The organism is Klebsiella sp. JB_Kp042 (assembly GCF_040065275.1).
GTDB classification, from domain to species: Bacteria; Pseudomonadota; Gammaproteobacteria; order Enterobacterales; family Enterobacteriaceae; genus Klebsiella; species Klebsiella quasipneumoniae.
In genome coordinates, this window is record NZ_JBEAJL010000016.1 from 56,102 (window position 1) to 171,444 (window position 115,343).

Consider the following 115,343-nt stretch of genomic DNA (forward strand, 5'->3'; position numbering starts at 1 on the left):
CACGGGCATTTGTGCCTTTTTTTCGTGTACGAAAATCAACCATATTTGTTAAATATTGTGTACACAACCCTTTTTTTTCATATGCCTGACAGAGTTCACACTTGTAAGTTTCGAACTAAGTTGTAGACTTTACATCGCCAGGGGTGATCGGCTTACGCTGCATGTATCAGCATAGTTAACAACAAGTCACGCCCCCGGTGAAGGATTTAACCGTGAGGTCTTTTGTAACTTCATGGCGAATTTTGGATGATAATGAGGCGCAAAAAATGAAAAAGACAGCTATCGCGATTGCAGTGGCACTGGCTGGCTTCGCTACCGTAGCGCAGGCCGCTCCGAAAGATAACACCTGGTATGCAGGTGGTAAACTGGGTTGGTCCCAGTATCACGACACCGGTTTCTACGGTAACGGTTTCCAGGGCAACAATGGTCCGACCCGTAACGATCAGCTCGGTGCTGGTGCGTTCGGTGGTTACCAGGTTAACCCGTACCTCGGTTTCGAAATGGGTTACGACTGGCTGGGCCGTATGGCATATAAAGGCAGCGTTGACAACGGTGCTTTCAAAGCTCAGGGCGTTCAGCTGACCGCTAAACTGGGTTACCCGATCACTGACGATCTGGACATCTACACCCGTCTGGGCGGCATGGTTTGGCGCGCTGACTCCAAAGGCAACTACGCTTCTAACGGCGTTTCCCGTAGCGAACACGACACTGGCGTTTCCCCAGTATTTGCTGGCGGCGTAGAGTGGGCTGTTACTCGTGACATCGCTACCCGTCTGGAATACCAGTGGGTTAACAACATCGGCGACGCGGGCACTGTGGGTACCCGTCCTGATAACGGCATGCTGAGCCTGGGCGTTTCCTACCGTTTCGGTCAGGAAGATGCTGCACCGGTTGTAGCTCCGGCTCCGGCTCCGGCTCCGGAAGTGGCGACCAAGCACTTCACCCTGAAGTCTGACGTACTGTTCAACTTCAACAAAGCAACCCTGAAACCGGAAGGTCAGCAGGCTCTGGATCAGCTGTACACCCAGCTGAGCAACATGGATCCGAAAGACGGTTCCGCTGTTGTTCTGGGCTACACCGACCGCATCGGTTCCGAAGCTTACAACCAGCAGCTGTCTGAGAAACGTGCTCAGTCCGTTGTTGACTACCTGGTTGCTAAAGGCATCCCGGCTGGCAAAATCTCCGCTCGCGGCATGGGTGAATCCAACCCGGTTACTGGCAACACCTGTGACAACGTGAAAGCTCGCGCTGCCCTGATCGACTGCCTGGCTCCGGATCGTCGTGTAGAGATCGAAGTTAAAGGCTACAAAGAAGTTGTAACTCAGCCTGCGGCTTAAGTTATAACTGATGAAAAAACCCGCTTCGGCGGGTTTTTTTATGTCTTCTCGCTCGCTTTAGCGGCTAAAGACTGAAGGCCGTTAGAGGCGGATGATAGCCTGTGTGGCGCGACCTGCGCCTTAGTCACCACTGAACGGGCAGCCCGCTACTCCTTACCTAACAGAACCTGCAGATCGTGCTTCAGGCTCGACATTTTGCTGGCATACTTCTCTTTATGCTCAGCATCCTCAATCAGCTGGACGATGGTTTCGGACAAGGTTTTCCCTCGCCTCTGCGCCAGACCGGCAAGGCGCTGCCAGACGACAAACTCAAGGTCGATCGACTTCTTACGCGTATGCTGATGCTCGGCGTTAAAATGGCGTTTCCGTCGCGCACGGATGGTCTGTTTCATGCGGTTCATCAGCGCCGGATTCATATGCTGCTCAATCCAGGCATGCACCAGCACAGGTTCATTCTCGAGCGTCAGCAAGTCATCTACCGCAGCTTGCGCAGCGCTGGCCTCAATGTAGCGGGTAATCAGCTCACCTTCCCGGTGCTTCTTTACCAGATATTTCCATTTCCAGCCGCTTTCAAGATTTTCCAGTTGTTGATATTTCATTGCGATCTCAATGTGACCGTGTAACTCATTTCAGGATATCAGTTTTTTCCTGATGTGCTGAATATAAATCATTATTCGTGATATGGATGGCCGGGTAATCATCGGGGTAGCCATAATCCTCCGTGTGCTCAGACGCGGCATCAGGTATAATTGCGCGCTTTACATCTAACTAAAAAACAGCGACTTTGACCATTACGAAACTGACCCGAACCGACCTTGCGCCTGATCTGGAACCTTACCAGGCGCTGTTTGCTCAAGCTGAACTCTCTCATCCGGCCCCCTCCCTCTCGGGCGATCTGCAGCCGCGGTTGTTCTATGCGCTTGAGCAGCTGCTGTACACCCCGGCAGTCTCCTCCTTCATGCTGGTGAAAGCCCCTGAGGAGCCGGAATATCTGCAATGGCTGGCAGCTGAAACTCGCACACTGCACGAACCTGCCGCACCGCTTCACGGAGTTCGCTATGAGGTTAACGGCGCTCATGTGACGCTCGCGCCGGCGCAACGCGTTGAAGATAATTTTGCCAGTACCGCTCCGGTCGTGGCGGCCGATTGGCTGGAGGCGGAACAGCTGTTTGGCTGCGTACGCCAGTTTAATGGTGAAATCACACTCCAGCCTGGCCTGGTCCATCAGGCCAACGGCGGCGTGCTGGTGCTCTCACTACGCGCATTACTGGCGCAACCGCTGCTGTGGATGCGCCTGAAAAATATGGTGACCCGTCAGCGCTTTGACTGGCTCTCCATTGATGAATCACGGCCGCTGCCGGTCAGCATTCCTTCCATGCCGCTGAGCCTGAAAGTCATGCTGGTGGGCGAACGCGAATCGCTGGCCGATTTCCAGGAAATGGAGCCAGAGCTCTCTGCCCAGGCTATCTATAGCGAGTATGAAGACACCCTGCAGTTTGCGGACGCCGATACGCTGAAGGCCTGGTGCCAGTGGGTATGGCAGAATGCGCAGCAGCTGGAGCTACCGGGCCCGGCGAGCGATGCCTGGCCACTGCTGATCGATGAAGGGACGCGCTACACCGGCGACCAGGAGACCCTGCCGCTCAGCCCGCTATGGATAGCCCGCCAGCTGCGTGAGTCTGCCGCCTTCTGCGAAGGCGAAGAGATTACCGGCGAAGCGATGCAGACGATGCTGGCGCGCCGGGAGTGGCGTGAAGGCTACCTGGCGGAGCGTATGCAGGATGAAATCCTGCAGGAACAGATCCTGATTGAAACCGAAGGCGAATGCGTCGGGCAGATCAACGCCCTCTCAGTCATTGAATTCCCCGGTCATCCACGCGCCTTCGGCGAACCTTCGCGCATCAGCTGCGTCGTGCACATTGGCGACGGCGAGTTTATCGACGTCGAACGCAAAGCCGAGCTGGGCGGCAACATCCATGCGAAAGGCATGATGATCATGCAGGCTTTTCTGATGTCCGAGCTGGAGCTGGAGCAACAACTCCCCTTCTCCGCTTCGCTGACCTTTGAACAGTCCTACAGTGAAGTGGATGGCGACAGCGCCTCCATGGCGGAACTCTGCGCCTTAATCAGCGCGCTGGCCAACGTGCCGATTAATCAGAGCATCGCGATCACCGGCTCCGTCGACCAGTTTGGTCGTGTGCAGCCGGTAGGCGGACTGAATGAAAAAATTGAAGGTTTCTTCACAATCTGTCAGCAGCGCGGTCTCACCGGAAAACAGGGCGTGATTATCCCTGCCGCCAACGTTCGCCATCTTAGTCTGACCCACGAGCTGCGTCAGGCCGTTGCCGACAATCAGTTTGCTATCTGGGCAATAGACGATATTACCGAAGCGCTGCCAATGTTGACCCAGCTGATGTGGGACGGTGAAGGACAGACGCTGCGACAAACCATTCAGGAGCGGATAGCGCAGGCGACCCAGCAGGAGACTCGCCATCGTTTTCCGTGGCCGCTACGCTGGTTAGGTGGGACAAGTTCTAACTGATCGGACTTGTTCAGCTTACACGTGTTAGCTATCCTGCGTCCCGAACTTAAAATAAGGCTTACTGAAAACATGGTAGATAAACGCGAATCCTATACAAAAGAAGATCTTCTTGCCTCTGGTCGTGGTGAACTGTTCGGCGCGAAAGGCCCGCAGTTGCCGGCGCCAAACATGCTGATGATGGACCGCGTCATCAAAATGACCGAAACCGGTGGTAACTACGACAAAGGTTATGTTGAGGCCGAACTCGACATCAACCCGGACCTGTGGTTCTTCGGTTGCCACTTTATCGGCGATCCGGTGATGCCGGGCTGCCTGGGCCTGGATGCCATGTGGCAGCTGGTAGGTTTCTATCTCGGCTGGCTCGGCGGCGAAGGCAAAGGCCGTGCGTTGGGCGTTGGCGAAGTGAAATTCACGGGGCAGGTTCTGCCGACCGCGAAAAAAGTGACCTACCGCATCCACTTCAAACGCATCGTTAACCGTCGTCTGATTATGGGCCTTGCGGATGGAGAAGTGCTGGTTGACGATCGTCTGATCTACACCGCAAGCGATCTGAAAGTGGGTCTGTTCCAGGATACTTCCGCTTTCTGATAACGTTCAGCAGCGATTAAAAGGCGAAGCCCCCGCTATGCGGAGGCTTCTTTTTTAAAGAGACAGTGTCAGGCCGTTAGTACCCTGTCCTCCATGGCTTCTCGCCAGCCTCCCAGCCACCATGAGCGTTGATTCAAGCTCTGGTATGGACACATTTCTTTCGATCTTCCTGCGATACCCGCCTGATATCCGCGTTGATGTGCCCGTTCCAGGCGATCTCGTTTTTGTCTCTTCATGCCTCGTTTCCCTCATTCTTTGATCTGGTGGAAAAGAAAACAGTGGTCGCAAATTGTGCAGCCACGGGTAACGAATACCGCGAAATGAAGGCGACGTCAATGCGCAAAATTCACGCCATTGTCATATTTGTGACCTATATAAGAGTTCATTTTTTGTTCACCTGGCACACCGGCCGGTAACGAACTGACCTGACAAAAAAAAGCCGCGCGGCTCAGATGAACCGCGCGGCAGATCAGCGTGATGAATTTTACTTATGGCAGACGGTTAAGCTCGCTGGCAATGGCTGCCGCCTCCTGGCTCCACGCCTGCGCCAGGGTCTTGACCATCGCATCATATCCATCCTGATCCTGCTTAAGCACGATGTTAAACGGGCGCTTGATCAGCTGCCCTTGATGCTTCAGCAGCCACTCACCGCTGACGATAACCCGCCCGTCGTAGCGTCCGTGAAAGCCGTTGACCGCGACGTTGAGCGTATCCTGTTCGCTACCCAGCGGCTGGGATGACACTACCCAGCCCGGTAGCTGTTGGCTCAGGTTCGCCACCAGCGTGGTGCGCAGCTGCTGGTCCAGCGGGCTGGCCCACAGATTATTATTGGCGATCACATACTGTACGTCGGTGGTCTGGTAGACCACCCCGTTACCCGCCAGATAATCCGGGATGCTGACCTGCTCAACCCACAGCAGACGTGCCCCCTGGCTGGCGGCGCGCTGTGCGCCGCTCTGCGCCACCGGCAGTTGGTAATACGTTTTGCTTTCGCCGCCGCTACTGCATGCCGTCAGCACGCATACGGCTGCCGCGAGTAACCATTTTTTCATTATTTCGCTCCCTTCGGCTGTGGGTCTTTTTTATCCTTCGCCTCAAATACCAGCGCATTGCTCTTATCATTGAGCGTTTTCAGAACCGGCTGCAGCTCGCGCAGCACCTGATCCAGACGCTGCATATCGGCCACCATCTTATTGTAGGCCGCGGAGCCCGGCTGGAAGCCCTGCATGCTGCGGTTCAGCTCGCGCAGCGTCGTCTGCATATCGGCAGGCAACTGCTGCATCGACTGGCTGGAGGTGATCTTATTCAGACTATCCAGCGTGGTCTGCACGTGCTGCATGGTCTTCTCGCTCTGCGCCAGGGTGCTCGTCGCCTGCTCCAGCAACGGATTAAGCGGCAGGTTATTAATCTTATCCAGCGCATCCATCAGACGCTGCTGGATCTGCGCCAGACCACCGCTGATGGTCGGGATAATCGGATAGCCGTTAAACTCCTGCATTTTCCCGCGCGGCGGCGCCTTCGGATAGAAGTCGAGATCGATATACAGCGCGCCGGTCACCAGATTGCCGGTTTTCAGCGAGCCGCGCAGTCCGCGGTTGATCAGATCGTCAATGTGGGCGCGAATATTCGGATCGCCGCCCAGCTGGTTAATCAGACGTTGCGGTTCAACCCGCACTTCCACCGGAATGCGATAGTCGTCGTTCAAACGCTGCTTCAGACCGGGGATGAAGAATGGCACTTTGCCGACGGTTCCCAGACGGATGCCGCGGAACTCCACCGGCGCGCCGGGCTGCAGGCCGCGAACTGAGTCTTTGAAGAACATCACATAGTCAATATGTTCGGTAAAGACCGAATCCTGGATGCTCTTCTGATCGTCAAACAGATGGTATTCCGTTTTATTCGCCACCGGCTCGCCGAGATCCAGTCCTTCCGGAATATCGAAGCTCACGCCGCCGCCAAACAGCGTCGACAGCGAGCCCATCTCGACGCGCATCCCCGCCGAGGTCAAATCGACAGCGATCCCACTGTCCTTCCAGAAGCGGACATTGGTGGTCACCAGGCGGTCATTGGGCGCATTGATGAACAACTGATAAGTGATACGACGTTTCTGGGTGTCGAAGGTGCTGGTTTCCACCGACCCCACGCGATAGCCGCGGAACAGCACCGGATCGCCTGGCGACAGCTGGCCCGCCTTGCTGCTCTCCAGCAGAATACGGATCCCCTTGGCGTCCGGCGAGGCCAGCGGCGGAGAATCAAGCAGCGGATACTGCTCCGGCACCGTACCTTTCGACCCCGGCTGCAGTTCAATATAGGCCCCGGACAATAATGTTCCCAGGCCACTGATCCCCTCGCGCCCTACCTGCGGTTTCACCACCCAGAAGACGGAATCGTTGTGCAGTAATTTCTGCATCCCGGAATTGAGGCGGGCTTTGATTTCCACGTGGGTTAAATCGTCGGTCAGCGTGGCGCTCTCCACCACCCCAACGTCCACGCTACGGCTCTTGATACGGGTTTTTCCCCCTTCAATCCCCTCCGCATTCGTGGTGATCAGCGTTACCTCAGGTCCCTGATGGCTGTAATGATAAAACAGGATCCACGCCCCGATCAGCGCAGTGACGATAGGGAAGATCCACACCGGTGACCAGTTCTTCACCTTCTGCACTTTCGCTTCTCCGCTCTTATTTTCCATGTTGTTGTCTTTCCTCATGGCTTGAATCTGGCTCACGATCCCACAGTAAACGGGGATCAAACGTCATGGCTGAAAACATGGTCATCACCACCACCAGCGCAAACATAACCGCGCCGATGGCGGGATAGATATTCATCAACCCTCCCATGCGCACCAGCGCAGAGAGTACGGCGATGACAAAAACATCAATCATTGACCAGCGGCCAACAAATTCCACCACTTCATAGATCAGATGCATGCGTTCCGAATCGCGCGCACCGTTGCCATTGGCATTCCAGCACAGCCAGGCGATAGCGATCATCTTTAGCGTCGGCACCATAATACTGGCAATAAAAATCACCAGCGCCACCGGATAAGACCCCTCGCTCCACAGTAAAATTACCCCGGCCATGATGGTTGACGGCATTTTATCGCCCAGCAGATCGGTGATCATGATCGGCATAATATTGGCGGGGAGATAGAGGATAAATGAGGTCACCAGCAGGGCCAGCGTCCACTGCAGGCTGTTTTTACGCCGCGCCGTTCCTTTACTATGACAGCGCGGGCAGACCGTCTGGTCGACCGGTAACACCGCCGTGCAGCAGGCGCAGGAGCGCAGCCCCTGGCGGATGCCGGCCACTCCGACCTTCAGCGGTTGGCTAATGGCTGGCATGGGGGCAATATCATCCCACAGCCAGCGGCGGTCGACGCACTGGAAAGTGCGTAACTGCAGCAGACAAAACATGCACCACGGAACAAAGCTCAGACCGATACCGATATCGCCATAGGCCATCAGCTTAACGAAGCTCACCAGCACGCCGGCAAGAAAGATCTCCGCCATTCCCCACGTCTTCAGGTGAAACAGAATTCGCGCCAGAAACGCTTTCAGGCCAGCGGGCATCCTGACCCGATTGACCAACAGCAGAATGGTGACCAGGCAAAAGGCCGGTACCAGTTGCACAAAGAGTAAAAAGAAGGTGCCGAGGCTGGCGTAATCCTCGGTAAATAACACATTGGGAATTTCCAACAGCTCTATTTCGCTGCTGATCCCGCCCACTTTCATGTAGATAAATGGAAACAGGTTGGCCAACAGCAGCATAAACAGCGCGACCAACGCGTAAGCCGTGGGACGCTGGCGAGGCGCGTCCCACGTGGTAGTTAACGTTGTACCGCAGCGCGGACAAGCGGCTTTCTGGCGATGCTCCAGCTGCGGCAAAGCCACCAGCAAATCACATTGGGGACATAAAATATGTCGCGCAGCATGATGATGATCGCACATGACAACTCCTCGGCTCAGGCGCCGTTCTTTAATCCTTCGAGATATTCCCAGCGTTCAAAGGCTGCTTCCAGCGCCTGTTCCGCTTCGGCCAGCTTTGCCAGCACCTGCTGCGTGCGATCGTGCGGTTGTCCAAAGAAGTCGGGATCGGCAACCTGTTCCTGCAGCGTCTGCAGTTCGGCCTCGAGAGCTTCCAGCTTCTGCGGCAGCTGTTCCAGCTCGCGCTGCAGGTTATAGCTTAGTTTGTTCCCACCGCGTTTGACAGTTTCTGCTTTTGGCTGAGCGACTTCCATCGTTTTTTTCGCTGCCGGCTGCTTCTGCGCCAACGACTGGGCCTGCTGGCCGCGGGCATCGTGATAGCCGCCGATGTACTGGCCGATGCGACCGCCGCCTTCGAAGATCCAGCATTCGGTTACGGTGTTATCCACGAACTGACGATCGTGGCTTACCAGCATCACGGTGCCCTGATAGCCATCGATCAGCTCTTCCAGCAGCTCCAGCGTTTCGACATCCAGGTCGTTTGTCGGTTCATCGAGAATCAATAAGTTGCTGGGTTTCAGGAACAGACGCGCCAGCAGCAGGCGGTTACGTTCCCCGCCGGAGAGCGCACGCACCGGGGTCATCGCCCGTTTTGGATGGAACAGGAAGTCCTGCAGGTAGCCCAGCACATGGCGCGGCTTACCGTTAACCATCACCTCTTGCTTACCTTCCGCGAGGTTATCCATCACCGTCCGATCCGGATCCAGCTCTGCGCGGTGCTGGTCGAAGTAGGCGACTTCCAGTTTAGTGCCGACGTGGATCCGCCCGCTGTCGGCCTGCAGCTGGCCAAGCATCAGCTTCAGCAGCGTGGTTTTCCCGCAGCCGTTGGGGCCAATCAGGGCAATCTTGTCGCCGCGCTGGATCTGCGCGGAGAAATCTTTCACCAGCACTTTGCCATCAACCTGGTAGTTGACGTTCTCCATTTCGAACACGATTTTGCCGGAGCGCGAAGCCTCTTCAACCTGCATTCTGGCGCTGCCCATCACTTCCCGGCGCTCCCCGCGCTCGCGACGCATCGCCTTCAGGGCGCGAACGCGGCCTTCGTTACGCGTGCGGCGCGCTTTGATCCCCTGGCGGATCCATACCTCTTCCTGGGCCAGCTTGCGGTCGAATTCCGCATTCTGCAGCTCTTCAACCCGCAGGGCTTCCTCTTTATCCAGCAGATACTGATCGTAATCGCCCGGGTAGGTCACCAGCTTGCCGCGATCGAGGTCGACGATGCGCGTCGCCATATTGCGGATAAAGGAGCGGTCGTGCGAAATAAAGATAATGGTGCCTTTAAAGGTTTTGAGGAACCCTTCCAGCCAGTCGATGGTTTCGATATCCAGGTGGTTGGTGGGTTCATCGAGCAGCAGCACGCGCGGCCCGCTGACCAGCGCGCGGCCCAGCGCCGCTTTACGCAGCCAGCCGCCGGACAGGGATGCCAGCTGCGCGTTGGCGTCGAGACCAAGCTGCTCAATCACTTCGTTAATGCGGCTGTCCAGCTGCCACAGCCCCAGGTTATCGAGCTGCTCCTGCAGGCGCGCCAGTTCATTTAAATTTTTGTCACTCGGATCGGTCATGACCTGATGCGACACGTCATGATAGGCCTTCAGGTAGGCCGCCTGCTCGGCGATGCCTTCCGCGACAAAATCGTACACCGTACCGGCGACATTGCGCGGCGGATCCTGCTGCAGACGCGCCACAATCAGATCCTGTTCATAAATAATGCGCCCGTCATCCAGCCCCTGCTCGCGGTTGAGGATCTTCATCAGGGTCGATTTACCGGCGCCGTTGCGTCCGACGAGGCAGACGCGCTCGTTATCTTCGATATGCAGCTCGGCATTATCCAGCAGCGGCGCATCGCTGAAGGAAAGCCAGGCGCCGTGCATACTAATCAGTGACATTCTTTATTCCTTTCAGGCTGCGGTAATCAGCCAGCAGTTGTGGATCTGACGGTTGCGGGCAAAATCCTGCGACAGCGTTTTTTGCGAAATTTCTTGCGCCTTCAGGCCAAGCGCCGCCAGCCCGTCATGATCCATACGGAAACCGCGTTTGTTATTCGAGAACATAATGGTGCCGCCTTTACGCAGCAGACGTTTCAGATCGGTCATCAGGCGAATGTGATCGCGCTGGACGTCGAAAGCATCTTCCATTCGTTTGGAGTTGGAGAAGGTCGGCGGATCGATAAAGATCAGATCGAACTGCTCGGTGCTCTCCCGCAGCCAGCCCAGCACGTCCGCCTGCATCAGGCGATGCGCGCGGCCGGTCAGGCCATTGAGACGCAGGTTGCGTTCCGCCCACTCCAGGTAGGTGCGCGACATATCCACCGTGGTGGTGGAGCGCGCGCCGCCGAGGCCGGCGTGGACGCTGGCGCTGCCGGTATAGGAGAACAGATTCAGGAAGTCCTTGCCTTTGCTCATCTGGCCGAGCATGCGACGGGCGATACGGTGGTCGAGGAACAGACCGGTATCCAGGTAGTCGGTGAGGTTGACCCACAGGCGCGCGTTGTACTCCTGCACCTCGATAAAGTCGCCCTTCTCCGCCATCTTCTGGTACTGGTTTTTCCCCTTCTGCCGCTCGCGGGTCTTCAGCACCAGCTTGTTAGGCGCCATGTCCAGTACGGCGATGGTCGCGGCGATAATATCGAACAGGCGCTGGCGCGCTTTGTGCGCATCGACGGTTTTCGGCGGGGCATATTCCTGGACCACCACCCAGTCGGCGTAGCGGTCGATGGCCACGTTGTATTCCGGCAGGTCAGCATCGTACAGGCGATAGCATTCAATGCCTTCCTGACGGGCCCACTTTTCAAACTTCTTCAGGTTCTTACGCAGACGGTTAGCAAAATCTTCCGCCAGCATCGCCGGCTTGCCGCCTTCGCTCTCCGCCAGGTGATAATTCTTCTGTACGCAGTCCAGCGGGCCGTTCTTGGCTTTAAACTGTTTGTCGGCGCGCAGCTGCAGGCAGCTTAACAGCTCCGGCGAGGCGCTGAACACCGACAGGTTCCAGCCGCCAAACTGACTTTTCATGATCCGGCCCAGCAGGCTGTGCAGGGCGATCAGCGCCGGCTCGCTTTCCAGACGCTCGCCGTACGGCGGGTTGCTGATCACGGTGCCGTACGGGCCTTTCGGTAGCGGATTATTCAGCTGGGCGACGTCTTTGACTTCAAAATCGATCAGCTCGCCGATGCCGGCCCGACGGGCGTTGCGACGGGCGCGGTCAATGACGCGTTCGTCGACATCAGAGCCATAGAAGCGTGACCCATATGCCGCCAGCCCCTGACGGGCGCGCGTTTGCGCTTCCGCTTTCACTTCTTTCCAGATGGCGTCGTCGTGCTGCGCCCAGCCGCCAAAGCCCCAGTGGCCGCGGTGCAGGCCCGGCGCACGGTCGGTCGCCAGCATCGCCGCCTCAATCAGCAGGGTACCGGAGCCGCACATCGGATCGAGCAGCGGGGTGCCCGGCACCCAGCCGGAACGCATCACGATCGCCGCCGCGAGGTTTTCTTTGATCGGCGCCATACCGGTGCCATCGCGGTAGCCGCGCAGGTGCAGGCCTTCGCCGCTCAGATCCAGCGAGATGTGCGCCGTCTCTTTGTTCAGCCAGACGTTGATCCGCAGATCGGGCGACTCACGATCGACGTTCGGGCGCGGCAGGTTCTTACGGGTGAAGCTGTCGACAATGGCGTCTTTGACCTTCAGCGCACCGTACTGGCTGTTGCGGATCTCCTCATTGAGACCGCTAAAATGCACGGCGAAGGTGGCGCCAGGGTTGAACATCTCCGTCCACGGAATGGCCTGTACGCCGAGGTACAGATCCAGATCGCTGTATACGCGACACTCGCCCAGCGGCAGCATGATGCGCGAAGCCAGCCGGCTCCACATCAGGCTTTGATACAGCAGGCGCGTATCCCCCTGAAAATGGACCCCGCCCTGGACTACCTGGCAGTCCGTCGCGCCAAGCCCTTCCAGTTCAGTTTTTAACAGCTCTTCCAGCCCACGAGCCGTACTGGCAAACAGAGAATTCATATCGTCACTTTTACTTAAAGAAAATTGGTGCGCATTATAGCCAATATGTGCCCTATGTCATAAAGTTATAGGCTTATTTTTGGAACCCGGAGGCAGCGTATGGTAACGCTCTCGCGTCTTTTTATTCATCCCGTTAAATCCATGCGCGGCATGGGCCTGACCCACGCCTTTGCCGATATCAGCGGCCTGGCCTTCGATCGCCTGTTTATGGTCACCGAAACCGACGGCACCTTTATTACCGCCCGTCAGTTTCCGCAAATGGTGAAATTTATTCCGGCGCCGCTGCATGATGGCCTTCACCTGACCGCACCGGACGGCAGCAGCGCCGTGGTGCGTTTTAACGATTTCGCCCCTCAGGCCGAGCCGACAGAAGTCTGGGGCAACCATTTTACCGCCCTTATCGCGCCCGCCGCCGTTAATCAGTGGCTCAGCGGCTTTTTCAATCGCGATGTCCAGCTGCGCTGGCTGGGGCCACAGTTAACCCGCCGGGTGAAGCGCCACGATGCGGTACCGCTCTCCTTCGCCGACGGCTACCCTTACCTGCTGGCTAACGAGGCCTCGCTGCGCGACCTGCAGCAGCGCTGCCCGGCAAGCGTAAGCATAGAACAGTTTCGCCCTAATCTCGTGGTCACCGGCGCGGCGGCCTGGGATGAAGACAGCTGGAAAGTGATCCGCGTCGGCGAGGTGGTATTTGACGTCGCCAAGCCGTGCAGCCGCTGCATTTTTACCACCGTCAGTCCGGAGCGCGGGCAGAAGCATCCCAGCGGAGAGCCGCTGGAAACCTTAAAGCGCTTCCGCACCGCGCAGGATAATGGCGATGTCGACTTTGGTCAGAACCTGATTGCCCGTAACAGCGGCGTGATCCGGGTGGGGGATGAAGTGGAAATCCTCGCCCGCGGCCCGGCGAAAGCCTACGGCGCCGGCGAAAGCGACGATACCCCGGCTCCCGAGGCGCAGCAGCAGGCCACGGTTGCCATTGAATGGCAGGGTCAACAATTTACCGGCAATAACCAGCAGGTGCTGCTGGAACAACTGGAGCAACAGGGCATTCGCGTACCCTACTCGTGTCGGGCGGGGATCTGCGGCAGCTGCCGCATCCGTCTTGAAGAGGGGGAAGTGAGTCCGTTAAAGAAAAATGCGGTCGCCGGAGATGGCACCATTCTCGCCTGCAGCTGCGTACCGAAAACGGCCCTGCGCCTGGCGCCTTAAACCGCCTGCCCGAGGCTGTAGCTGACCGCGCTTTGCGCCGGCTGCAGCCTGTCGTTCATGATTTTAATCACATCGCCCAGCTGCATAACGCGGCCGGCAAGCGTGAGACCCGGCTGGGCCAGCAGACAAAGCGCGGCGTTATCGCCCGGCTCCACCACCAGCAAATTGACCTGCTCGCCGGTATCGCTCAGCCAGATGCAGGCCGCGTCGCCGCCGCTCGGCTGCCAGTGATGGGGATGGGCGACGAAGTGCCAGCTTTTCGGCATCTGCGGTTTGAGAAAACGGATCGCGGTTAATGCGTTGAGGACTAATTCCGCCCGCTGCTCTTTCGACAACTCGAAATCGCGGCATTTTTCTTCAAAGGAGAAATAGAGCGCGGCGTCATCGACGCAGAATCCCGATGGGGCAAAAGCGTCCGGGGTCAGCATGCGCCGGGCGAAGCGCGAGCGAAATAACATGCCATTGGCCAGATCGAGCATCATGCGGTCGTGCTCTTCATCGTAATACCAACGCCAGTTATCGTCAGGTTTAATCCGCATTTTTCCCCCTGTCCCCTTTCATACGCCTCTGCAAAGTTGTTGCGACTTGCCGCAGAATATTTTCTAAAATTAAGAAAAGTCTAAAATGTTTAAATAAGCAACAGTGAGGGAATATAAAACAACCAGGGCCGGAAATAAAGCCCTGGGTGGGATTCAGAGGAGGAAAAGATTAGATGTGGGTAACAATTTCTTTAATCAGCGGCGGACCTTTAAAAATAAATCCGGAATAGATCTGCACCAGCGATGCTCCGGCGGCCATTTTTTCCCGCGCGGCAATCACGGAATCAATACCGCCCACGCCAATGATAGGCAAGCGGCCATTGAGCTCAGCGGAAAGCATACGGATAATTTCGGTACTTTTTAATTGTAATGGACGACCGCTAAGTCCGCCGGTCTCATCGCAATGTTTCATTCCCTGAACCAGAGAACGATCGAGGGTGGTATTGGTGGCAATCACGCCATCAATATTATGACGCACGAGGCTATCGGCAACCTGGATCAATTCCTCAGGCAAAAGATCCGGCGCGATCTTCACGGCGACCGGAACATATTTTTGATGCTTCTGCTGCAGCTCAAGCTGCTTATTTTTAATACCGGAGAGTAAATCATCGAGCGCTTCGCCGTATTGCAGCGTGCGCAGCCCCGGGGTATTCGGCGAGGAGATATTAATGGCGATATAGCCGGCGTAGGGATAGACTTTTTCCATACAAATCAGGTAATCATCTTTCCCGTGCTCAACCGGCGTGTCTTTATTTTTGCCGATATTGATGCCCAGCACGCCGTCAAAATGCGCCTTCTTCACGTTCTCAACCAGGTTATCGACGCCATGGTTATTAAAGCCCATGCGGTTGATCAACCCCTCGGCATCCACCAGACGGAAGATCCTTGGCTTATCGTTGCCCGGCTGCGGACGCGGCGTCACGGTGCCAATCTCAATGGATCCAAAACCCATCGCGCCCAGCGCGTCAATGCATTCCCCGTTTTTATCCAGCCCGGCCGCCAGACCCAGCGGGTTTTTAAAGGTCAGCCCCATGCAGGTGACAGGCCTGGCCGGCACCTTCTGGCGAACCAGTATTTCCAGCGGCGTCCCGGTGACACGGCGTAATTGTTGAAAGGTAACTTCATGAGCGCGCTCAGGATCGAGCTGAAAAAGGGCTTTACGAACGAAGGGGTAGTACATGAACTCTCCTGGATTCCCGGTGTGCAAACCGGGGGCGTATTATGTGCGATCTGTTGCGGAAAGGGAATTGACCTGCGACAAAAAATCCCCCATCAGCGCAAACGATTACCTCCCCGCGCGCCGTTATGCGCTTTTCGGCTATCTAACGGTGGATAAATCATTTAGGGAAAGAATGGCCCTCTGTCACACTCACTACAAATGTTATCAATTATAGATAAATGCAAACATTTAGTTATAAGGAGAGAGAGATGCGCGTCATTACGCTTGCGGGCAGCCCGCGTTACCCTTCCCGTTCCAGCGCCCTGCTGGAATACGCCAGAGAGACGCTCGCCGCCGCCGATATCGAAGTCTGCCACTGGCATCTGCAGAACTTTGCCCCGGAAGACCTCCTGTACGCTCGCTTTGACAACCCGGCGCTGCAGACGCTCAATGAGCAGCTGGCCGGGGCTGACGGACTGATCATCGCCACGCCGGTGTACAAAGCCTCGTTTTCCGGCGCCCTGAAAACGCTGCTCGACCTGCTTCCTGAGCGGGCGCTGGAGGGCAAAATCGTGCTGCCGCTGGCCACCGGCGGCACCATCGCCCACATGCTGGCGGTGGACTACGCCCTGAAGCCGGTGCTGAATGCCCTCAAGGCTCAGGAGATCCTCCATGGCGTCTTCGCCGACGACAGCCAGGTGACCGATTACCAGCACAAGCCGCAGTTTACCCCGAACCTGCAGCGGCGCCTCGATGAAGCCCTGGAGACCTTCTGGCAGGCGCTGCATCGCCCCAGCAGCCGCGCCCCGTCGTTAACGTCTCTGCGTGGGGTGGAACATGCTTAATCCTCTCCGCGCTCTGACCCTCGGCGGGCTGCTGCTGTTCTCCGCCCTGGGCCATGCCGCCCCGGCGGCGCCTGACGCCCTGCGCATCGGCTATCAGAAAGGCAGCGTCAGCATGGTGCTGGCGAAAAGCCATCAGCTGCTGGAGCAGCGCTACCCGCAAACCCATATTTCGTGGATTGAATTCCCGGCCGGTCCGCAGATGCTGGAGGCGCTGAACGTCGGCAGCATCGATATTGGCAGCACTGGCGACATTCCGCCTATCTTTGCGCAGGCGGCCGGCGCCGATCTGGTGTATATCGGTTCGGAACCGCCAAAGCCCAAAGCGGAAGTGATTCTGGTGGCGCAGGGCAGCCCGATTCATAACGTGGCTGAGCTAAAAGGGAAAAAGGTCGCTTTTCAGAAAGGCTCCAGCTCCCACAATCTGCTGCTGCGCGCCCTGCAGCTCGCAGGTTTGAAGTTTAGCGACATTCAGCCGGTCTATCTCGCCCCCGCCGATGCGCGCGCCGCCTTCCAGCAGGGCAATGTCGACGCCTGGGCGATCTGGGATCCGTATTACTCCGCCGCGCTGCTGCAGGGCGGCGCCCGGGTGCTGACCGACGGAACCGACCTGAAACAGACGGGATCCTTCTATCTCGCTTCCCGCCCTTACGCTGAACGCAATGGCGCCTTTATTGAGGGCGTACTCGATACCTTTACCCAGGCCGATGCCCTGACCCATAGCCAGCGTGCGCAAAGCATTACGCTGCTGGCAAAAACGATGGGATTACCGGAAGCGGTGATCGCCAGCTACCTGGACCATCGTCCCCCCACCTCGGTGACCCCGGTGAGCGCTGAAACCGCCGCTCGCCAGCAGCAGACGGCCGACCTGTTCTATGAGAACAAGCTGGTGCCGAAAAAAGTTGATATCCGGGCCCGCATCTGGCAGCCCGCCGCCGCACAAGGAGCGAAATCATGAGTCTGAATATGTTCTGGTTTTTACCGACCCATGGTGATGGTCGTTATCTGGGTACCGAAGAGGGAGCCCGTCCGGTCGATTACGGCTATCTGCAGCAAATCGCGCAGACGGCGGATCGGCTGGGATTCACCGGCGTACTGATCCCGACCGGGCGCTCATGTGAAGATGCCTGGCTGGTTGCGGCCTCGATGATCCCGGTAACGCAGCGGCTGAAATTCCTAGTCGCCCTGAGGCCAAGCGTGGTGTCGCCGACGGTGGCCGCGCGCCAGGCGGCGACCCTGGACCGACTGTCGAACGGCCGGGCGCTGTTCAATCTGGTCACCGGCAGCGATCCCGCCGAGCTGGCAGGCGACGGTGTCTTCCTCGACCACACCGAGCGCTATGAGGCCTCGGCTGAATTTACCCATATCTGGCGCAAGCTGATGGAGGGGGAGACTGTCACCTTTAACGGCAAGCATCAGCGCGTTCGCGACGCCAAACTGCTGTTCCCGCCGCTCCAGCAGCCGTGTCCGCCGCTCTATTTCGGCGGATCGTCTGAGGTGGCGCAGGATCTGGCCGCTGAGCAGGTCGATCTCTATCTTACCTGGGGCGAACCGCCAGCCCAGGTGGCAGAGAAGATAGCTCAGGTGCGGGAGAAAGCCGCCCGGCACGGTCGCCGGGTGCGTTTTGGCATCCGCCTGCACGTGATCGTGCGGGAAACCAATGAGGAAGCCTGGCAGGCGGCGGACAGCCTTATCTCCCATCTGGATGATGAGACTATCGCCCGCGCCCAGGCGGCCTTCGCCAGAACCGACTCCGTCGGCCAGCAGCGGATGGCGGCGCTGCACAATGGTCGACGCGATAAGCTGGAAATCAGCCCCAACCTGTGGGCTGGCGTCGGTTTAGCGCGCGGCGGCGCCGGGACCGCGCTGGTGGGCGATGCCGCTACCGTTGCCGAACGGATCAATGAATACGCCGCGCTGGGTATCGATAGCTTTATCTTCTCCGGCTATCCGCATCTGGAAGAGGCGTATCGGGTCGGCGAGCTGCTGTTCCCGCTGCTCGACGTCGCGGTGCCGTCTGTTCCGCAGCCGCACAACCTGCGTCTGCAGGGGGAAGTCGTCGCTAACGAGTTTATCCCGCGTAAAGTGGCGCAGAGCTGAGGAGGCACTGATGGCAAAATCAACCCATCCCCTGTTGTTACGCCTCGCCCCCTGGCTGCTGCCGGTGGGAACGGTCATTGTCTGGCAGTTGGCGTCGTCCGTCGGCTGGCTGTCGACCCGGGTGCTGCCCTCGCCGGAGGGCGTTTTGAAAGCGTTCTGGACGCTCTCGGCCAGCGGTGAGCTGTGGCAGCATCTGGCCATTAGCTCGTGGCGGGCGCTGGTCGGCTTCGCCATCGGCGGCTCCATTGGACTGGTGCTCGGCCTGATCAGCGGTCTGTCACGCTGGGGCGAGCGCCTGCTGGACACGTCGATCCAGATGCTGCGCAATGTGCCGCACCTGGCGCTGATCCCACTGGTGATCTTGTGGTTCGGCATCGATGAGACCGCCAAGATCTTCCTCGTCTCGCTGGGGACCCTGTTCCCGATCTATATCAATACCTGGCACGGGATCCGCAATATCGACCGTGGGCTGGTGGAGATGGCGCGCAGCTATGGTTTATCCGGCTTTGCTCTTTTCCGTCACGTGATTTTACCCGGCGCCCTGCCCTCGATTATGGTCGGCGTGCGTTTTGCCCTCGGTCTGATGTGGCTGACGCTTATTGTCGCCGAAACCATCTCGGCGAACGCCGGTATCGGCTACCTGGCGATGAATGCGCGTGAATTTCTGCAAACCGACGTGGTGGTGGTCGCCATCATTCTTTACGCCATTCTTGGCAAACTGGCCGACGTCAGCGCCCAGCTGCTGGAGCGGCTCTGGCTGCGCTGGAACCCGGCGTATCATCTTCAGGAGGCTAACGCATGAACACTGCCCGTCTGAACCCAGGTATCCCGCTGCTGCTGAACGGGGTGACTAAACGCTATGGCGACAACACCATTCTTAACGAGCTGGATCTGCATATCCCCAGCGGCCAGTTTGTGGCGGTGGTGGGCCGCAGCGGCGGCGGCAAAAGCACCCTGCTGCGCCTGCTGGCGGGCCTGGAAAAGCCGAATGCCGGCGAGCTGCTGGCAGGCGCGACGCCGCTGGCGGCGATCCAGGACGACACCCGAATGATGTTTCAGGATGCGCGCCTGCTGCCGTGGAAAACGGTGATTGATAACGTGGGGCTGGGGTTAAAAGGCGCCTGGCGCGACGCCGCCCTGCAGGCGTTGGCCAGCGTCGGACTCGAGAGCCGCGCGCAGGAGTGGCCGGCGGCGCTGTCGGGCGGGCAGAAGCAGCGCGTTGCGCTGGCCCGCGCGCTGATCCATCGCCCGCGCCTGCTGCTGCTGGACGAGCCGCTGGGGGCGCTGGACGCCCTCACCCGTCTGGAGATGCAGGAGCTGATCGTCTCCCTGTGGCAGGAGCATGGCTTTACGGTCCTGCTGGTGACCCACGACGTCAGCGAAGCCGTGGCGATGGCCGACCGGGTGCTGTTGATTGAAGAGAAGAAGATCGGTCTCGATTTGAACGTGGATATTCCGCGACCGCGGCGCACCGGTTCGGCGAAGCTGGCCGAGCTGGAGGCGGAGGTGCTGGATCGGGTGATGAAGCGCGGCAAGAGCGAGAGCGCACCGCGTTTGTTTAGTCATGGCTAACTAACGTCCCCGGCCCGCGCTTCGCTCGGCCGGGCTACCAAATCGCACAGCGCTGTAGCCCCGGTAAGCGAGAGCGCAACCGGGGATTTTGCCACCGTTACGCCAGCGCCTTACTGATTTTCTCGTACAGATCGCCGGAGAGATCCTTCAGCCCCTTCAGCTGCTCCAGCGCGGCGCGCATCAGCGCCTGGCGTTTCTCATCATAACGCTTCAGACGAATCAACGGCTCAATCAGTCGCGATGCGACCTGCGGGTTGCGCTGGTTAAGCTCGGTCAGCATCTCCACCAGGAACTGGTAGCCGCTGCCGTCTTCAGCATGGAACGCCGCCGGGTTGCTGCTGGCGAAAGCGCCGATGAGCGACCGCACGCGGTTCGGATTGCTCATGCTGAACGAACGATGGTTCAGCAGACCGCGTACCGTTTCGACCACATTGGCTGCCGGACTGGTGGACTGCAGGATAAACCACTTGTCCATCACCAGGCCGTCCTGATGCCATTTATCGTCATACTCCTGCATCAGCGCATCGCGGCACGGCAGCTCAGCGGCAACCGCCGCCGACAGCGCGGCCAGCGCGTCGGTCATGTTATCCGCCTGGTGATACTGCGCCGCCACCAGCTTATCGCCCAGCGTCGGCTCTGCGAACGCCAGATAGCGCAGGCAGGTATTGCGCAGGGCTCGCTTACCGATATCGGCGTGCTCCACCCGGTAGCTGTCGAGCTTATTGGCGTTATATACCGCGAGGAATTCGTCCGCCAGCTCGTTCGCCAGGGTGCGGGTGAGCGCCTCGCGCACGGTGGCGATGGCGATAGGATCGATAATGGCGAACATCTCGGCGATTTCGTTGGCCGACGGCAGGGTTAAGATCTCGGCGGCCAGCGCCGGGTCAATCTTCTCGTCGAGCAGAATCGCGCGGAAGGCGTCCGCCACGTGCACCGGCAGCGACAGCGGCTGTCCCTGCTGATGACGGTTGACGTTCAGCTTGATGTAGGTCGCCAGCAGACTCTGCGCCGCATCCCAGCGCGAGAAATCATTCCGCGCATGGCGCATCAGGAAGGTCAGTTGCTGATCGCTCCACTTGTATTCCAGTTTCACCGGTGCTGAAAACTCGCACAGCAGGGCCGGGACCGGCTGGAAATAGACATTATCAAAGACGAAGGTCTGCTCAGCCTGGGTCACATTAAGCACCGGGTGCAGCGGATGACCGCCCTTCTGCAGGGGGATCACCTTACCTTCGTTATCGTACAGCTCGATGGCAAACGGAATATGCAGCGGCTGTTTCTCAGCCTGCTCGGCGGTCGGCGGCGTGCGCTGGCTGATGGTCAGCGTATACTGCTCGGTTTCCGGGTTATAGTCGTCGTGGACGGTGACAATCGGCGTACCGGACTGGCTGTACCAGCGGCGGAAGTGCGACAGGTCGACGTTAGAAGCATCTTCCATCGCCTGGACGAAATCGTCGCAGGTGGCGGCGCTGCCGTCATGACGTTCGAAATATAGCTGCATCCCTTTCTGGAAGTTTTCTTCACCCAGCAGCGTGTGCAGCATGCGGATCACTTCGGCACCCTTTTCATAGACCGTCAGGGTATAGAAGTTATTCATCTCGATAACCATATCCGGGCGGATCGGGTGCGCCATCGGGCTGGCGTCTTCGGCAAACTGCAGCCCGCGCATGGTGCGCACGTTGTTAATGCGGTTCACCGCCCGCGAGCCGAGGTCGGAACTGAACTCCTGATCGCGGAACACGGTCAGCCCCTCTTTCAGGCTGAGCTGGAACCAGTCGCGACAGGTGACGCGGTTGCCGGTCCAGTTATGGAAATACTCATGGCCAATCACCCGCTCGATATCGAGGTAGTCTTTATCGGTGGCGGTGTCGGTGCGGGCCAGGACATATTTGGAGTTAAAGACGTTCAGCCCTTTGTTTTCCATCGCTCCCATATTGAAGAAGTCGACGGCGACAATCATATAGATGTCGAGGTCGTACTCGAGGCCAAAGCGCTCCTCATCCCATTTCATGGAGTTTTTCAGCGAGGTCATCGCCCACGGCGCGCGGTCGAGGTTACCGCGATCGACGTACAATTCCAGCGCCACTTCACGCCCGGAGCGGGTGGTAAAAGTGTCGCGCAGGACGTCGAAATCACCGGCCACCAGCGCAAACAGGTAGCACGGCTTCGGGAAGGGATCCTGCCACTGTACCCAGTGACGACCGTTCTCCAGATCCCCTTCCGCCATCCGGTTGCCGTTGGAGAGCAGGAACGGATATTTGGCTTTATCGGCGATAATTTTGGTGGTAAAGCGCGCCAGCACATCCGGACGGTCCAGGTACCAGGTGATATGGCGGAAACCTTCCGCTTCACACTGGGTGCACAGCGCTTCGCCTGACTGATACAGGCCTTCCAGCGCGGTGTTCGCCGCCGGGCTGATCTCATTGACGATGGTCAGGGTGAAATGCTCCGGCAGGCCGCCGATCACCAGCTGATTGTTTTCTTCTTTATAGTCGCTCCACGGCTGGCCGTTCACCTGCAGAGCAATCAGGGTCAGATCTTCGCCGTCCAGGCGCAATGGCACATCAGACGCAGCCGCATGGCGGGAGACCTTGCTCTCGGCCGTAACAACGGTTTTTGCGGCATCCAGGTCAAAGGTCAAATCGATATCGCTAATCAGATACTCCGGCGCACGATAGTCGTGGCGGTATTTGGCTTGGGGCTGTTGTGTCATAAAAAACCTTTAGCATCTTCGGTAAAGTGTCGTCCCAGTCTATTCCTGTTGTGTCAATCGCGCTATGCAGAATCTTCATCTTTTCAACGTGAAACACGAAAATCGCTACATTTTGTTAACACTCGCGGCACGAATTGCCCTCGACCCGACGCAAAGCTTGTGGTGTGATCCATGTTCAATATATTAAACTAGGCCTCGCAAATGACCGTCAGCGTCGCCATCGCTCGCCATCGCGGGACAGAGCCGGGTAATAAAGGTATACTCCGCCTCCTTTTTCCGCGTTGGTTTCGATGGAACGCTCCAGTGAGAGGATGCTACTGCGCACCATGACACAATTCACTTCTCCTGTACTGCATTCGCTGCTTGATACGGATGCCTACAAGCTGCACATGCAGCAGGCTGTCTTCCACCGCTACGGCGATGTACATGTGGCGGCGGAGTTTCGCTGCCGTGGAGACGACCTGCTCGGCATTTATGCCGACGCGATCCGCGAGCAGGTGGAGTCCATGCGCGATCTGAGGCTGCGGGATGATGAATATCGCTGGCTGTCCACCCTTCCCTTTTTTCGCCAGGATTACCTCGACTGGCTGCGCGATTTTCGCTATGACCCGCGCCAGGTCACGGTCGCCAATGACAACGGCAAGCTGAACATTCGCCTCACCGGCCCGTGGCGGGAAGCCATCATGTGGGAAGTCCCCCTGCTGGCGGTGATAAGCGAGCTGGTCCATCGCTACCGTTCACCCGAGATGGGCGTTGAACAAGCGCTAAACGCGCTGGAGCATAAGCTAGGCGACTTCGCCACCATGACCGCTGACCTCGATATGAGCGCCTTCCGCCTGATGGATTTCGGCACCCGCCGTCGTTTTTCACGCGATGTACAGGAAGCCATTGTGCAACGCCTGCAGCAGGAGCCCTGGTTTGTCGGCACCAGCAACTACGATCTGGCGCGCCGTCTGAACTTAACCCCGATGGGCACCCAGGCCCATGAGTGGTTCCAGGCCCACCAGCAGATCAGCCCGAACCTGGCCAGCAGCCAGCGGGCGGCCCTCGCCGCCTGGCTGGAAGAGTATCCTGACCAGCTGGGCATCGCGCTGACCGACTGCATCACCATGGATGCGTTCCTGCGCGATTTCGGTCCGGAGTTCGCCACCCGCTATCAGGGTTTGCGCCACGACTCCGGCGACCCGGTGGAATGGGGTGAAAAAGCCATCGCCCATTACCAGAAGCTGGGCATCGATCCGCTGAGCAAAGTGCTGGTCTTCTCCGATAATCTCGACCTGGCGAAAGCCGTCGACCTGTATCGCCACTTCGCCTCGCGGGTGAAGCTGAGCTTTGGTATTGGTACCCGTTTAACCTGCGATCTGCCGCAGGTTAAACCGCTCAATATCGTGATTAAGCTGGTGGAATGTAACGGCAAGCCGGTGGCGAAGCTCTCCGACAGCCCGGGGAAAACCATCTGCCACGATAAGGCCTTCGTCCGCGCCCTGCGCGAGGCGTTCGACCTGCCGCCGATTAAAAAGGCAAGCTAAAAAACATGGCCCGACGGCATTCTGCTATCGGGCCAATCAATATCACTCCTGCGGCAGACGGGTTCTGACGACCTCGGCAAAATACTCCGCGCCAGTTAGCAATATCTCATCATTAAAGTCGTAGCAGGCATTATGCAACGGTGTATTGCCCTGAGCATCTGAACCATCGCCGTTGCCTAAAAAGATGAAACAGCCGGGGATTTTTTGCAGAAAAGCGCCGAAATCCTCCGAAATCATCATCTGTGCGACGTTGCCGTCCACCTTCTCAGCCCCTACCACGTTAATCGCAGCGGTGACCGCCACATCAACGCATTTCTGCCAGTTCACCGTTGGCGCAAATTCATGGGTATAGCTGAACTGGCACCTAGCACCGTGCATCGCGCAAATTGCTTCGCTAATGGTACGCATTCGTTCTTCGAGCAGCATCTGCACCTCCGGTACAAAGCTGCGCGTATCCCCTTTGATTTCAACATGCGTCGGAATCGCATTGCGGATGCCATCGGTGTGCAGTTCAGTACAGGAAATGACCGCTGGCACGTTCGGATCAACATTTCGCGAAACAATTGTCTGCAAAGCCAGGATGATTTCCGCCGCAATTACCAGCGGATCTTTCGCCATATGCGGCCGCGACGCATGCGCTCCCTGCCCTTGAATACGAATAATAAAGTTATCTTCACTGGCCATAATGCCACCGACTCGCGTGGCGATAGTCCCAGCTTTCATACCCGGCATATTATGCAGACCGTAGATTTCCTCAATGCCAAAGCGTTCAATAACGCCATCGTCCATCATCGCTCTGGCGCCATAGCCAGGCTCCTCAGCAGGCTGAAAAACAAAGATGACCGTGCCGTTAAAATTCTGCCGCTGCAATAGCAACTGCGCCGCGCCCAATGCAATGCAGGTATGACCATCATGCCCGCAGCCGTGCATCCGATCGGCGGTCATGGAGCGGTAAGACCGGTCTCCCTGTTCGGTCAATTGAATGGCATCAATATCGGCACGAATAGCGATAACGCCCTTGCCGTCGCCGCATTTCAATCTCCCCACTACCCCGGTTTTGCCAATATCGCGGTGTCCCTCAATGCCCATGGCCTCGAGCTTTTCGGCAATAAACCGTGAAGTATTCTGCTCTTCGAAGGCGCTTTCCGGATGGGCATGCAAATAGTGACGCCAGGCGATAAGCTGCTGCTTTAACTGTTGCTGATTCATTCTCTGCTCCTGTAAACATTAGTCCATACGCTGGGCGCGCTGTAAAACCACCTGCAGCAGCACATTGGCGCCAGCAATCAGGTCTTTGGCCGCACTGTGTTCTTTGACGTTGTGACTGATGCCATCAACGCAGGGGACAAAAATCATCCCGGCGGGACATACCGACGCCATAAATTGTGCATCGTGTCCAGCGCCGCTTGGCAAACGTCGGTAACTGAGCGCCTGACGCTCCGCCTCGGCTTCCACCGCATTGACGATCTCATCGGCAAAAATGACCGGTTCAAAGCGCACCAGTGAGCGGCTGGTTATCTCCACGCCCTCTTCCTGCGACGTTTTTGCGACAAATTCTGCCAGTTGCTGCTCCGCCAGACATAAGATCGCATTATCGGTATTGCGAAGATCCACTGACATAACGACATGGTTGGGAATGACGTTGATCAGATTAGGCTTCACGCTGAAATGCCCAACGGTAGCTACCTGATCACCACCAAGGCTTAGCGCCAGCTCACGGGCAAAAACAGCGATTTTCGCAGCCGCCAGCCCGGCATCGCGTCTCATGGACATTGGGGTAGTACCCGCATGATTCGATACGCCTCTCAGGGTAAATTCCTGCCACGAAATACCCTGTACGCCGGTAACAACGCCAATATCAATTTGCTCTTTATCAAGAATCGGTCCCTGTTCGATATGCAGCTCAACGTAGCTATCTACCGCCATATCTCCCGGCTGACGTTCGCCCTTATAACCAATGTTACGCAGCGCTTCATCGAGCGTGATACCGTCGAGATCTTTTGCCGCGAGCGCCTGCGCCAACGGATACTCGCCGGCAAACACCACGCTGCCCATCATATCGGGCTGAAATCGCACCCCCTCCTCGTTAGTAAAGAAGGTTATCGCCAACGGTCGTCGGGGGCGGATCCCGGCATCCTGGAGGGTGGCAATCACCTCAAGGCCGGCCATAACGCCGTAGTTGCCATCGTATAACCCACCGGTAGCGACGGTATCGATATGTGACCCCATCATCACCATCGGCAACGTCTCCTCGCCGTGATAAACACCAGTGACATTACCGATAGCATCAATAGACACACTCAGGCCCAGGGCCTTCATGCGGGCTACAACAAAGTCCCTGCCGGCTTTATCTTCGGCCGTCGCTGCCAGGCGGCATACGCCGCCGCCTTCCAGCGCACCATATTCGCCAAGCGCATACAGGGAATCGATAAGCCGTTGGCCGTTAATCTGCAGAAAATGACTCATAAAACATCTCGCTAGTGATGGTGGTTATTGGAACATGCCGTAAAAAATGGCAGAGACGGTGATAAGCCCGATCAGGGTGACGAAAACGTTGCTCGCTTTACCGCGCCAGGGGGCAAGCACCGGTAATTTATGAATGGCGTACATAGGCAACAGCAGAAGAATTGCCGCCCCGGTGGGACCGCTGATGCATTCGATAATACCGAGGATACTGGGGTTCTTGTACGCGGCGAACCAGCAGGTAAACACCATAAACACCAGGATGACCGCGTCGACGAGGCGAATGCCAGGTTTTTTCCCGCGTGCGGCGGCGGCCTCCAGAATCAGGTCGCGCAGCGATTCATAGGCGCCGATGTAGTGGCCAAGAAATGATTTAGTAATAGCGACAAAGGCGATAATCGGCGATAGCCAGGCAATAATCGGTGTATCGTACTGATTGGCCAGATAGGACAAAATCGACAGATTCTGGGCTTTGGCTTCCGCCAGTTGCTGCGGCGACAGGCTTAACACGCAGCTGAGAACAAAAAACAGCACCACCACCGTCATGAGCAGGATGCCGTAGCGCTGGATCTGCGCGCATTTCCCCTCAGCGAACGCCAGACCGTAACGCTGCTTCTGGCGCACCACCATCGGCGAAATGATGGGATAGTGGTTAAACGACATCACCAGTACCGGGAAGGTCATCCAGAGGGATAACATGATCCCCTGCCCATCGCCTGTGGCGCTGAAGCTTGCGGTTTGCAAAATTGCGCCGTTCCAGTGCGGAATCAGAAAAAGTGCCATAAAAATAAGCGAGATAATAAAGGGATAAACCAGGGTGCTCATCACCCGCATTATCAAACGCTGTCCAAAACGGACGATAAACATCAGCCCGAGGATCAGAACGATGGCCACCAGCGACCGGGGAGGCTCGGCCATTGCCAACTGGTGGGTGATAAAGCTCTGCGCGGTGTTGGTGATTGCCACCGCATACATAATCAGAATGGTATAGACGGCGAAGAAATAGATGACGGTAAACACTTTTCCCGCCAGCGCGCCAAAATGCTCGCCAATAACATCGGTAATACTGCTTTCCGGCGTATTGGAAGAGTAAATGAATCTCGCCAGACCGCGGTGAGCCAGATAAGTAATAGGAAAAGCGAGGACAAAAACAATCAGCAGCGGCCAGAAGCCGCCAATTCCGGCATTAATCGGCAGAAACAGCACCCCGGCGCCAATTGCGGTACCGAAAAGGCCAAGGACCCAAACGGTATCTTCGCTATGCCACTTTGCGGGATCGGAACATCCTTTATTGATAATTATATTTTCAGTATTCATCGGTCAGGTTCTCTCTGTGCATGACGCGAAAGCGCGTATGTTTTCGTTATGAGTCAGAACGCTTGTCACACCGAGGGCTCGTAGGGTAGGTAAGATGGCCCCCTTGTTATTGTCGATAGCGCTCAACCATTACGGCCAAACCAGACGATGTCTTCATAGACATCGGGTGATGTATCTCCTTCCGTGCTGATTAACAGAACCTGTGCATCGGCATTCAGGCGCAGAGATTCGGCAAGCTCGCGATACTCCGGCTGAGTCATCAGCGCGTAAAGCACGCCAGTGCCGATAGCGCCGGATTCCCCGGAGACAAAAGGTTCGTCAGTACCTGGTCGCGGAGCGGCCAGCAGGCGCATGCCATTGGCGGCCAGACAATCGTCGGCGGAAATAAAACAGGTGGCATGGTCGCGGAGCATTGGCCAGCTGGTGATATTAGGTTCACCACAGGCAAGCCCGGCCATCAGGGTTGACATATCCCCGCCGACGCTGTGCGGCAGCCCGTCATTAATGGTTGCCGAGCGATACAGGCAGTTCGCCTTGTGCGGCTCAACGATGATGATGGTGGGAGCCTGCTGCTGCATCTTTTCGATGAAATATCCCATGATGCTGCCGGCAAACGACCCGACACCGGCTTGTAAAAACAGATGCGTCGGCATCGGCGCCCCGCTTTCTACCAATTGCTGCCAGATTTCAACAGCGAGGGTCATATAGCCTTGCATGATCCATGTGGGGATCTGCTCGTAGCCCTGCCAGGCGGTATCCTGGAGTAAAACCCATCCCTGCTCGCGCGCGGTTTTGGCCGCCAGCCGAACTGTGTCGTCGTAGTTCAGTTCAGTAATCGTGCATTCGGCACCATGCCGGCGAATATTCTGCGCGCGTACCGGTGAGGAGCCCTTTGGCATATACACCACCGCACGCAGCCCAAGCTGCTCAGCCGCCCACGCCACGCCACGTCCATGGTTACCGTCGGTAGCAGTCACAAATACGATGTCCTTGATACGCGCCTTAATCGCTGGTGAATTAAGCTCGGCAAAGCTCAACGTAGTAATATCTCGCTCAAGCAGAGCGGCAAGATATTTCCCCATCGCATAAGATCCGCCTAATCCTTTAAACGCATTCAAACCGAATCGCTGGGCTTCATCTTTTATATGGATCGATCCCAGCCCCAGCCGCTGGCTTAAAAATTCCAGCTTACGCAGCGGCGTGACCCGGTAATCAGGAAATTTTTGATGGAATGCCAGCACTTCGTTCCCCACGCTTTCATTGAGCAGACTCAAGTCTGCTCCCTGGCCATAGGGCTGCCGCCGGGCGTTAAGTTGAAATTTAATTGTGTCCACTATTCAGGCACCTCTATTTTCATATCGTCCTGGGACGATAACGTTATTTGCGACCATTCCGCCTAAACGACGGGTGCACGGATCCGTGCGGCCTGAGACAGGACGGTCGCTTTAAATTGGTTAAGTCAGAGTGTGAGAGGCTTTTTGTCGCGATATGCCGCTTTCCCACTGCCTGTGATGGTACACTGCGCCCGGCGGTTAATTGGCGCAAAGTTGCCCATCGCGCCGCAATTTTCACTCTGTTTTATCATTCTCACGCAACAACGTTGCATGAGTGAGATTGATCACAGGCTTGCAGGACGAGATATATGATGAAACTTGACGCATGGGATAAAAAAATTCTTACGCTCTTGCAGCGTAATAATCGCTTGTCGCAACGGGAGATCGCCGATCGGATCAGCCTGTCTCCTTCGGCAGTCAATCGGCGTATCGCTGCACTTGAGGATGCAGGGGTGATTAAAGGCAGTGTTAGCTTAGTGGACGCCAGTAAAGTGGGAAGACCCATCACCATTATGGTGCAGGTGACCATTGAGAATGAACGTCTCGATCTGCTTGAGGAGGATAAACAGCGTTTCGTAACCTGTCCGCAAGTGCAGCAGGTCTACTATGTCACTGGCGACTTCGATTTTCTGCTCGTGATCAACGTCCGTGATATGGCGGAATACGAAGCGCTAACCCGTGAACTCTTTTTTGCCTCGGGAAATATCAAGTCTTTCCGGACCATCGTGTCGATGCAAAATGCGAAGCAGGAAATGACGGTCATTATCGAGTAAGTCGTGTAAAAGTCGAAATGGGGAGCCAAAGAACGCCCCGGAGGTGTATTTATTTCCGAAATCCACCCTTCCCTGTGCGAAATCTACTTGTCTGATGGAAGATGACAGGTAACATAGATATCCCCCCGCTGTAGGGGGAAGAGACTTTTTTATTGGACTATATAGAGAGATTATTATGAGCGTTGTGCCTGTAGCCGACGTACTCCAGGGCCGCGTTGCCGTTGACAGCGAAGTCACGGTCCGCGGATGGGTGCGTACCCGCCGAGATTCAAAAGCTGGCTTTTCATTCCTCGCCGTCTATGACGGTTCCTGCTTTGATCCTGTACAGGCCGTTATTAATAATTCTCTGCCCAATTACAATCAGGAAGTGCTGCGTCTGACCACCGGTTGCTCGGTGATTGTCACCGGTAAAGTCGTGGCTTCTCAGGGCCAGGGTCAAAGCTTTGAGATCCAGGCGACCAACGTGGAAGTGACCGGCTGGGTGGAAGACCCGGACACCTACCCGATGGCGGCCAAGCGTCACAGCATCGAGTATCTGCGTGAGGTGGCCCACCTGCGTCCGCGCACCAACCTGATCGGCGCGGTTGCCCGCGTGCGTCACACCCTGGCGCAGGCGCTGCATCGCTTCTTTGATGAGCAGGGCTTCTTCTGGGTCTCCACCCCGCTGATCACCGCCTCCGATACCGAAGGCGCCGGCGAAATGTTCCGCGTGTCGACGCTGGATCTGGAAAACCTGCCGCGTAACGATCAGGGCAAAGTCGATTTCGACAAAGACTTCTTCGGTAAAGAGTCGTTCCTGACCGTTTCCGGCCAGCTGAACGGCGAGACCTATGCCTGCGCGCTGTCGAAGATTTACACCTTCGGCCCGACCTTCCGTGCGGAAAACTCCAACACCAGCCGCCACCTGGCGGAGTTCTGGATGCTGGAGCCGGAAGTGGCCTTCGCTAACCTGAACGATGTTGCCGGCCTGGCGGAAGCGATGCTCAAGTACGTCTTTAAAGCGGTACTGGAAGAGCGCGCGGACGACATGCAGTTCTTCGCCGAGCGCGTTGATAAAGACGCTATCGACCGTCTGCAGCGCTTTATCACCGCTGATTTTGCGCAGGTGGATTATACCGACGCCGTCACTATTCTGGAAAACTGCGGCAAGCAGTTCGAGAACCCGGTCTACTGGGGCGTGGATCTTTCCTCCGAGCACGAACGTTACCTGGCTGAAGAACACTTCAAAGCGCCGGTGGTAGTGAAAAACTATCCGAAAGATATTAAAGCCTTTTACATGCGCCTTAACGAAGACGGTAAAACCGTCGCGGCAATGGACGTCCTGGCGCCGGGTATTGGCGAGATCATCGGCGGTTCCCAACGTGAAGAGCGCCTCGACGTGCTCGACGCGCGTATGGCCGAGATGGGTCTGAATAAAGAAGACTACTGGTGGTATCGCGACCTGCGCCGCTACGGCACCGTTCCACACTCCGGCTTTGGCCTGGGCTTCGAGCGTCTGATCGCCTACGTGACCGGCGTGCAGAACGTCCGCGATGTCATCCCGTTCCCGCGGACCCCGCGCAACGCGACATTCTAAATTTTTCTGACATAAACCTGAAAGGCCAGCGCAAGCTGGCCTTTTTTTATGTCAATTACTGTTATCAAAATTCAACAAACTTAAACATCAAGGCCTCGGATTCACATTTATGTTACGCACTGTTTCGGTGCATCCGGGTGATGCAGATCGCACTTTATGTTCATAACAGAGCAAAACCTCTGATAAATTTGCTCATTTTTTAACCGCGCGCCGCACGTCTTGCCAAGACAAAGGCTGAATAAAAAGAAGGCGAATTCAACACACAAAATGAGCAAATTTACGCTTATCCAAATTAATCATAAATAATTCATATAGATAGATATGGAAAGGCGATTTACCTCACCATGTGGAACGGAATTTTGATTAAGTTCACAAAGTTCCCAGAAATACATATTTAGTTACATGTTTTTTCTTTTTGTTACTCATATGAGATATTAGTAGCATTTTCCGGCTAGCGAAACGTTGTCGCGGATGGAAAGATGCCTTCAGACACCAAACTCTCATCAATGGTTCTGTAAGTTTTTATTGACAGAACTTATTGACGGCAGTGGCACGTGTTCATATAAAAAATATTAATGAGGGTAATAAATAATGATGAAGCGCAATATTCTGGCAGTGGTGATCCCTGCCCTGCTGGTAGCCGGTGCAGCTAACGCTGCAGAAATCTATAACAAAAACGGCAACAAACTGGACTTCTACGGAAAAATGGTCGGCGAGCACGTCTGGACCACCAATGGCAAGACCAGCAGCGACGATACCACCTACGCCCGTATCGGCCTGAAAGGCGAAACCCAGATCAACGATCAGCTGACCGGATACGGTCAGTGGGAATACAACATGGACGCCTCCAACGTTGAAGGTTCCCAGCCGACGAAAACCCGTCTGGCGTTCGCAGGTCTGAAAGCGGGCGAGTATGGTTCATTCGACTACGGCCGTAACTACGGCGCGATCTACGACGTCGAAGCAGCAACCGATATGCTGGTTGAATGGGGTGGCGACGGTTGGAACTACACCGACAACTACATGACCGGCCGTACCAACGGCGTGGCAACCTACCGTAACTCTGACTTCTTCGGTCTGGTTGACGGCCTGAGCTTCGCGCTGCAGTACCAGGGTAAAAACGACCACGACCGTTCTATCAGTAAGCAGAATGGCGACGGCTTCAGCACCGCGGCGACCTACGCGTTCGACAACGGTATCGCGCTCTCCGCAGGTTACGCTAATTCCAACCGCAGCAGCGCGCAGAAAGATGATGGCAATGGTGACAAAGCCGAGGCCTGGGCGACCTCTGCTAAGTATGACGCCAACAACGTCTATGCAGCCGTCATGTACTCCCAGACCTACAATATGACTCCTGAGAGCAACCCGTCTGATGCACCTGCCACCGCTAAAAAGTATTTTGCAGGTAAAACTCAAAACTTTGAAGCGGTTGTACAGTATCAGTTCGACTTCGGCCTGCGTCCGTCCATCGGCTACGTGCAGACCAAAGGTAAAAATCTGCAGGCACGTCCAGGTACTGATTTCGAAGGCGGCGATGCGGATCTGGTTAAATACGTCGAAGTGGGTACCTGGTACTACTTCAACAAGAACATGAACGTTTATGCTGCGTATAAATTCAACCAGCTGAGCGACAACGATTACACCAAAGCAGCTGGCGTAGCGACCGACGACCAGGCGGCCGTGGGTATCGTTTACCAGTTCTAATCTGCAGTACACCCCTTCGTGATATGCCTTCAGAGCAGGACTTCGGTCCTGCTTTTCTCTATTCCTGAGGCAAAGATCGTATCTTTCGAAAACCTTCGCGCTTTTTATCGCAAACGGTTGGCAATTCGTTGTTCTCCCGTTAACCTGATAGCGGATTTCCCTTCAGTAATCACAATGGAACCTCGTCATGTTTGAGAACATTACCGCCGCCCCAGCCGACCCGATTTTAGGTCTGGCCGATCTGTTTCGTGCCGATGACCGCCCTGAAAAGATTAACCTCGGAATTGGTGTTTACAAGGATGAAACCGGTAAAACACCCGTTCTGACCAGCGTCAAAAAAGCAGAGCAGTACCTGCTGGAAAATGAAACGACTAAAAACTATCTGGGCATCGATGGTATTCCTGAATTTGGTCGCTGCACCCAGGAGCTGCTGTTCGGTAAAGGCAATGCGATTATCGCCGATAAACGCGCCCGCACCGCGCAGACCCCGGGCGGTACCGGTGCGCTGCGCGTCGCCGCAGACTTCCTCGCCAAAAACACCGACGTGAAACGCGTGTGGGTAAGCAATCCAAGCTGGCCAAACCATAAGAGTGTGTTTACCTCCGCCGGGCTGGAAGTACGTGAATATGCCTACTACGATGCGGCTAACCACGCGCTGGACTTTGATGGTCTGCTGGCCAGCCTGAACGAAGCGCAGGCAGGCGACGTGGTGCTGTTCCACGGCTGCTGCCACAACCCGACCGGTATCGATCCGACGCTCGACCAGTGGCAGACGCTGGCGCAGCTGTCGGTCGAGAAAGGCTGGCTGCCGCTGTTCGATTTCGCCTACCAGGGCTTCGCCCGCGGTCTGGAAGAAGATGCTGAAGGGTTGCGCGCCTTTGCTGCTCTGCATAAAGAGCTGCTGGTCGCCAGCTCCTACTCGAAAAACTTTGGCCTGTACAACGAGCGCGTCGGCGCCTGCACCCTGGTCGCCGCCGATCAGGAGACCGTAGACCGCGCGTTCAGCCAGATGAAGTCGGTGATCCGCGCTAACTACTCCAACCCGCCAGCGCACGGCGCGTCCGTGGTCGCGACCATCCTGAGCAACGATGCGCTGCGGGCAATCTGGGAGCAGGAGCTGACCGATATGCGCCAGCGCATCCAGCGTATGCGCCTGCTGTTCGTCAACACCCTGCAGGAGAAAGGCGCGAGCCGCGACTTCAGCTTTATCAGCAAGCAGAACGGTATGTTCTCGTTCAGCGGCCTGACTAAAGAGCAAGTGCTGCGTCTGCGTGAAGAGTTCGCCATCTATGCGGTCGCGTCCGGCCGTATCAACGTGGCCGGCATGACGCCTGACAACATGGCGCCGCTGTGTGAAGCCATCGTCGCCGTGCTGTAAGCGATATTATTCGCTATAAAGAAAAAGGCCGCGAATGCGGCCTTTTTTACGTTCGCGTCAGGTCGGTTACCAGACCGGCATCTCATCCTGCAGGAACGGGTTGTTGCGGCGTTCCTCACCCAGCGTCGACAGCGGACCATGGCCGGGAATAAAGGTCACGTCATCGCCCAGCGGCAACAGCTTATCCTTAATGGCCGCGATTAGCTGTCCATGGTCGCCGCGTGGAAAATCACTGCGCCCCACCCCGCCTTTGAAAATCACATCCCCGGAAATGAGCAGTCGGGAAGCGTCATCAAAGAAGACCACGTGACCCGGCGTATGGCCCGGGCAGTGCAGTACCCGCAGCGCCACATTCCCCACATTAACCACATCGCCTTCATTGAGCCAGCGATCCGGACGCAGCGGCTGGCAATCCTCCAGGCCGAACATCCGGCTTTGCGCCGGTAATCCTTCCAGCCAGAACTCATCTTCTTTTTCCGGACCAATAACCGGTACGCCATAGTGCTGCGCCAGTTCCGCAGCGGCGCCGACGTGATCGAGATGGCCATGCGTCAGCAGGATCTGCATCAGCGTGACGCCAGCCTCCGCCACCACCGCTTTGATACGTTCAGCATCGCCGCCAGGGTCGACCAGCGCCGCCAGCCGGGTTTGTTCGCACCAGATAAGAGAACAGTTCTGCGCGAACGCGGTAACCGGAATAATACGATAGTTCATGACGCTCCTTTCGTTACCAGTGCCTTACGGGACCGGTATCAATATGCACAAAGTTACTACGTGGGTAGTATCCTACACCACCTGCGCGCATAGATAACGCCGCTTTGCGAATATTGCTTAACGAAATACCTTCAATATGGAAATCCATTGCCTGCCCCTTGGTGTGATAGCTGTGTTTTGCTACACCACGGCTTCGTGCGCGAAGCTCATCATTGGTATCGAGGGAACGATAGCCAGAGATAAGCTGGACAGGTTTGTTGGTGCCAAGTAGTCCCTGCAACCGATAAAGATGATCGAACAGATTTGGATCGATGGACTTAATTTTATTCGCGCGGTAATCACGGAAAAAATGGTTAAGTCTTGCTAATTCATCCTGAATATAGCCTCTGCCATCGAAAAACTCCGCCTTGAGTGATTCACCAGTATGCAGGTTATTCAGCGTCAAAATACGCGGACGGGGGGTCGAGAGGGTGGCAAATGCCGGCGCAGGGAGAATGGCGGCAGCACCCAGCGCAGCACCACCCAACGCCAGCAATCTGCGGCGATTAGCGTCAAATTTGTCCATGATAATCAGGTCTACAGTCAATGAATCGTTATATACTTTTTCCGCTTTGCGCGATGCTGAACCTCAGCACGCCATCGATCGCCACAGCCGTGATGCTGCCCGGCAAAAGAGAGCGTTCGCGCTGACTGCGTCACGCATTGAGCGGAATGATATGTATATGCACTTCTGGCGCACGAAAGGCACCTTACCGGGCATTATTGCCAACGTCAAGGCAGCCTCACCCCAGGAAAATCGGGCGCTTCAGAGGAGCAGCGCCTTTTTTACCCAGTGCTAGGACAACAAAATCCATTGAACTACTTCATTTACCTGATTAATTGCTCAGCTTTCGTCAGAATTTGTGCGCTGGATCGCGCGGTGATATCGTAATTGTAAATATCTGTTCGATATTGTGTACGTCCATCAGCGTCCACAAACGCCGTTAAGTAATATAAATTCACCGGTATATTTTGCCGAATATTGACATAGCGCGTGTCCCCTTGCTTCAGGGCATCGGAAATACGCGTGTCATTCCAGCCCGCATCCTGCAGCAGCATATTGGCCAGTTCCGAAGCCTTATTCACCCTCACACAGCCGGAACTGAGCGCACGAACATCCTTCTGGAACAGGTTATGGTTCGGCGTATCGTGCAGGTAGATGGCATCGGAGCTCGGCATATTGAACTTGTAGCGTCCGAGCGAGTTACGCGCTCCGGGCGCCTGCTGAAAACGGAACGGTAAGTTGTTCTCGGTGATGGTCGACCAGTCGACCCGATAAGGATCGATGGTCTCTTTACTGTTCCAGCCGCGCATGACGGTGTAGCCATGCTGCTCAAGATAGCCTGGATTGTTACGCACCTTCGGCAGGATATCTTTGCGCGCCAGGGTTGGCGGCACGTTCCATGGCGGATTGACCACCACGTTATTCAGCGCGCTGCTCATCATTGGCGTTTTGCGATCCGGACGCCCCACAATTACCCTCGAGGCCAGCACCTGGCTGCCGTCCTGATAATAGACCAGCGAGAACGCCGGAATATTGACCATAATGCCGGTGGACAGTTTGCCCGGCAGTAAGCGTAAACGCTGAATGTTCAGGGCCAGCAACCCTGCGCGCTGCGCGGAAGAGACGTTGAGCCAGTCGCGAGTCGACTGGCCGATGACGCCATCCGCCCCCAGCCCCTGCATCGCCTGGAAGCGCTTAACCCCCTCCACCAGCTGGCGATCGTACACGCCGCGCGCCGCAGGTTTGCTCTTTTTCTTCGCCGACGGGCTCACCACATCGCCGGGCAGAACGATATTGGCGGTATCGTCCAGCATTCCGGTACGCTGGAGGATCTCGCGCAGGGCGCCGATATCATTGCTCCATTCGCCGGGGCGCAGCGAGCCGCTGCCGGTCATCTGCGGCCATGGGCGAGAATCAGCTACCAGCGCCAGCAGCGACTGATGCATGGCTTCATACTGCGGATGATGCGGCGCCAGGCCGGCGATAAACGCCGGCAGGGAGCCATTGTCCAGCGCCAGCTGCCACTGGTTAATCACCGACAGCGGCGGGGTCGCCATCTTGTACGGCGTTGAACTGTACAACCAGCGGGTCCCCTGGGTGGGGATGCCGCTGATAAAGTGCAGATAGCCCATCATGGCGTCCGACAGCACCACATCGCGCGCCATGCCGCTGACGGCGGGATCGGTCAGCAGACTGACCCAGGTGGTAAACTGCGGCTGAAAACCGGCGATGGCGATCTCCGCCAGCTGCTGCTGGAACGCCTGCACTGCCTCGCGGTTTTCCCACATCGGTTTCATATCCCTGGCGGCGTACAGCGACACCAGCGGATTCATAAAGACGGGTTTGTACCCTGCCGGCAACAGCGCCTCGATCTGGGCGCGGCTGTTTGCCGCCGCCTCCATCGACAGCGGCTGCTCACCGGCCAGCTTCGCGACCGCCGGCGATTGCCCATCGCTTTGCGCCAGCGCGGCGGAAACCTCGGCGGGCGCCGCAGAACTGTCGCCGGGTACGACTTCAGGCTCTTCGGCCTGGACATTGAACAGCGGAGCAAATGCCAGTGCCAGGCTCAGGCTGAGCGCTGACAATGGACGACCATACCGTTTCTTTAGCAACATCCCTTGCCCCCTGTTGTCACACATTGCTGCCCACAAAAATGGGGCTCTTTTTTCAGTATATAAAGACGAAAAGGCTTTTGCCTTACCTAATGTAAAGAAGTTTAAAGATTATACCACCCTCGCATACCGGGCTGGATAGAAAAAAAGGGCAACGTAACGTTGCCCTCTTCACCACTTAGCCGCCAGAATGTAGCCGCAGCCTCAGGAGGCGTCGGCTGTTCCCGGCAGCGCTTCCGGCAGCGGCGCGGCAAACCCGCGCAGCCCCACCACGTGGACGTGTTCGTGATTATTGAACACCTTACGCACCAGTTTATAGGTGGTGCCTTTCTCCGGACTGATGTTCTCCGGCGCCGCGATAATCAGCTGCATCTCCAGACGTTCGCACAGCTCGAACAGCGTGGCGATGGAGCGGGCGTCGAGACGCGCCGCTTCATCGAGGAACAGCAGACGGCAAGGCGAGATATCCTTGCCGCGCAGGCGGCGGGATTCATCTTCCCAGCTCTGGACGACCATCACCAGAATCGACATCCCGGTACCGATCGCTTCCCCGGTGGACAGCGCGCCGGACTCCGCGCGCAGCCAGCCGTCGGAGCCGCGGTTAACTTCCACTTCCATCTCCAGATAGTTGCGGTAGTCGAGCAGCTCTTCGCCGATGGTTTGCGGCGTGCGCTGCCCCATGTCGATCTGCGGATTCAGGCGCTGATAGAGCTTGGCCAGCGCTTCCGAGAAGGTCAGGCGGTTGCTGTTGAACAGATCCTGATGCTGTTCATGCTGCTCGGAGAGCACATCAAGCAGCGTCGAGTGGGTCTCGCGCACGTTGACGTTCAGACGCACGCTGTTGACCTGGCCGAAGGAGACGCTCTGCAATCCCTGGTTGAGCATTCGGATACGGTTCTGCTCGCGCTGAATGGTTTTGCGAATAATGTTGGCCACGCTGCGGGAGCTGATGGCCAGCTTCTGTTCGCGGTTTGTCAGCTCTTCGGTCAGGCGGCTGAGCTCAATCTCCATCTGCTCGATCGCTTCCACCGGATCATCGGTGCGGATAATATCCTGGCGGATACGCTCGCGCAGATGCTGGTAGACGGCAACGAAGAACTGAATTTTGCGCTCCGGGCGCTTCGGATCTTCCGAGATACGCAGCACGTCGCGCAGATGTTCGTTATCGGCGACCGCCAGACGCAGCGCACCGAGCGCCTTATCCGACATGGAGCGCAGCTCGTCGGCGGAGAGATAGGCCAGCTCGCGGCGGTGCAGACGACGCTCGACGCCGTTGTCTTTCACCAGGCGCATCACCGCGCACCAGCCCGCCTTGGCGGTCACTACCTGCTCGCGCATTTCGCAGTAATCGCGCTCCAGCTTGCGCAGTTTGCGGGTCAGGTTGTCCATTTCCGCTTCGCAGAAGGTCAGCGCTTTCTCCAGCTGATTGCGACGGGAGCGGTTATTGCTCAGCTGCATGTGCAGCTCATCGCGACGCGCACGGGCACGCTCTTCCGCACCGGCATCGGCGCGCACGCCAATGTCCTGCAGCTCTTTATACAGATCGTTGAGCAGCTCTTTCTTGGTGTCATACGAGCTCTTCAGCGAGGCCAGCACCTGATTGTACTGGCTAAGCTGCGCCGCATGGGCACGCATCGCGTCGCGCGCGCGGCTGCGTTCGGTTTCCGCCTGCTCCAGGCGCTGGCGCAGTTTCTCGTTGAGATCGCTGTTGCCGCTGAGCATTTCCGCCGAATCGGAGTAGCTGAAGTGGGCCCGGCGCTGGACGACTTCCGCCAGGGCAAAAGCCTGCTGGCGCGCATCGCGCTGGGTCTGCTGCGCATAGGCGTAATCTTCTTTCAGCTGCTCAAACTGCTCCGGATCGCTCTGCAGCACCGAAACAATCGGCTCCAGCTTCGCCAGCTGGTTGCCGTGCTGCTGAATAAAGCGCGCGGCCTCCTGCGCTTCGTCCAGACGTTCCTGGATCTCGTCCACGCGGTCGGCCAGCGTATCATCCGCCAGCAGATTCAGGCGCGGCAGCAGGCGGTTGAGCGCCGACACGCCCTCTTTCGCCTGCTCATACTGCACGCGGTTCTGTTGGTTATCGCTTTCATGGGCGCTCAGCGCGCGCTCCAGCTCGCCGCGGCGGCTGTTGAGTTTGCGGATCTCTTCTTCCGGATCGTCCTCAAAGGCCACTGCCAGATGGCTGCCAATGAAGCGGCTAAAGGCCTGATGCAGACGCTGAGTTTTCTGCACGTCAAACGACAGGGTCGCAAAACGCTCGGACAGCGATTCACGCTCGGCATGCAGGGTTTCAATGCGGTTTTCACGCGCGGCGCGGCCAAACAGCGGCAGCGACGGGAAGCGCGAATAACGCCACTGGCGGTCGGCGATCTTCACCACCACCGCTTTTTCCAGCTCATCCACGCTGAATACGCTATCGTCAAAGGACTGCGGATCGCCTTCGATCAGATAGAGATCTTCCGGACAATCTTCCAGTCCTTCAAGCTGCTCGGCAACCTGCGACAGATCCGGCACCACGATGGCATGGCGCGACGGACCGTACAGCGCAGAGAAGTACGGCGCATCGTCAAGGCTGACATCATCGTAGATCTCGGACAGCAGAACGCCGCCGAACCGTTCCGCCAGCGCGTTGAGGCGCGGATCTTCCGAACCGCCCGGCTGGCTGAGACGCTCAATTTCTTCGTCGATGGCGCGCTTGCGGGCGCCGACCTCGTCACGTTCAACGATAGCTTCGCGCTCGCGCTCCAGCAGCTGCTGCAGGTATTCGGTAACCTCCTGGCCGGACTCAAACTGCTCGCCGCTCTGCTCGCACAGCTGGTTAAGGCTGTTCTGCGCCGCCAGCCAGACCGGCGCCCGGCGCATCAGCGTCTGAGTGCGTGACTGCAGCTGCTCCAGTTCCTGGCGCAGGGTCATGCGCTGTTCCTGCGCGTTAGAAACGCTGTCGGCCAGCGAAGCGATGCGCGCTTCCAGCTCCTGATGCAGCGTTTCCAGATCGTCGATATCGTAGCGTTTGCCCTGGCGTTTGCAGAACTCAGCCAGCTGGCGCTCGGCGTCCTGCTGCTCGCGCAGGCGCTGCTCCAGCTCGTTGAGGCGGCTACGCAGCCCCTGCGCCTGCTCGGCCTGGTGACGCTGGTTCACGCCGTCGCGCAGCAATTCGCGCGCCACGTCCCAGGCTTCATTGCGCGCCAGCGGGCCGTTAATCGCCGCCACCAGCTGGTAGGCCTGTTCAAACTGGCTGTGCGCGGTTTGCGCCACGCTCATTTTCTGTTCCAGCGACAGCATTTTCTCCGTCGCTTCCTGCTCTTTCGCCTGGAAGGTTTCCAGCCACTCGTCGGCGCTCTCCGGCGTCAGATCCGGCAGATGACACAGCGCCTTCGCGCGCTCCAGCGCCTGCAGCGCCTGGTTATACTGAATGGCGCGGGTCTGCTGCACGTCGAGCGCCTGCTGATAGTCGGCGAGCTGGTTTTTCAGCTCATCCACTTCCAGCTCGGCGGCCTCGGCGCGGGCTTCGTTCTCTTCCTGGCGATCGATGGCTTCCGCCACCACTTCGTTCTGCTCTTCCAGACGGATCTGCAGCTCGTCGAGATCCGCTTCGTAGCGCTCGATTTTTTCCTGCTGACGCAGTGCGGTCTGCACCAGGTTCAGGTGGTCGCTGGCGGCCTGGTAATCCGCTTCCAGATCGCCTTCTGCGCCGTTATGCTCCTGCAGCTCGCGCGCCATGTCGACGTGCTTATACTGCTCTGCCGCCAGCTGCGAACGGGAGGTAAAGAGATCGCGACGATACTCCAGCGCCTTATCAAGATGAATGCGCCGCTCGTTGGCGTGACGCATATAGTCCGCCGCCACGTAGTTGGTGGCTTCGCTGATCAGGTGTTTGAACAGATCGCGATCGGACTGGGTGACGCGGATCGCCTCGAGGGTCATGCGGTTTTCCCGCAGCGCCGCTTCCATATCCTGGAATGCCTTACGCACGCCGCTGTTTTCCGGCAACAGGTAGTCGCGCAGCGAGCGGGTAATGGTGCTGGAGATCCCGCCGTACAGCGAGGCCTCAATCAGGCGATAGTATTTACTTCGATCGGAGGCGGAACGCAGACGACGCGCCACCACGCCCAGGTCGAACATCAGCGAGTGATACTCGGTGATCGAGTTGAACTGCTTAAACTGGACCCCCTCCATCGCCTCGAGCTTGTCTTTCAGCTCATTGAGACTAACCACGCGCGCCTGGCGATCGTTCAGCGTTTCGGTTAACAGCTGGGTCGGCAGGATAGCGGTGGGCAGCCCCTGAATGGCGAAAGGCTTGATATCGACTTTGCGATCGCGCCCGGCAACCTGCTGCAGACGCACGCCGACCACCACGCGCTGATGGCGCGAGTTGATGACGTCGAGTACGGAGTAACAGACCCCGGCGCGCAGCTTCCCGTGCAGGCCTTTATCGCGTGAGCCGCTGGTGGCCCCCGCTTCGGTGGTGTTACGGAAGTGCAGCAGGGTTAAATCGGGGATCAGCGCCGTGACGAAGGCCGCCATGGTCGTCGACTTACCGGCGCCGTTCCCCCCGGAGAGGGTGGTGACCAGTTCATCAAGATCAAAGGTCCGGGCAAAGAAACCGTTCCAGTTAACCAGCGTCAGCGAGCGAAACTTACCGCGTTCAATCATTACTCTTCCTCCCCGCTATCCGGCTGGTTCTCTTCATTCTCATCATTGAGCTGCAGGTGATTTTCCAGGGCCATCGCTTCCCCGTCGCGGATCAGGCGGCGCTGCGCCTCTCGCGGGTCGTCGCCGGCACGCACATCGGCGCCAAAGCGGAATACCGATTCGGTAATACGGAACTTGCTGCTATCATGGCCCATAAACCACACCATCCCCAGACGGCGCAGTCGGTTAAGCGACGCGCGCATTTTTTCCTGCAGCTTCTGGCGGTCCAGATCCGAACCGGTGGAACGATTGTTGACCAGCTTCAGCAGCCTGGATTCATCCGCCAGGGTCAGCAGCTCGTCATACAGCTCCTGCTGGGTGAAAATCCCTTCATTTGCCAGGCGCTCCGGGCTGAGATAGAGATAGCAAAGAATTTTGCCCACCATCATATCCAGTTCGGACAGCACCGAGCGTGAAATCAGGGTTGTGGAACGCGGGCGAAGGTAGAAGAAGCCCTCCGGCGCGCGGATCAGCTCGACGTTATAGCGAGCATAAAACTCTTCCAGATAATCCTGGAAATCCATCAAAAATGCGTGATTATCCAGCTCGTCGAGGCCGATATGTCGGCCCGCGCGCAGGGCGCTGTCCAGCGCCGGAAATAACGGATTGGCCAACGCCTGCGCCAGCTTAACCGGCATCACTTGTTCAATATTTGTCAATGACATGCGCCTGTACCTTGGCTCCGTAATCATTAATCGGCTGCCATTTGGCTGGCAGTCCGGTGAAATCTGCCTGGGCGACGCCCAGCTGTACCGCCTGATCCACGACGATCCGCGCCACGTCAAAGTGACGCCCGCGCGGATATTGCGCCAGGAACTCCCGCGCCACCAGGCCGAGATCCAGCGGTATTCCTTTCTCTTTATAGACCGCCAGCTGCGCTTCGATCAGCGCCGCCAGCTGCTCGCGAATTTCGTTAAACTCTTCAAATTCAAGGTCCGCAGGCAGCTCGCCGGTGACCTCTTCATCGCGCAGGGCCATCTCCTCGTCACGCATATCCAGCAGACGGTCGGCGTTGGCGTAAGTCAGCGCCCACGGCTCATCAAAATAGGTCTGTACCGACTGGCGCAGACGCTGAGCGAAGACGCGGTTCTTATCCATATCGATAGCGGTACGGATAAACTTGTGCACGTGGCGGTCATAGCCGATCCACAGGTCAATCGCCTGCTGGCCCCAGCTGACGATGCGGTCGAGCTTGCTTTGCAGATCGAACACCAGCCGGTCGACAAAATGGAGATCGTCGCGCGCCATGGTCGAATCCTGAATGCGCAGCAGATTCGCCTGCAGCTTATCTCCCGCCGCATCCAGCGTATCCTGCAGTTCACGCAGGGTACCGGAAGTTTCCGACAGCAACAGTTCACAGCTGGAAATCGCCGCGCGCCAGTCTTTGTTCAACAGCTGCGCGATATCGTCTTTCACCAGCTGCTGCTGCTCATCCATGATGCGCTGCGTCAGGTCGATGCTGTCGAAAATTTCCGCTACCGAATACTTCAGCGGGGCAAAAACGTTGCGATGCCAGTGAAACTCATCGCCGCCCTCTTCTGCCGCGTCCGCCGCGCGCTTCAGCTCGCCGGCGACGATCGACAACTGCATCGAGAGACGCAGCGTCGAAAATTCGCGCTGCCGGATATAATAATCGGTGATCCCGATCCCCAACGGCGTCAGACGATAGATTGCATTGCCTTCGGTAATTTCGCTGGTAAAGCGGTTCAGCAGACGCTGGCGCACCAAATCGTTGATGGCGTTATTGGCGCGCTGGCTGATGGTTTCGCTGGTCTGCTCAAACGCATCACTCACGTGGCGGAACGCATCCACCAGTTCTCCCTCGCTCATTTCTCCTTCCAGCCGTTCGCCATTCAGGGTGGCGATCGCCAGCAGGAAAGAGAGCCTCTCGACCGGCAGCGAGATAGAAAAATCATTTTTCCTGGCCCAGGCAACCAGTTCGGGGACTGTCTGGGAAAATTCACTCATACTTTATCCTTGCATCTGCGGCTATGAGCCTGGCTCTTAAGCGCGGTGACATGAATATAACGGCCCAGGCTGAGGTACGGCTCCTGACGACAGTAGCGCGTCTCCAGCTCCAGCAGCGCCGCATAGCTGTCATGCTGTTGGCGTTTTTCACGCAGATAATCATGAAACACCCGCACGCCGGTTTTGCTGACAATTTGCCAGCCAATCTCTTCCAGCCAGTGATAAACCTGCTGCGGCTCACGCGGATAATCCGGCGACAGCGTGCGTTTTTTCTTTTTTGGCATGCCCAGTTGTACGTAATCGAAATTACCGGCAACCATATTGTGCATCAGCAGGCCGTTAGCATTGTAGAACATCAACGACAAGCCGCCGCCAGGACGCAGCGTCGACCACAGGGTACGCAGCACCGCCTGGGGCTCCGCCACCCACTCCAGCACCGCATGAAACAGTACCAGATCGACCGGGCTTTCCAAGTGCTGCGCAATATCCTGAGCCGCGCATTGTACAAAATGCATGTTGTCGATCACACCTTTATCGACAGCAGCCTGGCGGGCGCGGGCCACCATTTCAGCAGAGAGATCGCACAGCGTCACGTGATGGCCCAGTTGCGCCACTTTAATGGCCGTTTGCCCTTCGCCGCCGCCGGCATCCAGTACCCTCAGCGGTCCCGGCCCCAGCTGCGCCAGCAGCGGCTCCAGATCCTGCCAGAGGATTGCCTGGCGCAGCTGGCCTTTTGTGGTGCCGTAAATATTGCGCGAAAACTTTTCAGCAATGTCATCGAAATTGCGATCCTGCACGGGCGACTCCACAAGCCAACACAAAACCGCTATTTTGTCATACCCGCGCCGAGAATGAAGCGATCTGTTATAAGATCCGAACATAACTTTGGTTATATGGTTAAAAAAGGAACCATCTGGCATGCTTTTCACGCTAAAAAAGATCGTCGGCGGTCTGCTGCTGCCGCTTCCTGCCCTGCTGTTGCTGATCGGTATCGGGATCGCCCTGTTATGGTTCAGCCACTTTCAACGTACCGGGAAGCTGTGCGTGAGCCTCGGCTGGCTGCTGCTGGCGCTGCTGAGCCTGCAGCCCGTGGCAGACAGCCTGCTTAAACCGATAGAAGATCGCTATCCCACCTGGCGCGGCGAGCAGCCGGTGAGCTATGTGGTGGTGCTGGGCGGCGGCTATACCTGGAACCCGGAGTGGGCGCCAAGCTCTAACCTTATCAGCAACAGCCTGCCGCGCCTGACGGAGGGCATTCGCCTGTGGCAGGAGAATCCGGGATCGAAAATGATCTTTACCGGCGCGGCGGCAAAAACCAACCCCGTCAGCACGGCGGAGGCCGGGGCGAGAGTGGCGGAGAGCCTCGGCGTACCGCGCAGCGATATCATCGTGCTCGATAAGCCGAAAGATACGGAAGAGGAAGCGCTGGCGGTGAAGGGCGCCATCGGCGACGCCCCCTTCCTGCTGGTCACCTCGGCGTCACACCTTCCGCGGGCGATGATCTTCTTTCGCCATGCCGGTCTGGACCCGCTGCCCGCACCGGCTAATCAGATGGCGATCACGTCACCGCTCAATCCGTGGGAGCGGGTCATTCCTTCTCCGGTGTGGCTGATGCACAGCGACCGGGTCGGCTATGAAACGCTCGGTCGCGTTTGGCAATGGCTGAAAGGCAGCTCAGGCGAGCCAGGGCAGGAGTGATTTTGCGGCGAGGTCGAAACGGGCGCGGTCAAAGCGCCCGGTATTGACCAGACTATCCACTTCATCCCACAGCAGATAAAGCCAGCGCCGCCAGACAAAGGCCTCGGAAACCGGCGCCTGCTGCAGGTAGCGCCATAGCAGCTGCTCGGCCTGGCCCCCCTCCGCGAGACGGAACAGTTCGTACTCCCGCGGCGCCCACAGCATCATCCCCGGGCCGACCATCGCCAGCAGCTGGTCGCTGCGCGGATCTTTCAGCATGCTGCGCAGGGTGAAATTGCCGTGCACCAGCACGGCATTATCATTGAAATCGCGGAACAGCTCAGGCAGACACTCGCGAGAGCGGAACAAAACCCGCTTATCCTGCATGGTCAGGCCGGTGTCCTGATACAGGTTCAGGGTGCTCCACAACATCGCCACCCGCTGCCGGTACCAGTTCGGCCACAGATTGTCCTGGGTATTATCGACCATCCCCACGCAGCCGCCGCTGTCCTGACGATGCCAGGCCAGCAGCGCCTCGACGATCTGCTCCTGCAGCTGCTCCCAGCGCGCCGGGGTGCGGGTGGGCGCCTCCACCGGGACGCCGCGCAGGCGCTCAAGCAGCAGCACGTCCGGCCCGGGATGCTCTTCGTGCGTCATCACGCCGTAGACCACCGGCATGCGCACCGTACCGCTGCGCGCCAGAGTGGAGATCTTCCAGGCCAGCTGCCGCGCCACCCCGGGCGTGGTGAAACTTCGCGCCAGCAGCGGCATCGGATTTCCCTGCGCGTCATACAGGGACCACAGCGCCGTAGCGGCTTTTTCACTGACACACTCCACCCGGCTCAGCTTTTCGCCAAGCAGGTGACTGAGTTCGGTTCGCAACTGTTCCATTGTCGATTACCCCTATGAACACTACTGATTTCATAATGAGCGCCCGCACCTGGGTTGTCATCGGATAAGATCAAAAATGGGCAAAAAAAGCATAAAACTGGTGGGGATATCCCCTCCTGCAAGGAGGGGACAGAGGACTAGCGCAGTTCAGCGCGGACGCGCGCCAGATCTTCAGGGGTATCGACGCCGGTACCGGGCACTTCGGCCGCCACGGCGACGTGGATCTTCTCGCCATACCACAGCACCCGCAGCTGCTCGAGCATTTCAATCTGCTCCAGCGGGCTTGGCGCCCAGCTGACGTAGCGGCGAATAAAGCCGGCGCGATAGCCATAGATGCCGATGTGGCGCAGCAGAGAATCACCAATGGCGTCGCGGGAGTGGGCAAAGCGATCGCGATCCCAGGGAATGGTGGCGCGGGAGAAATAGAGCGCATAGCCCTGCGCATCCATCACTACTTTGACCGCATTTGGATTAAACGCCTCTTCCGCATCGTGGATCGGTACCGCCAGCGTCGCCATTCCGCTGGTGCTGGCAGCCAGATTCTCCGCCACCTGGCGGACGATAGCCGGGGGGATCATCGGCTCATCGCCCTGGATATTGACGATGATGGTGTCATCGCTGAACGCGCACTTCTCCACCACCTCCGCCAGCCGTTCGGTGCCGGACTGATGGTCGGCGCGGGTCATGCAGACCTCGCCGCCGGCGGCTTCAACCGCCCGGGCGACATCTTCGTGATCGGTGGCGACAATAATGCGTTCCGCGCCGGATTCGCGGGCGCGCTCCAGCACATGGACAATCATCGGCTTGCCGTTAATGTCCTGCAGTGGTTTTCCCGGCAGGCGCGTGGAGGCGAAACGCGCAGGAATAATGACCACGAAACTCATGAGTGACTCTCTTCTACCGCCAGCGGACGCGCTTCTGTCTCCAGCAGCACAGGGATGCCGTCGCGGAGCGGAAACGCCAGACTATCAAGTTTGCAAATAAGTTCTTGCTTATCCTGACTGTAATACAGCTTACCGTTACAGACCGGGCAGGCGATGATTTCAAGTAAACGGTGATCCATGTTTCCTCCTGATGGACCGGATAGATTTCTCAGCAGCATAACACAGGAAGGTCGGCGCCGGGATCAATCGGCATCGATTTCCCACCCCTGCGTCTGGCCGACAAACAGCCCTTCCGGCAGGCGTCGGCACAGGATCCGCTCTGCCGATTGCCAGCGTGCGAAATCGTTGATCGCCTGGCGCAGCCCCTGCTCCAGACCACGGGTGATCTTCACCCCATCCTCCAGCCACAGGGCGAAGATCTCCAGTTCCCGGCTTTTGCGATGTATTTTACTGTCCATCCGCCCGACCAGTTTTCCCCGGTGCAGCAGAGGCAGTACGAAGTAGCCATACTGACGCTTCGGCGCAGGGGTATAGCACTCCAGGCGATAGCTGAAGTTGAACAGCTGCTCAGCGCGTTTCCGATCCCAGACCACCGGGTCGAAGGGCGAGAGCACGGCGCTATGGCTGGCGGTAAGTTTACCGCCGGGCGCGGACTCCAGCTGCGCCAGCGCATCGCGATGCAGCCACATCTCGCCAAGCGCTTCCACGTTGGCCGGGGTCACCAGACCCTCTTCCTGCCAGGCCGCCAGCAGACCCGGTAGCGCCGGCTGACGTAAACGATAGTAATCCGCCAGCCACTGGGGACGAAAGATGCCGAGGCTGCGGGCGCTGTTGCGCAGCATAATGGCCTCTGCGGCGTCGCGGGACAGCGCATCGCGCTCGTCGTCCCAGTACGGCATCACCCGCCGGGTTAAATCATACACGCGGTGAAAGTTGCGCCGCTCTACCACCATCACTTCCCCGGCGGTAAACAGCCCTTCCAGGTGGCGCTTATGCGGTTTCCACTCCCACCAGCCGCTGGCGCCTTTGCGAGGGTGGGCAAAATCCGCCGAGCGAACCGGCCCGTTTTGGCCGATATGCGCCACCAGCTCTGCAATACTGCCGGCATGCTCCTCCATCCACGCGCGATGATATTTCCAGCCCATCTTGTCGGGGTTCAACATCCGGTGGCGCACAAGGGCGAAATCGCTGCGCGGCAGAAAACAGGCTTCATGCGCCCAGTATTCCATCAGCTCGCCGTTGCGCAGCGACTCATCCAGCCAGTGCTGCGGATAGCTGCCGAGGCGGCTGAACAGCACCAGGTAGGGGCTGCGGGCCACCACGTTGATGGTATCGATTTGCAGCAGCGACATCTGCTGGATGGTGGAAAGGATGTCATTTGGGCGAGCGCGACGCCGGGGCTTTTTTAATAACCCCTGCGCCGCGAGATGGAGGTGGCGCGCCTCATTAAGCGATAGTTGCAATACCGACATGCAGGTTCTCCGTCAGGATTTCCAGCACAGCGGCGAGCAAAGCCGGCGCGCCGGTTAACGTTGCGCCAACGTCGCTATGTCCGCAAGCAACCGCTGTGCGCGTTCATCGGCCATTATGGCGTCGACCGGTAAATACCACCAGTTCGCAGCGGCAAAATCGCGACATTTCACGGCGTCTTTTTCGGTCATCAGCAGCGTCTGCCCGGCGGTTACCAGGGCGGTGACATCGGCCTGGCTCAGCGCCTGATGGTCCGCCAGAGCCACGGTTTTGACCGGTTGGACGCCACAGCTTTCGAGGGTGGCGAAAAAGCGCGGCGGATGGCCGATGCCGGCCATTGCCACCACGTTAGTGAAGGTAGAGACATCGCGACGTTCGCCGGTGAGCAGGTTGACCGCCATCCCGGGACGCAGCTGCATCGGGATCTCTCCCGGACGCGCCACGCCGCCGTTGACGATAACCGCATCAACGCTTTGCAAGCGCGACGCCCGCTCGCGCATCGGCCCGGCAGGCAGCCACCAGCCGTTGCCAAAGCGGCGCACGCCGTCGATGACGACAATTTCCCGGTCCCGCGCCAGCTTATAGTGCTGCAAACCATCGTCGGTCACGATAATCTGCAGATCGTGCGCGCTGAGCAGCGATTTCACCGCGTCGCTGCGCAGTGGAGAGACAGCCACCGGCGCGCCGGTGCGCTGATGGATGAGCACCGGTTCATCGCCTGCCTGCGCCGTACTGGTCCGGTCAGTTAACACCAGCGGGTAGCGTTCGGCTTTACCGCCGTAGCCGCGAGAGACCACCCCAACGCGAATGCCGCGCTGTTGCAGCTGCTCCACCAGCCAGATCACCACCGGCGTTTTACCATTGCCGCCGGCGGTCAGGTTACCGACCACCACCACCGGCACCGGCGCGCGCCAGGCTTTTTTCCACCCCAGCTGATAACTGAGGCGAATCACCGCGCTCACCAGGCCATACAGCCAGGAGAGCGGCAGCAGCAGGCGCCACAGCGGCGATTCACCGGACCAGATGCGTGCGATCATTCGCCGAATTGCATCTTATGCAGCTGGGCGTATACGCCTTTATGCTCCAGCAGGTCGTGGTGCGTACCGCGCTCCACAATCCGCCCGTCTTCAACCACCACGATCTCATCAGCCTGCTCAATGGTTGACAGACGGTGGGCGATAACCAGCGAGGTGCGGTTTTTCTGCAGCTCATCCAGCGCCGCCTGAATCGCACGCTCGGACTCGGTATCCAGCGCCGAGGTGGCTTCATCGAGGATCAGGATCGGGCTGTTACGCAGTAGCGCACGGGCGATAGCAATACGCTGGCGCTGGCCGCCGGACAGCATCACGCCATTTTCGCCGATGATGGTATCCAGGCCATTGTCCATCTTGTTGATGAAGTCCATGGCGTAGGCCATCCGCGCAGCCTCTTCAATTTGCTCGCGGCTGTACTCTTCGGTACGGGCATAGGCGATGTTATTAGCGACGGTATCATTGAACAGGTGCACGTTCTGTGAAACCAGCGCGACCTGGTCGCGCAGCGAGCTCAGCTTGTACTCGCGCAGGTCGTGGCCATCCAGCAGGATCTGCCCGTCGTCGACATCGTAGAAGCGTGTGATCAGGCTGGCGATGGTCGATTTACCCGACCCGGAGCGTCCCACCAGCGCCACGGTTTTCCCTTCCGGGATATCGAGATTGATATTGCGCAGCGCGGCCACTTCGCGACCCGGATAGGTAAAGGTGACGTTCTCGAACTTGAGATTGCCTTTCGCCCGCTCAATGACGCGCGTACCTTCGTCTTTTTCCTGCTCGGAATCGAGGATCGCAAACAGCGTCTGGCATGCCGCCATCCCGCGCTGGAACTGGGCATTGACGTTAGTCAGCGACTTCAGCGGACGCATCAGCGCAATCATGGAGGAGAAGACCACGGTAATGGTCCCGGCGGTCAGGGTGTCCATCACGCTCGGGAAGCTGGCGGCATACAGGACAAAGGCCAGCGCCAGGGAGGCGATAAGCTGAATGATCGGGTCGGAGATAGACGAGGCGGAAACCATCTTCATCCCCTGCAGGCGCATTTTATTGCTGACCTTATCAAAACGTTTGGTTTCCACTTCCTGGCCGCCAAACATCAGCACCTCTTTGTGCCCTTTCAGCATCTGCTCGGCGCTGGTGGTGACCTGCCCCATCGTGTTCTGCATATTCTTACTGATATTGCGAAAACGCTTGGAGACCACGCGGATTGCTACCGACACGATAGGCGCCAGTACGATCAGGATCAGCGACAGCTGCCAGCTGTAATAGAACATCATCACGAACAGGCCGATAATCGATGCCCCTTCGCGGACCACGGTGATCAGCGCGCTGGAAGAAGAGGAAGCGACCTGCTCGGAATCATAGGTGATACGTGACAGCAGCGTCCCGGTAGACTGCTTGTCAAAGAATGCCACCGGCATACCCATCATGTGGCCGAACAGGCGACGACGCATGGTCATCACCACTTTGCCGGAAACCCAGGAGATACAATAGCTCGAGATGTAGCTGGTGATCCCACGCAGCACCATCAGCCCGATAACCACCAGCGGCATCCATAGCAGCACTGAGCGATCCGTTTTACCAAAACCATCATCCAATAACGGTTTAAGAAGCGATAACATGAAGGTGTCACTGCCCGCGTTAAGCACTAACGCCACCGCCGCTACGATTAGCCCGGCTTTAAACGGTGCAATAATCGGCCAAAGTCGGCGGAAGGTCTGCCACGTGGAGAGATCTTTATCGTTCTGCATTCAATAAACCAGCTTGTGTTGAAATAGCCGCATATTCTACCCGTTATCGGCGGGCGCGCCAAACCACTGATGATACCAACGTGGTAAAACTTGATCCCGTAAGCTATGGATTTGCCACCCTTCTGCAGAAAAAACCACCGTTATCTGCCCATGCTGCGGCGTGGCGAACCAGCGATACCCCCGCTGGCGATAACGCTGAACGACCTTGTGCGAGGGCATCCGCCACGCATTGTAGCGCGAAGCGGAAACCAGCGCGGCCGCGCCATCCACCCGCCGGATCAGCAGTTCGCTGGAGGAGGTGTTGCTGCCGTGATGGGGAACCTGAATAAGTGTAGACGCCAGATGCTGCCAGTAGCGGCTGATCATCGCCTGCTCCGCCTGACGTTCTATATCGCCGGTCAGCAGGATGCTGGAGCGACCGTCATCGATCCGCACCACGCAGGAGTGATTGTTTCCCTTTGCCGTGCTGCCCGGCAGCGGCCACAGCGCCTGGAAAGTGAGTCCCTGCCACTGCCAGCGCTCGCCGCGATGGCACGGCAGATGACCCGACCAGCCTGGCGGGCTGCGCACCCACGCCTGCGGCCATGCCTGCAGCACCGATTCGAGGCCGCCGCGATGGTCAAGATGCTCGTGGCTCAGCATAATCCCCTGCAGCTGCAGATGGTGCCAGCGCAGCCACGGGATAATCACCTGTCGACCGCTGTCGCCCTGCGGCCATGCCGGCCCGGTATCGTACAATAACGCCTTGCCGTAACGCTCGATCACCATCGCCAGCCCCTGCCCGACATCCAGCATCGTCACCTGCCATTGGTCCGCGGGCGGTTGCCGGCTGAATGGCCGCGTCAGCAAAAACAGCACGCTCAGACACAGCGCCGGCGAATGTCGCCAGCTCTGAAAACGCCAGCCCATCACCAGCAGCCACGGCAGGCTACTGATCCAGAGCCAGCGGGCATCCAACGTCAGCCAGCCGTCCGGTAAACGTCGTAACCCCCAGAACAACACCGCCAGCACGCGATCGGCTGCCAGCCAGATCAGCGACGCCACCATCTCCGGTCCAGTGAGATGCAGCAGCATTCCGGCGAGAATGAGCGGCACCGCCAGCAGGGTCACTAACGGTACCGCCAGCAAATTGGCGGCCATCGATGTCAGGCTTATACCGTGGAAGAGCAGCAGTTGCAGCGGCATCAGCAGCAGCGTCACGCCAGCCTGCAAATGCGCGAGGGCGAACAGGGCTTTCCACGGCCAGCGCCAACGGCTGTCAGGCAGCGGTAACCACTGGTACCAGAAGATCAGCCCCGCCACGGCGAAGGCGGATAGCCACAGGCTTTGCGACAACACCGCTAACGGATCGGCAACCAGTATCGCCCCCAGACAGCAGAGCCACACCTGCCACGCCGTCCAGCGTTGACCCGACAAACGTAAAGCACAGCAGACCGCAAGCCCTACGCAAGTGCGCAGGGCCGGCGGCTGCATACCGGTCAGCCAGGCATAGCCGACGGCGCCCGCCAGCCCGGCCAGCAGCGGTAGCCGCCAGCCGATCCAGCGCCCTGGTAAAAGGGACTGTAATCCACGCAGCAGGAGCACGATCAGGGAAGCCGCGAGGGCAATATGCAAACCGGAGATAGCCATCAGGTGGGAGGTGCCTGTGTTCTGCATCAGGACCTTTATCTCCGCCGGCAGCGCCAGCCGCTCCCCCATTCCCAACCCCAGCATCACCGGATGCCAGGGATAAGTCTGCAATCGCCGGGTCAGCGACGCCAGGTAGCGGGCGCGCAGACTGCAGCGGGTATCCAGCGCGGAAGCGGCGACGATCCCCCCGCTCAGCGGCCGATGCTGAGCCAGCGCATAGCGCTGGCTGTCGAAGCCCCCGTCATTGAGCTGTCCATGCACCGGCCGCAGGCGCAGCGTCATCATCCAGCGCTGCCCCTCGCAGACGGGCGCAGGTGCAAGTTCCCCGTATAAAGTCACGCCAACCGGAGGGAACAGGAAGCGACCCGCCAGGCGCACAATCTGCCCGCGGTGCAGGGTCTGACCATCCGTCTCGTGAAGGATCACTTCCGCCTGACTGACGGCGCCGGTGAGGTGCTGCGTTGGCCACAGCGCCTGATACGCGCTTAAAACTCCCCAGACCATCAGCAGAAGCGTCACCGCCACAACGGCGACGACCGTCCCGCGCAGACGGGTCAGCAACATCGCCAGTACGCCGGCGACCGCCAGAGTGCCCGGCCCCGGCAACGCGGGTAGCCAGAGTAGCGGCAGTATTGCGATGATGGCGCATCCGGCAAGCCATGGTAGACGCATAAACACCTCCCTGTGAGCGGGCAGTGTTACGCAAAGCGAGGCTGGCGTCCTGGGGCAGTATTCAGGCGCGCGCGCAGCGTTCCAGACAATCGTCACGCTTGCAGTCAGGCACTTTTGTTTTGCGAGGCGGGACGCAAATGGCGGGTACAAAAAAAGCACCCAAAGGTGCTTTTATCGTCAGGCAGGTTGCACGTCGTGCAACTCACCCTTCATAAATATTGGCGCGGTCACGTAATTCTTTCCCGGGCTTAAAGTGCGGAACGTACTTACCTTCCAGTTCGACTTTATCACCAGTTTTCGGGTTACGTCCGGTGCGAGGTGCTCGATAGTGCAGAGAGAAGCTGCCGAAACCGCGGATTTCAATGCGCTCACCTTGAGCAAGCGTTGAGGCCATATGTTCCAGCATTTCTTTAACAGCATCTTCCACCGCTTTCGCCGGAATGTGAGATTGCTGGCTGGCAAGTCTTTCAATCAATTCTGACTTGGTCATTATTCCTCCGGTTTCCTTCAAGGCAAAAATTAGCTAACAGCTTAAACAAGGGCGGCCGTAGCCGCCCTTTGTGCTTGATTACAGGACGAATCCTGCAATCTGTCAAGTAAACTCGTCACTATTCAGGTTGTTATTACCTGAATGACAAAGATTACTCGCCTTTCGCTGCTTTGAACGCTTCAGCCATGGCGTTGTTGGAGAAGTTCGCGTCTTCCTGCTTGTTCACGGTAGCGATAGCGTCTTTTTCTTCCGCTTCGTCTTTCGCACGTACAGACAGGCTCACTACGCGGTTCTTACGATCCACGCCAGTGAATTTCGCTTCAACTTCGTCGCCAACGCTCAGAACCAGAGTTGCGTCTTCAACGCGGTCACGGGATGCTTCAGAAGCACGCAGGTAACCTTCTACGCCGTCAGCCAGTTCTACGGTTGCGCCTTTAGCGTCAACTGCAGTCACTTTACCAACAACGATAGCGCCTTTCTTGTTCAGAGCAACGTAGTTGTTGAACGGATCTTCCGCCAGTTGTTTAACGCCCAGGGAGATACGCTCACGCTCTGCGTCAACCTGCAGAACAACTGCTGCGATTTCGTCGCCTTTTTTGTATTCACGAACTGCTTCTTCGCCTGCAACGTTCCAGGAGATGTCAGACAGGTGAACCAGGCCGTCGATGCCGCCGTCCAGGCCGATGAAGATACCGAAGTCAGTGATAGACTTGATTTTACCTTCAACACGGTCGCCCTTGTTGTGGGTTTCCGCGAACTGCTGCCATGGGTTAGATTTGCACTGCTTCAGACCCAGGGAGATACGACGACGTTCTTCGTCGATATCCAGAACCATTACTTCCACTACGTCGCCAACGTTAACAACTTTGGACGGGTGGATGTTTTTGTTGGTCCAATCCATTTCGGAAACGTGAACCAGGCCTTCAACGCCTTCTTCGATTTCAACGAAGCAGCCGTAGTCGGTCAGGTTGGTCACGCGACCGGTCAGTTTGGTACCTTCCGGATAACGTTTAGCGATAGCTACCCACGGATCTTCGCCCAGCTGTTTCAGGCCCAGGGATACACGGGTACGCTCGCGGTCGAACTTCAGCACTTTAACAGTGATTTCGTCGCCAACGTTTACGATTTCGCTCGGATGCTTAACGCGTTTCCAGGCCATATCGGTGATGTGCAGCAGGCCGTCAACGCCGCCCAGATCAACGAATGCACCGTAGTCAGTGAGGTTCTTAACGATACCTTTGACTTCCATGCCTTCCTGCAGGTTTTCCAGCAGCTGATCGCGCTCTGCGCTGTTTTCGGATTCGATAACGGCACGACGAGAAACAACAACGTTGTTACGCTTCTGGTCCAGCTTGATGACTTTGAACTCAAGCTCTTTGCCTTCCAGGTGCAGCGTGTCGCGCACCGGACGAACGTCTACCAGGGAACCCGGCAGGAACGCACGAATACCGTTCAGCTCAACAGTGAAGCCACCTTTAACTTTGCCGTTGATAACACCGGTAACAGTTTCAGCGTCTTCGTAAGCTTTTTCCAGCGTGATCCAAGCTTCGTGACGTTTAGCTTTCTCACGGGACAGCAGAGTTTCACCGAAGCCGTCTTCTACTGCATCCAGAGCAACGTCAACTTCGTCACCAACCTGGATTTCCAGCTCGCCCTGGGCGTTTTTGAACTGCTCAGCCGGGATGGCGGACTCAGATTTCAGACCGGCGTCAACCAGTACTACGTCTTTGTCGATAGCAACAACAACACCACGAACGATGGAACCCGGGCGGGTTTCGATTTCTTTTAAGGATTCTTCAAACAGTTGAGCAAAAGATTCAGTCATGTTTAATCTTCAGGTTAATATTAACGTCCACCTGGCTCCGTGCCGGATGGGGTTGTTTCACATACCCGCTGACCATCCATTGCCGCGGGGTACTGCTATAATTCGGAGGCTTCGGCGCGTGACCGGTTAAGGCTTACGCAACGGCCAATTTTTCGCGCGCATATTGTAGCGCTTTTTCAATCACTTGCTCAATGTTTAGTTCGGTTGAATCGAGAACTAATGCATCGGCAGCCGGGACAAGCGGCGCCACGGCGCGATTTCTATCGCGATCGTCACGCTCTTTTATCTCGGACAAAAGACGTTCAAAGTTAACATCAAAGCCCTTTTCCTGCAACTGCCGCATGCGGCGATGCGCCCGTTCATCGGCCGAGGCATCGAGGAAAATTTTCACCGGCGCGTCCGGGAAAACCACCGTGCCCATATCGCGCCCGTCGGCAATCAGCCCCGGCAGCTCACGAAAGGCGCGCTGGCGGCGCAGCAGCGCTTCGCGAACGCGAGGGAAAGCCGCCACTTTCGAGGCGGCGTTCGCGACCTCCTGGGTGCGAATTTCGCCGCTGACATCTTCCCCTTCCAGCACCACTTCCAGGTTGCCGTCAGTAGAAATAAAGCGCACATCAAGATGGGCAGCCAGGGGCACCAGCGCCTCTTCGGACTCCACGTCAACATGATGATGCAGCGCCGCCAGCGCCAGAACGCGGTAGATCGCGCCTGAATCTAACAGATGCCAGCCCAGCGCTTCCGCCATTGCCTTGCACAACGTACCTTTACCCGCACCGCCAGGCCCATCAATGGTGATTACCGGAACTGTTGCCGTCATCTTTTTCTCCTTCAGCAAGGCGCATAAATATCTAAACGCCGCGCATTATACGCATCTCTTCGGCGGAAAGTGAGTCTTGCTTTTAAATTACAGATAACTGGAAATCTCATGCGGAAGAATTGAGCAATTATAGCGGGCTGATAGAGCATCAGCCCGGAAGATGAGGCAGTTTTACTTTTTATCTGCAGCGATACGGTCGCGGATATGCTGCGCGCGTTCAGCTGAAGGCGGGTGTGAATCGAACAGAGATTTACTGTGGCCGGCGTCAAGGCTGGCCAGTTTTTCGAAGCTGCCCACCAGCCCCTGAGTGCTGATGTTGCGTTTTTTCAGCAGATCGTAAGAGAAATCATCAGCATCCGACTCCTGCGAGCGGGAGAACGCAGAGTTGATCATTCCCTCAGCGATATCGCCCAACTGAGATTTAGACAAGTTTGCAGCCGCTTCGCTGGTCGCTGAAATTGCATCGCGTGCGGCAATAGTCGCATACGCGGTTTGCATCGCTTTGCGCGAGTGTCCGAGCGCTACGTGACCCAGCTCATGGCCCAGAACCGCTTCAACTTCATTATCGGTCATCATGTCCATCAGGCCGCTATAGACGCGGACGCAGCCGTTGGCCATTGCCCAGGCGTTGACGTCGGATGTCATGTAAACCTTATAGGTTACCGGCGTGCCGTTGATATTATTTCCTAACGCTTTGGCAATTTTGTTCAGACGTTTGGTGTACTTACTTGATGCACTAGCCAGTTTATTTTCACTATCCATTTGCTTACAGGCATCGTCGGAAAGCGTTTTGACTTCAGAGTCAGAAAGCGTCGCCGCTTTGTAAGCCGTCATTCCTGAATTGACGAGGGCGTTGGTGTCCATCCCCTGCATATTTTTACAACCTGCCAACAACGTGGCGGAAACGGCCAAAGCCAGCATTACTTTTGTATTTCTCATATCAATCATCCATTGATTAGCATAATAAATGCTTATAAATCCTATATTTACAAGCAAGCAAGGCTAGCATTTAGTTTCCTGTCCGACAAGCAGAGATAAAAAAACGCCGACCTGAGGGTCGGCGTTGTTACCTTAAATTCGCGTCATTCAGGCCGGCGTACTGATCCGCGCCAGTTGCTCAAAATAGTCGGGGAAGGTTTTCGCCGTACACTTCGGATCAAGGATGGTCACCGGCGTATCAGACAGCGCCACCAGCGAGAAGCACATCGCCATCCGGTGGTCGTTATAGGTGCCGATTTCAGCATACTTCAGCGTCGCCGGCGGGGTGATGCGAATATAATCTTCACCCTCTTCCACCTCGGCGCCCACTTTACGCAACTCGGTCGCCATGGCGAACAGACGGTCCGTCTCCTTGACCCGCCAGTTGTAGATATTGCGCAGCGTGGTGGTCCCTTGCGCGAACAGCGCGGCGGTGGCGATGGTCATCGCGGCGTCCGGGATATGGTTCATATCCATATCGATAGCCTTGAGCTCGCCCCGGGTACAGGCGATGAAATCGTCGCCCCAGGTGACGGTGGCGCCCATTTTTTCCAGTACGTCGGCGAAACGAATATCGCCCTGTACGCTGCCGCGGCCGATACCGGTGACTTTCACCGTGCCGCCCTTAATGGCGCCAGCGGCAAGGAAATACGAGGCCGATGAAGCATCCCCTTCCACCAGGTAATCCCCCGGCGACTGATACTGTTGCTTGCCGCGCACCACAAAGCGCTGATAAGACTGGTTGTCCACCTCAACCCCGAAGGTTTTCATCAGGTGCAGCGTAATGTCGATATAGGGTTTTGACACCAGATCGCCCTTAATGGCGATCACGGTATCCTGCGGCGCCAGCGGCGCAGTCATCAGCAGCGCGGTCAGGAACTGGCTGGAGACGCTGCCGTCAACTTCAACGTTGCCCCCCTGGAATCCCCCGCGCAGGCGCAGCGGCGGATAATTTTCCTGCTCCAGATAGTCGATCTGAGCGCCGCCCTGACGCAGGGCATCCACCAGATGGCCGATCGGGCGCTCTTTCATTCGCGGCTCGCCGGTCAGCACGATATCGTTGCTGCCAAGGCACAGGGCTGCCGCCAGCGGGCGCATCGCGGTACCGGCGTTGCCGAGGAACAGCTCCAGCGCCGCTGCGGCATGCAGCGGGCCGCCGTTGCCGGTCACTTCACAGCGGGTACGGTCAGCAGACAGGGTGTATTGAACCCCCAGCGCACTCAGGGCATTCAGCATATGGCGCACATCGTCGCTGTCCAGCAGGTTGGTCAGCACCGTCGTGCCGCGAGCCAGGGCGGCCAGCAGCAGCGCGCGGTTGGAGACGCTTTTCGAACCTGGCAGGTTCACGGTGCCCTCTACGCGTGCGATGGGTTGTAACGTCAGGGAATCCATCAAACTTCACTCTCAAACAAACAGAATAAAAACCCCGCAGACAGGCCGCGGGGAGGAAGAAAGGAACGGGCGATTAACCGTGGCGGCGTTCGAAGTCCAGCATAAAGTCGGTTAACGCCTTCACGCCGTCCAGCGGCATCGCGTTGTAGATGGAGGCACGCATGCCGCCCACCACCCGGTGGCCCTTAAGCGCGTGCAGCCCGGCGGCAAACGACTCTTCAAGGAACAGTTTATCCAGCGCGCTGTCCGCCAGCTGGAACGGCACGTTCATACGGGAGCGGTTGGCTTGCGCCACATCGTTACGATAGAAGCCGCTGTTATCGATCACGCCATACAGCAGTTCGGCTTTCTGCTGGTTGATCTTGTCCATCGCGGCAACGCCGCCCTGCTGTTTCAGCCACTTAAACACCAGACCGGCCAGATACCAGGCGAACGTCGGCGGCGTGTTAAACATCGAGTCATTCTCGCTTAACACGGTGTAGTCGAGGATTGACGGGCAGGCCACGCTGGCTTTACCCAGCAGATCTTCACGCACGATGACCAGCGTCAACCCTGCCGGGCCGATATTCTTCTGCGCGCCGGCGTAGATCACGCCGAAGCGGTTGACGTCAATTTCGCGGGACAGAATGGTGGAGGAGAAATCGGCGGTCACGATGACGTCGTCGCCGAAGTTCGGCGTATCGTCAATCGCGATACCGTCAATGGTTTCGTTCGGGCAGTAATGCAGATACGCCGCGCCCGGCGTCAGCTGCCACTCGCTCATTGGCTTGACCGCGCGCTTGCCGTCGACGGTGATTTTCGCGTCGATGACGTTAGGCGTGCAGTATTTCTTCGCCTCTTTGACCGCGCTGGCGGCCCAGTAGCCAGCGTCCACATAGTCAGCGACGTTTTTATCGCCGAGGATGTTCAGCGGGATCCCGGCGAACTGGCCGCGACCGCCGCCATGACAGAACAACACTTTATAGTTGGAAGGGATATTCAGCAGAGAACGGAAGTCCTGTTCTGCCTCTTCTGCCACCTGGATGAACTCCTTACCACGGTGACTGATTTCCATGACCGACGTACCCAGACCGTGCCAGTCGCACAGTTCCTGCTGAGCCAGTTTGAGTACTTCCGCCGGCAGCATTGCCGGGCCCGAACTGAAGTTATAGACCTGAGCCATTTCCCCTCACCACGTTGCTATGTTGTTTTGCCCGCGAACCGCCGCGGGCATAAGTTATTCCTGTGGCTATCGGTTTTATCATTCAGTGACACGGTCCGCAATGGCTAAAACTCGCCGACGGCAAAACGCGGCAGCCGTCACACAACAGAATCTATCGGCTTGACGTAATAAAACCGACATATTTGCTGTCAGGTGAGCCGTTTCGCCCGGCTGGCCTTCGACCATTCTGCATTTGCGCAGCGGGAACATATTCGCTTTTCTCCCGCCTGCATCGCCATCACGATGCTGCAGCGTACGCAGGCGTAGATCCCCTCCTGAGGAATAGTGGTATAGCGCGTGGTGCAGTGCGTCGGGAGAATCGACAACCCGGCCCTCACCTCGTCATCGGGATAATAAAACACGCTGATCTGGCCATTGGTTTCAAGGATCGCCAGCCGCACCTGGCCGAGCTGCTCGACGCTGTTGACCCGTAGCTCCATAAAAAATTCGAATTCGGTCATATTTTCCGCATGCAGTTTCTCCCATGCCAGTTGCCCCTCCTCCACCACCACGATAGGCTTGCCCTCCAGCAGATCCTCCAGCTTTTCACTATGCCCCATCAGCCACATGATGCCGCGATAAAGCAGCGCCAGCGTGACGAAGACCACCAGCACCGGCAACAGCGGGACATCGTCATAAAACGCCACGTCCCCCGCCGCCGAGCCGAGGGTCAGAATAATCAGCACCTCAAACAGCGACATCTGCCGCACGCCGCGCCGTCCGGTAATTTTGAGGAAAATAAAGACCAGAACGAAGGTGTAGAGGCTGCGCAACGCCACCTCACCGAGAAATTCCACCGGCACTTTATCGAGCGCCATCCTCTGCCAGTCAAAGGCTTTCATTATCATCTCCCTGAGCATTAAAAGATGTCTCTAAGCATAGCCAGATGATGGAGATAGCACCTGTCAGATAAAAGCCGTATCATTGCGCGCTTTCCGTACGACAAAAGTGATCGCCATGACCCAAACGTTTATTCCCGGCAAAGATGCCGCCCTGGAAGATTCCATCGCTCGCTTCCAGCAAAAATTGCTCGACCTCGGATTTGATATCGAAGAGGCCTCGTGGCTGAACCCGGTGCCGCACGTGTGGTCCGTTCACATTCGCGATAAGGAATGCGCGCTGTGCTTTACCAATGGTAAAGGCGCCACCAAAAAGGCAGCCCTCGCCTCCGCGCTGGGCGAATATTTCGAGCGCCTGTCCACCAACTATTTTTTCGCTGACTTCTGGTTAGGCGACACTATCGCTAACGGCCCGTTCGTTCACTACCCGAACGAAAAGTGGTTCCCGCTGACCGAAAACGACGACGTCCCGGAAGGTCTGCTGGATGCCCGCCTGCTCGCGTTCTACGATCCGGACGATCAGCTGACGGCCAGCATGCTGGTGGATCTGCAATCCGGTAACGATGAGCGCGGCGTGTGCGGCCTGCCCTTTACCCGCCAGTCCGACGGCGAAACGGTCTATATTCCTATGAATATCGTCGGCAACCTGTATGTCTCCAACGGCATGTCCGCCGGCAACACCCGTAATGAAGCTCGCGTGCAGGGCCTGTCCGAAGTCTTTGAGCGCCATATCAAAAACCGCATCATCGCCGAAAGCATCAGCCTGCCGGAGATCCCGGCGGAGGTCATGGCGCGCTATCCGGGCGTTGTGGAGTCGATCGCCAAACTGGAAGCCGAAGGTTTCCCGATCTTTGCCTATGATGGCTCGCTGGGCGGCAAGTATCCGGTTATCTGCGTCGTGCTGTTTAACCCGGCAAACGGCACCTGCTTCGCCTCTTTCGGCGCCCATCCGGACTTCGGCGTGGCGCTGGAGCGTACGGTCACCGAACTGCTGCAGGGCCGCAGCCTGAAAGATCTCGACGTCTTCACGCCGCCGACCTTCGACGACGAAGAAGTCGCCGAGCATGCTAACCTCGAAACCCACTTTATCGACTCCAGCGGCCTGATTTCCTGGGATATGTTCAAGCAGGATGCCGACTATCCGTTCGTTGACTGGAGCTTCTCCGGCACCACAGAAGAAGAGTTCGCCACCCTGATGGCCATCTTCAAGGCCGAAGATAAAGAAGTGTATATCGCCGACTACGAGCACCTGGGCGTTTACGCCTGCCGTATCATCGTCCCGGGGATGTCGGATATTTACCCGGCGGAAGATCTGTGGCTGGCGAACAACAGCATGGGCGCTCATCTGCGCGACACCATTCTGTCCCTGCCGGGCAGCGAGTGGGAAAAAGAAGATTACCTGGCGCTGATCGAGCAGATGGACGATGAAGGCCTGGATGATTTCACCCGCGTTCGCGAACTGCTGGGCCTCGCCACCGGCAAAGACAACGGCTGGTATACCCTGCGCGTCGGCGAGCTGAAAGCCATGCTGGCCCTGGCCGGCGGCGATCTGGAGCAGGCGCTGATCTGGACCGAGTGGACCATGGAGTTCAACGCTTCGGTCTTCAGCGCGGAACGCGCTAACTACTATCGCTGCCTGCAGACCCTGCTGCTGCTGAGCCAGGAAGAGGAGCGTCAGCCGTTGCAATACCTGAACGCCTTTATCCGTATGTACGGCGCCGAAGCGGTCGAAGCCGCCAGCGCGGCGCTGAGCGGGGAAGCGCCGTTCTATGGCCTTCAGGCTGTCGACAGCGATCTGCAGGCCTTCCCGGCCCATCAGTCGCTGCTGAAGGCTTATGAAAAACTGCAGCGAGCGAAGGCGGCGTTCTGGGCAAAATAAGCCCTAAGCGCGCCATCGTGGTGACCAGCAACGGAGCCCAATGCGGCTCCGTTGATTTCACCTGACGAGGCGGCCACTATAGTTTGTAGTTGCAAAGTTAATTAATAGTAAATAATGCGCTTATAAGATTTACCATTCGTTAATTTTAAATAAAATACTCCATATTAATTAACTCAAAAAATGGCGTGAAAACGAAAAAATTCAACATAACTTATAAATTTTAAAATTTATTTTCTTCATAATATTCAATCAGTTAACCACTAAAAACACAAAAACCACACACTAAAAAGGCATATAGTTCCGGTGAGATATGATCTATATCAATTTCCCTTCTATAATGCTTTGTTAGTATCTCACCGCCAACTTATATAAAGAGAGAGTTAGTGTGAAAGCTGACAACCCTTTTGATCTTTTGCTCCCTGCCGCGATGGCGAAAGTCGCCGAAGAAGCAGGTGTCTATAAAGCAACGAAGCATCCGATGAAGACCTTTTATCTGGCGATCACCGCTGGCGTTTTCATCTCCATCGCTTTCGTATTCTATATCACCGCGACCACCGGCACTGCCGCGATGCCTTATGGGATTGCCAAGCTTATCGGTGGGGTCTGTTTTTCCCTGGGTCTGATTCTGTGCATTATCTGCGGCGCTGACCTCTTTACCTCTACGGTATTGATCGTGGTGGCAAAAGCCAGCGGTCGAATTACCTGGGGGCAACTGGCAAAAAACTGGCTCAACGTCTATTTTGGTAACCTGGTGGGCGCACTGCTGTTTGTGCTGCTGATGTGGTTATCAGGCGAATATATGACTGCCAACGGCGGTTGGGGGCTCAATGTCCTGCAGACCGCTGACCACAAAATGCACCATACTTTTGTGGAGGCCGTGAGCCTGGGTATCCTCGCTAACCTGATGGTTTGTCTCGCCGTATGGATGAGCTATTCCGGTCGTAGCCTGATGGATAAAGCGATGATCATGGTCCTGCCGGTAGCGATGTTCGTTGCCAGCGGCTTTGAGCACAGCATCGCCAACATGTTTATGATCCCGATGGGTATCGTAATCCGCAACTTTGCAAGCCCGGAATTCTGGACCGCAATCGGTTCGACTCCGGAAAGTTTCTCTCACTTGACCGTTATGAACTTCATCACTGATAACCTGATTCCGGTAACTATCGGGAACATTATCGGCGGGGGTCTGCTGGTCGGGTTGACATACTGGGTCATTTACCTGCGTGGCAACGACCATCACTAAGGGTTGTTTCAGGCAGTAAATAAAAAATCCACTTAAGAAGGTAGGTGTTACATGTCCGAGCTTAATGAAAAGTTAGCCACAGCCTGGGAAGGTTTTGCGAAAGGTGACTGGCAGAATGAAGTCAACGTCCGTGACTTTATTCAGAAAAACTACACCCCATATGAAGGCGACGAATCCTTCCTGGCTGGCGCGACTGAAGCGACCACCAAGCTGTGGGACAGCGTAATGGAAGGTGTAAAACAGGAAAACCGCACTCACGCGCCTGTTGATTTTGACACTGCCCTGGCTTCCACCATCACCTCTCACGACGCAGGCTATATCGAGAAAGGTCTGGAAAAAATCGTTGGTCTGCAGACCGAAGCGCCGCTGAAACGTGCGATCATCCCGTTCGGTGGTATTAAAATGGTTGAAGGTTCCTGCAAAGCGTACAATCGCGAGCTGGACCCGATGCTGAAAAAAATCTTCACTGAGTACCGTAAAACTCACAACCAGGGCGTTTTCGACGTCTATACTCCGGACATCCTGCGCTGCCGTAAATCCGGCGTGCTGACCGGTCTGCCGGATGCTTACGGCCGTGGTCGTATCATCGGTGACTACCGTCGCGTTGCGCTGTACGGTATCGACTTCCTGATGAAAGACAAATTCGCCCAGTTCAACTCTCTGCAAGCGAAACTGGAAAGCGGCGAAGATCTGGAAGCGACCATCCGTCTGCGTGAAGAAATCGCTGAACAGCACCGCGCGCTGGGCCAGATCAAAGAGATGGCGGCTAAATATGGCTACGACATCTCCGGTCCGGCGACCACCGCTCAGGAAGCTATCCAGTGGACCTACTTCGGTTACCTGGCTGCCGTTAAATCTCAGAACGGCGCGGCAATGTCCTTCGGTCGTACCTCCAGCTTCCTGGATATCTACATCGAACGTGACCTGCAGGCGGGCAAAATCACCGAGCAAGACGCGCAGGAAATGGTTGACCACCTGGTCATGAAACTGCGTATGGTTCGCTTCCTGCGTACCCCGGAATACGATGAACTGTTCTCCGGTGACCCGATTTGGGCAACAGAATCCATCGGCGGTATGGGCGTTGACGGCCGTACTCTGGTGACCAAAAACAGCTTCCGCTTCCTGAACACCCTGTACACCATGGGGCCGTCTCCGGAGCCGAACATCACTATCCTGTGGTCTGAAAAACTGCCGCTGAGCTTCAAGAAATTCGCTGCTAAAGTGTCCATCGATACCTCTTCTCTGCAGTATGAGAACGATGACCTGATGCGTCCGGACTTCAACAACGACGACTACGCTATCGCATGCTGCGTAAGCCCGATGGTTGTTGGTAAGCAAATGCAGTTCTTCGGTGCTCGCGCCAACCTCGCAAAAACCATGCTGTACGCTATCAACGGCGGCGTGGATGAAAAACTGAAAATGCAGGTGGGTCCGAAATCTGAACCGATCAAAGGCGACGTTCTGAACTTCGACGAAGTGATGGAACGCATGGATCACTTCATGGACTGGCTGGCTAAACAGTACGTCACTGCGCTGAACATCATCCACTACATGCACGACAAGTACAGCTACGAAGCCTCTCTGATGGCGCTGCACGACCGTGACGTTATCCGCACCATGGCGTGTGGTATCGCGGGTCTGTCCGTTGCTGCTGACTCCCTGTCTGCAATCAAATATGCGAAAGTTAAACCGATTCGTGACGAAGACGGTCTGGCTGTCGACTTCGAAATCGAAGGCGAATACCCGCAGTTTGGTAACAACGATGCTCGCGTCGATGACATGGCCGTTGACCTGGTTGAACGTTTCATGAAGAAAATTCAGAAACTGCACACCTACCGCAACGCGATCCCGACTCAGTCTGTTCTGACCATCACCTCTAACGTGGTATATGGTAAGAAAACCGGTAACACCCCAGACGGTCGTCGCGCTGGCGCGCCGTTCGGACCAGGTGCTAACCCGATGCACGGCCGTGACCAGAAAGGTGCTGTTGCCTCTCTGACCTCCGTAGCGAAACTGCCGTTTGCTTACGCGAAAGATGGTATCTCTTACACCTTCTCTATCGTACCGAACGCGCTGGGTAAAGATGACGAAGTTCGTAAGACCAACCTGGCGGGTCTGATGGATGGTTACTTCCACCACGAAGCGTCCATCGAAGGTGGTCAGCACCTGAACGTGAACGTAATGAACCGCGAAATGCTGCTCGACGCGATGGAAAACCCGGAAAAATATCCGCAGCTGACCATCCGCGTATCTGGCTACGCTGTACGTTTTAACTCCCTGACTAAAGAACAGCAGCAGGACGTTATTACCCGTACCTTCACTCAGACCATGTAATTCCCTGTCTGACTGAAAAAGCGTACAATAAAGGCCCCACATCAGTGGGGCCTTTTTAACAAGCAATCCCCGCCCTAGCCTGCTTTGCCAGTTATCTATACTTTGGGTATCTGTCAAAACAGACTCGACACAGCCGCTGAGCTGTGCACCAACACGGCCCCGGATGGGCCACATCTGGAGAAAACACCGCAATGTCAGTTATTGGTCGCATTCACTCCTTTGAATCCTGTGGCACCGTTGATGGCCCGGGCATCCGCTTTATTACCTTTTTCCAGGGCTGCCTGATGCGCTGCCTGTACTGCCACAACCGTGATACCTGGGATACCCACGGCGGCAAAGAAATCACCGTTGAAGAGTTAATGAAAGAGGTGGTGACCTATCGTCACTTTATGAATGCTTCCGGCGGCGGCGTCACCGCATCGGGTGGCGAAGCGATCCTGCAGGCGGAGTTTGTTCGCGACTGGTTCCGCGCCTGTAAGAAGGAAGGTATTCATACCTGTCTCGATACCAATGGCTTTGTTCGTCGCTACGATCCCGTTATCGACGAACTGCTGGAGGTAACAGACCTGGTGATGCTGGATCTCAAGCAGATGAACGATGAGATTCACCAGAACCTGGTCGGTGTCTCTAACCATCGTACGCTGGAATTCGCCCAGTATCTGGCGAAGAAGAATATCAATGTCTGGATCCGCTACGTGGTGGTTCCGGGCTGGTCAGACGATGATGATTCCGCGCACCGCCTGGGCGAATTTACCCGCGATATGGGCAATGTCGAAAAAATCGAGCTGCTGCCCTACCATGAGCTGGGCAAACACAAATGGGTAGCGATGGGCGAAGAGTACAAGCTGGACGGCGTCCATCCGCCGAAGAAAGAGACCATGGAGCGAGTCAAAGGCATCCTTGAGCAATATGGGCACAAAGTAATGTACTAATCCCGCCCGGGCCGGTGATGCGCTTATGCCGGCCTGCAACGGCGTGGGAAGCTGTTACCGTCCAGCCCGTTGCATTCTTATGCAAGACAGCTCTACTGCAGTAAGCACAGGCTATTAAAACGGATGACGCGCAGCATGCGCTACGCGCTACAGGGTCAGGCGTGCGCCACCGGCGTTGGATGATGCCCGGCTTTACGCAGCAGGGTCAGCAGATAGATAAACGACACGCTGGCGATCATAATAAACAGCAGGTTATCCGAGAAGTTCTGCATCAGCATCGCCGTCAGCGTCGGGCCCAGCAGGCTGCCGATGGTATAGCTCATCAACAGCGCCTGGTTCATTGCCACCAGCTGATGGTGCTCCACTTTTTCACAGGCCCAGGCCATCGCCACCGGATAGAGGGTAAAGCCCGAAGCGCCCAACACAAACAGCGCCGGCGCCATCGCCGCCTGGCTGAGCATCGCCAGACATCCCAGAATCACCACAAAAACCTGCACCCGCAGCACCAGCAGGCGACCGTAGCGGTCTGCCAGGCGCCCTACCGGCCACTGGCCGAGGATCCCGGCGCTAACCATCACCGCCATCCAGAAGCCAATGCCGGCGTCGCTGACGCCCTGATGGTTCAGCCACAGCGGCATCAGACCATACAGCGAGCCGAGGACAATCCCTGAGATAATGCAGCCATTGACCCCGTGGCGCGCCTGGCGCAGCTTCAGCATCGGCCAGATACGTACCGTTTCATGTGGCTCTTCGGCCTGCCCCATGATGCGGGTAAACAGCAGCGGCAGGATCGCCGCCAGCGCCAGACCCGTCACCCACGGCAAGACGCTCATTAAATCGGTGGGGAGTTTACTGACCATCAGCTGGCCCAGTACGGTACCGACGTAATAGACCATCATGTACGCCGCCAGCAGACGACCGCGGCTGCGTGAAGTGCCGCTGCAGACCAGCGCGCTTTCCACCACCACCCAAATCATCGCGCAGCCTACGCCGGCGATAAAACGCCAGCTCAGCCACGTCCAGAAGCCCACGGTGATCCCCAGCCCTACGCAGCCGACGGCGAATATTAACGACGCGAGATAATAGCTGCGGTTAAACCCCAGGCGCTTGATCACCCAGCCGGCAAGCAACGTACCGGCCAGATTGCCGGTAAAATAGGATGACCCTACCATGCCGACCTGCCAGGTTGGCATATTTTCATGGGCGAGCCAGAGCGGGACGAGCGTATTCAGCACCGCTATCGCCAGGGTCAGTAAAAGCAGGCCACAGAGCAGCATTTGCACTGGCCGGGTGTAGATGGTCATGGGTAAAAACCGTGAGGAATGTTCAGATCGCGAACGCATCATGCCACCGCTAAAAACATTGTCAATCCACCTGAAATCAGGCCTGACGCGGTTTTGCCGGGCACGATAGAAGTTTTTTATCCACAGAACGGATAAAGATGAGGCAACAGATAATACGCTGTTGTTTTTCTTAATTTATTAATAAATCTTGCTGTTAATTTCAGTCGAAAAATTTAATCTATCGACAGCACGTTTTCATCATGCCGGCACGCCTGCGCCGGCATGATGACGCTGATTAACTGGCGATAGCCATCCCGACGGTCATATGCAGACCATAGAATACGCCGCGGCCAATCATCTCTCCCGCCAGCACCAGAACAAACGCCAGGCCGAGCAGCGAGACCGCCGGCTTGCGGCCGCGGATCTGCGGCACGCACCAGCAGGCCAGGGCCAGCGCCAGCAGCACCACGCGCCAGGCCATAAGCGGCCCATAATCCGGCACCAGGGCGGAGGCCTGCTGAATTGAGCTGCGGATAGTGGCGAGTTCACTCCCCTGCATCAGGACCACCACGATGCTCACCAGCAGCGCCAGTAAAGTGACCACCGGCAGCAGGCGCAGCGCCCAACCGTCGACGCCTGCGACGCGCAGCAGCAGGTAGCCCAGCAGCGGGCCGCCGATAAACAGCGTCAGGAAGAAGCTCAGCGGCGTCCAGACGGTATACCAGGTCGGCACCGTGTCGATGGTGTTATAGACCCGCACCATCATCCAGACGAAGATTACCCCAAGCGCCATGGTCGCTACCAGCCACAGGCTACGCAGTCCGGCAGGCAACTTTTTACACACGGCCAGCAGCCAGCCAATCCCGCCGACGGCGAAGAAGATCGCCCCGCTGGCTATCTCATTACTCAGCGATGAGGCCCCTACGCGATTGAGCGAGTTAAAGGCCCGCAGCGGCGAACCGAGGTGCATTGTCGAGGCGATAAACCCGATCCCCATCAATACCCACAGGCCGAACATGCTACCCACCACGCGCTGCTCCTGCTCACGGGAGAGCTTGCCCGTCATGAGCGCCAGCGCCAGGACGATGAAGCCGCCCGCGACGCACTGGCCGAAGACCGTAAAGATCATCAGCGGCCATTCATGCCATCCGTTTCCCATCTTACACCTCCTTCGGGTTTGCCAGGTAACCGGTGGTATCGCCACACGGCCGGGCATTGGCGTTAGGTTTGATCACGATGCTCGGCCGGGTAAAGTGCGCCGAAGGCAACGGCGCCACCGCCGCCAGCTGGCCGTGCTTAGCGCGCAGTTCGGCAATCGGCCCGAAATCCAGCGCCCGCAGCGGGCAGGACTCGACGCAGATCGGCTTTTTCCCGTCGGCAACGCGCTCGTGGCAGCCGTCACACTTGGTCATATGGCCTTTGTCGGCATTATATTGCGGCGCGCCGTAAGGACAGGCCATATGGCAGTAACGGCAGCCAATGCACACCTCTTCGTTGACCACCACAAAACCGTCTTCGCGCTTGTGCATCGCTCCGCTCGGACAGACCTTGGTGCAGGCCGGATCTTCGCAGTGGTTACAGGCGATGGAGAGGTAATAGGCGAACACGTTCTGATTCCAGACGCCGTTATCCTCCTGCCAGTCGCCGCCGGCATATTCATAAATGCGGCGGAAGCTGACCTCCGGGGTCAGATTTTTGTAGTCCTTACAGGCCAGTTCGCAGGTCTTGCAACCGGTGCAACGGGCGGAATCAATAAAAAATCCATACTGAGTTGTCATCGGTTACTCCTTACAGCTTCTCAACCTGGACGAGGTTGGTATGCGACGGGTTCCCCTTCGCCAGCGGCGAGGGGCGCTGGGTGGTCAGCACGTTAATGCTGCCCGCCTGATCCACGCGCGAGGCGTCCGGGTTATACCAGGCCCCTTCCCCCAGCGCGACCACGCCCGGCATCATGCGCGGGGTCACCTTCGCTTCGATATGCACTTCCCCACGGTCGTTGAAGATGCGAATGCGATCGCCGTTGGCAATACCGCGCTGGCGGGCATCGATCGGGTTAATCCACATCTCCTGCCGACAGGCAGCCTTCAGTACATCGACGTTGCCGTAGGTTGAGTGGACGCGCGATTTATAGTGGAAGCCGGTCAGCTGTAGCGGGTATTTCGCCGTCAGCGGATCGTTGTAGTTTTCGAAGCCCGGGGTGTAGATCGGTAGCGGATCGATGACATCGCCTTCCGGCAGCTCCCAGGTGGCGGCGATTTTCGCCAGCGCCTGCGAATAGATTTCAATCTTGCCCGAAGGCGTGGTCAGCGGATTAGCCTGCGGATCCTCGCGGAAGGCTTTATAAGCCACATGGTGCCCTTGCGGATCGCGCTGCTTATAGATGCCCTGCTGACGGAAGGTGTCGAAATCCGGCAGGTCGGGAATCGCTGTGCGCGACTGCTCATACAGATAGCGCATCCAGCCTTCCTGGGTACGGCCTTCGGTAAATTTTTCCTCGACGCCGAGGCGCTTCGCCAGCTCGCTGGTCATCTCATAGATAGTTTTGCATTCGAAACGCGGCTTGATGGCCTGGTCGGCAAAGATGACGTAGGACATGTTGCCGCAGGAAGCATCCAGCGCGAAATCCATCTGCTCAGAGGCGGTGCAGTCCGGCAGCAGAATATCGGCGTATTTCGCTGACGAGGTCATATGGCAGTCGATGACCACAATCATCTCGCACTTCTTGTCGTCCTGCAGGATCTCGTGGGTGCGGTTAATCTCTGAGTGCTGGTTGATCAGGCAGTTGCCCGCATAGTTCCAGATCATTTTGATCGGCACATCGAGCTTATCTTTGCCACGCACCCCATCGCGCAGGGCGGTCATTTCCGGGCCGCGCTCAATCGCATCGGTCCACATAAACATCGATATGCTGGTCTGAACCGGATTCTCCAGCGTCGGCATGCGCTCAAACGGCAGGCTGTAGGAGCCCTCGCGCGCGCCGCTGTTACCGCCGTTGATCCCGACGTTACCGGTCAGAATGGCGAGCATCGCGATAGCCCGGGTGGCGATTTCGCCGTTGGCGTGACGCTGCGGCCCCCAGCCCTGGCTGATATAGGCCGGTTTGGCGCTGGCAATTTCGCGCGCCAGTTTAACAATGCGTTCGCGCGGAATACCGGTTATGGTCGAGGCCCACTCCGGCGTTTTGGCGATACCGTCGGCGCCCTGGCCAAGTATCCAGGCTTTATAGTGGCCATTGGCCGGGGCATCGGCAGGCAGAGTTTTCTCGTCGTATCCCACACAGTATTTATCGAGGAACGGCTGATCGACCAGATTCTCGGTGATCATCACCCACGCCAGACCCGATACCAGCGCCGCATCGGTACCGGGGCGAATCGGGATCCATTCATCTTCGCGTCCGGCGCCGGTGTCGGTATAGCGCGGATCGATAATGATCATCCGGGCATTGGATTTCTGGCGCGCCTGCTCAAGATAGTAGGTCACCCCGCCGCCGCTCATCCGCGTTTCGCCGGGGTTGTTGCCGAACAGCACCACTAACTGGCTGTTTTCAATATCCGACGGGCTGTTGCCATCCGCCCAGCCGCCGTAGGTGTAATTCAACCCTGCGGCAATCTGCGCGGATGAATAGTCGCCGTAATGATTGAGATACCCACCGCAGCAGTTCATCAGACGGGCAATCAGGGTTTTCCCCGGCGGCCAGGAGCGGGTCAGCGTGCCTCCCAGCGTGCCGGTGCCGTAGTTCAGATAGATGGACTCGTTGCCGTAGTCTTTAATCAGGCGCTGCGTCGTGCTGGCGATGATATCGAACGCCTCTTCCCAGCTGATTTGCTCGAATTTACCCTCACCGCGTTTGCCTACGCGCTTCATCGGATATTTCAGCCGATCGGGGTTATAAACCCGGCGGCGCATAGACCGCCCGCGCAGGCAGGCGCGCACCTGATGCAGGCCGTCATAGTTATCGTCACCGGTATTATCGGTTTCGACGTATTGAATCGCGCCATCCACCACGTGCATGCGCAGCGGGCAGCGGCTACCGCAGTTGACGGTGCAGGCGCTCCAGACCACCTTCTCACTGGCCGGGGCAGGCGTGTCGGCGGCGTGGGCCATACGGGAAAAGGGTAACGTTAGTGCGTTGCTGGCCAGCGCCAGGCCGCCTATTGCCGTGGTTTTCATCAGACCACGGCGGCTTACCTCAGCAGCCAGTAAAGCATCGGGGGCTTTAATTTTCATGGATACTCGCTTTGGTTGCTCACAATAAACTGACAAGCGCTATATAGTGATATATATAAGGCTTTGAAATATTATTGGTTTTTTATGCTGGTTTAATCCAAAGGGAGTATCACTGCATTCGCGGATGGGATTATTGCCCGGTATCAATAAGGATGTAAAAAAAGCGCCCGCAGGCGCTTTTAAGGGAGAAGGTAAAAATTAACCGATATATTCGAGGCCGCGCATATACGGGCGCAGGATTTCCGGGATCTCGATACGGCCATCAGCCTGCTGATAGTTTTCCATCAGCGCCACCAGGGTACGACCGACCGCCAGGCCAGAACCATTCAGGGTATGAACGAGACGGGTCTTCTTGTCGGACTTGCTGCGGCAGCGAGCCTGCATACGACGCGCCTGGAAATCCCAGACGTTGGAGCAGGAAGAGATCTCACGGTAGGTGTTCTGCGCCGGGACCCACACTTCGAGGTCATAGGTTTTGCAGGCGCTGAAGCCCATATCGCCGGTGCACAGCGCGACCTTACGGTAAGGCAGGCCCAGCAGCTGCAGCACTTTCTCGGCGTGGCCGGTCATCTCTTCCAGCGCCGCCATCGAGTCTTCCGGACGGACGATCTGCACCATTTCAACTTTATCGAACTGGTGCATACGGATCAGACCGCGGGTGTCGCGACCATAAGAACCTGCTTCGGAACGGAAGCACGGCGTATGGGCGGTCATTTTTATCGGCAGATCGTCTTCATCGATAATTTCATCACGCACCAGGTTGGTCAGCGGCACTTCCGCCGTCGGGATCAGCGCGTAGTTGCTGCTGTCAGCCTCTTCTTCCAGCGGACGAGTATGGAACAGGTCGCCGGCAAATTTCGGCAGCTGACCGGTGCCATACAGGGTGTCCTGGTTAACCAGGTACGGGACATAGTTTTCGCTATAGCCATGCTGTTCAGTGTGCAGATCCAGCATGAACTGCGCCAGGGCGCGGTGCAGACGGGCCAGCTGGCCTTTCATCACCACGAAGCGCGAACCGGTGAGCTTAACGGCGGCGGCAAAATCCAGCCCCCCGTGCATTTCACCCAGCGTCACGTGATCGCGCACGTCGAAATCGAACTGGCGCGGCGTGCCCCAGCGGCTGACTTCAACGTTGTCGTTTTCGTCACGGCCAACCGGCACGTCATCGTGAGGAATATTCGGGATAGCCAGCGCGATATCGCGGATTTCAGCCAGCAGCGCTTCCAGCTCGGATTTTGCGGCATCCAGCTGTTCGCCGAGTTTGTTCACTTCCAGGCGTAATGGCTCGATGTCTTCCCCGCGCGCTTTCGCCTGGCCAATGGATTTCGATCGGGAGTTGCGCTCCGCCTGCAGGTTTTCCGTTTGCACCTGCAGAACTTTACGACGCTCTTCAAGCGCGCGAAGTTTATCTACATCCAGCTTAAAGCCCCGGCGTGCCAGTTTTTCTGCGACTGCGTCTGGCTCGGTACGCAGCAGATTGGGATCGAGCATGCTTATCCTGTGCTTATCGAATTAAAAAAAGAATAGTGGCCGCAGACTACGACCACGGAAATAGTGTAATAACCTTACCGCAACGCCTCAATTAGCGGTAGCGTTTTATCGGGCTATTTTGATCCTGTTCAGCGAGCCAGGCGAGCTTTTCGCCAATTTTGCCCTCAAGCCCCCGGTTTGACGGGTGATAATAGCGCGTTTGCGCCATTTCCTGCGGGAAGTACTGCTCACCGGCGGCGTAGGCGTTAGGTTCGTCATGAGCGTAACGATACTCCTGCCCGTAGCCCATCTCTTTCATCAGCTTCGTCGGGGCATTGCGCAGATGCACCGGAACGTCATAGTCCGGACGGTCTCGCGCGTCGGCCAGCGCCGCTTTAAAGGCGGTGTAGACCGCATTGCTCTTCGGCGCGCAGGCCAGATAGACAATGGCCTGGGCAATCGCCCGTTCGCCTTCCGCCGGCCCGACGCGGGTAAAGCAGTCCCACGCCGAAATGGCCACCTGCATCGCCCGCGGGTCGGCGTTGCCGACGTCTTCCGAGGCAATCGCCAGACAACGGCGGGCAACGTACAGCGGATCGCCCCCGGCGGTGATGATCCGCGCGTACCAGTAGAGCGCCGCGTCCGGCGCGCTCCCGCGCACTGACTTATGCAGGGCGGAAATCAAATCGTAGAAACGGTCGCCTTTATTATCAAAGCGCGCGCTGCGCTCGCCGGCGATCTCGGTCAGCAGTTCCGCCTTCAGCACCCGCTTGCCCGCATCATCGCTCTCGGCCATATCGGCCATCATTTCCAGGGTATTCAGCGCCCGCCGCGCATCGCCGTTCACCAGTTCGGCGATGGCCCTGCGGGTCTCATCCGGCAAAACGATATCCTGGCCGCCGTAGCCGCGGGTTTTATCGTGCATCGCCTGGTCAAGCACCTGCTCGATATCGTCGGTGGTGAGCGATTTCAGTAAGTAGACGCGGGCGCGGGAGAGCAGCGCTGAATTAAGCTCAAAGGAGGGATTTTCGGTGGTCGCGCCAATAAAGGTGATGGTGCCATCTTCAATATGCGGCAGAAAGGCATCCTGCTGGCTTTTATTGAAGCGATGCACTTCGTCAACAAACAGAATCGTTCGTCGGCCGGCGTTGCGATTCTGCCGCGCGCGCTCAATGGCCTCGCGGATCTCTTTCACCCCGGAGGTCACCGCCGAGATCCGTTCGACATCGGCGCTGGCATAGCGGGCTATCACTTCCGCCAGGGTAGTCTTGCCGGTGCCCGGTGGCCCCCAGAGGATCATCGAATGCAGGTGCCCGGCTTCGATCGCCCGCGGCAGGGGTTTGCCCGGCGCCAGCAGGTGCTGCTGGCCAATATACTGCGCTAAATTTTCTGGCCGCATGCGAGCGGCCAGAGGTTGAAACGCGTTGTCGGAAAAATCGAGCGACAGATTGCTCACTTTCGCCTCTACTTACGTTGATCGTCCACCGTCACCCCTTTCGGCGGCGTAAAGGTGAACTTAGATGCGTCGACGGCGCCGTTCTGCTGCGATTTCAGCTGATAGCTGCTGCGCTGATCATCCTGCTCGACGGCGCTGAACTGATGGATGGTGCCGTCCCGACCGACGTTGATCGTGAACTGCTTCAGGTTGCCGCTGCCGCTTTTCGGCGTCAGCACAAAATCATCGCCGTTTTGTTTGATATTGTACTGCTGCCAGTCGCTGGACTGGTTGCGGGCAATCAGCATAAACGGCGTGTTGCTGGTGGCGTCTTTCAGCCAGGTCGCCGTGGCCTGCTCGACGAACGGGTTATAGAACCACAGGGTTTTACCATCCGAAACGAGGACGCTCTCATCCGGCTGGGTCATATGCCAGTTAAACAGATTCGGGCGTTTTACCCACAGGTCGCCCTGTCCGTCCTGCACGGCGTTGCCGCTGCCGTCGGTGACTTTTTGCGTGAAGCTGGCATGGAAGCTGCTCACTTTATCAAGACGGCTTTTTAAGTCACTGGCCGCATCTGCCCAGACCTGGCTGACGACCATACCAGACAGTAATGCACAGGTGATTGCGAGTTTTTTCATTGTTCTTCCTTAATGTGCGTCACTCCCGACGCGGGAGCCTCTTCTGCCCCTAATGTAGGACCGCCGACGGCGGCGGGACAGAAGAATTGGCTGATTTTGCGCTTATTTACCCAACTTTGCACTCATTCAAAGGGCGGCGGCGCCAGTACTTCGCGGTTACCGTTATGGCCCTGCTCGCTGACAATGCCCTGCGCTTCCATCTGTTCGATAATACGCGCGGCACGGTTATAGCCGATGCGGAACTGGCGCTGCACCCCGGAAATCGACGCTTTACGCTTCTCGGTCACAAAGCTGACCGCCTGATCGAACAGCGGATCCAGCTCTTCACCACCGTCGAAGCCACCGCCGCCGCCTTCGCTTTCGCTGTCGGAGGTAATGCCGTCTACATACTGCGGACGACCGCGGGCTTTCCAGTCCTGAACCACGGCGTGGACTTCCTGGTCGCGAACAAACGCCCCATGGACGCGCACCGGCGTGGTGGAGTTCGGACCGGAGTAGAGCATGTCCCCCATCCCGAGCAGCGATTCCGCACCGCCCTGATCCAGAATGGTACGCGAGTCAATTTTGCTCGACACGGTAAAAGCGATGCGCGTCGGAATGTTGGCCTTAATCAGACCGGTAATGACATCCACCGACGGACGCTGCGTCGCCAGCACCAGGTGGATCCCCGCCGCACGCGCTTTCTGCGCCAGGCGAGCGATCAGCTCTTCCACCTTCTTACCGACGGTCATCATCAGGTCGGCGAATTCGTCCACCAGCACCACAATGTACGGCAGCTTTTCCAGTACCGGGTGCACGGCGTCCATACTGTCGCCTGGCTTCCAGTACGGATCCGGGATCGGACGCCCCATGCGCGCCGCTTCTGCAATCTTCTCGTTATAGCCCGCCAGGTTACGCACGCCCAGCGCCGACATCAGCTTGTAGCGACGCTCCATCTCGTTGACGCTCCAGCGCAGCGCATTGGCGGCGTCTTTCATGTCGGTAACCACTTCCGTCAGCAGGTGCGGAATACCTTCGTAGACCGACAGCTCCAGCATTTTCGGGTCGATCATGATGAAACGCACATCTTCCGGCTGCGCCTTGTAGAGCATGCTGAGGATCATGGCGTTGACGCCGACCGACTTACCGGAACCGGTGGTACCGGCCACCAGCAGGTGCGGCATTTTCGCCAGATCGGCCACCACCGGATCGCCGGCGATGTCTTTACCCAGCACCACGGTCAGCGGCGACGGGTTATCACGGAACTTGCTGTTGTCGAGCACTTCACGCAGGTAGACGGTCTGGCGCTTTTTATTCGGCAGCTCAAGCCCGACATACGGTTTACCCGGGATCACCTCCACCACGCGCACGGCGACCGTGGACAGCGAACGCGCCAGATCCCGTGACAGGTTAGAGATTCGCGCCGCTTTGACGCCAGGCGCCAGATTCAGTTCGAAGCGGGTGATCACCGGCCCCGGCGAGTAGTTCACCACATCCGCTTTAATGCGGAAATCGGCGAGTCGCGCTTCCACCAGTCGTGCCATCTGCTCGAGAGCAAAGGTATCCACCGGCTCGACTTCACTGGGCGGCGGCGTAAGCAGATCCAGCGACGGCAGCGGCGTCGTCGGCTTTTGCAGCGGTCGACTATCGCCATTGCGCATCAGCAGCGGGTGGATCAGGCTCTCCTGCGGCGCAGGCGCGGCAGGCTGATGCCCCTGCGGGGTAACCGGCTGGTGCTGCGGCACGGACTGCGGCGCAGTCTGGTAAGGCTGCGGCGGTACTGGCTGATGGTGTACCGGCTGGTGCTGCGCAGGTTGATAACCCTGCTGCGGAGCGGCGGCCGGTTGTTGATAGTGCTGGGCTGGCTGCTGCGGCTGTACTTCAGGTGTCGGCGTAAACAGCGGCTCGTTCGGCCCCTCATTGACCAGAGTTTTCATCGGCGAGAATTCGTAATCCGCCGGCGAGAACGGATTGGCGCCCGGCTGCTGCTCGGAGGCGTAGCGCTGCTGCTGGGTGGCGGCAAACTGGCGCGCCAGCTCCGCTTCCGCCGCGGCGTCGGCATCATCGTCATCAGTCGCGTTATCGTCTTCCCAGCGATGGCCATAGCGCTGCTGTTGAGTGGCGGCGAACTGGCGAGCCAGTTCATCCTGCTCCATAGCATCCGCTTCCTCATCCGAGAGTAGCCCATCATCATAATGGGGGTCTCGCTCTGCCTGCCGCGCGCGCTGTTCTGCTTCCCGCTGCGACGGTAGCTTGATGCCGTAGGAGGCCAGTTCCCGACGCGTCGGGACGCGAACGCGATTAGGCCGCGGTAGTTTTGGACCAATGCCCTCTTTCACCTGTACCCGCGGTCCGCTGGAGGCCGGGCTGAACAATGGCGCCGTCGCTGCGGACGCGGCGGTCGCCGTCGTCGCGGCCGCTGAGCCGCCGCTGGCAGCCGTTGCCTGATGCACCCCGGCCGCCACCGCAGAAACCACGGTTGACTCCACGGGCGGTTTGGCCGGGGCGGCTGGCGGCGTCAGCGGTTTGGTGGCGATCGGGATTTCCGGCTCCGGAATAGGCTGATACCAGGAAGCCAGCAGCTCGCGTTCGCGCGCCCGTTTCTCTTCCACTTCCTCGAAGTAATAGAGCGGCGGACGTTTCACTTCTTCCTGCACGGCCTCAGGCTCTGGTTGCGCGGCAGGTACCGGCGCGGGCTCAGGCTGATACGCCTGCGGCGCGGGCTGGCCGGCATGCGGATCGAAACTGGGCTGCTGATACTGTGCAGGCTCGGGTTGATACCCCTGCGGCGCGGGCTGGCCGGCATGCGGATCGTAAACCGGCTGCTGATACTGTGCAGGCTCGGGTTGATACCCCTGCGGCACAGGCTGTTGCCCGGCATATGGATCGTAAACCGGCTGCTGGTGCGGCGCATGCTCGGGTTGATACCCCTGCGCCGCGGGCTGACCGGCATGCGGATCGTAAACCGGCTGCTGATACTGTGCAGGCTCGGATTGATACCCCTGCGGCGCAGGCTGTTGCCCGGCATATGGATCGTAAACCGGCTGCTGATACTGTGCAGGCTCGGGTTGATACCCCTGCGGCGCAGGCTGTTGTCCGGCATGCGGATCGTAAACCGGCTGTTGATACTGCGCCGGCTCTGGCTGATACGCCTGCGGCGCGGGTTGCCCCGCTGGCGGCTGATAAGCAGCCTGCTGGAACGGGGCGGGTTCAGGCTGGTAGGCCTGCTGCGGCGGATAGCTGGCTTCTGGCTGATAAGCCGGCGCAGCGCCCTGATGGCCCGCCGTCGACTCGCCCCACGCCTGCGGCGCGGCAGTGGCCGCCGCCGCTGCGCCCACCGGCTCAGCGATACTGTGGCCGTTCAGCAACGGATCGTAAGGGTCGAAATCGCCCGGGCGCGCGGCGCTGGCGCCGGAAAATAGCACATCATTCTCTGCGGGACGCGCGGCGCTGGCGCCGGAAAACAGTACATCGTCGGCGGCGACAGGCGCACCGCTGGCGCTGTACTGCACGGCCTCTTCCCCGTCGTCCATCCGTTTGCCGGAGAAAAGCGCCGCGTCGGTTTTACGCCCCGTAGGGTTGGTAAACTTCTCGGCCAGACGTTTACGCCGCGCCAGCGCGCTGCGCAAGATACGGGCCCGACGCGACTCCTGGGGGGTTGCCGCCTCTTCGTCGTCGTACTCTTCATCGTCGTCTTCGTATTCGCCTTCATCGACCCAGGTATCATCCCGACGGGTGCGGTTGCTGGCAAAGGTGAGTACGGACAGGATGCCGCCGCCCAGTTTTTCCGCAATGCTGACCCACGACCAGCCGGTAAACAGCGTCAGGCCGGCCGCCCAGATGCACAACAGAGCGATGGTGCCGCCGCTGCTGTGCAGCAGCGGTTGCAGGGTGGTGCTCAGCAGGCTGCCGATCACCCCGCCAGAGGCAAAGTACCAGATATCATCGGCGTTAATCGCCGCCAGACCGCAGGAGGTCAGGATCAGGGCTAACGCACCGATGAGACGCAGAGAAACGGCGAAATAATCAATGTATTCGTCGTTTTCCTGATGCCGCCAGGCAAACCAGCATCCGCCGATGATGATCACCGGGATGGTATAGGCCATGACGCCAAAAATGAAAAACAGGGTATCGGCAAGCCACGCGCCGGGGGCGCCGCCTAAATTATGAATAGGCTCATGCCATGCCGTTTGCGACCAGCTTGGGTCCGAGGGGTTAAAGCTCAGTAATGCCGCCATCAGCCAGATGGCGAAGAGGGAGCAAAGGATGAGCATCGCCTCAAGGAGTCGGCGCCCGCTGCTGAGTTTGGTAAGTTTGACTTCTTTGTCTTCGGTGTATTCCTGGCTCAAGAAAGGCTCTCCAGGTATCAGGCTGTTTCCTGCCTGCTGCTAAAACGGACAACAGCGCCGGGTCTCCCCGGCACTGTTGCTGTATGGATTAACAGGAGTGTAATCAAACTACGTCGAGTTTGCACCTGTTCCGTGTTAGCGCGTCTTAATAACCAGGCGATTACTTTGCTTGACTTCTTCCATTACCACATAGGTACGGGTGTCGTTAACGCCCGGCAGGCGCAGCAAGGTCTCGCCCAGTAATTTACGATACGCTGACATATCCGGTACGCGGGTTTTCAACAGATAGTCGAAATCACCGGAAACCAGATGACACTCTTGAATTTCTTCAAGTTTTTGCACTGCGGCGTTAAATTGCTCAAACACATCCGGTGCGCCACGATTCAGAGTAATCTCAACAAATACCAGAAGTGATGCATCCAGATAATGCGGGTTGAGCAGCGCCGTATAGCCCTGAATAAAACCCTGTCTTTCAAGACGACGCACACGCTCAAGGCAAGGCGTCGGAGAAAGTCCCACCCGTTTAGAAAGCTCGACGTTAGAAATTCGCCCATCTTTTTGCAATTCATTCAGAATGTTACGATCAATGCGGTCGAGATCTTTGCCAGGGCGCTTCTTGCTATCTACCATTATTATTGTCTCTCTGTATTCCTTCCCTACTCCTGTTCCGGCTCTGTGCCTTCACTGCCAGAGCCCATCCTGTTATTACCCGTACGACATTAGGTAACCCAGGGGTACGTGAGAAGCCCGTTGCCTGACGGCAGTCACCGATATCACGCATGGCGTCTGTCCACACCATGCGTAGATTTCGTTAACCCGGATAAAAATGGCATTTGCGTGCATGAAAATTCGCCGCACGCCAAATACTGCTTTTCTTCTTCCTTGAATGTTTTCGCAAAAGCACAGGGGATTGTCAAAGCAAAACATCGATTTTTAGTACAAGATGCCAGATATTCATCATCCACCCTGGTTGATTCTCATTTTTTCGTCTTATAATTGTCCCGCCAACAGTAGAAATAGTTATATTCCTTGCCGGGAAAATCGCCAATTCATCGGCCGCTTCTATTGCACACATCGTTAACAAAATCGCTGCGCTCTTTTTTTACGACAACAAATTCCCTACAATCCCAGCCCAATGTATGCCAATTATTATGGGGATCTCATGGGCACAGCCAAACACAGTAAACTGCTTATTCTTGGTTCTGGACCTGCGGGATACACCGCGGCGGTCTATGCCGCGCGCGCCAACCTGCAGCCGGTGCTGATCACCGGGATGGAAAAAGGCGGTCAGCTGACCACCACGACGGAAGTGGAAAACTGGCCAGGCGATCCGAACGATTTGACCGGTCCGCTGCTGATGGAGCGCATGCACGAGCATGCCGCGAAATTTGAAACCGAGATTATTTTCGACCATATCAGCCGCGTCGACCTGCAAAACCGGCCGTTCCGTCTGACCGGCGACAGCGGCGAATACACCTGTGACGCGCTGATTATCGCCACCGGCGCTTCAGCCCGTTACCTGGGTCTGCCTTCCGAAGAAGCCTTCAAGGGCCGCGGCGTTTCCGCGTGCGCCACCTGTGATGGATTCTTCTATCGCAACCAGAAAGTGGCGGTGATCGGCGGCGGCAACACCGCGGTTGAAGAGGCCCTGTATCTGTCGAACATCGCCTCTGAGGTACATCTGATCCACCGTCGCGATTCCTTCCGTGCGGAAAAAATCCTCATCAAACGCCTGATGGACAAAGTGGCAAGCGGCAACATCGTGCTGCATACCGATCGCACCCTCGAAGAGGTGACCGGCGACCAGATGGGCGTCAGCGGCCTGCGTCTGCGCGATACCAAAAACAGCGACAACGTCGAGTCCCTGGAAGTAGCCGGTCTGTTTGTCGCCATCGGCCACAGCCCGAACACCGCCATCTTTGAAGGTCAGCTGGAGCTGGAGAACGGCTACGTCAAAGTGCAGTCCGGTATCCACGGCAATGCGACCCAGACCAGCATCCCGGGCGTGTTTGCCGCCGGCGATGTCATGGACCATATTTATCGTCAGGCTATCACCTCCGCCGGCACCGGCTGCATGGCGGCGCTGGACGCTGAACGTTACCTCGACGGTCTGGCTGACGCGTGCAAATAATCTTTACAAGTCAGTAACAAAGGTAAAGAAGGCGACGAAAAGTCGCCTTTATTTTTGCCGCGATGTAACATTGCCGTGCCCAATATTCCCATAACGACACCTGCTAAGCGCGCAATGAATAAAACCCGTCAACAAGAGTTAACCCGCTGGTTAAAACAGCAAAGCATTATCTCCCGTCGCTGGTTGATGATTTCCCGCCTCCTCGGCGTGGCGAGCGGTCTGCTGATCGTGGCGCAGGCCTGGTTCCTGGCGCGGATCCTGCACCGCATGGTGATGGAGAATATTCCTGCGACCGCCCTGCTGCTGCCGCTGACCCTGCTGGTGCTGACCTTTGTGCTGCGCGCCTGGGTGGTCTGGCTGCGTGAACGGGTCGGCTTTCAGGCCGGGCAGCATATTCGCTATGAAATTCGCCGCCAGGTGCTCGACCGTCTCCAGCAGGCGGGCCCGGCGTGGATCCAGGGTAAACCGGCCGGCAGCTGGGCGACGCTTATCCTCGAGCAAATCGACGATATGCATGACTATTATGCCCGCTACCTGCCGCAGATGACGCTGGCGGCCTGCGTGCCGCTGCTGATCGTTATCACTATTTTCCCGATCAACTGGGCCGCCGCGCTGATCCTCCTCGGCACCGCGCCGCTGATCCCCCTGTTCATGGCCCTGGTTGGGATGGGCGCCGCCGATGCCAACCGGCGTAACTTCCAGGCGCTGGCCCGCCTCAGCGGCCACTTCCTCGACCGTCTGCGCGGCATGGAAACCTTGCGTATTTTTCACCGCGGTCAGGCCGAAACGGATAATATTCGCGACGCCTCGCAGGACTTTCGCCAACGCACCATGGAAGTCCTGCGCCTGGCGTTCCTCTCCTCCGGAGTACTGGAGTTTTTCACCTCGCTCTCCATTGCGCTGGTAGCGGTTTATTTCGGCTTCTCATACCTTGGCGAGCTTAACTTCGGCAACTATGGCGCGGGCGTCACGCTGATGGCGGGCTTCCTGACGCTGATCCTCGCCCCGGAGTTTTTCCAGCCATTACGCGACCTGGGCACCTTCTACCATGCCAAAGCCCAGGCCGTCGGCGCTGCGGACAGTCTGAAAACGTTTATGGAAACCCCGCTGACCCAGGTGGAGCGTGGCGAAAAAACCTTAAATGATAACGATCTGATTGGCGTGGAAGCGCGCGATCTGCTGATTAAATCTCCCGACGGGAAAGTCCTCGCCGGGCCGCTGAATTTTTCACTGCCTGCAGGCGCGCGGGTGGTGCTGGTGGGGCAGAGCGGCTCAGGGAAAAGTTCCCTGCTGAACACCCTGCTCGGCTTTTTGCCCTATGAAGGTTCGCTGAAGGTCAACGGCGTGGAGCTGCGCGAGCTGGACGCCGATCGCTGGCGTCGCCTGTTAAGCTGGGTGGGGCAGAATCCCCAGCTTCCTGCCGCCACGCTGCGGGAAAATGTGCTGCTGGCGTGGCCGGAAGCCAGCGATGCCCAGCTTCGGCTGGCGCTGGACAAGGCCTGGGTGAGCGAGTTTATCGCTCTGCTGCCGGATGGGATCCATACCGCCGTGGGCGATCAGGCGGGCCGTCTGTCGGTCGGCCAGGCGCAGCGTATCGCGGTCGCCCGCGCGCTGTTGGTGCCGTGCCGCCTGCTGCTGCTGGATGAACCCGCCGCCAGCCTCGACGCCCATAGCGAACAACGGGTCATGCAGGCGTTGACCCACGCCTCCACCCAGCAAACCACGCTGCTGGTTACCCATCAGCTTGAGGGACTGGCGGACTGGGATGCCGTCTGGGTGATGCAGGACGGACAGATTATCGAACAAGGCGACTACGCCACGCTGGCCCGCGCCGGCGGGGTCTTCTCGGCGCTGTTGGCCCATCGTCAGGAGGAGATTTAAATGCGCGCGCTCTTACCCTATCTGGCACTGTATAAACGCCACAAATGGATGCTGCTGCTCGGCATCGTACTGGCTATTGTGACCCTGCTGGCCAGTATCGGCCTGCTGACGCTCTCCGGCTGGTTTCTCTCCGCCTCTGCAGTGGTGGGCGTCGCCGGGATCTACAGTTTTAACTATATGCTGCCCGCCGCGGGCGTCCGCGGCGCAGCGATTATCCGTACCGCCGGACGCTATTTCGAGCGTCTGGTCAGCCACGATGCCACCTTCCGCGTGCTGCAGCACCTGCGCGTCTTCACCTTCAGCAAACTGCTCCCCCTCTCTCCGGCGGGGCTGGCGCGCTTTCGCCAGGGTGAACTGCTCAACCGCGTAGTCGCCGACGTCGACACTCTGGATCATCTCTACCTGCGGGTCATTTCGCCGCTGGTCGGCGCGCTGGTGGTGATTGTGGTGGTGACCTGCGGATTAAGCCTGCTCGACGTTACCCTCGCGCTGACGCTCGGCGGCATCATGCTGGTGACCCTGCTGGTTATGCCGCCGCTGTTCTATCGCGCCGGTAAACCGGCCGGAGAGAGTATGACCCAGCTGCGCGGCCAGTATCGGCAACAGCTTACCGCCTGGCTGCAGGGCCAGGCGGAGCTGATGGTGTTTAACGCCAGCGACCGCTATCGCGCGCAAATGGAAAAAACCGAGCTCAGCTGGCAGGACGCGCAGCGTCGCCAGGCCGAGCTGACCGCGCTTTCACAGGCGCTAATGCTGTTAATCGGCGGAATCGCCGTGGTGGCCATGCTCTGGCTGGCCTCAGACGGCGTCGGCGGCAACAGTCAGCCCGGGGCGCTGATCGCCCTGTTCGTCTTCTGCGCCCTGGCGGCTTTCGAAGCCCTGGCGCCCGTCACCGGCGCTTTCCAGCATTTAGGTCAGGTGATCGCCTCCGCGCTGCGGATCTCGCAGATCACTGACCAGCAGCCGGAAGTCTCCTTCGTTGAGGGCGAAGCCAGCAGGCCTGCGCAGGTGGCCTTAACCTTCAGGCAGGTCACCTTCCGCTACCCGCAGCAGCCCTCCCCCGCCCTGGAGAACATCTCCCTGCAGATTGCCGCCGGGGAACATATCGCTATTCTTGGCCGAACCGGCTGCGGAAAGTCGACGCTTTTGCAGTTGCTCACCCGCGCATGGGATCCGGCGCAGGGAGAGATATTGCTCAACGACCAGCCGCTGTCCGGGCTGAGCGAAGCCACCCTGCGGCAGTCAATGAGCGTGGTGCCGCAGCGCGTGCATCTGTTCAGCGCCACCCTGCGCGACAACCTGCGGCTGGCGGCGCCTGAGGCTGATGACACTCTGCTCTGCGCCACCCTTGAGAAGGTAGGCCTGGAAAAACTGCTGGAAGATGGCGGACTCAACGGCTGGCTGGGCGAAGGCGGACGCCAGCTTTCCGGCGGCGAACTGCGCCGGCTGGCCATCGCCCGCGCGCTGCTCCACGATGCGCCGCTGATGCTGCTGGATGAACCGACAGAAGGTCTGGATGCCGCCACCGAAAGCCAGATCCTGCATCTGCTGGCGGAAGTCATGCGCGAGAAGACCGTGCTGATGGTCACCCACCGCCTGCGAGGCCTGGCTCGTTTTAATCAGATAATAGTCATGGACAACGGCCAGATAATTGAGCAAGGTAGTCACGCGGAGCTGCTCGCTAAACAGGGCCGGTACTTCCAGTTTAAACAGCGTCTGTAGGCTATTATCTAATTTTTGCTGATGCGTATTGAGGTTAAAATGCGTCTGGTTCAGCTCTCCCGGCATTCTATCGCCTTCCCTTCTCCGGAAGGCGCCCTGCGTGAACCTAACGGCCTGCTGGCGCTCGGCGGCGATCTAAGCCCCGCGCGTCTGCTGATGGCCTATCAGCGTGGTATTTTTCCCTGGTTTTCCCCCGGCGACCCGATCCTCTGGTGGTCGCCCGATCCCCGGGCAGTGCTTTGGCCGGAACAGTTCCATCTCAGCCGCAGCATGAAGCGCTTTCATCAGCGCTCCCCCTACCGCGTCACGCTCAATCATGCCTTTGGCGCGGTGATTGAGGGCTGCGCCAGCGATCGTGACGAAGGCACCTGGATAACCAGCAGCATCGTTCGCGCCTATCACCAGCTGCATGAGCTGGGCCATGCCCACTCCATTGAAGTCTGGCAGGAGAATACCCTGGTGGGGGGAATGTACGGCGTGGCGCAGGGGGCGTTGTTTTGCGGCGAGTCGATGTTCAGCCGGGCGGAAAATGCCTCTAAAACCGCGCTGCTGGTATTTTGCCAGGACTTTGCGCAGAGCGGCGGTAAATTAATTGACTGTCAGGTGCTGAACAACCACACCGCGTCATTAGGCGCAGTGGATATTCCCCGCCGCGATTATCTGGACTATCTCTCGGTATTACGCGGCTACCGTCTACCCGAGCGATTTTGGGTACCACGGGTGCTATTTCCGGGCGGATAATAAAATGTTTTCAGCACATTTTGCGTCAGGATGGTATAATTGCGCGGTAGAGTAGCTTCTGCCTGTTGCCCCGCCGCCGTTTGGGAATAATAAGAGTCAGATAACGCCCATCGTTCTGTCACTCCCCTTTACGTTTGCGCCTGTCACGCGGCATGGCCGTGTGTGTCCCGGGCAATGCGCCAAAACTACTTCGGCGATTCATACCCGTCATATTTCCATTGCCGGCGTGCTGACTGCGCGCCTTGCGGTAAGGTGAATGATTCAGGGTAGACACGTAAAACTTTACTTACATGATGAACTTCGGCATTATCTTGCCGGTTCAAAACTACGGTAGTGATACCCCAGAGGACTAGATGGCCAAAGAAGACAATATTGAAATGCAGGGCACCGTACTTGAAACGTTGCCTAACACTATGTTCCGCGTAGAACTGGAAAACGGTCACGTGGTAACCGCGCATATCTCCGGTAAAATGCGTAAAAACTACATCCGCATTCTGACGGGCGACAAAGTGACTGTTGAGCTGACCCCGTACGACCTGAGCAAAGGCCGCATTGTCTTCCGTAGTCGCTGATTGTTTTCGCCACTAAGGCGTCAGATGCTGAAGGCCGGGATAATTCCCGGTCTTTTCATTTCTACCGCCAGCCAGCAAAAAAAAACCGGCCAGTGGCCGGTTTTTACATGCAAGATATCGCCTTAGTGGGCGGCTTCCGGTTTGTGCTTCGGCGCGCTCTGGAAGTCGTAAGTCAGCGTATTTTTCACGCTGTCCAGAGAGACCGTCACCTGCCCCCCGTCGACCAGCGAGCCAAACAGCAGCTCGTTCGCCAGCGGTTTTTTCAGGTTGTCCTGAATGACGCGTCCCATCGGACGTGCCCCCATCGCCCGGTCGTAGCCTTTTTCCGCCAGCCAGTCGCGCGCTTCCTGGCTGACTTCCAGGGAGACGCCTTTCTGATCCAGCTGAACCTGCAGCTCGACGATAAACTTGTCGACAACCTGATGGATCACCGTGGTGGAGAGGTGATCGAACCAGATAATGTTGTCGAGACGGTTACGGAACTCCGGCGTAAAGATCTTCTTGATCTCATCCATTGCATCCGGACTGTTGTCCTGCTGAATAAGGCCAATCGATTTACGCTCGGTTTCCCGCACCCCGGCGTTGGTGGTCATCACCAGCACCACGTTGCGGAAGTCCGCTTTACGTCCGTTGTTATCGGTCAGCGTTCCGTTATCCATCACCTGCAGCAGCAGGTTGAACACGTCCGGATGCGCTTTTTCGATCTCATCGAGCAGCAGCACCGCGTGCGGATGTTTAATCACCGCATCGGTCAGCAGCCCGCCCTGGTCGAAGCCGACGTAGCCCGGAGGCGCCCCGATTAAACGGCTGACGGTATGACGTTCCATATATTCGGACATATCAAAACGCAGCAGCTCGATACCCAGCGCCTTCGCCAGCTGCACGGTCACTTCGGTTTTCCCCACCCCGGTCGGCCCGGCGAACAGGAATGAACCCACCGGCTTGTGCTCATGGCCCAGCCCGGCGCGCGCCATTTTGATGGCTTCCGTCAGCGCCTCGATGGCCTTATCCTGACCAAAGACCAGCATTTTCAGTCGATCGCCAAGGTTTTTCAGCGTATCGCGATCGCTGCGGGAGACGCTCTTCTCAGGGATCCGCGCAATGCGCGCCACCACTGACTCGATATCCGCCACATTGACCGTTTTCTTACGCTTGCTGACCGGCATTAAGCGCGCCCGCGCCCCTGCCTCGTCAATCACGTCAATCGCCTTATCCGGCAGATGACGATCGTTAATGTATTTCACCGCCAGCTCAACCGCGGCACGTACCGCCTTGGCGGTATAACGCACATCGTGGTGCGCTTCGTACTTCGGCTTCAGGCCGTTGATAATCTGGACGGTCTCTTCCACCGACGGTTCGGTAATATCAATTTTCTGGAAACGGCGGGCCAGCGCACGATCTTTCTCAAAGATGTTGCTGAACTCCTGGTAAGTGGTGGAGCCAATCACCCGGATCTTGCCGCTGGAAAGCAGCGGTTTGATCAGGTTAGCCGCATCGACCTGACCGCCAGACGCCGCCCCCGCACCGATGATGGTGTGGATCTCATCAATGAAAAGGATGCTGTTGGTATCCTGCTCCAGCTGTTTGAGCAACGCTTTAAAGCGTTTTTCAAAATCGCCACGGTATTTCGTCCCGGCCAGCAGAGAACCAATATCGAGCGAGTAGATGGTGCAGTCAGCCATGACTTCCGGCACATCGCCCTGCACAATACGCCAGGCAAGGCCTTCGGCGATGGCGGTTTTACCGACGCCGGATTCCCCCACCAGCAGCGGGTTATTTTTACGCCGACGGCACAGAACCTGAATGGCGCGCTCCAGCTCTTTTTCACGGCCGATCAGGGGATCAATGCCGCCGACGCGAGCAAGCTGATTGAGGTTGGTGGTGAAGTTTTCCATACGTTCCTCCCCGCCGGCTTGCTCTTCATTGCCAGGCTGGCTTCCGCTGTTATCGGAAGACTGGCTCGGCTCGTCTTTGCGTGTACCATGAGAAATGAAGTTCACCACATCGAGTCGGCTCACTTCATGTTTACGCAGCAGGTAGGCGGCCTGCGACTCCTGCTCGCTGAAAATCGCCACCAGCACGTTGGCGCCGGTCACTTCGCTGCGGCCAGAAGATTGCACGTGGAAGACGGCGCGCTGCAGCACACGCTGGAAGCTCAGCGTCGGCTGGGTGTCGCGCTCTTCTTCCGTGGCTGGCAGGACGGGTGTGGTTTGTTCGATGAAGGCTTCAAGTTCCTGACGCAATGCCACCAGGTCCACTGAACACGCTTCCAGGGCCTCACGGGCCGAGGGGTTGCTTAGCAGAGCCAGCAGCAAGTGCTCGACGGTCATAAACTCATGACGGTGCTCGCGCGCTCTGGCGAAAGCCATATTTAAACTGAGTTCCAGTTCTTGATTGAGCATAGGCACCTCCCCCAATTTTCATGCCTGTATTCAGGCTTTTTCCAGCGTACACAGCAATGGATGCTCGTTCTCCCTCGCGTACTGATTCACCATAGCGACTTTGGTCTCCGCCACTTCCGCGGTAAACACGCCACAAATCGCCTTACCTTCATAGTGAACCGTGAGCATCAGTTGCGTTGCACGTTCAACATCATAAGAAAAGAATTTTTGTAACACGTCAATAACAAACTCCATTGGAGTGTAGTCATCATTGACCAATATCACTTTATACATAGATGGCGGTTTAATCGCATCACGAACTTCGTCGTCAACCAGGTGCTCGAAGTCCAGCCAATCTCTCTTACTCATCGTCAGTGTTCATCATCGGTTGCTGTTGCCAACAGGCGGAGGCCTGTCGATGACCAGAGGTTATGCTCATCACAAATCTACAACAGATCATAGATAACTATCATCTATCGCTTCTATCCGCGACGGCTGTCACATTCCCCGGCAATAGCGTTAACTGCTTCAAATTTTGACGCATTTTTCGCCGCTCCCCCTCCTCAATCGCTTGACGCGTTTTCGTATTTCTCTAAATTGTAGTGGCGAGAGTTGGCGAGCAATTGAACAACTCGTCACTCCACCACCGGTTCATTCCATCTTACTAATAAAGATTTACGAAGGATGTCGAAGTATGGAAATGGGTACTGTTAAGTGGTTCAACAATGCCAAAGGGTTCGGTTTTATCTGCCCTGAGGGCGGCGGCGAAGACATTTTCGCCCATTACTCCACCATCCAGATGGATGGTTACAGAACGCTAAAAGCCGGACAAGCCGTTCGGTTTGATGTTCACCAGGGGCCAAAAGGCAACCACGCCAGCGTGATCGTCCCTGTGGAAGCGGAAACGGCTGCATAACTCTTTTGCTTCATTGTGTACATCCTGCTAATAAAATGCCAGTCCTTCTGACTGGCATTTTTATTTCTCATCCCGACTACTCCCGCGCCAGGGCATCCACCGGATCGAGCCGCGCCGCATTGCGCGCCGGCAGCCACCCAAACAGCACCCCGGTTAACGTCGAACAGAGAAACGCTGTCACCAGCGCCAGCGGCGAAAAACCGATCTCCCAGCCGGGGAGAAACAGCTGCAGAATAAACGCAATCATCAGCGACAATGTCACCCCCAGCGCGCCGCCGACCAGGCAAACCAGCACCGCTTCGATGAGAAACTGCTGCAGCACATCGCTGGCCCGGGCGCCAACCGCCATGCGGATGCCTATCTCACGCGTTCGTTCGGTCACCGACACCAGCATAATATTCATCACGCCAATCCCGCCGACCACCAGGGCGATCACCGCCACCAATGTGAGGAACAGCTGTAAGGTATGTGTGGTCCTTTCGGCGGTTTTCAAGATGCTGTCCATATTCCAGGTGAATACATCTTTTTTACCATGCCGCAGCTCCAGCAAACGCAGCAGCTGTTTTTCAGCGGTGTCGCTGTCATAGCCTTCATGAACGCGAACGGTGATCGAGTTCAGCCACGACTGGCCCATCACCCTTCCCGCCATGGTGGTGTAGGGCAACCAGACGCGGAGAATTTTACTGCTGCCGAACATCGACTGCTTTTCATCCGCAACGCCAATCACCGTGGCCGGCATATTGCCCACCAGAATCACCTCGCCCACCACTTTTGCTTTATTGGGAAACAGCTGGCGACGGGTATTGCTGTCGAGCACCACCACCTGCGCCCGGCTGTTGAGCTGCAGCTCATTAAAGGTATTGCCCTCGCTAAAGGTCATGCCGTAAACATTAAAGTATTGCGGCCCCACCCCTTCCGCGCTGGCGGCAACGTCAATATTGTTGGCGCGCAGACGCAGGCTTTTTGACACCGCCGGCGTAGCTGAACGCACCCACGGCTGTTTCTGGATCGCCAGCAAGTCGTCATACTTCAGCGCCTGCTGATAGCGCGGGTCGTCATCGCCAAAATCCTTGCCAGGGTAGACGTCAATGGTATTGGTGCCTATCGCGCGAATATCTGCCAGCACCATTTGTTTGGCGGCATCGCCCACCACGACGATCGACACCACCGAGGCAATCCCAATAATAATGCCGAGCATGGTCAGCAGGGTGCGCATTTTATTCGCCGCCATCGCCCGCCAGGCCATGACCAGCGCCTCGCGAAAGCCGCTGGTGAACTGACGCCACGCCGAGGGCTCCTCCTGCTGACGGGCGCGCAGCCCACCGCCCTGGCGGCTGGCGGAGGGGTTGCGGACGATTTCGCCATCGCGGATCTCGACGATCCGCTCCGCCTGAGCGGCGACCTGCGGATCGTGAGTGACAATGATGACCGTGTGCCCCTGCGCTTTCAGCTGGTGCAGGATCGCCATCACCTCTTCGCCGGAATGGCTGTCCAGCGCGCCGGTCGGCTCATCGGCGAGGATCACTTCCCCACCGTTCATCAGGGCGCGGGCGATACTGACCCGCTGCTGTTGGCCGCCGGACAGCTGCGACGGCTGATAGTCGGCGCGATCGCCAAGCCCCAGGCGCGCCAGCAGCTCATGAGCGCGCGCCAGGCGCGCCCGCCGTTCACTGCCGGCATACACCGCCGGCACTTCGACGTTCTGCGCGGCGGTCAAATGCGACAGCAGGTGATAGCGTTGAAAGATAAAACCAAAGTGTTCCCGCCGCAGACGGGCCAGCGCATCGCCATCCAGCTGCGCAATATCGGTTCCGGCCACCCGATAGGTGCCGCTGGTGGGTTTATCAAGGCAGCCAAGGATGTTCATCAGCGTTGATTTACCCGAGCCGGAGGCGCCCACGATCGCCACCATCTCCCCGGCATGGATACTGAGGGTGATCCCCTTGAGGACCTCAACGCTGCCGTCGCCGGAAGGATAGCTGCGACGAATATCACGCAGCTCGAGCAGGGCCGTCATTTTGCCGCCCCGCTCGCGCTCTCGCCGACGATCACCTCATCCCCCTCTTCAAGTCCCTGCACCACCGCGACGTCGGTATCATTGCGCGCGCCAATGACAATCTCACGCTCTTTGACCTCGCCGGTACGCAACAGCCGGACGTGGTAGCGGTTATCACCGACCGCATCGCCCAGGGCGCTCAGCGGGATGGTGATCACGTTCTTCACCTCGGCCAGTTGAATATGCACCTGCGCGGTCATGTCGAGGCGCAGGATCCCCTGCGGGTTCGGGACCTCGAAGCGGGCATAATAGAAGATGGCGTCGTTGACTTTTTCCGGCGTCGGCAGAATGTCCTTCAGCTTGCCTTCATAGCGAGTTAACGGGTCGCCCAGCACGGTAAACCACGCCTTTTGCCCAGGTCTGAGATGGATGACATCCGCTTCGGAGACCTGCGCTTTAACCAGCATGGTGCTGAGGTCCGCCAGGGTCAGAATGTTCGGCGCCTGCTGGGCAGCGATCACCGTCTGTCCCTGCAGGGTGGTAATTTGCGTCACTTCGCCAGCCATCGGCGCCAGGATCCGCGTGTAGTCGAGGTTGGTCTTCGCGGTGTCGAGCGTCGCCTGGTTGCGCTTAATTTGCGCTTCGATGGTGCCGATTTGCGCCTGTTTCACCGCCAGGTCGGTGGCCGCGGTATCGAGGTCCTGTCGCGAGACCAGCTGGCGCTGCGCCAGCTGCTGCTGACGGGCCAGGGTCACCTGCGCCAGCTTACTCTCCGCGCGCGCCTGATTGAGCTGGGCGCGCAGTTCCATCAACGTCGCTTCCACCTCTTTGATCTGGTTTTGCGCCTGCTCAGGATCGATAACCCCCAGCAGTTGGTCCTTTTTGACCTTATCGCCGATATTCACGTGCAGCGTCTTCAGCTGCCCGCTGACCTGGGCGCCGACGTCAACTTTTCGCAGGGCATCCAGCTTGCCGGTAGCCAGCACGCTCTGCTGGAGGTCGCCTTTGCGCACCACCAGTGTCTGGTAGTGCGGCAGCGGCGCGTTGAGGATCTGCCATCCCCAGACAGCCAGACCCAGCACCACGATCGCCAACAGCCACCAGACGGTCCTGCGTTTTCCCTTCACTTTCATATTCCGATTCCTGCTGTTTCCCTGCCGCTCCAGGCGGTGATTCTATCGAAACCCGTTGGCAACAGAACATCCATTTTTCGCGCCAATGACGTTTTGTTTAGCTGCCGGAGAGCTTTGCGCCGCCGAGCCCCCGACGGCGAAGAGATTAATCGGCGCGACCGCGGGCCAGCCACAGTACCCGCGAGAACATTTTTTTCAGCAGCGTCGGCACTGCGTCCACCCCACGGCGGCCGGCTTCCATTGCCACCTCAATCGCCAGGTCCGGCTTGGATGAACGATGAATGGCCTTGGTGATCACCCGCCGCATATTCATGGGCACATTATCCGGGATCTGCGCCACCCGGTGGTAAACGTCATCAAATCCCTGACGATACATAAAGTGTTCCATATCCAGCGCCGGCAGAGTGGTCAGATGGTCGCGCTCCAGTTCGCGATCGTTATTCAGCAGGCCGCGTACGGTCGCGGCATATTTTTTCCCTGCCTCATCGCCGTCCACCAGCACGTGCCACTGGATCCCCATCCGGCGGGCGAATTTGATCAACGGCTTCAGGCCCGACTGGGCGAATTCAATGACTTTCACCCCTTCAGCATCAAAATGATGGCCGCACTGGCGGGCCAGTTCGTTGATAACCCAGGTTTCCGTCTCCCCCTCCACCAGCAGCCAACAGCGGGCGAAGAGCGATGAGGCGCGATTGAAGCGGATATGAAAGGCAATGCGCCGACTCTCTTCGGCATTCATTCCGCCGGGTCCCAGCCGCCATGCCGACACCCGCGCCGATTCACGCACCAGCCGACACACCTGCTCCACCGGCGTCAGGGACAGCAGCTCTCCGGAGTTGGTGGTGGTCACCCGCTGCAACGGCAGCAAATTCAGCAGATGCCAGGCGACGGAGAGCATGATCGGATGCAGGCGGGTCTCGGGATCTTCAATCAACAGCAGCGGCCGCGCGTCGCGATCGAGGCGCACCGTCCCTTTCGCCTGCAGCAGGGTGGCGAACAGCCCCAGCAGGATCACCCGATGGCTGCGCCCGCCGGGCTTGTCGATCATCCGGTTGATAATATCCAGATAACGCCAGCTACGCTGTTCATCATGGGAACGCCGCCGCATCAGGCGATGTCGCGTCTGGGCGCTGCTTTGCTCGGCAAAATAATGCTCCAGCAGCTGCACCATGGCCGACAACCCCTCGCGGATCTGACCGTCGGATAAATTTTGCGGGTGGCTGACCAGTTCGCGGGACAGAAAATCCAGCTGGCGGGCGGTGATCTCTATCTGCGGCGAGTGCGGTACCGTTCCGTTATGAATGCGCCGCATAAAGCGCGCGTCGCGCAGACGCAGCACCGGCATCAAACGCACCAGGTGTCTGGCCAGCTCATCGATATCCTCCAGCGCCAGCGCTTCGCCTTCGCCATCGATAAAACTGCGCAGGGTCATCACGCTGTCATCATCGGCGAGTTCGCCTTCCAGGCGGTAGAACACCCGGTGATACCCGTCATCACAGGGCACCCAACAGCGCTGAAGCGGACGGAAACGCCGCACCCGATGGCGTCCCGGCTCCGTTTCGCGGAAGGTCAGAATAATATGCAAATGGTGCTCGCGCCCCTGGATGTCGCCCGCGGGGAACCAAAAGTCATCGCGAACAAAGTGATAAAGATCGAACTCTGGCGACAAAAGCAGGGTCAGCGCATCAAGCAGACTGGACTTCCCCCACGCGTTTTCCCCGATCAGGACGTTATTTTGCTCGAGCATCAACGACAGACGATTGATACCGCGAAAACCGACGATTTCTACGCGCTCAAGAAGCATATCCCCTCCGCTAAACCACCACTCTCCTTCAGTAATCAACAGTATAGCGAGGGCGGCGGCAAGATGACACTCCGCTTAGTCACCTCGCGCATCCTATTCAGGAGGTTAAATATATTCATAAAATTACATACTTACCGCCTATTAACCGCTGTTGATTATTCATCAAACAAAATAGTTTTATTTCAGACGTTATGTTCTACACTATTGATAATCTTGGATGGATATAGGAATAGTTAAACTGGCAAACGCAATCCCTTCACCTTGCCCTAAATCAAATAATATCAATATATTTAACTGGCTCTGGGATGGCGATTATCTCTAGAATAACGCCGCTTTATTTTTATCGTCGTCCCTTATCACGATAAATAAAGAACGGCACGGTCCGCTCGTGCGCGTATACATTTAAATTGAGGTGGTTATGTTCAGAAAATTAGCAGCCGAATGCTTCGGCACCTTCTGGCTTGTATTTGGCGGCTGCGGTAGCGCCGTCCTTGCCGCAGCATTTCCCGAGCTGGGTATCGGTTTTGCCGGCGTGGCGCTGGCATTTGGTTTAACCGTATTAACCATGGCGTATGCGGTTGGCCATATTTCCGGCGGTCATTTCAACCCGGCGGTGACCTTAGGCCTGTGGGCCGGCGGTCGTTTCCCGGCGAAAGAGGTCATTGGCTATATTATCGCCCAGGTGGTCGGCGGAATTATTGCCGCCGCGGTGCTGTACGTAGTGGCCAGCGGTAAAGCCGGCTTTGATGCCGCCGCCAGCGGTTTTGCCTCCAACGGCTATGGCGAACACTCCCCGGGCGGCTTCTCTATGCTGTCGGCTATCGTTATTGAAATTGTACTGACCTGCGGCTTCCTGCTGGTTATCCATGGCGCTACCGACAAACACGCGCCTGCGGGCTTCGCGCCGATCGCTATCGGCCTGGCGCTGACCCTCATCCATTTGATCAGCATTCCGGTCACCAACACCTCGGTCAACCCGGCGCGCAGCACCGCGGTGGCGATTTTCCAGGGCGGTTGGGCGCTGCAGCAGCTGTGGCTGTTCTGGGTCATGCCGATCGTCGGCGGGATCCTCGGCGGCGTGCTGTACCGCACTCTGCTGGAAAAACGCGATTAATCTTTTCTAAAGCCCGGGTCCCCGGGCTTTTTCTTTCTGGCGACAGCTTTACTCGGCCCGGCTATTTGGATAGTGTCATGAGCGCTATTCTCATTATGCAAGGGTTGCATCGTTCATGTTCTCGGGACTGTTCATCATTCTGTTGCCGCTGGTCGTCGGCTATTTACTGCCTCTTCGTCACTCCTCCGCGTTAAAACTGATTAACCGGATGCTGAGCTGGATTGTCTATGTGATCCTCTTTTTTATGGGTATCAGCCTGGCGTTTCTCGACAATCTGGCCAGCAATCTGCTGGCGATATTGCATTACGCCGCGGTGAGCGTGGTCATCATTTTACTGTGTAATATTACCGCTCTGCTGTGGCTGGAAAGAAAAATGCCCTGGCGCAGTCTGCATCGTCAGGAGAAATTACCCTCGCGCCTGGCCATGGCCCTGGAATCACTCCAGCTGTGCGGTGTGGTGGTGCTCGGTTTCTTGCTTGGCCTGACCGGCCTGTCTTTTTTACAACACGCCACCGAAGCCAGCGAATATACGCTGATCTTTCTCCTGTTCCTCGTCGGTATTCAATTACGCAATAATGGAATGAGTCTGCGACAAATAGTCCTCAACCGGCGGGGAATGATCGTCGCCGTGGTGGTCACGGCCAGTTCATTACTCGGCGGCATCCTCAACGCCTTTATTCTGGATTTGCCGCTAAAGACCGGTCTGGCGATGGCCAGCGGCTTCGGCTGGTATTCACTCTCCGGTATTTTACTGACCGAATCCTTTGGCCCGGTGATCGGCAGCGCGGCGTTCTTTAACGACCTGTGCCGCGAGCTGCTGGCCATCATGTTAATTCCGGGCCTGATTCGCCGTAGCCGCTCCACGGCGCTGGGGCTGTGCGGCGCCACCTCCATGGACTTCACCTTACCGGTGCTGCAGCGTTCCGGCGGCGTGGAGATCGTCCCTGCCGCCATCGTGCACGGTTTTCTGCTGAGCCTGCTGGTCCCGATCCTGATCGCCTTTTTTGCCGCCTGAGCAGGCGCTGGCGGCAGACTTCCTGCCGCCAATTTTGCGCTAAATCAATCTCCCTTTAAGTTGTATCAGAAATACCTTTTCTCCTCACGCGCTCGGGCATAACCTTAAACATGTATATCAAATATAACTTTAAAGGTGTGACCATGTTTTGTGTGCAATGTGAACAAACCATTCGTACCCCGGCCGGCAACGGCTGCTCTTACGCGCAGGGGATGTGCGGTAAAACAGCGGAAACCTCCGATCTACAGGATCTGCTGATTGCGTCACTGCAAGGCCTCTCCGCCTGGGCGCTCAAGGCCCGCGAATATGGCATTATCGACCACGACGTCGATAGCTTTGCGCCGCGCGCTTTTTTCTCTACGCTGACTAACGTTAACTTCGACTCCCCGCGTATCGTTGGCTATGCGCGCCAGGCTATCGCCATGCGTGAAGCGCTTAAAGCGCAGTGCCTGAACATTGATGCCCACGCGACGGTTAACAATCCGATGGCCGCTCTGCAACTGGCTAGCGACGATCTGGGCGACCTGCAGCGTCAGGCGGCGGAATTTACCCCGAATAAAGACAAAGCGGCCATCGGCGACAACATTCTCGGCCTGCGCCTGCTGTGCCTGTACGGCCTGAAAGGCGCTGCGGCTTATATGGAACACGCGCACGTTCTCGGCCAGTACGACAACGACATCTACGCCCAGTACCATAAAATCATGGCATGGCTGGGTACCTGGCCTGCCGATATGAATGCGCTGCTGGAGTGCTCAATGGAGATCGGCCAGATGAACTTCAAAGTCATGAGCATTCTGGACGCCGGTGAGACCAGCAAATACGGTCATCCGACTCCAACCCAGGTCAACGTTAAAGCGACCGAGGGCAAGTGCATCCTGATCTCCGGCCATGACCTGAAAGATCTCTATAACCTGCTGGAGCAGACCGAAGGCACCGGCGTTAACGTCTATACCCACGGGGAAATGCTGCCGGCGCACGGCTATCCGGAGCTGCGTAAATTCAAACACCTGATTGGGAACTACGGCAGCGGCTGGCAGAACCAGCAGGTGGAGTTCGCCCGCTTCCCGGGCCCCATCGTCATGACCTCTAACTGCATCATCGATCCCACCGTCGGCGCCTACGACGATCGTATCTGGACCCGCAGCATCGTCGGCTGGCCGGGCGTGAACCACCTGGAAGGTGAAGACTTCGCGCCGGTTATCGCCCAGGCGCAGCAGATGGCTGGCTTCCCGTACAGCGAAATCCCGCATCTGATTACCGTCGGCTTTGGCCGTCAGACCCTGCTCGGCGCGGCGGACACACTGATCGATCTGGTCAGCCGGGAAAAACTGCGTCACATTTTCCTCGTCGGCGGCTGCGATGGCGCCCGCGGGGAACGTAACTATTTCACCGATTTCGCCACCAGCGTGCCGGACGACTGCCTGATCCTGACCCTGGCCTGCGGTAAATACCGCTTCAACAAGCTGGACTTCGGCGATATCGAAGGCCTGCCGCGTCTGGTGGATGCCGGGCAGTGCAACGATGCCTACTCGGCGATTATTCTGGCGGTCACGCTGGCGGAAAAACTGGGCTGCGGCGTCAACGATCTGCCGCTGTCGCTGGTGCTTTCCTGGTTCGAGCAGAAAGCGATCGTCATCCTGCTGACGCTGCTGTCTCTCGGCGTGAAAAACATTGTCACCGGCCCGACGGCGCCTGGCTTCTTCACTCCGGATCTGCTGGCTATCCTCAATGAGAAGTTTGGTCTGCGTTCCGTGACCACCGTGGAACAAGATATGCAGCAGCTGCTGAGCGCGTAAGGAGTCCCTGATGACCATGCCAACCTCACAATGCCCGTGGCGAATGCAGGTGCATCACATCCATCAGGAAACGCCGGATGTGTGGACCGTTTCATTGCTCTGCCATGACTATTATCCGTACCGTGCCGGGCAGTACGCCCTGGTCAGCGTGCGCCATTCGGCAGAGACCTTGCGTGCTTACACTATTTCGTCCACGCCGGGCGTCAGCGAATATATTACGTTGACCGTTCGCCGTATTGACGATGGCGCGGGCTCACAGTGGCTCACCCGCGACGTAAAGCGCGGCGACTATATCTGGCTGTCCGACGCGATGGGGGATTTCACCTGCGATGATAAGGAGGATGATAAGTTCCTGCTGCTGGCCGCTGGCTGCGGCGTCACGCCGATCATGTCGATGCGCCGCTGGCTGGCGAAGTACCGTCCGCAGGCCGACGTACAGGTGATCTATAGCATTCGTTCGCCGGAGGATGTGATCTTTGCCGAAGAGTGGCGCAACTATCCGGTTACCCTGGTGGCGGAGCACCACGCGACGCACGGTTTTGTCGCCGGCCGTCTGACCCCGGAACTACTGCAGAGCGTGCCGGATATCGCCAGCCGCACCGTGATGACCTGCGGGCCAGCGCCGTATATGGAGAAAGTTGAACAGGACGTTGCCGCCCTGGGTGTTACCCGCTTCTTTAAGGAGAAGTTCTTCACCCCGGTGGCGGAGGCCGCCACCAGCGGGCTGAAATTCACCAAACTGCAGCCGGCGCGAGAATTTTACGCGCCGGTGGGCACCACCCTGCTCGATGCGCTGGAGAGCAATCAGGTGCCGGTGACCGTCGCCTGCCGCGCCGGCGTCTGCGGCTGCTGCAAAACCAGAGTCGTTTCCGGGGAGTATAGCGTCACCAGCACCATGACGCTGACCGACGGCGAAATCGCCGACGGCTATGTGCTGGCCTGCTCCTGTCACCCGCTGGGCGATCTGGTTCTGGCCTGACCTTAAAAGGCCGGATGACGCTATGTTTATCCGGCCTCTGTTTCTGCTTTACGTCGTACGCAGTTGTTCCGCCTTTCGGCGCATGGCTATCGCCAGACCGACTGACCGGCCAGCGAGTAACGCCCGGCGCCCAAAAGCGCTATCGCCAGCGCGCCAACAAAAAAATAGACCAGATTCTCGATCGCCCACGCGCCCACCGCATCAAGCGCAAACGTCTTGCCGAGACCGACCATCAGCCACGCCACTACCATGGTGAAAGCCAACACCAGCGCCGCTGGGCGCGTCAGGATGCCGACAATCAACAAACAGGGGGCAACCACTTCCCCCACCAGCACACCGTAGGCGATAAACCCCGGCCACCCCTTCGCCACCAGCATCCCGCTAATGCCATCCACGCCATCCAGCAGCTTGTGCAAACCGTGAAACAGCATTAACCCGCCGACGGCGAGTCGTAACAAGAGTTTACCGGCATCTTCATGCGACAGCGTTCTGTTTACTGTGTTTAACAATCCCTTAACCATTTGATGTGCTTCCTGTTTTACACCCTGTGAGACCCCAGAGTATGCCCAATACTTCAGCAATAAAACCAGCGAAAAATTGAGGGAAATCGGCAACGTACGCTGCAGTTTCATCTAAGCTTGAAGGCGTTATCAAAAAAAGGAGATGGAGATCATGAAACAAACCGTGGCCGCATACATTGCCAAAACGCTGGAACAGGCCGGCGTGAAACGTATCTGGGGCGTCACCGGCGATTCCCTCAATGGATTGAGCGATAGCCTGAACCGCATGGGCACCATCGACTGGATGGCCACCCGGCACGAAGAGGTCGCTGCTTTCGCCGCCGGCGCGGAGGCGCAACTGACCGGCGAACTGGCGGTCTGCGCCGGTTCCTGCGGTCCGGGTAACCTGCACCTGATCAACGGTCTGTTTGACTGTCACCGCAACCATGTCCCGGTGCTGGCGATTGCCGCCCACATCCCTTCCAGCGAGATTGGCAGCGGCTATTTCCAGGAGACCCATCCCCAGGAGCTGTTCCGCGAATGCAGCCACTACTGCGAGCTGGTCTCCACCCCGGAGCAGATCCCGCAGGTGCTGGCGGTGGCGATGCGTAAGGCGGTGATTAACCGCGGCGTATCGGTGGTGGTTCTGCCCGGCGACGTGGCGCTGAAAGCCGCCCCGGAGAGCGCCAGCAGCCACTGGTACCATGCGCCGTTGCCGACGGTCTCCCCGGCCGACGAGGAGCTGCGCAAGCTGGCGCAGCTTATCCGCTACTCCAGCAATATCGCGCTCATGTGCGGTAGCGGCTGCGCCGGCGCCCACCAGGAGCTGGTGGAGTTCGCAGCAAAAATTAAAGCCCCCATCGTCCATGCGCTGCGCGGTAAAGAGCATGTGGAGTATGACAACCCGTATGATGTGGGCATGACCGGGCTGATTGGCTTCTCTTCTGGCTTCCACACCATGATGAATGCCGACACCCTGATCCTGCTCGGCACCCAGTTCCCCTATCGCGCCTTCTATCCGACCGACGCCAAAATTATTCAGATCGACATTAACCCCGGCAGCATCGGCGCGCACAGTAAGGTTGATATGGCGCTGGTGGGCGACATCAAATCAACGTTAAAGGCGCTGCTGCCGCTGCTGGAAGAGAAAACCGATCGCCGCTTCCTCGATAAGGCGCTGGAGCACTATCGCGACGCGCGAAAAGGACTCGACGATCTGGCGAAGCCCAGCGAGAAGGCGATCCACCCGCAATATCTGGCGCAGCAGATCAGCCATTTTGCCGATGAAGACGCCATTTTCACCTGCGATGTCGGCACCCCGACCGTCTGGGCGGCACGCTATCTCAAGATGAACGGCAAACGCCGCCTGCTGGGTTCATTCAACCACGGCTCCATGGCCAACGCCATGCCGCAGGCCATTGGCGCCAAAGCCACCGCGCCGGAGCGTCAGGTGGTGGCCATGTGCGGCGACGGCGGGTTTAGCATGCTGATGGGGGATTTTCTGTCGCTGGCGCAGATGAAGCTGCCGGTGAAAATTATCATCTTTAACAACAGCGTGCTGGGTTTCGTGGCGATGGAGATGAAGGCCGGGGGCTATCTCACCGACGGCACGGAGCTGCACGACACCAACTTCGCCCGCATCGCCGAAGCCTGCGGTATTAAAGGTATTCGCGTTGAGAAAGCCGCCGAGGTGGATGAAGCGCTGCAGACCGCCTTCCGCACCGACGGTCCGGTGCTGGTCGACGTCGTGGTCGCCAAAGAGGAGCTGGCGATCCCGCCGCAGATCAAGCTGGAGCAGGCGAAAGGCTTTAGCCTGTATATGCTGCGGGCGATCATCAGCGGGCGCGGCGATGAAGTCATCGAACTGGCGAAAACCAACTGGCTCAGGTAAAACAGAAGCAATACTCTGAACCAGAACAAGGAAAAGCCGTGATCGATCTGCGCAGTGATACCGTTACCCGTCCCGGGCGCGCCATGTTGGAAGCCATGATGGCCGCCCCGGTCGGGGACGATGTGTATGGCAACGACCCTACCGTCAATGAACTTCAGCGCTACGCCGCCGACCTGGCCGGCAAAGAGGCGGCGCTGTTTCTGCCCACCGGCACCCAGGCCAACCTCGTCGGCCTGCTCAGCCACTGCCAGCGCGGCGAAGAGTATATCGTCGGCCAGGGGGCGCATAACTATCTTTACGAAGCCGGCGGGGCGGCGGTTCTCGGCAGTATTCAGCCGCAGCCGATTGACGCCGCGGCGGACGGCTCGCTGCCGCTGGATAAAGTCGCAGCGAAAATCAAACCTGACGATATCCATTTTGCCCCGACCCGCCTGCTGAGCCTGGAAAACACCCATAACGGTAAGGTGCTGCCGCGTGACTATCTCCAGGAAGCCTGGGCGTTTACCCGCCAGCGCGATCTGGCGCTGCACGTCGACGGCGCGCGCATCTTTAACGCCGTGGTCGCCTACGGCTGTGAGCTGCGCGATATCGCCCAGTACTGCGACTCCTTCACCATCTGCCTGTCAAAGGGGCTTGGCGCCCCGGTTGGCTCGCTGCTGGTCGGCAGTGAGGCGTATATTCGCCGCGCCGTTCGCTGGCGGAAAATGGTCGGCGGCGGGATGCGCCAGGCGGGCATTCTGGCCGCCGCCGGGCTGTACGCGCTGAAAAATAACGTGCAGCGCCTGCAGGAGGATCATGATAACGCCGCGTGGATGGCGGATCAGCTGCGTGCCATCGGCGCCGACGTCACCCGTCACGATACCAACATGCTGTTCGTTCGCGTCGGTGATGAACAGGCCCGGGCGCTCGGCGAGTTTATGCAGGCGCGCGGCGTGCTGATCAACGCCTCGCCCATCGTCCGTCTGGTCACTCACCTGGATGTCAATCGTCAGCAGTTGAGCGAAGTGGTCGCCCACTGGCAGGCTTTTTTACAACGCTAAGGAGTCAGGCGTGTCGCAATCGGTTTTGGTGCTCGGCGCCAGCGGCTATATTGGTCAGCATTTAGTTCGCGAATTAAGCGCCCGGGGTTATCCGGTGCTGGCGGCGGCGCGCCATACCGACCGACTGCAAAAGCTCGCTTTGCCCGGCGTCACCTGCCGGTCAGTCGATCTCAATCAGCCGCAGGCTCTGCCTGCGCTGCTCACAGGTATCGATACCCTTTACTATCTGGTACACGGCATGGGCGAAGGCGGCGATTTTATCGCCCATGAGCGTCGGGTGGCGACGCATGTTCGCGATGCCCTGCGCCAGACGCCGGTGCGTCAGATTATCTTTCTCAGCTCGCTGCAGGCTCCATCGCAGGAGCAGTCCGACCATCTGCGCGCTCGTCAGGTCACCGGCGATCTCCTGCGCGAGTCGGGCGTGCCGGTAACCGAGCTGAGGGCCGGAATTATCGTCGGCGCCGGCTCCGCCGCCTTCGAGGTGATGCGCGACATGGTCTATAACCTGCCGGTGCTGACCCCCCCGCGCTGGGTGCGTTCGCGTACCACCCCTGTCGCGCTGGAAAACCTGCTCGTTGACCTCGTTGAGCTACTGAATCACCCTTCCGACGCGCACCGCGTCTTCGAAGCCGCCGGTCCGGAGGTGTTAAGCTATCAGCAGCAGTTCATTCGCTTTATGGCCGTCAGCGGCAAACACCGCCCGCTCATTCCGATTCCCCTGCCGACGCGCTGGATCTCGGTGTGGTTCCTCAATGTCATCACCTCGGTGCCGCCGACCATCGCCAAAGCGCTAATTCAGGGGTTGAAGCACGATCTGATCGCCGATGACCGGACGCTGCGGGCGCTGATCCCGCAAACGCTGATCCCCTTCGATCAGGCGGTTCGCCGCACCCTGAAAGAAGAAGAGCAGCTGGTAAACTCCAGCGACTGGGGCTACGACGCCCAGGCTTTCGCCCGCTGGCGACCGGAGTATGGCTATTATCCGAAACAGGCAGGCTGCACCATCACCACTCAGGCGAGCCGCAAAGCCCTGTGGCAGGTCGTTAACCAAATCGGCGGTAAAGAGGAATATTTTTTCGGCAATCTGCTGTGGAAAACCCGCGGCGCGATGGATCTGCTGGTCGGCCACCGGCTGGCCAAAGGGCGACCGCAGCGCGACTATCTGCAGACCGGCGATACGGTCGACAGCTGGAAGGTGATTATCGTGGAGGAAGAAAAACAACTCACTCTGCTGTTCGGCATGACAGCGCCGGGACTGGGCCGGTTAAGCTTTACCATTAACGATAAAGGCGATCGTCGTGAACTGGACGTCCGCGCCTGGTGGCACCCGCACGGTATGCCGGGCCTGGTCTACTGGCTGCTGATGATCCCGGCGCACCTGTTTATTTTCCGCGGTATGGCGCAACGCATCGCCCGGTTGGCCGAACAAATCTCAGGCAGAGTCGAAGGATAAGCATTATTCTTTCATGATTCTCATTGCATAGTCGGGAGAATCACGGAAAAATGCGCACGAAATTCTTTTCTGGGACAGTAGAGTAATATGAAGGTACTGGTTACCGGTGCGACCAGCGGATTAGGCCGCAACGCAGTGGAATATCTGCGCAACAAGGGCATCAGCGTGCGAGCGACCGGGCGCAACGAAGCGATGGGTAAGCTTCTGAGCAAAATGGGGGCGGAATTCATCCCGGCAGATTTAACCGAGCTGGTCTCTTCGCAGGCTAAAGTGATGCTCGCCGGTATCGATACTCTGTGGCACTGCTCAAGTTTCACCTCGCCCTGGGGCACGCAGCAGGCTTTCGATCTCGCTAACGTCCGCGCCACCCGCCGCCTCGGCGAATGGTCGGTAGCATGGGGCGTACGCAATTTCGTCCATATCTCTTCTCCCTCGCTCTATTTTGATTATCACCACCATCGCGATGTTCAGGAAGATTTCCGCCCGCACCGCTTCGCCAATGAGTTTGCCCGCAGCAAGGCGGCCAGCGAAGAGGTGATCAACCTGCTGGCGCAGGCCAACCCGCACACCCGTTTTACCATTTTGCGCCCGCAGAGCCTGTTCGGGCCGCACGATAAAGTCTTTATTCCCCGGCTGGCGCAAATGATGCAGCACTACGGCAGCGTCCTGTTGCCGCGGGGCGGCAGCGCGCTGGTCGATATGACCTATTATGAAAATGCCGTCCACGCGATGTGGCTGGCGAGCCAGCCTGCCTGCGATCATCTTCCCTCCGCCCGCGCGTGGAATATCAGCAATGGCGAACCGCGCACTCTGCGCAGCATCGTGCAGAAACTGATCGATGAGCTGGGCATCAAATGCCGGATCCGTTCAGTTCCCTACCCGATGCTGGATATTATCGCCCGCAGCATGGAGCGTTTTGGCGATAAAACGGCCAAAGAGCCGGCCTTTACCCACTACGGCGTCTCCAAACTTAATTTTGATTTTACGCTCGATATCACGCGCGCGCAGGATGAGCTGGGCTATCAGCCGGTGGTGACGCTGGACGACGGGATTGTGCGTACCGCCGCCTGGTTGCGCGACCACGGTAAACTTCACCGCTAACCCTGGCCATATTTCTCTAACAGCGCCTCGGCTATCGCTTCGGTTTGCGCATCCGCTACGCCATCCCAGCGCTGGGGGCGGAAGTGCATCTGGAAGGCGATAATTACCCGTTTCTTCTGCGCGGGAGTCATCTCCGGCGTGACCTGATAGCCGTAGCGCGCCAGCAAATCCAGCACCACCTCAGGGTCCACTGGCTCACTGGGCGGCCGCCCGTTCAGATAAAAAGCCACCCGCTGCTCGTCCGGCCAGGCGCCAATCCCCTGCTGCGCCAGCTGTTGCCAGGGGAACAACGGCCCCGGATCGTCTTTGCGCTGCGGGGCGATATCGGCATGGGCCACCACGTTCTGCGGCGCGATGTGGTAGCGGGTGATAATATCGCGCGCCAGCGGGATCAGGGCCGCGATCTGTTCCGGGTGAAAGGGGGTAAAGCTTTTACCTCCCGCGGTCTTCTGCCAGCCGCGGTTTTCCAGTTCAATACCGATGGAAGTATCGTTGATGCGCGTACTGCCGCGCCAGTAGCTGACACCGGCGTGCCAGGCCAGATCCTCTTCCGGCACCAGCTGCCAGATCCGCGGTTTATTATGGTGGCGCGGCGGCTGTTCAGGAATTAAATAGTGGGAGCTGACCTCTTTATCGGTCAGGGTCGCCAGAGAAGTATCAAAGTTGTCTGCCGTATAGTGGATCACCAGCACTTTTATTCGCGGATAGGCCGCCTGCGCCGGATGGCGGGTGTCCAGCTGGTATCCATCGCGATCGATAATCCCTTTTTCGCCGGCACAGCCGCTTAGCAGTAACGCCAGCAGCGCGATCAGCGCAATCCGTGTCATTCTTTCATCCTTGCCCGGCAGCGTCTCCGGGTTAATAAGACCATCGATTTCGTCCTTTATTTTTCGCCTGGTACAGCGCGCTGTCCGCCCGGGCGATCAGCGTCTCCATCGGAACCGTGCCGTCGGAGGCGACGACCCCCATACTGACGGTCACCACCGAGGCCACCGCCGAAGCCTCATGGGGGATCGCCGCCTCGCTAATTTTCTGCTGAATGCGCTCGGCAATGGAGGTGGCTCGTGCTAAGGAAACCCCCGGCAGGGCGATGACAAACTCTTCGCCGCCGTAGCGGGCGACCAGATCGCCCTCGGCCCGTACCGCCATTTTAAGCACCTGGGCGACAGTCGATAAGCAATCGTCGCCAGCCTGATGGCCATAGTGGTCGTTGTAACGCTTAAAGTAATCGACGTCGATCATCATCAGCGCCAACGGCGTTTTTTGCTGCCAAATCTCCGCCAGATAGGCATTCAGCGCCCGGCGATTCGCGGTCCCGGTTAATGCATCCTGGTTGGCAATACTTTCCAGCCGCTGAATAAGCCGCATATTTTCCTGATGCGTATTCCAGGCCTCATCATACCAGCGCTTAAGAATACGCCTGCCATAGAGTAAAATCGCCGTAAAAATGCCCCACAGGATCAAAAAGCGGACCTCAGTGTGAGGGTGGATCTGTAGTCCCGCCAGCAGGGCGGTTCCCCATAACGGAAGCAAAAAAGCGATAATGCCGGGCCAATGGTGATACAGCGCGGCGAGGCCGGTGGTCATTAATATCACCAGCAGCGGCCAGGCGAAGGGCAGTGTCCAGAAAAAGATAAAACAGTAATTACTCAGGGACCAGCACAGGCTGAGTGCCAGCTGCAGGCCGGTGATAATGCTCAACGTATAGCGCCCCTGCGCCAGGCGCGGCGTGACGGCAATAATGGCTAAAATTACCGAAATAATAATAACCGCGATCAGCGCGACTTCGACATAAGGAATAACCGCCTGGTGCGTTAACAGCTTCTTATCAAAATGAGTAAAGATAAAATTGCGGAAGAAAACCATTAACGCAAAAGCGATATTGACAAAGGCCAGCCAGGGCATACTCATGGATAGCGCATGGCGCTGGACATTATCTCTGGTGGCCCACAGCTCGGTTCGCAGCTGGCGGACGCCCTCTTGCTTATTTGTTAACATCTTATCTCCCTGGTGACCTGCAAGACCATGGGCGCAGACCCTGCTTTGCTTTATGATAAACCATGTTTCCGGGAATGTCTGTCAACGCAGCCCCCCTTTCTGCCCCGGCGCCTTAAGCTGATTTTCTGCTAACGTCAAATGAAAAGGGTCTGGTCCTCTCCCTATGTGTATCCGGCAAAAAAAAGCAAGCATTATCAATGCGAAATACGTCATCTTTTCTTTAAAAAAGAGTTAACTAACCGTCATAAAATTGCAGTATTCCACTTGAAAAAAAAACGGTGTTAGTACAATCTGAAACCGCTCATTGGTGAGATAAAACAAGAGCATGATGATAGCAAGATAAACAATGGAGTTTAAAAATATGAAATATGCAGCTTTAGTGGCAGGTGCAGCATTGTTTTTAACGGCGAACGCCTTCTCTGCAGAAATTTTAACGAAAGAAGCCTTCGATAAGGTCCATACGCAATATACTAAAATCGGTACCATTTCTTCTACCGGTCAGACTGCACCCAGCGATGCCCGTGAAGAACTGATTAAAAAGGCCGATGAGAAAGGCGCAGACGTTATCGTGCTCTCTTCCGGTAATACCGATAAAAAACTGCACATCTCCGCTAACATCTATAAGAAGAAGTAATTAATCTTATATTTCAAGAAACATTATCATATTGCCCGGGTAATGTTTCTTGTTTGCCCAAAAAGTCTGTGTATTTTTAAACGGCCCCCAGATTTTCCTGCCTTAATATCATACAGCGATCTACCCTGTCGATGTCCTGCCCTAAGGCCGTAGTCACATCAAGGTCTTAGCTCTTTGCGTCAAGTACAATCCGTACGCTATACGCTATGCTTTAACGGAAACTGAAAACGTAGTTCGCTTATAAGGAAATCATCATGCGCTACAAACTTCTTGCAGCACTTCTCCCTTGCGCGCTGGCGCTCAGCGCCTGTACGACCGTCACCCCGGCCTATAAAGATAATGGCACCCGCAGCGGCCCCTGTGTCGAAGGCGGCCCTGACGACGTAGCGCAAAAATTCTACGACACCCAGCTCCAGAACCGTACGCAGGATCCGGCGGCGCTGCGCCCCTATCTCAGCGACGGCCTGGCGAAGTTACTCAATGACGCCCGTCAGGATCCGGCCAACAGCAAACTGCTGCAGGCTAACCTGTTCTCGAGCAGCAGCACCCCGGCGGACAGCGCCGTCGTCGCCAGCGCCTCAACCATCCCTAATCGCGATGCGCGCAACATTCCGCTGCGCGTGGAGCTAAAGCAGGGAACCCAGAGCTGGAAAGACGAAGTGCTGATGATCCAGGAAGGCCAGTGCTGGGCCGTCGATGACGTTCGCTATCTCGGCAACAACAGCCACGCGCCGGCCGGGACGTTACGACAGAGTCTGGAGAAACGTTAGTTCCGGAGTTGAAGCGACGTCGCTGAAACGATAACCCCGGTAAAATGTCGGTATTCGCCCCGAGAATGCCGACATTTACTCCCCCCTCACCCACCAGGCAATATTTTGTGCTAACTTTAAAGCTAAACGTGGTTTAGATTTAACTTTTAACGCATAAATATTGCATAACTATTCTGCCAAAGGTAGTATTTGCGGCCTCAATAGCTATTCGTATCAGACTGCCCAGATGAGTATTAAACTAAACGGCATTAATTGCTTCTACGGCGCGCACCAGGCGCTGTTCGACATCACGCTGGATTGCCCGCAGGGGGAAACGCTGGTGCTGCTCGGCCCCAGCGGTGCCGGGAAGAGCTCGCTGCTGCGCGTACTCAACCTGCTGGAGATGCCGCGTTCCGGTTCATTAACCATCGCCGGTAACCATTTCGACTTCACCAGAGCGCCGTCCGATAAAGCGATTCGCGAACTGCGGCAGAACGTCGGCATGGTCTTTCAGCAGTACAACCTGTGGCCGCACCTGACGGTACAGCAGAACCTGATCGAGGCCCCCTGTCGCGTACTGGGGTTAAGCAAGGATCAGGCGCTGGCTCGCGCAGAGAAGCTGCTGGAGCGCCTGCGTCTGAAGCCCTACAGCGATCGTTACCCGCTGCATTTATCCGGCGGTCAGCAGCAGCGTGTGGCGATCGCCCGCGCGCTGATGATGGAGCCGCAGGTTCTGCTGTTCGATGAGCCTACCGCGGCGCTCGACCCGGAAATCACCGCCCAGATCGTTAGCATCATCCGCGAGCTGGCTGAAACCGGCATCACCCAGGTTATCGTCACCCATGAAGTTGAAGTGGCGCGCAAGACGGCAAGCCGGGTGGTGTATATGGAAAATGGCCATATCGTCGAGCAAGGGGATGCCTCCTGCTTCACGCAACCGCAAACTGACGCGTTTAAAAACTATCTTTCACACTGATGTTTTTCGGGGAAATGACGATGAAAAAAGTACTGATTGCCGCCCTGCTCGCAGGCATGAGCCTCTCCGCTTCCGCCGCGCAAACCATTCGTTTCGCCACCGAGGCCTCCTACCCTCCGTTTGAGCTGGTGGATGCCAACAACCAGATCGTCGGTTTCGATGTGGATCTGGCTAACGCGCTGTGTAAAGAGATCGACGCCACCTGTACCTTTACCAACCAGGCCTTTGACAGCCTGATCCCGGGCCTGAAATTCCGCCGTTTCGACGCGGTCATGGCCGGGATGGACATCACGCCTGAGCGTGAAAAGCAGGTCCTGTTCTCCACCCCGTATTATGACAACTCGGCGCTGTTCGTCGGTCAGCAGGGCAAGTTCACCAGCATTGACCAGCTGAAGGGCAAAAAAGTGGGCGTACAGAACGGCACCACCCACCAGAAATTTATCACCGATAAACATCCGGAAATCACCACCGTGCCTTACGACAGCTACCAGAATGCGAAGCTGGATCTGCAGAACGGTCGTATTGACGCGGTCTTCGGTGATACCGCCGTGGTCACCGAATGGCTGAAGAGCAATCCGAAGCTGGCGGCCGTGGGCGATAAAGTGACCGACAAAGCCTATTTCGGCACCGGGCTGGGCATTGCCGTGCGTCAGGGCAACACCGACCTGCAGCAGAAATTTAACGCTGCGCTGGAAAAAGTGAAGAAAGACGGCACTTACCAGACCATCTATAACAAATGGTTCCAGAAGTAAGACTGAATGAACGAAATTTTTCCATTAGCAAGCGCCGCCGGGATGACCGTCGGCCTTGCCGTTTGCGCGCTCGCCATCGGCCTCGTCCTGGCGATGCTCTTCGCGGTACTGGAGTCAATGAAATGGCGCCCGGTAGCCTGGCTTGCAACCGGCATTGTGACCATTCTGCGCGGCCTACCGGAAATTCTGGTGGTGCTGTTTATCTATTTCGGCTCGTCCCAGCTGCTGCTGACGCTCTCTGACGGTTTCACCATCCCGCTCGGGTTCACGCAGATCCCGGTGCAGATGCAGATTGAGAACTTTGACGTCAGTCCGTTCCTCTGCGGGGCGATCGCCCTGTCGCTGCTGTATGCCGCCTACGCCTCGCAAACGCTGCGCGGCGCGCTGAAAGCCGTTCCGCAGGGTCAGTGGGAGTCCGGCCAGGCGCTGGGGCTGTCGAAAGCGGCCATTTTCTTCCGCCTGGTGATGCCGCAGTTGTGGCGCCATGCCCTGCCCGGTCTCGGCAACCAGTGGCTGGTGCTGCTGAAGGACACCGCGCTGGTGAGCCTGATCAGCGTCAACGATCTGATGCTGCAGACCAAAAGCATCGCCACCCGCACTCAGGAGCCCTTTAACTGGTATATCATTGCCGCAGCAATCTATCTCGTCATCACCCTGTTGAGTCAATACATCCTTAAGCGGATTGACCAGCGTGCGACGCGCTTCGAACGGAGACCAGGCTGATGCTCGACTACTTACCCGAACTGCTGAAAGGCCTGCATACCAGCCTGACGCTGACCGTGGCGTCGATTATCGTGGCGCTGATCCTGTCGCTGATCTTTACCATTATCCTGACGCTGAAGACGCCGGGGTTGGTGTGGATAGTGCGCGGCTACATCACCCTGTTTACCGGTACGCCGCTGCTGGTGCAGATCTTCCTGATCTACTATGGCCCCGGGCAGTTTCCTTCGCTGCAGGAATATCCATGGCTGTGGCATCTTATCTCCGAGCCGTGGCTGTGCGCCCTGATCGCCCTGTCGCTTAACAGCGCCGCCTATACCACCCAGCTGTTTTACGGCGCCATCCGGGCGATCCCCGACGGGCAATGGCAGTCGTGCAGCGCGCTGGGGATGAGTAAAAAGGATACCCTGGCGATCCTGCTGCCGTACGCCTTTAAACGCGCGCTGTCGTCCTACTCCAACGAAGTGGTGCTGGTGTTTAAAAGTACCTCTCTGGCCTACACCATCACCCTGATGGAAGTGATGGGTCACGGCCAGCTGCTGTACGGACGGACCTACGACGTGATGGTGTTCGGCGCCGCCGGGATTATTTATCTCATCGTCAACGGGTTGCTGACCCTGTTGATGCGCCTGGTGGAGCGCAAAGCGCTAGCTTTCGAACGGCGTAACTAGCGCCTGGCGTATTTGCATAATAAGCGAACAACAAGACGGACAAGTCTAATACCTGTCCGTCTTTTTTTATACCAAATAAAATAGTTAATCATTTTTATTGCATACAAATTCATTTAATGGCATTGTCACCCTATGCCGCAGACACGGCGAATAATCATAAGATTGACAGACGGGAGTTCCACGATGAAAAAGTTAGTTCTGGCTGCACTGCTCACCACGTTCACCTTCGGCGCCGCCGCCGCGGAGAAAATCAGCTTCGGCGTGTCCGCGACCTATCCGCCGTTTGAATCGATGGACGCGAATAACCAGATTGTCGGCTTTGATATCGATCTGGCCCATGCGCTGTGCAAACAAATGCAGGCAGACTGCACCTTTACCAACCACGCGTTTGACAGCCTGATCCCGGCGCTGAAGTTTAAGAAGTATGACGCGGTGATTTCCGGAATGGATATTACGCCGGAACGCAGCAAGCAGGTGGCCTTCACCGACCCGTACTACGCCAACTCCGCGCTGGTGATCGCCAAAAAAGACGCGTTCCACTCGTTCGATGATTTTAAAGGCAAACGGATCGGCATGGAAAACGGCACCACCCACCAGAAATATCTGCAGGATAAACATCCTGAGGTGAAGACCGTCGCCTATGACAGCTACCAGAACGCGATTATCG

General features: G+C 57.6%; 91 protein-coding genes and 1 pseudogene (1 of these 92 cut by a window edge). 40 read left to right on the forward strand and 52 right to left on the reverse strand.

Annotated features, from left to right (window positions below):
* The first annotated feature begins 266 nt into the window (after positions 1 to 266).
* A complete protein-coding gene (gene ompA / locus ABLV54_RS05565; protein ID WP_023289051.1) occupies positions 267 to 1,337 on the forward strand; it encodes a porin OmpA in 1,071 nt (356 codons plus the stop codon).
* Positions 1,338 to 1,483: 146 nt separating this feature from the next.
* Here the strand turns inward: ompA and matP are convergent, their stop codons facing one another.
* Positions 1,484 to 1,936 carry a macrodomain Ter protein MatP gene (gene matP / locus ABLV54_RS05570; RefSeq protein ID WP_002898404.1) on the reverse strand — a complete coding sequence of 151 codons (453 nt, stop codon included), beginning with the start codon at positions 1,934 to 1,936 and terminating at the stop codon, positions 1,484 to 1,486.
* A 185-nt stretch (positions 1,937 to 2,121) separates the two neighbouring features.
* Between matP and ABLV54_RS05575 the strand changes: the two genes are divergently transcribed.
* Complete coding sequence (locus ABLV54_RS05575; protein ID WP_050532904.1) at positions 2,122 to 3,879, forward strand: Lon protease family protein; 1,758 nt, start codon at positions 2,122 to 2,124, stop codon at positions 3,877 to 3,879.
* Between the two features lie 69 nt (positions 3,880 to 3,948).
* On the forward strand, positions 3,949 to 4,467 hold the full coding sequence (gene fabA / locus ABLV54_RS05580) for a bifunctional 3-hydroxydecanoyl-ACP dehydratase/trans-2-decenoyl-ACP isomerase (RefSeq protein WP_004201428.1): 519 nt from the start codon (positions 3,949 to 3,951) through the stop codon (positions 4,465 to 4,467).
* 68 nt (positions 4,468 to 4,535) lie between these two features.
* On the opposite strand, the gene rmf is transcribed toward fabA, so the two are convergent.
* The 6 genes from rmf to rlmKL form a co-directional block, all read right to left on the reverse strand.
* Entirely contained in the window at positions 4,536 to 4,703 is a 168-nt protein-coding gene (gene rmf, locus ABLV54_RS05585; RefSeq protein ID WP_002898396.1) for a ribosome modulation factor, read from the reverse strand.
* 252 nt (positions 4,704 to 4,955) lie between these two features.
* Positions 4,956 to 5,519, reverse strand: a complete 564-nt coding sequence (gene pqiC, locus ABLV54_RS05590; protein ID WP_048334617.1) for a membrane integrity-associated transporter subunit PqiC — start codon at positions 5,517 to 5,519, stop codon at positions 4,956 to 4,958.
* Entirely contained in the window at positions 5,519 to 7,156 is a 1,638-nt protein-coding gene (gene pqiB / locus ABLV54_RS05595; protein ID WP_032455284.1) for an intermembrane transport protein PqiB, read from the reverse strand. The genes pqiC and pqiB overlap by 1 nt, the downstream gene beginning before the upstream one ends.
* Entirely contained in the window at positions 7,146 to 8,414 is a 1,269-nt protein-coding gene (gene pqiA / locus ABLV54_RS05600) for a membrane integrity-associated transporter subunit PqiA (protein ID WP_023289047.1), read from the reverse strand. The genes pqiB and pqiA overlap by 11 nt, the downstream gene beginning before the upstream one ends.
* Positions 8,415 to 8,428: 14 nt before the next feature.
* Positions 8,429 to 10,336, reverse strand: coding sequence for an ABC transporter ATP-binding protein (locus tag ABLV54_RS05605; RefSeq protein WP_023289046.1), 1,908 nt, complete (start codon positions 10,334 to 10,336; stop codon positions 8,429 to 8,431).
* 12 nt (positions 10,337 to 10,348) lie between these two features.
* Entirely contained in the window at positions 10,349 to 12,454 is a 2,106-nt protein-coding gene (gene rlmKL / locus ABLV54_RS05610) for a bifunctional 23S rRNA (guanine(2069)-N(7))-methyltransferase RlmK/23S rRNA (guanine(2445)-N(2))-methyltransferase RlmL (protein WP_023289045.1), read from the reverse strand.
* A 99-nt stretch (positions 12,455 to 12,553) separates the two neighbouring features.
* Between rlmKL and ABLV54_RS05615 the strand changes: the two genes are divergently transcribed.
* The gene (locus ABLV54_RS05615; RefSeq protein ID WP_017899457.1) at positions 12,554 to 13,663 is read left to right on the forward strand and encodes a YcbX family protein; all 1,110 of its coding nucleotides are present in this window, start codon (positions 12,554 to 12,556) and stop codon (positions 13,661 to 13,663) included.
* Here ABLV54_RS05615 and zapC read toward each other — a convergent pair.
* Both zapC and pyrD read right to left on the reverse strand, forming a co-directional pair.
* The gene (gene zapC, locus ABLV54_RS05620) at positions 13,660 to 14,202 is read right to left on the reverse strand and encodes a cell division protein ZapC (protein WP_050532905.1); all 543 of its coding nucleotides are present in this window, start codon (positions 14,200 to 14,202) and stop codon (positions 13,660 to 13,662) included. The two genes, ABLV54_RS05615 and zapC, sit on opposite strands and share 4 nt — an antisense overlap.
* Positions 14,203 to 14,371: 169 nt before the next feature.
* Positions 14,372 to 15,382: a quinone-dependent dihydroorotate dehydrogenase gene (pyrD, locus tag ABLV54_RS05625; RefSeq protein ID WP_004201417.1), complete on the reverse strand. Its 1,011-nt coding sequence runs from the start codon at positions 15,380 to 15,382 to the stop codon at positions 14,372 to 14,374.
* A gap of 248 nt (positions 15,383 to 15,630) precedes the next feature.
* On the opposite strand from pyrD, the gene ssuE reads away from it, so the two are divergent.
* From ssuE to ssuB, 5 genes and pseudogenes are all read left to right on the forward strand, one after another.
* Complete coding sequence (gene ssuE / locus ABLV54_RS05630) at positions 15,631 to 16,206, forward strand: NADPH-dependent FMN reductase (RefSeq protein ID WP_050532906.1); 576 nt, start codon at positions 15,631 to 15,633, stop codon at positions 16,204 to 16,206.
* Positions 16,199 to 17,198: pseudogene (locus tag ABLV54_RS05635) on the forward strand (sulfonate ABC transporter substrate-binding protein). The gene ssuE and the pseudogene ABLV54_RS05635 overlap by 8 nt, the downstream one beginning before the upstream one ends.
* Positions 17,158 to 18,303 (forward strand): FMNH2-dependent alkanesulfonate monooxygenase, encoded by a 1,146-nt coding sequence (ssuD, locus tag ABLV54_RS05640; RefSeq protein WP_348813765.1) that lies wholly within the window; start codon positions 17,158 to 17,160, stop codon positions 18,301 to 18,303. The pseudogene ABLV54_RS05635 and the gene ssuD overlap by 41 nt, the downstream one beginning before the upstream one ends.
* A 10-nt stretch (positions 18,304 to 18,313) precedes the next feature.
* On the forward strand, positions 18,314 to 19,105 hold the full coding sequence (gene ssuC / locus ABLV54_RS05645) for an aliphatic sulfonate ABC transporter permease SsuC (RefSeq protein WP_004201413.1): 792 nt from the start codon (positions 18,314 to 18,316) through the stop codon (positions 19,103 to 19,105).
* Positions 19,102 to 19,875 carry an aliphatic sulfonates ABC transporter ATP-binding protein gene (gene ssuB, locus ABLV54_RS05650; RefSeq protein ID WP_023289039.1) on the forward strand — a complete coding sequence of 258 codons (774 nt, stop codon included), beginning with the start codon at positions 19,102 to 19,104 and terminating at the stop codon, positions 19,873 to 19,875. The genes ssuC and ssuB overlap by 4 nt, the downstream gene beginning before the upstream one ends.
* A gap of 97 nt (positions 19,876 to 19,972) precedes the next feature.
* On the opposite strand, the gene pepN is transcribed toward ssuB, so the two are convergent.
* Positions 19,973 to 22,588 carry an aminopeptidase N gene (gene pepN / locus ABLV54_RS05655; RefSeq protein ID WP_050532908.1) on the reverse strand — a complete coding sequence of 872 codons (2,616 nt, stop codon included), beginning with the start codon at positions 22,586 to 22,588 and terminating at the stop codon, positions 19,973 to 19,975.
* 326 nt (positions 22,589 to 22,914) lie between these two features.
* On the opposite strand from pepN, the gene pncB reads away from it, so the two are divergent.
* Positions 22,915 to 24,117 (forward strand): nicotinate phosphoribosyltransferase, encoded by a 1,203-nt coding sequence (pncB, locus tag ABLV54_RS05660; protein WP_032428717.1) that lies wholly within the window; start codon positions 22,915 to 22,917, stop codon positions 24,115 to 24,117.
* Positions 24,118 to 24,159: 42 nt separating this feature from the next.
* On the opposite strand, the gene ABLV54_RS05665 is transcribed toward pncB, so the two are convergent.
* The 4 genes from ABLV54_RS05665 to dpaL all read right to left on the reverse strand — a co-directional run bounded on the left by ABLV54_RS05665 (position 24,160) and on the right by dpaL (position 29,231).
* The gene (locus ABLV54_RS05665) at positions 24,160 to 25,326 is read right to left on the reverse strand and encodes a M20 aminoacylase family protein (protein ID WP_348813768.1); all 1,167 of its coding nucleotides are present in this window, start codon (positions 25,324 to 25,326) and stop codon (positions 24,160 to 24,162) included.
* A gap of 18 nt (positions 25,327 to 25,344) precedes the next feature.
* Positions 25,345 to 26,583 carry a Zn-dependent hydrolase gene (locus tag ABLV54_RS05670; protein WP_050532910.1) on the reverse strand — a complete coding sequence of 413 codons (1,239 nt, stop codon included), beginning with the start codon at positions 26,581 to 26,583 and terminating at the stop codon, positions 25,345 to 25,347.
* 24 nt (positions 26,584 to 26,607) lie between these two features.
* Positions 26,608 to 27,897 carry an aromatic amino acid transport family protein gene (locus tag ABLV54_RS05675; RefSeq protein WP_044521927.1) on the reverse strand — a complete coding sequence of 430 codons (1,290 nt, stop codon included), beginning with the start codon at positions 27,895 to 27,897 and terminating at the stop codon, positions 26,608 to 26,610.
* A gap of 122 nt (positions 27,898 to 28,019) precedes the next feature.
* A complete protein-coding gene (gene dpaL / locus ABLV54_RS05680; protein ID WP_072096462.1) occupies positions 28,020 to 29,231 on the reverse strand; it encodes a diaminopropionate ammonia-lyase in 1,212 nt (403 codons plus the stop codon).
* A gap of 311 nt (positions 29,232 to 29,542) precedes the next feature.
* Here dpaL and ABLV54_RS05685 point away from each other — a divergent pair, with 311 nt between their 5' ends.
* The 4 genes from ABLV54_RS05685 (at position 29,543) to ABLV54_RS05700 (ending at position 34,662) form a co-directional block, all read left to right on the forward strand.
* A complete protein-coding gene (locus ABLV54_RS05685) occupies positions 29,543 to 30,004 on the forward strand; it encodes an Lrp/AsnC family transcriptional regulator (RefSeq protein WP_002898209.1) in 462 nt (153 codons plus the stop codon).
* 175 nt (positions 30,005 to 30,179) lie between these two features.
* Positions 30,180 to 31,580 carry an asparagine--tRNA ligase gene (gene asnS / locus ABLV54_RS05690; protein ID WP_017899452.1) on the forward strand — a complete coding sequence of 467 codons (1,401 nt, stop codon included), beginning with the start codon at positions 30,180 to 30,182 and terminating at the stop codon, positions 31,578 to 31,580.
* Positions 31,581 to 32,171: 591 nt separating this feature from the next.
* Positions 32,172 to 33,284: a porin gene (locus tag ABLV54_RS05695; RefSeq protein WP_049014853.1), complete on the forward strand. Its 1,113-nt coding sequence runs from the start codon at positions 32,172 to 32,174 to the stop codon at positions 33,282 to 33,284.
* 187 nt (positions 33,285 to 33,471) lie between these two features.
* Positions 33,472 to 34,662: an amino acid aminotransferase gene (locus ABLV54_RS05700; RefSeq protein ID WP_017899450.1), complete on the forward strand. Its 1,191-nt coding sequence runs from the start codon at positions 33,472 to 33,474 to the stop codon at positions 34,660 to 34,662.
* A 66-nt stretch (positions 34,663 to 34,728) separates the two neighbouring features.
* On the opposite strand, the gene ABLV54_RS05705 is transcribed toward ABLV54_RS05700, so the two are convergent.
* From ABLV54_RS05705 to cmoM, 7 genes are all read right to left on the reverse strand, one after another.
* The gene (locus ABLV54_RS05705) at positions 34,729 to 35,376 is read right to left on the reverse strand and encodes an MBL fold metallo-hydrolase (RefSeq protein WP_023289031.1); all 648 of its coding nucleotides are present in this window, start codon (positions 35,374 to 35,376) and stop codon (positions 34,729 to 34,731) included.
* 13 nt (positions 35,377 to 35,389) lie between these two features.
* The gene (locus ABLV54_RS05710; protein WP_004201403.1) at positions 35,390 to 35,941 is read right to left on the reverse strand and encodes a YcbK family protein; all 552 of its coding nucleotides are present in this window, start codon (positions 35,939 to 35,941) and stop codon (positions 35,390 to 35,392) included.
* Between the two features lie 302 nt (positions 35,942 to 36,243).
* Positions 36,244 to 38,034 carry a L,D-transpeptidase gene (gene ldtD, locus ABLV54_RS05715; protein WP_348813772.1) on the reverse strand — a complete coding sequence of 597 codons (1,791 nt, stop codon included), beginning with the start codon at positions 38,032 to 38,034 and terminating at the stop codon, positions 36,244 to 36,246.
* Between the two features lie 201 nt (positions 38,035 to 38,235).
* Positions 38,236 to 42,684, reverse strand: coding sequence for a chromosome partition protein MukB (mukB, locus tag ABLV54_RS05720; protein ID WP_023289028.1), 4,449 nt, complete (start codon positions 42,682 to 42,684; stop codon positions 38,236 to 38,238).
* Positions 42,684 to 43,388: a chromosome partition protein MukE gene (gene mukE, locus ABLV54_RS05725; RefSeq protein ID WP_004150840.1), complete on the reverse strand. Its 705-nt coding sequence runs from the start codon at positions 43,386 to 43,388 to the stop codon at positions 42,684 to 42,686. Before mukE ends, mukB begins: the two co-directional genes overlap by 1 nt.
* The gene (mukF, locus tag ABLV54_RS05730) at positions 43,369 to 44,691 is read right to left on the reverse strand and encodes a chromosome partition protein MukF (protein ID WP_050532912.1); all 1,323 of its coding nucleotides are present in this window, start codon (positions 44,689 to 44,691) and stop codon (positions 43,369 to 43,371) included. The genes mukE and mukF overlap by 20 nt, the downstream gene beginning before the upstream one ends.
* On the reverse strand, positions 44,688 to 45,488 hold the full coding sequence (cmoM, locus tag ABLV54_RS05735) for a tRNA uridine 5-oxyacetic acid(34) methyltransferase CmoM (protein ID WP_017899447.1): 801 nt from the start codon (positions 45,486 to 45,488) through the stop codon (positions 44,688 to 44,690). The genes mukF and cmoM overlap by 4 nt, the downstream gene beginning before the upstream one ends.
* A 121-nt stretch (positions 45,489 to 45,609) precedes the next feature.
* Between cmoM and elyC the strand changes: the two genes are divergently transcribed.
* The gene (gene elyC, locus ABLV54_RS05740; RefSeq protein ID WP_050532913.1) at positions 45,610 to 46,389 is read left to right on the forward strand and encodes an envelope biogenesis factor ElyC; all 780 of its coding nucleotides are present in this window, start codon (positions 45,610 to 45,612) and stop codon (positions 46,387 to 46,389) included.
* On the opposite strand, the gene ABLV54_RS05745 is transcribed toward elyC, so the two are convergent.
* The 14 genes from ABLV54_RS05745 to ABLV54_RS05810 form a co-directional block, all read right to left on the reverse strand.
* Positions 46,366 to 47,259, reverse strand: coding sequence for a YcbJ family phosphotransferase (locus ABLV54_RS05745; protein WP_004201393.1), 894 nt, complete (start codon positions 47,257 to 47,259; stop codon positions 46,366 to 46,368). The two genes, elyC and ABLV54_RS05745, sit on opposite strands and share 24 nt — an antisense overlap.
* A 137-nt stretch (positions 47,260 to 47,396) precedes the next feature.
* On the reverse strand, positions 47,397 to 48,143 hold the full coding sequence (gene kdsB, locus ABLV54_RS05750) for a 3-deoxy-manno-octulosonate cytidylyltransferase (RefSeq protein WP_023289025.1): 747 nt from the start codon (positions 48,141 to 48,143) through the stop codon (positions 47,397 to 47,399).
* Entirely contained in the window at positions 48,140 to 48,322 is a 183-nt protein-coding gene (gene ycaR / locus ABLV54_RS05755) for a protein YcaR (protein WP_004201390.1), read from the reverse strand. The genes kdsB and ycaR overlap by 4 nt, the downstream gene beginning before the upstream one ends.
* A gap of 63 nt (positions 48,323 to 48,385) precedes the next feature.
* The gene (locus tag ABLV54_RS05760; RefSeq protein ID WP_050532914.1) at positions 48,386 to 49,615 is read right to left on the reverse strand and encodes a winged helix-turn-helix domain-containing protein; all 1,230 of its coding nucleotides are present in this window, start codon (positions 49,613 to 49,615) and stop codon (positions 48,386 to 48,388) included.
* 54 nt (positions 49,616 to 49,669) lie between these two features.
* Positions 49,670 to 50,650, reverse strand: coding sequence for a tetraacyldisaccharide 4'-kinase (lpxK, locus tag ABLV54_RS05765; protein ID WP_050532915.1), 981 nt, complete (start codon positions 50,648 to 50,650; stop codon positions 49,670 to 49,672).
* Entirely contained in the window at positions 50,647 to 52,395 is a 1,749-nt protein-coding gene (msbA, locus tag ABLV54_RS05770; RefSeq protein ID WP_004201387.1) for a lipid A ABC transporter ATP-binding protein/permease MsbA, read from the reverse strand. The genes lpxK and msbA overlap by 4 nt, the downstream gene beginning before the upstream one ends.
* A 36-nt stretch (positions 52,396 to 52,431) precedes the next feature.
* The gene (locus ABLV54_RS05775; RefSeq protein ID WP_192242436.1) at positions 52,432 to 54,696 is read right to left on the reverse strand and encodes a ComEC family protein; all 2,265 of its coding nucleotides are present in this window, start codon (positions 54,694 to 54,696) and stop codon (positions 52,432 to 52,434) included.
* Positions 54,697 to 54,898: 202 nt separating this feature from the next.
* Positions 54,899 to 55,186 (reverse strand): integration host factor subunit beta, encoded by a 288-nt coding sequence (ihfB, locus tag ABLV54_RS05780; protein ID WP_002898165.1) that lies wholly within the window; start codon positions 55,184 to 55,186, stop codon positions 54,899 to 54,901.
* Between the two features lie 151 nt (positions 55,187 to 55,337).
* Positions 55,338 to 57,011 carry a 30S ribosomal protein S1 gene (gene rpsA / locus ABLV54_RS05785; RefSeq protein WP_002898162.1) on the reverse strand — a complete coding sequence of 558 codons (1,674 nt, stop codon included), beginning with the start codon at positions 57,009 to 57,011 and terminating at the stop codon, positions 55,338 to 55,340.
* Positions 57,012 to 57,144: 133 nt separating this feature from the next.
* Positions 57,145 to 57,828: a (d)CMP kinase gene (gene cmk / locus ABLV54_RS05790; protein ID WP_023289021.1), complete on the reverse strand. Its 684-nt coding sequence runs from the start codon at positions 57,826 to 57,828 to the stop codon at positions 57,145 to 57,147.
* 171 nt (positions 57,829 to 57,999) lie between these two features.
* The gene (locus ABLV54_RS05795; protein WP_049014842.1) at positions 58,000 to 58,767 is read right to left on the reverse strand and encodes a M48 family metallopeptidase; all 768 of its coding nucleotides are present in this window, start codon (positions 58,765 to 58,767) and stop codon (positions 58,000 to 58,002) included.
* 147 nt (positions 58,768 to 58,914) lie between these two features.
* Entirely contained in the window at positions 58,915 to 60,198 is a 1,284-nt protein-coding gene (aroA, locus tag ABLV54_RS05800; RefSeq protein WP_044521915.1) for a 3-phosphoshikimate 1-carboxyvinyltransferase, read from the reverse strand.
* A gap of 73 nt (positions 60,199 to 60,271) precedes the next feature.
* Positions 60,272 to 61,360 (reverse strand): 3-phosphoserine/phosphohydroxythreonine transaminase, encoded by a 1,089-nt coding sequence (serC, locus tag ABLV54_RS05805; protein ID WP_023289018.1) that lies wholly within the window; start codon positions 61,358 to 61,360, stop codon positions 60,272 to 60,274.
* Positions 61,361 to 61,548: 188 nt separating this feature from the next.
* Positions 61,549 to 62,241 (reverse strand): DUF421 domain-containing protein, encoded by a 693-nt coding sequence (locus tag ABLV54_RS05810; RefSeq protein WP_023289017.1) that lies wholly within the window; start codon positions 62,239 to 62,241, stop codon positions 61,549 to 61,551.
* A 115-nt stretch (positions 62,242 to 62,356) separates the two neighbouring features.
* Between ABLV54_RS05810 and ycaO the strand changes: the two genes are divergently transcribed.
* The 4 genes from ycaO to pflA all read left to right on the forward strand — a co-directional run bounded on the left by ycaO (position 62,357) and on the right by pflA (position 68,626).
* Positions 62,357 to 64,117, forward strand: coding sequence for a 30S ribosomal protein S12 methylthiotransferase accessory factor YcaO (gene ycaO / locus ABLV54_RS05815; protein ID WP_044521954.1), 1,761 nt, complete (start codon positions 62,357 to 62,359; stop codon positions 64,115 to 64,117).
* Positions 64,118 to 64,502: 385 nt separating this feature from the next.
* A complete protein-coding gene (gene focA, locus ABLV54_RS05820) occupies positions 64,503 to 65,360 on the forward strand; it encodes a formate transporter FocA (RefSeq protein WP_023289015.1) in 858 nt (285 codons plus the stop codon).
* 51 nt (positions 65,361 to 65,411) lie between these two features.
* Positions 65,412 to 67,694, forward strand: coding sequence for a formate C-acetyltransferase (gene pflB, locus ABLV54_RS05825; RefSeq protein WP_023289014.1), 2,283 nt, complete (start codon positions 65,412 to 65,414; stop codon positions 67,692 to 67,694).
* Positions 67,695 to 67,885: 191 nt separating this feature from the next.
* Positions 67,886 to 68,626: a pyruvate formate lyase 1-activating protein gene (gene pflA, locus ABLV54_RS05830; protein WP_002898145.1), complete on the forward strand. Its 741-nt coding sequence runs from the start codon at positions 67,886 to 67,888 to the stop codon at positions 68,624 to 68,626.
* Positions 68,627 to 68,781: 155 nt separating this feature from the next.
* Here the strand turns inward: pflA and ABLV54_RS05835 are convergent, their stop codons facing one another.
* The 9 genes from ABLV54_RS05835 to lrp all read right to left on the reverse strand — a co-directional run bounded on the left by ABLV54_RS05835 (position 68,782) and on the right by lrp (position 82,640).
* Positions 68,782 to 69,930: an MFS transporter gene (locus tag ABLV54_RS05835; protein ID WP_004201378.1), complete on the reverse strand. Its 1,149-nt coding sequence runs from the start codon at positions 69,928 to 69,930 to the stop codon at positions 68,782 to 68,784.
* A 274-nt stretch (positions 69,931 to 70,204) separates the two neighbouring features.
* Positions 70,205 to 71,068: a dimethyl sulfoxide reductase anchor subunit family protein gene (locus ABLV54_RS05840; RefSeq protein WP_101881091.1), complete on the reverse strand. Its 864-nt coding sequence runs from the start codon at positions 71,066 to 71,068 to the stop codon at positions 70,205 to 70,207.
* Between the two features lies 1 nt (position 71,069).
* The gene (locus ABLV54_RS05845) at positions 71,070 to 71,687 is read right to left on the reverse strand and encodes a DMSO/selenate family reductase complex B subunit (protein ID WP_048334592.1); all 618 of its coding nucleotides are present in this window, start codon (positions 71,685 to 71,687) and stop codon (positions 71,070 to 71,072) included.
* A 10-nt stretch (positions 71,688 to 71,697) separates the two neighbouring features.
* Positions 71,698 to 74,136, reverse strand: coding sequence for a dimethylsulfoxide reductase subunit A (gene dmsA, locus ABLV54_RS05850; RefSeq protein WP_044521912.1), 2,439 nt, complete (start codon positions 74,134 to 74,136; stop codon positions 71,698 to 71,700).
* 198 nt (positions 74,137 to 74,334) lie between these two features.
* On the reverse strand, positions 74,335 to 75,627 hold the full coding sequence (serS, locus tag ABLV54_RS05855; RefSeq protein WP_004201371.1) for a serine--tRNA ligase: 1,293 nt from the start codon (positions 75,625 to 75,627) through the stop codon (positions 74,335 to 74,337).
* A gap of 91 nt (positions 75,628 to 75,718) precedes the next feature.
* Positions 75,719 to 77,062 carry a replication-associated recombination protein RarA gene (gene rarA / locus ABLV54_RS05860; RefSeq protein WP_050532918.1) on the reverse strand — a complete coding sequence of 448 codons (1,344 nt, stop codon included), beginning with the start codon at positions 77,060 to 77,062 and terminating at the stop codon, positions 75,719 to 75,721.
* A gap of 8 nt (positions 77,063 to 77,070) precedes the next feature.
* Positions 77,071 to 77,682, reverse strand: coding sequence for an outer membrane lipoprotein chaperone LolA (gene lolA / locus ABLV54_RS05865; protein WP_004201368.1), 612 nt, complete (start codon positions 77,680 to 77,682; stop codon positions 77,071 to 77,073).
* Positions 77,683 to 77,804: 122 nt separating this feature from the next.
* Positions 77,805 to 82,010: a DNA translocase FtsK gene (ftsK, locus tag ABLV54_RS05870; RefSeq protein ID WP_348813778.1), complete on the reverse strand. Its 4,206-nt coding sequence runs from the start codon at positions 82,008 to 82,010 to the stop codon at positions 77,805 to 77,807.
* A gap of 135 nt (positions 82,011 to 82,145) precedes the next feature.
* Positions 82,146 to 82,640, reverse strand: a complete 495-nt coding sequence (gene lrp, locus ABLV54_RS05875) for a leucine-responsive transcriptional regulator Lrp (RefSeq protein WP_000228469.1) — start codon at positions 82,638 to 82,640, stop codon at positions 82,146 to 82,148.
* Between the two features lie 532 nt (positions 82,641 to 83,172).
* Between lrp and trxB the strand changes: the two genes are divergently transcribed.
* The 5 genes from trxB (at position 83,173) to infA (ending at position 89,057) form a co-directional block, all read left to right on the forward strand.
* A complete protein-coding gene (gene trxB, locus ABLV54_RS05880; RefSeq protein WP_050532920.1) occupies positions 83,173 to 84,141 on the forward strand; it encodes a thioredoxin-disulfide reductase in 969 nt (322 codons plus the stop codon).
* Between the two features lie 114 nt (positions 84,142 to 84,255).
* Positions 84,256 to 86,022, forward strand: coding sequence for a cysteine/glutathione ABC transporter permease/ATP-binding protein CydD (cydD, locus tag ABLV54_RS05885; protein WP_050532921.1), 1,767 nt, complete (start codon positions 84,256 to 84,258; stop codon positions 86,020 to 86,022).
* Positions 86,023 to 87,744 carry a cysteine/glutathione ABC transporter ATP-binding protein/permease CydC gene (gene cydC / locus ABLV54_RS05890; protein WP_023289007.1) on the forward strand — a complete coding sequence of 574 codons (1,722 nt, stop codon included), beginning with the start codon at positions 86,023 to 86,025 and terminating at the stop codon, positions 87,742 to 87,744.
* Between the two features lie 39 nt (positions 87,745 to 87,783).
* Positions 87,784 to 88,485 carry a leucyl/phenylalanyl-tRNA--protein transferase gene (gene aat / locus ABLV54_RS05895; RefSeq protein WP_049014702.1) on the forward strand — a complete coding sequence of 234 codons (702 nt, stop codon included), beginning with the start codon at positions 87,784 to 87,786 and terminating at the stop codon, positions 88,483 to 88,485.
* Positions 88,486 to 88,838: 353 nt separating this feature from the next.
* Positions 88,839 to 89,057: a translation initiation factor IF-1 gene (gene infA / locus ABLV54_RS05900; RefSeq protein WP_001040187.1), complete on the forward strand. Its 219-nt coding sequence runs from the start codon at positions 88,839 to 88,841 to the stop codon at positions 89,055 to 89,057.
* Positions 89,058 to 89,179: 122 nt separating this feature from the next.
* Here infA and clpA read toward each other — a convergent pair whose 3' ends face one another.
* Positions 89,180 to 91,459, reverse strand: coding sequence for an ATP-dependent Clp protease ATP-binding subunit ClpA (gene clpA, locus ABLV54_RS05905; protein ID WP_032455257.1), 2,280 nt, complete (start codon positions 91,457 to 91,459; stop codon positions 89,180 to 89,182).
* Positions 91,460 to 91,489: 30 nt separating this feature from the next.
* Entirely contained in the window at positions 91,490 to 91,807 is a 318-nt protein-coding gene (gene clpS, locus ABLV54_RS05910) for an ATP-dependent Clp protease adapter ClpS (RefSeq protein ID WP_002896520.1), read from the reverse strand.
* A gap of 325 nt (positions 91,808 to 92,132) precedes the next feature.
* Here clpS and cspD point away from each other — a divergent pair, with 325 nt between their 5' ends.
* Positions 92,133 to 92,354 (forward strand): cold shock-like protein CspD, encoded by a 222-nt coding sequence (gene cspD / locus ABLV54_RS05915; protein WP_002896516.1) that lies wholly within the window; start codon positions 92,133 to 92,135, stop codon positions 92,352 to 92,354.
* 76 nt (positions 92,355 to 92,430) lie between these two features.
* On the opposite strand, the gene macB is transcribed toward cspD, so the two are convergent.
* The 3 genes from macB to ABLV54_RS05930 form a co-directional block, all read right to left on the reverse strand.
* Positions 92,431 to 94,371 carry a macrolide ABC transporter ATP-binding protein/permease MacB gene (gene macB / locus ABLV54_RS05920; protein WP_044521907.1) on the reverse strand — a complete coding sequence of 647 codons (1,941 nt, stop codon included), beginning with the start codon at positions 94,369 to 94,371 and terminating at the stop codon, positions 92,431 to 92,433.
* Complete coding sequence (gene macA / locus ABLV54_RS05925) at positions 94,368 to 95,483, reverse strand: macrolide transporter subunit MacA (protein WP_050532922.1); 1,116 nt, start codon at positions 95,481 to 95,483, stop codon at positions 94,368 to 94,370. The genes macB and macA overlap by 4 nt, the downstream gene beginning before the upstream one ends.
* A 145-nt stretch (positions 95,484 to 95,628) precedes the next feature.
* Positions 95,629 to 97,287, reverse strand: coding sequence for an ATP-dependent endonuclease (locus ABLV54_RS05930; protein WP_023289003.1), 1,659 nt, complete (start codon positions 97,285 to 97,287; stop codon positions 95,629 to 95,631).
* Positions 97,288 to 97,705: 418 nt separating this feature from the next.
* On the opposite strand from ABLV54_RS05930, the gene aqpZ reads away from it, so the two are divergent.
* The 4 genes from aqpZ (at position 97,706) to hcr (ending at position 102,191) form a co-directional block, all read left to right on the forward strand.
* Positions 97,706 to 98,401 carry an aquaporin Z gene (gene aqpZ / locus ABLV54_RS05935; RefSeq protein ID WP_004201355.1) on the forward strand — a complete coding sequence of 232 codons (696 nt, stop codon included), beginning with the start codon at positions 97,706 to 97,708 and terminating at the stop codon, positions 98,399 to 98,401.
* 115 nt (positions 98,402 to 98,516) lie between these two features.
* Positions 98,517 to 99,416 (forward strand): lysine exporter LysO family protein, encoded by a 900-nt coding sequence (locus ABLV54_RS05940; protein WP_023289001.1) that lies wholly within the window; start codon positions 98,517 to 98,519, stop codon positions 99,414 to 99,416.
* A gap of 143 nt (positions 99,417 to 99,559) precedes the next feature.
* Positions 99,560 to 101,212 (forward strand): hydroxylamine reductase, encoded by a 1,653-nt coding sequence (gene hcp, locus ABLV54_RS05945; protein WP_023289000.1) that lies wholly within the window; start codon positions 99,560 to 99,562, stop codon positions 101,210 to 101,212.
* 10 nt (positions 101,213 to 101,222) lie between these two features.
* On the forward strand, positions 101,223 to 102,191 hold the full coding sequence (gene hcr / locus ABLV54_RS05950; RefSeq protein WP_050532923.1) for an NADH oxidoreductase: 969 nt from the start codon (positions 101,223 to 101,225) through the stop codon (positions 102,189 to 102,191).
* 86 nt (positions 102,192 to 102,277) lie between these two features.
* Here the strand turns inward: hcr and ABLV54_RS05955 are convergent, their stop codons facing one another.
* Positions 102,278 to 102,712 (reverse strand): DoxX family protein, encoded by a 435-nt coding sequence (locus ABLV54_RS05955; RefSeq protein ID WP_050532924.1) that lies wholly within the window; start codon positions 102,710 to 102,712, stop codon positions 102,278 to 102,280.
* Between the two features lie 151 nt (positions 102,713 to 102,863).
* Here ABLV54_RS05955 and poxB point away from each other — a divergent pair, with 151 nt between their 5' ends.
* From poxB to ABLV54_RS05975, 4 genes are all read left to right on the forward strand, one after another.
* Complete coding sequence (gene poxB / locus ABLV54_RS05960; protein WP_023288997.1) at positions 102,864 to 104,582, forward strand: ubiquinone-dependent pyruvate dehydrogenase; 1,719 nt, start codon at positions 102,864 to 102,866, stop codon at positions 104,580 to 104,582.
* 38 nt (positions 104,583 to 104,620) lie between these two features.
* Positions 104,621 to 105,622, forward strand: coding sequence for a low-specificity L-threonine aldolase (gene ltaE, locus ABLV54_RS05965; RefSeq protein WP_348813785.1), 1,002 nt, complete (start codon positions 104,621 to 104,623; stop codon positions 105,620 to 105,622).
* Positions 105,623 to 105,632: 10 nt separating this feature from the next.
* Positions 105,633 to 107,075 (forward strand): SDR family oxidoreductase, encoded by a 1,443-nt coding sequence (locus tag ABLV54_RS05970; RefSeq protein WP_050532925.1) that lies wholly within the window; start codon positions 105,633 to 105,635, stop codon positions 107,073 to 107,075.
* A gap of 87 nt (positions 107,076 to 107,162) precedes the next feature.
* Positions 107,163 to 108,176, forward strand: a complete 1,014-nt coding sequence (locus tag ABLV54_RS05975) for an NAD(P)-dependent oxidoreductase (protein ID WP_050532926.1) — start codon at positions 107,163 to 107,165, stop codon at positions 108,174 to 108,176.
* On the opposite strand, the gene ABLV54_RS05980 is transcribed toward ABLV54_RS05975, so the two are convergent.
* Both ABLV54_RS05980 and ABLV54_RS05985 read right to left on the reverse strand, forming a co-directional pair.
* Positions 108,173 to 109,003 carry an N-acetylmuramoyl-L-alanine amidase gene (locus tag ABLV54_RS05980; RefSeq protein WP_050532927.1) on the reverse strand — a complete coding sequence of 277 codons (831 nt, stop codon included), beginning with the start codon at positions 109,001 to 109,003 and terminating at the stop codon, positions 108,173 to 108,175. The genes ABLV54_RS05975 and ABLV54_RS05980 overlap by 4 nt on opposite strands.
* A gap of 31 nt (positions 109,004 to 109,034) precedes the next feature.
* A complete protein-coding gene (locus ABLV54_RS05985) occupies positions 109,035 to 110,174 on the reverse strand; it encodes a GGDEF domain-containing protein (protein WP_023288993.1) in 1,140 nt (379 codons plus the stop codon).
* A gap of 361 nt (positions 110,175 to 110,535) precedes the next feature.
* Between ABLV54_RS05985 and yahO the strand changes: the two genes are divergently transcribed.
* The 7 genes from yahO to artJ form a co-directional block, all read left to right on the forward strand.
* Positions 110,536 to 110,808, forward strand: coding sequence for a DUF1471 family periplasmic protein YahO (gene yahO / locus ABLV54_RS05990; RefSeq protein WP_023288992.1), 273 nt, complete (start codon positions 110,536 to 110,538; stop codon positions 110,806 to 110,808).
* A gap of 254 nt (positions 110,809 to 111,062) precedes the next feature.
* A complete protein-coding gene (locus ABLV54_RS05995) occupies positions 111,063 to 111,578 on the forward strand; it encodes a lipoprotein (protein ID WP_023288991.1) in 516 nt (171 codons plus the stop codon).
* Between the two features lie 226 nt (positions 111,579 to 111,804).
* Positions 111,805 to 112,533: an arginine ABC transporter ATP-binding protein ArtP gene (gene artP / locus ABLV54_RS06000; protein WP_135704109.1), complete on the forward strand. Its 729-nt coding sequence runs from the start codon at positions 111,805 to 111,807 to the stop codon at positions 112,531 to 112,533.
* Between the two features lie 20 nt (positions 112,534 to 112,553).
* Positions 112,554 to 113,285, forward strand: coding sequence for an arginine ABC transporter substrate-binding protein ArtI (artI, locus tag ABLV54_RS06005; RefSeq protein WP_002896390.1), 732 nt, complete (start codon positions 112,554 to 112,556; stop codon positions 113,283 to 113,285).
* 6 nt (positions 113,286 to 113,291) lie between these two features.
* Positions 113,292 to 114,008: an arginine ABC transporter permease ArtQ gene (gene artQ, locus ABLV54_RS06010; RefSeq protein WP_348813789.1), complete on the forward strand. Its 717-nt coding sequence runs from the start codon at positions 113,292 to 113,294 to the stop codon at positions 114,006 to 114,008.
* On the forward strand, positions 114,008 to 114,676 hold the full coding sequence (gene artM, locus ABLV54_RS06015; RefSeq protein WP_004201338.1) for an arginine ABC transporter permease ArtM: 669 nt from the start codon (positions 114,008 to 114,010) through the stop codon (positions 114,674 to 114,676). The genes artQ and artM overlap by 1 nt, the downstream gene beginning before the upstream one ends.
* Positions 114,677 to 114,859: 183 nt before the next feature.
* Positions 114,860 to 115,343 carry the 5' portion of an arginine ABC transporter substrate-binding protein ArtJ gene (gene artJ, locus ABLV54_RS06020; protein ID WP_050532930.1) on the forward strand. The gene runs 248 nt beyond the window's last position, so only the first 484 of its 732 coding nucleotides appear in the window; its start codon is at positions 114,860 to 114,862; the stop codon falls past the right edge of the window.

What these genes read in the sequence shown, in the direction of transcription:
- ABLV54_RS05745 (WP_004201393.1), bottom strand. Translation starts at nt 47,259, where the DNA reads ATGGAACAGTTGCGAACCGAACTCAGTCACCTGCTTGGCGAAAAGCTG.
- poxB (WP_023288997.1), top strand. Translation starts at nt 102,864, where the DNA reads ATGAAACAAACCGTGGCCGCATACATTGCCAAAACGCTGGAACAGGCC.
- ABLV54_RS05760 (WP_050532914.1), bottom strand. Translation starts at nt 49,615, where the DNA reads ATGTCGGTATTGCAACTATCGCTTAATGAGGCGCGCCACCTCCATCTC.
- macB (WP_044521907.1), bottom strand. Translation starts at nt 94,371, where the DNA reads ATGACGGCCCTGCTCGAGCTGCGTGATATTCGTCGCAGCTATCCTTCC.
- trxB (WP_050532920.1), top strand. Translation starts at nt 83,173, where the DNA reads ATGGGCACAGCCAAACACAGTAAACTGCTTATTCTTGGTTCTGGACCT.
- cydD (WP_050532921.1), top strand. Translation starts at nt 84,256, where the DNA reads ATGAATAAAACCCGTCAACAAGAGTTAACCCGCTGGTTAAAACAGCAA.
- rmf (WP_002898396.1), bottom strand. Translation starts at nt 4,703, where the DNA reads ATGAAGAGACAAAAACGAGATCGCCTGGAACGGGCACATCAACGCGGA.
- pqiA (WP_023289047.1), bottom strand. Translation starts at nt 8,414, where the DNA reads ATGTGCGATCATCATCATGCTGCGCGACATATTTTATGTCCCCAATGT.
- lolA (WP_004201368.1), bottom strand. Translation starts at nt 77,682, where the DNA reads ATGAAAAAACTCGCAATCACCTGTGCATTACTGTCTGGTATGGTCGTC.
- ssuC (WP_004201413.1), top strand. Translation starts at nt 18,314, where the DNA reads ATGGCAAAATCAACCCATCCCCTGTTGTTACGCCTCGCCCCCTGGCTG.
- ssuB (WP_023289039.1), top strand. Translation starts at nt 19,102, where the DNA reads ATGAACACTGCCCGTCTGAACCCAGGTATCCCGCTGCTGCTGAACGGG.
- yahO (WP_023288992.1), top strand. Translation starts at nt 110,536, where the DNA reads ATGAAATATGCAGCTTTAGTGGCAGGTGCAGCATTGTTTTTAACGGCG.
- ABLV54_RS05795 (WP_049014842.1), bottom strand. Translation starts at nt 58,767, where the DNA reads ATGAGAAATACAAAAGTAATGCTGGCTTTGGCCGTTTCCGCCACGTTG.
- pyrD (WP_004201417.1), bottom strand. Translation starts at nt 15,382, where the DNA reads ATGTACTACCCCTTCGTTCGTAAAGCCCTTTTTCAGCTCGATCCTGAG.
- ABLV54_RS05605 (WP_023289046.1), bottom strand. Translation starts at nt 10,336, where the DNA reads ATGTCACTGATTAGTATGCACGGCGCCTGGCTTTCCTTCAGCGATGCG.
- ABLV54_RS05705 (WP_023289031.1), bottom strand. Translation starts at nt 35,376, where the DNA reads ATGAACTATCGTATTATTCCGGTTACCGCGTTCGCGCAGAACTGTTCT.
- ABLV54_RS05675 (WP_044521927.1), bottom strand. Translation starts at nt 27,897, where the DNA reads ATGAATACTGAAAATATAATTATCAATAAAGGATGTTCCGATCCCGCA.
- ABLV54_RS05665 (WP_348813768.1), bottom strand. Translation starts at nt 25,326, where the DNA reads ATGAATCAGCAACAGTTAAAGCAGCAGCTTATCGCCTGGCGTCACTAT.
- ABLV54_RS05835 (WP_004201378.1), bottom strand. Translation starts at nt 69,930, where the DNA reads ATGACCATCTACACCCGGCCAGTGCAAATGCTGCTCTGTGGCCTGCTT.
- rpsA (WP_002898162.1), bottom strand. Translation starts at nt 57,011, where the DNA reads ATGACTGAATCTTTTGCTCAACTGTTTGAAGAATCCTTAAAAGAAATC.
- artQ (WP_348813789.1), top strand. Translation starts at nt 113,292, where the DNA reads ATGAACGAAATTTTTCCATTAGCAAGCGCCGCCGGGATGACCGTCGGC.
- dmsA (WP_044521912.1), bottom strand. Translation starts at nt 74,136, where the DNA reads ATGAAAATTAAAGCCCCCGATGCTTTACTGGCTGCTGAGGTAAGCCGC.
- ABLV54_RS05985 (WP_023288993.1), bottom strand. Translation starts at nt 110,174, where the DNA reads ATGTTAACAAATAAGCAAGAGGGCGTCCGCCAGCTGCGAACCGAGCTG.
- cspD (WP_002896516.1), top strand. Translation starts at nt 92,133, where the DNA reads ATGGAAATGGGTACTGTTAAGTGGTTCAACAATGCCAAAGGGTTCGGT.
- macA (WP_050532922.1), bottom strand. Translation starts at nt 95,483, where the DNA reads ATGAAAGTGAAGGGAAAACGCAGGACCGTCTGGTGGCTGTTGGCGATC.
- pflB (WP_023289014.1), top strand. Translation starts at nt 65,412, where the DNA reads ATGTCCGAGCTTAATGAAAAGTTAGCCACAGCCTGGGAAGGTTTTGCG.
- pqiB (WP_032455284.1), bottom strand. Translation starts at nt 7,156, where the DNA reads ATGGAAAATAAGAGCGGAGAAGCGAAAGTGCAGAAGGTGAAGAACTGG.
- ldtD (WP_348813772.1), bottom strand. Translation starts at nt 38,034, where the DNA reads ATGTTGCTAAAGAAACGGTATGGTCGTCCATTGTCAGCGCTCAGCCTG.
- pncB (WP_032428717.1), top strand. Translation starts at nt 22,915, where the DNA reads ATGACACAATTCACTTCTCCTGTACTGCATTCGCTGCTTGATACGGAT.
- artP (WP_135704109.1), top strand. Translation starts at nt 111,805, where the DNA reads ATGAGTATTAAACTAAACGGCATTAATTGCTTCTACGGCGCGCACCAG.
- aqpZ (WP_004201355.1), top strand. Translation starts at nt 97,706, where the DNA reads ATGTTCAGAAAATTAGCAGCCGAATGCTTCGGCACCTTCTGGCTTGTA.
- serC (WP_023289018.1), bottom strand. Translation starts at nt 61,360, where the DNA reads ATGGCTCAGGTCTATAACTTCAGTTCGGGCCCGGCAATGCTGCCGGCG.
- pflA (WP_002898145.1), top strand. Translation starts at nt 67,886, where the DNA reads ATGTCAGTTATTGGTCGCATTCACTCCTTTGAATCCTGTGGCACCGTT.
- serS (WP_004201371.1), bottom strand. Translation starts at nt 75,627, where the DNA reads ATGCTCGATCCCAATCTGCTGCGTACCGAGCCAGACGCAGTCGCAGAA.
- lrp (WP_000228469.1), bottom strand. Translation starts at nt 82,640, where the DNA reads ATGGTAGATAGCAAGAAGCGCCCTGGCAAAGATCTCGACCGCATTGAT.
- matP (WP_002898404.1), bottom strand. Translation starts at nt 1,936, where the DNA reads ATGAAATATCAACAACTGGAAAATCTTGAAAGCGGCTGGAAATGGAAA.
- ABLV54_RS05980 (WP_050532927.1), bottom strand. Translation starts at nt 109,003, where the DNA reads ATGACACGGATTGCGCTGATCGCGCTGCTGGCGTTACTGCTAAGCGGC.
- ompA (WP_023289051.1), top strand. Translation starts at nt 267, where the DNA reads ATGAAAAAGACAGCTATCGCGATTGCAGTGGCACTGGCTGGCTTCGCT.
- ABLV54_RS05840 (WP_101881091.1), bottom strand. Translation starts at nt 71,068, where the DNA reads ATGGGAAACGGATGGCATGAATGGCCGCTGATGATCTTTACGGTCTTC.
- ABLV54_RS05845 (WP_048334592.1), bottom strand. Translation starts at nt 71,687, where the DNA reads ATGACAACTCAGTATGGATTTTTTATTGATTCCGCCCGTTGCACCGGT.
- elyC (WP_050532913.1), top strand. Translation starts at nt 45,610, where the DNA reads ATGCTTTTCACGCTAAAAAAGATCGTCGGCGGTCTGCTGCTGCCGCTT.
- artM (WP_004201338.1), top strand. Translation starts at nt 114,008, where the DNA reads ATGCTCGACTACTTACCCGAACTGCTGAAAGGCCTGCATACCAGCCTG.
- ABLV54_RS05700 (WP_017899450.1), top strand. Translation starts at nt 33,472, where the DNA reads ATGTTTGAGAACATTACCGCCGCCCCAGCCGACCCGATTTTAGGTCTG.
- mukB (WP_023289028.1), bottom strand. Translation starts at nt 42,684, where the DNA reads ATGATTGAACGCGGTAAGTTTCGCTCGCTGACGCTGGTTAACTGGAAC.
- ABLV54_RS05975 (WP_050532926.1), top strand. Translation starts at nt 107,163, where the DNA reads ATGAAGGTACTGGTTACCGGTGCGACCAGCGGATTAGGCCGCAACGCA.
- mukE (WP_004150840.1), bottom strand. Translation starts at nt 43,388, where the DNA reads ATGTCATTGACAAATATTGAACAAGTGATGCCGGTTAAGCTGGCGCAG.
- ABLV54_RS05685 (WP_002898209.1), top strand. Translation starts at nt 29,543, where the DNA reads ATGAAACTTGACGCATGGGATAAAAAAATTCTTACGCTCTTGCAGCGT.
- zapC (WP_050532905.1), bottom strand. Translation starts at nt 14,202, where the DNA reads ATGCGGATTAAACCTGACGATAACTGGCGTTGGTATTACGATGAAGAG.
- ABLV54_RS05775 (WP_192242436.1), bottom strand. Translation starts at nt 54,696, where the DNA reads ATGCGTCTACCATGGCTTGCCGGATGCGCCATCATCGCAATACTGCCG.
- aroA (WP_044521915.1), bottom strand. Translation starts at nt 60,198, where the DNA reads ATGGATTCCCTGACGTTACAACCCATCGCACGCGTAGAGGGCACCGTG.
- ABLV54_RS05930 (WP_023289003.1), bottom strand. Translation starts at nt 97,287, where the DNA reads ATGCTTCTTGAGCGCGTAGAAATCGTCGGTTTTCGCGGTATCAATCGT.
- pqiC (WP_048334617.1), bottom strand. Translation starts at nt 5,519, where the DNA reads ATGAAAAAATGGTTACTCGCGGCAGCCGTATGCGTGCTGACGGCATGC.
- ssuD (WP_348813765.1), top strand. Translation starts at nt 17,158, where the DNA reads ATGAGTCTGAATATGTTCTGGTTTTTACCGACCCATGGTGATGGTCGT.
- ycaR (WP_004201390.1), bottom strand. Translation starts at nt 48,322, where the DNA reads ATGGATCACCGTTTACTTGAAATCATCGCCTGCCCGGTCTGTAACGGT.
- ssuE (WP_050532906.1), top strand. Translation starts at nt 15,631, where the DNA reads ATGCGCGTCATTACGCTTGCGGGCAGCCCGCGTTACCCTTCCCGTTCC.
- ycaO (WP_044521954.1), top strand. Translation starts at nt 62,357, where the DNA reads ATGACCCAAACGTTTATTCCCGGCAAAGATGCCGCCCTGGAAGATTCC.
- ihfB (WP_002898165.1), bottom strand. Translation starts at nt 55,186, where the DNA reads ATGACCAAGTCAGAATTGATTGAAAGACTTGCCAGCCAGCAATCTCAC.
- ABLV54_RS05695 (WP_049014853.1), top strand. Translation starts at nt 32,172, where the DNA reads ATGATGAAGCGCAATATTCTGGCAGTGGTGATCCCTGCCCTGCTGGTA.
- cmk (WP_023289021.1), bottom strand. Translation starts at nt 57,828, where the DNA reads ATGACGGCAACAGTTCCGGTAATCACCATTGATGGGCCTGGCGGTGCG.
- ABLV54_RS05955 (WP_050532924.1), bottom strand. Translation starts at nt 102,712, where the DNA reads ATGGTTAAGGGATTGTTAAACACAGTAAACAGAACGCTGTCGCATGAA.
- hcr (WP_050532923.1), top strand. Translation starts at nt 101,223, where the DNA reads ATGACCATGCCAACCTCACAATGCCCGTGGCGAATGCAGGTGCATCAC.
- ABLV54_RS05710 (WP_004201403.1), bottom strand. Translation starts at nt 35,941, where the DNA reads ATGGACAAATTTGACGCTAATCGCCGCAGATTGCTGGCGTTGGGTGGT.
- hcp (WP_023289000.1), top strand. Translation starts at nt 99,560, where the DNA reads ATGTTTTGTGTGCAATGTGAACAAACCATTCGTACCCCGGCCGGCAAC.
- artI (WP_002896390.1), top strand. Translation starts at nt 112,554, where the DNA reads ATGAAAAAAGTACTGATTGCCGCCCTGCTCGCAGGCATGAGCCTCTCC.
- ABLV54_RS05995 (WP_023288991.1), top strand. Translation starts at nt 111,063, where the DNA reads ATGCGCTACAAACTTCTTGCAGCACTTCTCCCTTGCGCGCTGGCGCTC.
- ABLV54_RS05670 (WP_050532910.1), bottom strand. Translation starts at nt 26,583, where the DNA reads ATGAGTCATTTTCTGCAGATTAACGGCCAACGGCTTATCGATTCCCTG.
- clpS (WP_002896520.1), bottom strand. Translation starts at nt 91,807, where the DNA reads ATGAGTAAGAGAGATTGGCTGGACTTCGAGCACCTGGTTGACGACGAA.
- ABLV54_RS05940 (WP_023289001.1), top strand. Translation starts at nt 98,517, where the DNA reads ATGTTCTCGGGACTGTTCATCATTCTGTTGCCGCTGGTCGTCGGCTAT.
- pepN (WP_050532908.1), bottom strand. Translation starts at nt 22,588, where the DNA reads ATGACACAACAGCCCCAAGCCAAATACCGCCACGACTATCGTGCGCCG.
- lpxK (WP_050532915.1), bottom strand. Translation starts at nt 50,650, where the DNA reads ATGATCGCACGCATCTGGTCCGGTGAATCGCCGCTGTGGCGCCTGCTG.
- cydC (WP_023289007.1), top strand. Translation starts at nt 86,023, where the DNA reads ATGCGCGCGCTCTTACCCTATCTGGCACTGTATAAACGCCACAAATGG.
- ABLV54_RS05615 (WP_017899457.1), top strand. Translation starts at nt 12,554, where the DNA reads ATGGTAACGCTCTCGCGTCTTTTTATTCATCCCGTTAAATCCATGCGC.
- mukF (WP_050532912.1), bottom strand. Translation starts at nt 44,691, where the DNA reads ATGAGTGAATTTTCCCAGACAGTCCCCGAACTGGTTGCCTGGGCCAGG.
- aat (WP_049014702.1), top strand. Translation starts at nt 87,784, where the DNA reads ATGCGTCTGGTTCAGCTCTCCCGGCATTCTATCGCCTTCCCTTCTCCG.
- fabA (WP_004201428.1), top strand. Translation starts at nt 3,949, where the DNA reads ATGGTAGATAAACGCGAATCCTATACAAAAGAAGATCTTCTTGCCTCT.
- asnS (WP_017899452.1), top strand. Translation starts at nt 30,180, where the DNA reads ATGAGCGTTGTGCCTGTAGCCGACGTACTCCAGGGCCGCGTTGCCGTT.
- infA (WP_001040187.1), top strand. Translation starts at nt 88,839, where the DNA reads ATGGCCAAAGAAGACAATATTGAAATGCAGGGCACCGTACTTGAAACG.
- clpA (WP_032455257.1), bottom strand. Translation starts at nt 91,459, where the DNA reads ATGCTCAATCAAGAACTGGAACTCAGTTTAAATATGGCTTTCGCCAGA.
- ABLV54_RS05810 (WP_023289017.1), bottom strand. Translation starts at nt 62,241, where the DNA reads ATGAAAGCCTTTGACTGGCAGAGGATGGCGCTCGATAAAGTGCCGGTG.
- msbA (WP_004201387.1), bottom strand. Translation starts at nt 52,395, where the DNA reads ATGCAGAACGATAAAGATCTCTCCACGTGGCAGACCTTCCGCCGACTT.
- kdsB (WP_023289025.1), bottom strand. Translation starts at nt 48,143, where the DNA reads ATGAGTTTCGTGGTCATTATTCCTGCGCGTTTCGCCTCCACGCGCCTG.
- rlmKL (WP_023289045.1), bottom strand. Translation starts at nt 12,454, where the DNA reads ATGAATTCTCTGTTTGCCAGTACGGCTCGTGGGCTGGAAGAGCTGTTA.